This is a genomic window from Mangrovimonas xylaniphaga, from assembly GCF_001280435.1.
GTDB classification, from domain to species: Bacteria; Bacteroidota; Bacteroidia; order Flavobacteriales; family Flavobacteriaceae; genus Mangrovimonas_A; species Mangrovimonas_A xylaniphaga.
In genome coordinates this window covers 1-115,343 of the sequence record NZ_LBIP01000019.1, presented here as the reverse complement: position 1 = coordinate 115,343, position 115,343 = coordinate 1, and the positions used below count along the sequence as shown (strand labels likewise).

91 protein-coding genes, 2 tRNA genes, 1 rRNA gene and 1 pseudogene (1 of these 95 running past the window's edge) are annotated in these 115,343 nt (G+C 38.3%); 34 read left to right on the top strand and 61 right to left on the bottom strand.

Features of this window, described 5'->3' with window-relative positions:
* From ZA06_RS14365 to ZA06_RS14355, 3 genes are all read right to left on the bottom strand, one after another.
* On the bottom strand, positions 1-277 hold the 5' end (the start) of the coding sequence (locus tag ZA06_RS14365; protein WP_053978187.1) for a RagB/SusD family nutrient uptake outer membrane protein. It extends 1,262 nt beyond the left edge of the window; only the first 277 of its 1,539 coding nucleotides appear in the window; the start codon lies at positions 275-277; its stop codon lies off the left edge, out of view.
* Positions 278-287: 10 nt separating this feature from the next.
* Positions 288-3,311: a SusC/RagA family TonB-linked outer membrane protein gene (locus ZA06_RS14360; RefSeq protein ID WP_053978256.1), complete on the bottom strand. Its 3,024-nt coding sequence runs from the start codon at positions 3,309-3,311 to the stop codon at positions 288-290.
* A 227-nt stretch (positions 3,312-3,538) separates the two neighbouring features.
* On the bottom strand, positions 3,539-6,334 hold the full coding sequence (locus ZA06_RS14355) for a helix-turn-helix and ligand-binding sensor domain-containing protein (protein ID WP_053978186.1): 2,796 nt from the start codon (positions 6,332-6,334) through the stop codon (positions 3,539-3,541).
* Positions 6,335-6,733: 399 nt separating this feature from the next.
* On the opposite strand from ZA06_RS14355, the gene ZA06_RS14350 reads away from it, so the two are divergent.
* The 14 genes from ZA06_RS14350 (at position 6,734) to ZA06_RS14285 (ending at position 22,778) form a co-directional block, all read left to right on the top strand.
* Positions 6,734-7,309 carry a sterol desaturase family protein gene (locus ZA06_RS14350; RefSeq protein WP_053978185.1) on the top strand — a complete coding sequence of 192 codons (576 nt, stop codon included), beginning with the start codon at positions 6,734-6,736 and terminating at the stop codon, positions 7,307-7,309.
* 329 nt (positions 7,310-7,638) lie between these two features.
* A complete protein-coding gene (locus ZA06_RS14345) occupies positions 7,639-8,910 on the top strand; it encodes a tyrosine-type recombinase/integrase (RefSeq protein WP_053978184.1) in 1,272 nt (423 codons plus the stop codon).
* A gap of 52 nt (positions 8,911-8,962) precedes the next feature.
* Entirely contained in the window at positions 8,963-9,859 is an 897-nt protein-coding gene (locus ZA06_RS14340) for a hypothetical protein (RefSeq protein ID WP_053978183.1), read from the top strand.
* 104 nt (positions 9,860-9,963) lie between these two features.
* Positions 9,964-10,248, top strand: a complete 285-nt coding sequence (locus tag ZA06_RS14335; protein ID WP_053978182.1) for a helix-turn-helix domain-containing protein — start codon at positions 9,964-9,966, stop codon at positions 10,246-10,248.
* Between the two features lie 175 nt (positions 10,249-10,423).
* Positions 10,424-10,594: a hypothetical protein gene (locus ZA06_RS16950; RefSeq protein ID WP_157503286.1), complete on the top strand. Its 171-nt coding sequence runs from the start codon at positions 10,424-10,426 to the stop codon at positions 10,592-10,594.
* A 4-nt stretch (positions 10,595-10,598) separates the two neighbouring features.
* Positions 10,599-11,804: a primase-helicase family protein gene (locus ZA06_RS14330; RefSeq protein ID WP_053978181.1), complete on the top strand. Its 1,206-nt coding sequence runs from the start codon at positions 10,599-10,601 to the stop codon at positions 11,802-11,804.
* Positions 11,805-12,481: 677 nt separating this feature from the next.
* Positions 12,482-12,979 (top strand): hypothetical protein, encoded by a 498-nt coding sequence (locus tag ZA06_RS14325; protein WP_053978180.1) that lies wholly within the window; start codon positions 12,482-12,484, stop codon positions 12,977-12,979.
* 3 nt (positions 12,980-12,982) lie between these two features.
* The gene (locus ZA06_RS17100) at positions 12,983-13,183 is read left to right on the top strand and encodes a hypothetical protein (protein WP_053978179.1); all 201 of its coding nucleotides are present in this window, start codon (positions 12,983-12,985) and stop codon (positions 13,181-13,183) included.
* Positions 13,184-13,284: 101 nt separating this feature from the next.
* Positions 13,285-14,478 carry an AAA family ATPase gene (locus tag ZA06_RS14315; protein WP_053978178.1) on the top strand — a complete coding sequence of 398 codons (1,194 nt, stop codon included), beginning with the start codon at positions 13,285-13,287 and terminating at the stop codon, positions 14,476-14,478.
* Positions 14,479-14,999: 521 nt separating this feature from the next.
* The gene (locus tag ZA06_RS14305) at positions 15,000-16,562 is read left to right on the top strand and encodes a type I restriction-modification system subunit M (RefSeq protein ID WP_053978176.1); all 1,563 of its coding nucleotides are present in this window, start codon (positions 15,000-15,002) and stop codon (positions 16,560-16,562) included.
* Positions 16,559-17,788: a restriction endonuclease subunit S gene (locus ZA06_RS14300; RefSeq protein ID WP_053978175.1), complete on the top strand. Its 1,230-nt coding sequence runs from the start codon at positions 16,559-16,561 to the stop codon at positions 17,786-17,788. Before ZA06_RS14305 ends, ZA06_RS14300 begins: the two co-directional genes overlap by 4 nt.
* A 26-nt stretch (positions 17,789-17,814) precedes the next feature.
* Positions 17,815-18,900: a hypothetical protein gene (locus ZA06_RS14295; RefSeq protein ID WP_157503284.1), complete on the top strand. Its 1,086-nt coding sequence runs from the start codon at positions 17,815-17,817 to the stop codon at positions 18,898-18,900.
* A gap of 4 nt (positions 18,901-18,904) precedes the next feature.
* Positions 18,905-22,093 (top strand): type I restriction endonuclease subunit R, encoded by a 3,189-nt coding sequence (locus tag ZA06_RS14290; protein WP_053978173.1) that lies wholly within the window; start codon positions 18,905-18,907, stop codon positions 22,091-22,093.
* Positions 22,086-22,778 (top strand): M48 family metallopeptidase, encoded by a 693-nt coding sequence (locus ZA06_RS14285; RefSeq protein ID WP_053978172.1) that lies wholly within the window; start codon positions 22,086-22,088, stop codon positions 22,776-22,778. Before ZA06_RS14290 ends, ZA06_RS14285 begins: the two co-directional genes overlap by 8 nt.
* Before the next feature lie 7 nt (positions 22,779-22,785).
* On the opposite strand, the gene ZA06_RS14280 is transcribed toward ZA06_RS14285, so the two are convergent.
* From ZA06_RS14280 to mutS, 5 genes are all read right to left on the bottom strand, one after another.
* The gene (locus ZA06_RS14280; RefSeq protein WP_053978171.1) at positions 22,786-24,324 is read right to left on the bottom strand and encodes a hypothetical protein; all 1,539 of its coding nucleotides are present in this window, start codon (positions 24,322-24,324) and stop codon (positions 22,786-22,788) included.
* Between the two features lie 4 nt (positions 24,325-24,328).
* On the bottom strand, positions 24,329-24,529 hold the full coding sequence (locus tag ZA06_RS14275) for a hypothetical protein (protein WP_053978170.1): 201 nt from the start codon (positions 24,527-24,529) through the stop codon (positions 24,329-24,331).
* 282 nt (positions 24,530-24,811) lie between these two features.
* Positions 24,812-24,895 (bottom strand) — tRNA-Leu (locus ZA06_RS14270).
* A gap of 20 nt (positions 24,896-24,915) precedes the next feature.
* Positions 24,916-24,987 (bottom strand) — tRNA-Gly (locus ZA06_RS14265).
* A gap of 104 nt (positions 24,988-25,091) precedes the next feature.
* Positions 25,092-27,704 carry a DNA mismatch repair protein MutS gene (mutS, locus tag ZA06_RS14260; protein ID WP_053978169.1) on the bottom strand — a complete coding sequence of 871 codons (2,613 nt, stop codon included), beginning with the start codon at positions 27,702-27,704 and terminating at the stop codon, positions 25,092-25,094.
* 277 nt (positions 27,705-27,981) lie between these two features.
* On the opposite strand from mutS, the gene ZA06_RS14255 reads away from it, so the two are divergent.
* Positions 27,982-28,518, top strand: coding sequence for an RNA methyltransferase (locus tag ZA06_RS14255; RefSeq protein WP_053978168.1), 537 nt, complete (start codon positions 27,982-27,984; stop codon positions 28,516-28,518).
* An 11-nt stretch (positions 28,519-28,529) separates the two neighbouring features.
* On the opposite strand, the gene ZA06_RS14250 is transcribed toward ZA06_RS14255, so the two are convergent.
* Complete coding sequence (locus ZA06_RS14250; RefSeq protein WP_053978167.1) at positions 28,530-29,009, bottom strand: GyrI-like domain-containing protein; 480 nt, start codon at positions 29,007-29,009, stop codon at positions 28,530-28,532.
* Positions 28,999-30,132, bottom strand: coding sequence for a 2-amino-4-hydroxy-6-hydroxymethyldihydropteridine diphosphokinase (gene folK / locus ZA06_RS14245; RefSeq protein ID WP_053978166.1), 1,134 nt, complete (start codon positions 30,130-30,132; stop codon positions 28,999-29,001). Before folK ends, ZA06_RS14250 begins: the two co-directional genes overlap by 11 nt.
* A 73-nt stretch (positions 30,133-30,205) precedes the next feature.
* On the opposite strand from folK, the gene ZA06_RS14240 reads away from it, so the two are divergent.
* The 3 genes from ZA06_RS14240 to rpsU all read left to right on the top strand — a co-directional run bounded on the left by ZA06_RS14240 (position 30,206) and on the right by rpsU (position 33,951).
* Positions 30,206-30,910, top strand: coding sequence for a queuosine precursor transporter (locus ZA06_RS14240; protein WP_053978165.1), 705 nt, complete (start codon positions 30,206-30,208; stop codon positions 30,908-30,910).
* Between the two features lie 85 nt (positions 30,911-30,995).
* Positions 30,996-33,635, top strand: coding sequence for an AsmA family protein (locus ZA06_RS14235; protein ID WP_053978164.1), 2,640 nt, complete (start codon positions 30,996-30,998; stop codon positions 33,633-33,635).
* Positions 33,636-33,756: 121 nt separating this feature from the next.
* Positions 33,757-33,951, top strand: a complete 195-nt coding sequence (gene rpsU, locus ZA06_RS14230; RefSeq protein WP_053978163.1) for a 30S ribosomal protein S21 — start codon at positions 33,757-33,759, stop codon at positions 33,949-33,951.
* Positions 33,952-34,010: 59 nt separating this feature from the next.
* Here the strand turns inward: rpsU and ZA06_RS14225 are convergent, their stop codons facing one another.
* Positions 34,011-34,805: a DUF2797 domain-containing protein gene (locus tag ZA06_RS14225; RefSeq protein ID WP_053978162.1), complete on the bottom strand. Its 795-nt coding sequence runs from the start codon at positions 34,803-34,805 to the stop codon at positions 34,011-34,013.
* A 47-nt stretch (positions 34,806-34,852) separates the two neighbouring features.
* Here ZA06_RS14225 and ZA06_RS14220 point away from each other — a divergent pair, with 47 nt between their 5' ends.
* Complete coding sequence (locus tag ZA06_RS14220) at positions 34,853-36,367, top strand: GH3 auxin-responsive promoter family protein (protein WP_053978255.1); 1,515 nt, start codon at positions 34,853-34,855, stop codon at positions 36,365-36,367.
* A gap of 301 nt (positions 36,368-36,668) precedes the next feature.
* On the opposite strand, the gene clpX is transcribed toward ZA06_RS14220, so the two are convergent.
* The 6 genes from clpX to ZA06_RS14190 all read right to left on the bottom strand — a co-directional run bounded on the left by clpX (position 36,669) and on the right by ZA06_RS14190 (position 42,039).
* Entirely contained in the window at positions 36,669-37,901 is a 1,233-nt protein-coding gene (clpX, locus tag ZA06_RS14215) for an ATP-dependent Clp protease ATP-binding subunit ClpX (protein WP_053978161.1), read from the bottom strand.
* Between the two features lie 36 nt (positions 37,902-37,937).
* A complete protein-coding gene (gene clpP, locus ZA06_RS14210) occupies positions 37,938-38,615 on the bottom strand; it encodes an ATP-dependent Clp endopeptidase proteolytic subunit ClpP (RefSeq protein ID WP_053978160.1) in 678 nt (225 codons plus the stop codon).
* A gap of 135 nt (positions 38,616-38,750) precedes the next feature.
* Positions 38,751-40,073, bottom strand: coding sequence for a trigger factor (tig, locus tag ZA06_RS14205; RefSeq protein WP_053978159.1), 1,323 nt, complete (start codon positions 40,071-40,073; stop codon positions 38,751-38,753).
* Between the two features lie 80 nt (positions 40,074-40,153).
* Positions 40,154-40,501 carry a phage holin family protein gene (locus ZA06_RS14200; protein WP_053978158.1) on the bottom strand — a complete coding sequence of 116 codons (348 nt, stop codon included), beginning with the start codon at positions 40,499-40,501 and terminating at the stop codon, positions 40,154-40,156.
* Between the two features lie 30 nt (positions 40,502-40,531).
* A complete protein-coding gene (locus ZA06_RS14195) occupies positions 40,532-41,296 on the bottom strand; it encodes an alpha/beta fold hydrolase (protein ID WP_053978157.1) in 765 nt (254 codons plus the stop codon).
* A gap of 29 nt (positions 41,297-41,325) precedes the next feature.
* On the bottom strand, positions 41,326-42,039 hold the full coding sequence (locus ZA06_RS14190) for a pyridoxine 5'-phosphate synthase (protein WP_053978156.1): 714 nt from the start codon (positions 42,037-42,039) through the stop codon (positions 41,326-41,328).
* A gap of 89 nt (positions 42,040-42,128) precedes the next feature.
* On the opposite strand from ZA06_RS14190, the gene ZA06_RS14185 reads away from it, so the two are divergent.
* The 8 genes from ZA06_RS14185 (at position 42,129) to murI (ending at position 50,387) form a co-directional block, all read left to right on the top strand.
* Complete coding sequence (locus tag ZA06_RS14185) at positions 42,129-42,785, top strand: CBS domain-containing protein (protein WP_053978155.1); 657 nt, start codon at positions 42,129-42,131, stop codon at positions 42,783-42,785.
* Positions 42,786-42,788: 3 nt separating this feature from the next.
* Positions 42,789-43,667, top strand: coding sequence for an NAD kinase (locus ZA06_RS14180; RefSeq protein ID WP_053978154.1), 879 nt, complete (start codon positions 42,789-42,791; stop codon positions 43,665-43,667).
* A gap of 99 nt (positions 43,668-43,766) precedes the next feature.
* Positions 43,767-44,456 (top strand): type IX secretion system protein PorG, encoded by a 690-nt coding sequence (porG, locus tag ZA06_RS14175; RefSeq protein ID WP_053978153.1) that lies wholly within the window; start codon positions 43,767-43,769, stop codon positions 44,454-44,456.
* Position 44,457: 1 nt separating this feature from the next.
* Positions 44,458-45,198 carry an isoprenyl transferase gene (locus tag ZA06_RS14170; RefSeq protein WP_053978254.1) on the top strand — a complete coding sequence of 247 codons (741 nt, stop codon included), beginning with the start codon at positions 44,458-44,460 and terminating at the stop codon, positions 45,196-45,198.
* The gene (gene bamA, locus ZA06_RS14165; protein ID WP_053978152.1) at positions 45,170-47,773 is read left to right on the top strand and encodes an outer membrane protein assembly factor BamA; all 2,604 of its coding nucleotides are present in this window, start codon (positions 45,170-45,172) and stop codon (positions 47,771-47,773) included. Before ZA06_RS14170 ends, bamA begins: the two co-directional genes overlap by 29 nt.
* 172 nt (positions 47,774-47,945) lie before the next feature.
* On the top strand, positions 47,946-48,995 hold the full coding sequence (locus tag ZA06_RS14160; RefSeq protein ID WP_053978151.1) for an OmpH family outer membrane protein: 1,050 nt from the start codon (positions 47,946-47,948) through the stop codon (positions 48,993-48,995).
* A gap of 40 nt (positions 48,996-49,035) precedes the next feature.
* A complete protein-coding gene (locus ZA06_RS14155) occupies positions 49,036-49,545 on the top strand; it encodes an OmpH family outer membrane protein (protein ID WP_053978150.1) in 510 nt (169 codons plus the stop codon).
* Positions 49,546-49,607: 62 nt separating this feature from the next.
* On the top strand, positions 49,608-50,387 hold the full coding sequence (gene murI, locus ZA06_RS14150) for a glutamate racemase (RefSeq protein ID WP_053978149.1): 780 nt from the start codon (positions 49,608-49,610) through the stop codon (positions 50,385-50,387).
* Here the strand turns inward: murI and ZA06_RS14145 are convergent.
* From ZA06_RS14145 to ZA06_RS14135, 3 genes are read right to left on the bottom strand one after another with little or no spacing between them, the layout of a single operon-like run.
* The gene (locus ZA06_RS14145; RefSeq protein ID WP_053978148.1) at positions 50,384-50,902 is read right to left on the bottom strand and encodes a gamma carbonic anhydrase family protein; all 519 of its coding nucleotides are present in this window, start codon (positions 50,900-50,902) and stop codon (positions 50,384-50,386) included. The two genes, murI and ZA06_RS14145, sit on opposite strands and share 4 nt — an antisense overlap.
* Positions 50,903-50,937: 35 nt before the next feature.
* The gene (locus ZA06_RS14140; RefSeq protein WP_053978147.1) at positions 50,938-51,672 is read right to left on the bottom strand and encodes a LytR/AlgR family response regulator transcription factor; all 735 of its coding nucleotides are present in this window, start codon (positions 51,670-51,672) and stop codon (positions 50,938-50,940) included.
* A 51-nt stretch (positions 51,673-51,723) separates the two neighbouring features.
* Entirely contained in the window at positions 51,724-53,889 is a 2,166-nt protein-coding gene (locus ZA06_RS14135; RefSeq protein ID WP_053978146.1) for a tetratricopeptide repeat-containing sensor histidine kinase, read from the bottom strand.
* A 210-nt stretch (positions 53,890-54,099) separates the two neighbouring features.
* On the opposite strand from ZA06_RS14135, the gene ZA06_RS14130 reads away from it, so the two are divergent.
* Positions 54,100-55,260, top strand: a complete 1,161-nt coding sequence (locus ZA06_RS14130) for a vWA domain-containing protein (protein ID WP_053978145.1) — start codon at positions 54,100-54,102, stop codon at positions 55,258-55,260.
* A 70-nt stretch (positions 55,261-55,330) separates the two neighbouring features.
* Here the strand turns inward: ZA06_RS14130 and ZA06_RS14125 are convergent, their stop codons facing one another.
* Entirely contained in the window at positions 55,331-56,338 is a 1,008-nt protein-coding gene (locus tag ZA06_RS14125; RefSeq protein ID WP_053978144.1) for a PorP/SprF family type IX secretion system membrane protein, read from the bottom strand.
* Positions 56,339-56,343: 5 nt separating this feature from the next.
* A complete protein-coding gene (locus ZA06_RS14120) occupies positions 56,344-59,301 on the bottom strand; it encodes a T9SS type B sorting domain-containing protein (protein WP_168155235.1) in 2,958 nt (985 codons plus the stop codon).
* A gap of 263 nt (positions 59,302-59,564) precedes the next feature.
* Here ZA06_RS14120 and ZA06_RS14110 point away from each other — a divergent pair, with 263 nt between their 5' ends.
* From ZA06_RS14110 to ZA06_RS14095, 4 genes are all read left to right on the top strand, one after another.
* Complete coding sequence (locus ZA06_RS14110) at positions 59,565-60,467, top strand: NifU family protein (RefSeq protein WP_240472280.1); 903 nt, start codon at positions 59,565-59,567, stop codon at positions 60,465-60,467.
* 123 nt (positions 60,468-60,590) lie between these two features.
* Positions 60,591-60,791 carry a dodecin family protein gene (locus ZA06_RS14105; RefSeq protein ID WP_053978140.1) on the top strand — a complete coding sequence of 67 codons (201 nt, stop codon included), beginning with the start codon at positions 60,591-60,593 and terminating at the stop codon, positions 60,789-60,791.
* A 139-nt stretch (positions 60,792-60,930) separates the two neighbouring features.
* On the top strand, positions 60,931-62,967 hold the full coding sequence (locus tag ZA06_RS14100; RefSeq protein WP_053978253.1) for a thioredoxin domain-containing protein: 2,037 nt from the start codon (positions 60,931-60,933) through the stop codon (positions 62,965-62,967).
* 108 nt (positions 62,968-63,075) lie between these two features.
* Positions 63,076-63,888: a mechanosensitive ion channel family protein gene (locus ZA06_RS14095; protein WP_053978252.1), complete on the top strand. Its 813-nt coding sequence runs from the start codon at positions 63,076-63,078 to the stop codon at positions 63,886-63,888.
* 2 nt (positions 63,889-63,890) lie between these two features.
* Here ZA06_RS14095 and tsaB read toward each other — a convergent pair whose 3' ends face one another.
* From tsaB to ZA06_RS13920, 35 genes and pseudogenes are all read right to left on the bottom strand, one after another.
* Positions 63,891-64,562 (bottom strand): tRNA (adenosine(37)-N6)-threonylcarbamoyltransferase complex dimerization subunit type 1 TsaB, encoded by a 672-nt coding sequence (tsaB, locus tag ZA06_RS14090; RefSeq protein ID WP_053978139.1) that lies wholly within the window; start codon positions 64,560-64,562, stop codon positions 63,891-63,893.
* Positions 64,563-64,576: 14 nt separating this feature from the next.
* Positions 64,577-65,857, bottom strand: coding sequence for an efflux RND transporter periplasmic adaptor subunit (locus tag ZA06_RS14085; protein WP_053978138.1), 1,281 nt, complete (start codon positions 65,855-65,857; stop codon positions 64,577-64,579).
* Between the two features lie 5 nt (positions 65,858-65,862).
* Entirely contained in the window at positions 65,863-67,293 is a 1,431-nt protein-coding gene (locus tag ZA06_RS14080; RefSeq protein ID WP_053978137.1) for a TolC family protein, read from the bottom strand.
* A gap of 50 nt (positions 67,294-67,343) precedes the next feature.
* Positions 67,344-68,504, bottom strand: coding sequence for an efflux RND transporter periplasmic adaptor subunit (locus ZA06_RS14075; RefSeq protein ID WP_053978136.1), 1,161 nt, complete (start codon positions 68,502-68,504; stop codon positions 67,344-67,346).
* Positions 68,505-68,548: 44 nt separating this feature from the next.
* Positions 68,549-69,808, bottom strand: a complete 1,260-nt coding sequence (locus ZA06_RS14070; RefSeq protein WP_053978135.1) for an ABC transporter permease — start codon at positions 69,806-69,808, stop codon at positions 68,549-68,551.
* A gap of 1 nt (position 69,809) precedes the next feature.
* Complete coding sequence (locus ZA06_RS14065) at positions 69,810-71,054, bottom strand: ABC transporter permease (RefSeq protein WP_053978134.1); 1,245 nt, start codon at positions 71,052-71,054, stop codon at positions 69,810-69,812.
* Positions 71,047-71,748 carry an ABC transporter ATP-binding protein gene (locus tag ZA06_RS14060; protein WP_053978133.1) on the bottom strand — a complete coding sequence of 234 codons (702 nt, stop codon included), beginning with the start codon at positions 71,746-71,748 and terminating at the stop codon, positions 71,047-71,049. The genes ZA06_RS14065 and ZA06_RS14060 overlap by 8 nt, the downstream gene beginning before the upstream one ends.
* Positions 71,749-71,880: 132 nt before the next feature.
* Positions 71,881-72,105, bottom strand: coding sequence for a hypothetical protein (locus ZA06_RS14055; RefSeq protein WP_053978132.1), 225 nt, complete (start codon positions 72,103-72,105; stop codon positions 71,881-71,883).
* 2 nt (positions 72,106-72,107) lie between these two features.
* On the bottom strand, positions 72,108-72,653 hold the full coding sequence (locus tag ZA06_RS14050; protein WP_053978131.1) for a DUF420 domain-containing protein: 546 nt from the start codon (positions 72,651-72,653) through the stop codon (positions 72,108-72,110).
* Between the two features lie 30 nt (positions 72,654-72,683).
* Positions 72,684-73,433: an SCO family protein gene (locus ZA06_RS14045; protein WP_053978130.1), complete on the bottom strand. Its 750-nt coding sequence runs from the start codon at positions 73,431-73,433 to the stop codon at positions 72,684-72,686.
* Positions 73,423-74,139: a hypothetical protein gene (locus ZA06_RS14040; protein WP_053978129.1), complete on the bottom strand. Its 717-nt coding sequence runs from the start codon at positions 74,137-74,139 to the stop codon at positions 73,423-73,425. The genes ZA06_RS14045 and ZA06_RS14040 overlap by 11 nt, the downstream gene beginning before the upstream one ends.
* A 69-nt stretch (positions 74,140-74,208) precedes the next feature.
* Positions 74,209-74,589: a cytochrome C oxidase subunit IV family protein gene (locus ZA06_RS14035; protein WP_053978128.1), complete on the bottom strand. Its 381-nt coding sequence runs from the start codon at positions 74,587-74,589 to the stop codon at positions 74,209-74,211.
* Positions 74,590-74,608: 19 nt separating this feature from the next.
* Complete coding sequence (locus ZA06_RS14030) at positions 74,609-75,589, bottom strand: cytochrome c oxidase subunit 3 (protein ID WP_053978127.1); 981 nt, start codon at positions 75,587-75,589, stop codon at positions 74,609-74,611.
* A 137-nt stretch (positions 75,590-75,726) separates the two neighbouring features.
* Positions 75,727-76,308, bottom strand: coding sequence for a cytochrome c oxidase subunit 3 (locus ZA06_RS14025; protein WP_053978126.1), 582 nt, complete (start codon positions 76,306-76,308; stop codon positions 75,727-75,729).
* Entirely contained in the window at positions 76,309-77,196 is an 888-nt protein-coding gene (gene cyoE, locus ZA06_RS14020) for a heme o synthase (RefSeq protein ID WP_053978251.1), read from the bottom strand. It abuts the gene before it with no gap.
* Positions 77,197-77,338: 142 nt separating this feature from the next.
* On the bottom strand, positions 77,339-79,450 hold the full coding sequence (locus ZA06_RS14015; RefSeq protein WP_053978125.1) for an energy transducer TonB: 2,112 nt from the start codon (positions 79,448-79,450) through the stop codon (positions 77,339-77,341).
* A gap of 111 nt (positions 79,451-79,561) precedes the next feature.
* Entirely contained in the window at positions 79,562-80,203 is a 642-nt protein-coding gene (locus ZA06_RS14010) for an energy transducer TonB (protein WP_205625714.1), read from the bottom strand.
* A gap of 266 nt (positions 80,204-80,469) precedes the next feature.
* Positions 80,470-81,195 carry an energy transducer TonB gene (locus ZA06_RS14005; protein ID WP_053978123.1) on the bottom strand — a complete coding sequence of 242 codons (726 nt, stop codon included), beginning with the start codon at positions 81,193-81,195 and terminating at the stop codon, positions 80,470-80,472.
* 62 nt (positions 81,196-81,257) lie between these two features.
* Complete coding sequence (locus ZA06_RS14000; protein WP_053978122.1) at positions 81,258-81,539, bottom strand: VanZ family protein; 282 nt, start codon at positions 81,537-81,539, stop codon at positions 81,258-81,260.
* 73 nt (positions 81,540-81,612) lie between these two features.
* Complete coding sequence (gcvH, locus tag ZA06_RS13995; protein WP_053978121.1) at positions 81,613-81,993, bottom strand: glycine cleavage system protein GcvH; 381 nt, start codon at positions 81,991-81,993, stop codon at positions 81,613-81,615.
* Between the two features lie 97 nt (positions 81,994-82,090).
* Entirely contained in the window at positions 82,091-89,371 is a 7,281-nt protein-coding gene (sov, locus tag ZA06_RS13990; RefSeq protein ID WP_053978120.1) for a T9SS outer membrane translocon Sov/SprA, read from the bottom strand.
* A 7-nt stretch (positions 89,372-89,378) separates the two neighbouring features.
* Complete coding sequence (gene ruvA / locus ZA06_RS13985; protein WP_053978119.1) at positions 89,379-89,960, bottom strand: Holliday junction branch migration protein RuvA; 582 nt, start codon at positions 89,958-89,960, stop codon at positions 89,379-89,381.
* Positions 89,961-90,017: 57 nt separating this feature from the next.
* Complete coding sequence (locus tag ZA06_RS13980; RefSeq protein ID WP_053978118.1) at positions 90,018-92,321, bottom strand: NADP-dependent malic enzyme; 2,304 nt, start codon at positions 92,319-92,321, stop codon at positions 90,018-90,020.
* A 53-nt stretch (positions 92,322-92,374) separates the two neighbouring features.
* Complete coding sequence (gene queG, locus ZA06_RS13975) at positions 92,375-93,298, bottom strand: tRNA epoxyqueuosine(34) reductase QueG (RefSeq protein ID WP_053978117.1); 924 nt, start codon at positions 93,296-93,298, stop codon at positions 92,375-92,377.
* A gap of 93 nt (positions 93,299-93,391) precedes the next feature.
* On the bottom strand, positions 93,392-94,483 hold the full coding sequence (locus ZA06_RS13970; RefSeq protein WP_053978116.1) for a ScyD/ScyE family protein: 1,092 nt from the start codon (positions 94,481-94,483) through the stop codon (positions 93,392-93,394).
* 205 nt (positions 94,484-94,688) lie between these two features.
* Positions 94,689-96,023, bottom strand: a complete 1,335-nt coding sequence (locus ZA06_RS13965) for a cytochrome P450 (RefSeq protein WP_053978115.1) — start codon at positions 96,021-96,023, stop codon at positions 94,689-94,691.
* Positions 96,024-96,053: 30 nt separating this feature from the next.
* Complete coding sequence (ruvB, locus tag ZA06_RS13960; RefSeq protein ID WP_053978114.1) at positions 96,054-97,076, bottom strand: Holliday junction branch migration DNA helicase RuvB; 1,023 nt, start codon at positions 97,074-97,076, stop codon at positions 96,054-96,056.
* A gap of 76 nt (positions 97,077-97,152) precedes the next feature.
* The gene (locus tag ZA06_RS13955; RefSeq protein WP_053978113.1) at positions 97,153-98,943 is read right to left on the bottom strand and encodes a cytochrome c oxidase subunit I; all 1,791 of its coding nucleotides are present in this window, start codon (positions 98,941-98,943) and stop codon (positions 97,153-97,155) included.
* A gap of 24 nt (positions 98,944-98,967) precedes the next feature.
* Positions 98,968-100,038 (bottom strand): cytochrome c oxidase subunit II, encoded by a 1,071-nt coding sequence (locus tag ZA06_RS13950; RefSeq protein WP_053978112.1) that lies wholly within the window; start codon positions 100,036-100,038, stop codon positions 98,968-98,970.
* 28 nt (positions 100,039-100,066) lie between these two features.
* Positions 100,067-101,428 (bottom strand): hypothetical protein, encoded by a 1,362-nt coding sequence (locus ZA06_RS13945; protein ID WP_053978111.1) that lies wholly within the window; start codon positions 101,426-101,428, stop codon positions 100,067-100,069.
* A gap of 24 nt (positions 101,429-101,452) precedes the next feature.
* Complete coding sequence (locus tag ZA06_RS13940; protein ID WP_053978110.1) at positions 101,453-102,010, bottom strand: c-type cytochrome; 558 nt, start codon at positions 102,008-102,010, stop codon at positions 101,453-101,455.
* Between the two features lie 83 nt (positions 102,011-102,093).
* Positions 102,094-102,633, bottom strand: coding sequence for a DUF3341 domain-containing protein (locus ZA06_RS13935; RefSeq protein WP_053978109.1), 540 nt, complete (start codon positions 102,631-102,633; stop codon positions 102,094-102,096).
* 39 nt (positions 102,634-102,672) lie between these two features.
* Positions 102,673-104,094, bottom strand: a pseudogene (nrfD, locus tag ZA06_RS13930) (NrfD/PsrC family molybdoenzyme membrane anchor subunit); the annotation flags it as partial.
* A gap of 33 nt (positions 104,095-104,127) precedes the next feature.
* Positions 104,128-107,307: a TAT-variant-translocated molybdopterin oxidoreductase gene (locus ZA06_RS13925; RefSeq protein ID WP_053978107.1), complete on the bottom strand. Its 3,180-nt coding sequence runs from the start codon at positions 107,305-107,307 to the stop codon at positions 104,128-104,130.
* 29 nt (positions 107,308-107,336) lie between these two features.
* Positions 107,337-108,629 carry a cytochrome c3 family protein gene (locus ZA06_RS13920; protein ID WP_053978250.1) on the bottom strand — a complete coding sequence of 431 codons (1,293 nt, stop codon included), beginning with the start codon at positions 108,627-108,629 and terminating at the stop codon, positions 107,337-107,339.
* Positions 108,630-108,923: 294 nt separating this feature from the next.
* Here ZA06_RS13920 and ZA06_RS13915 point away from each other — a divergent pair, with 294 nt between their 5' ends.
* Entirely contained in the window at positions 108,924-109,310 is a 387-nt protein-coding gene (locus ZA06_RS13915) for an SPOR domain-containing protein (protein ID WP_053978106.1), read from the top strand.
* Between the two features lie 73 nt (positions 109,311-109,383).
* On the opposite strand, the gene infB is transcribed toward ZA06_RS13915, so the two are convergent.
* From infB to rimP, 3 genes are read right to left on the bottom strand one after another with little or no spacing between them, the layout of a single operon-like run.
* Positions 109,384-112,269: a translation initiation factor IF-2 gene (gene infB, locus ZA06_RS13910; protein ID WP_053978105.1), complete on the bottom strand. Its 2,886-nt coding sequence runs from the start codon at positions 112,267-112,269 to the stop codon at positions 109,384-109,386.
* 29 nt (positions 112,270-112,298) lie between these two features.
* Positions 112,299-113,531 (bottom strand): transcription termination factor NusA, encoded by a 1,233-nt coding sequence (gene nusA / locus ZA06_RS13905; RefSeq protein WP_053978104.1) that lies wholly within the window; start codon positions 113,529-113,531, stop codon positions 112,299-112,301.
* A 12-nt stretch (positions 113,532-113,543) separates the two neighbouring features.
* Positions 113,544-114,008, bottom strand: coding sequence for a ribosome assembly cofactor RimP (rimP, locus tag ZA06_RS13900; RefSeq protein ID WP_053978103.1), 465 nt, complete (start codon positions 114,006-114,008; stop codon positions 113,544-113,546).
* A 151-nt stretch (positions 114,009-114,159) separates the two neighbouring features.
* Between rimP and ZA06_RS13895 the strand changes: the two genes are divergently transcribed.
* Positions 114,160-114,984: a universal stress protein gene (locus ZA06_RS13895; RefSeq protein ID WP_053978102.1), complete on the top strand. Its 825-nt coding sequence runs from the start codon at positions 114,160-114,162 to the stop codon at positions 114,982-114,984.
* 248 nt (positions 114,985-115,232) lie between these two features.
* Here the strand turns inward: ZA06_RS13895 and rrf are convergent.
* Positions 115,233-115,340: ribosomal RNA gene (rrf, locus tag ZA06_RS13890) — 5S ribosomal RNA — on the bottom strand.
* Positions 115,341-115,343: the final 3 nt, after the last annotated feature.

The window sequence follows — 115,343 nt, the reverse complement described above, 5'->3', positions numbered from 1 at the left end:
AATCTGTTTCTGCAAAATCCTGTTGATCTCCCAAACCTCCTGCATTAACATCGTCTCCTCTAACAGATAACAATAGTGGTTCTTCCCATCCTCTGGTATAAAATGCCTGATAAGCACCAATTAAAGGAAGGATCATATCACTGGTGTTTGTATAATCCACATCCCCTGTATTAAGCTGCCCTTCCTGCTCGTCAAGCTTACTGTTACAGCCCTGAAAACCGACCAAGACCAACAATGCCAAGGCACCTTTTGTTATTAATCTTTCTATATTTTTCATAATGCGATTTTTAAATTTTTATGTTAAGTCCAATTGTATATACTGCTGGTATTGGATAGGTTTGTCTATCCACTCCATTAGCAACTTCTGGATCAAATCCGTTGTACTTGAAGAATGTAAACGGTCTTTCTGCAGTAAAGGTGAGTCTTGTTTCGGGCATGTTTTTGCCTGCCAGTTTTTCACCCAAAATTGTATATGACAATTGAATATTTTGTATTCTAAAGAAATCTCCGTCCTCTACCCAAAAATTGCTCATTTTTTGGTTCCAACCCTTACGCAACCCTTTTGAAGAGGGGTAAGAATTACTGGTACCTTCTCCATGCCATCTATTTATAGCAAGGTCTGCATCCATATTGGTATCTTGGGTAAAGATGATTTCTCCTCTTTTTCTGTTGAGTATTTTGTTACCTGTTTGCCCATAGACTGCTACTGACAAATCAAAGCCTTTGTAAGACACGCCTATGTTTCCACCATACATAAAGGACGGTAAAAAGGATCCTAATACCACTCGGTCATCATCATTGATAACTCCATCGTTATTTTGGTCGCGGTAAATTAAATCTCCCGGCTCTAAACCATTTTCAACGGCAATTGGATCTGCATCAACTTGCGCTTGGTTTTGGTATACTCCAGCAGTTTCATATCCAAAAAAGGCCTGAATTGGCTCACCCACCATAGTTCTTTGACGGAATTCGGCAGAACCAGAATCGATATAAGGATCTGTCAAGCTTCTCGCTTCATTCTTCAAGGTTGTGAAGTTGGCCCCAATATGATAACTGAAGTCATCATTCACGGCTTGATCCCAATTCAACCCAATTTCAAATCCTTGGTTTCTGATTACCCCTGAGTTTCTCAATACATTTGAGTTAATAATTGGAACAAATACCGGCATGATGGCATTTTTGGTATCCCTGATGTAATAATCGGCATCGATAGACAAGCGATTATTGAATGTTTTTAAGTTAAGTCCGAAGTTTTTTTCCTCAATAACCTCCCATGTATTGTTGGTAAAGGTTGAGGTTGAGGTAAACCCTGGTGTTTGTACATCACCTATTGGAATAGAGATGTTGGTAATGGTATTGGATCCTGAACTTGCCGCAACATTGTCATTACCCAATTCTCCCCAACTCGCTCTTAATTTCAGATAATCGAAAACACCATTCTCGTTCATGAAGTCTTCTGAAGAAATCACCCATCCAATACCTACTGAAGGGAAATACCCCCAAGGGTCTTTGGTGAATTTGGAAGAACCGTCCGCTCTAATGGTTCCGTATAGTAAATACTTTTCTTTATAGTTATAAGCGGCTCTTGCAAAATAGGACACGCCATACAAGCGTCTTCCAATATCTCCATCGTCACCGTCACCGGCCAAGACAATCGACCCATCTTCCGCAAAATTCAAGTACCAAGAAGATTCGTAACCAATACCTGTGATATTCTCCCCTCTCACATTCAGCTTATGACTGGCCTCATCTCTGTAGGACGTTCCTGCCATAAGGGTTAAATTGTGATCCCCATAACTATCATTATAGGTTAGGATATTATCCCAAATTTGATTGGAATATGTCAATTGGTTTTGTCTTATCGAAGAAATGGTCTGAACATTATTTCCAAGAGTATATGGTAAATCTACATAACGCTCATCCAGCGCAGAAAAGTCATGACTGTAACTGGTTTTAAAGGTCAATTTATCTGGCACGAACTCATATTCAAAATAAATATTGGTCAACAACTTTCGTATTTTCAACTGGTTGTTGTTATAGCTCATATCCGGAAATGGGTTTTGTGTACCACGGTAACCCAATAACTGCGCATTGGAATATCTGATAGGCGTTGCTTCGGTATTCTGTTCATCATATACTGGCATGATTGGCACTGCAAAATACGCTTTGAACCAAGCCCCATTTTCCGCATTGTATTTGGTTGCGTTACTGAAAATAGAATTCACTCCCGTTCTGAAGCGATCCGTAATATTGATGTCTATTTTGGATCTAATATTAAAACGCTCATATTCGTTTTTCATATCCAAAATTCCTTCCTGGGCAAAATAGTTGGTCCCCACAGAATAGGTTGTATTCTCGCTTCCCCCACTCACACCAATACTATGACTGGAGATGGTGGCTGGTCTTAAAATTTCCTTGTACCAATCGGTATTGACATTTGGCACATTAGGATTCACCCTACTTCTACCAAAGCGCTCCATAGCATTTAACACGTAATCCACATCTGCCTGAGATCCGGATTCATAGGCCATAGTCACAAATTGTTCGGCATTAGCCATCTTCACAACATTTTGGGCATATTGTACTCCCGTATAGCCATCATATTCAAATTGAGGTTTTCTCTCACGCACCCCAGATTTAGTGGTAATGATTACCACCCCATTGGCTGCCCTTACACCATAAATTGCAGAGGAAGACGCATCTTTTAGTACCGTTAGAGTCTCAATATCCTTTGAGTTCAGGAAATCGATATTGTTATAGAACATCCCGTCCACTACATATAAAGGATTGGCATTGCTGGTATCGTAACTCCCAAGTCCACGTAGACGAATAGTTGGAGAGTCACCAGGAGAACCGGCACTAACCACTTGCACACCTGCGACCTTTCCTTGCATAGACTGCATAACATTGGCGGCCGGTGTTTTTTCAATTTCCTCTGATTTTACGGTGGAAATGGAACCGGTCAAATCCGATTTTTTCTGGGTACCATACCCCACCACAACAATTTCACCCAAAGACTCAATATCTTCTTCCATAACCACGTTGATGATAGTATCATCGCCTACGGTTATGGTGACAGGTTTAAGCCCCAAGGAGGTAAATTCGAGTTGTTCTCCTTTAGATACATTAATAGTATACCTCCCGTCAAAATCTGTAGTAGCACCTCTAGTAGTCCCCTTTACAATGATGTTAACCCCTATGAGAGGCATGCCATCTTCAGCACTAGTAATTGCACCACTAACTGTGATTTCCTGACAGAAAACTTCAAAAGAAAACAACAAAAAAGTTAGTAGAATAATTTTTGCTTTCATATACATTTGAATTAGAATTATTAGTTGATTCCAAGGTAAAATGTATTGGGATGATTTATAAAAAACCATTTACATTTTAAATACGCCATTTGGTTTTAGATAGGGAAGATTTCTTGTTTGACGTATTCTAAATGTACAAATTAGTCTCCAAGGTTGTTTACGAAAACGTTAAATGAAGTAGTAATGACGTAGAAAAAAAGTGCGTTTTAGATAATTTAGAAGGGGCTTTATTTGAAATTATGCAAAAAATCCGTCAACGAAGTATCATTCTCTAAATCAAATTTCTTTTTCAAACGGTATCTATGGGTTTCCACACCCCTTACGGAAATATTCATAAGCGGAGCAATCTCCTTATTGGTCAAATTCATTTTGATGTATGCCGAAAGCTTCAAATCTTTATGAGTTAGCTTTGGAAACTTTGATTTCAATCCATTAAAAAATTCCTCATGCACCTGATTGAAATTGTATTCAAAAATTTTCCACTCATCTTTATGCTCAATTGAATTGTCCACCTTTTTAACAATCTTTTTATAGGCATAGTAATTATCAAAACTTTCCTGGCTTTTGGAAAGTTCCTTTTTAATTTCCTGAAGGGTTTCATTCTTTTTAACCAAAGCCATAGCCGTATTGGCCAATTGCTTGCTTTTCAATTTCAACTCATTTTGCAAGGACTCATTTTTTAGGTGTACTATTTCCTTTTCATTTTCAAGAGTCTTTTTTCTAAGCAGCTCTTCCTGCTCCTTTTCAAATTTCAATTGTAATAGTCGCTGCTCCTTTTCTATTTTATGCCTATGATATAAATAAATAATCACCAAGAGAGCTGCAATCAATAAAGCATACAATACAAATCCCATTGTATCCTTATACCATGGAGGCAGGATATACACTTCCAAAACACGCATGGGGGAATGCTCCTGAAATGCATTGCTAGCCCTTATACCCAATTGATAATTTCCGTTGGACAAATTGGACAATTCCAGTTTACGACTATCCATTCTGTACCATTTGCTGGAATCTAAATTGAGAAAACTGTATTCAAAAAAATGATTTTCAGACTTTGGAGAAGATACAGCTATAGCCAAACTTTTGTCAAATTCTATTTCAATCGGCCCCGACACATCCATACCAACGGGTTCCTTATCTATTTCAATACTCTCCACCTGCGGCAGGGTTAACTCTCGACTCATGTCCAATGCATCATCAATCAACATGAACCCATCATTCAAATTGAGTGCATATGTTGAATCGGTAATCTTTGATATATTTTCATTTCCAACTATCAACCTATTTTTAAAATAACTGCTACTCAAAAACATGTCTCCCTCGTCATCTTCAAAAGAGACAAACCTTATCACATCATTTTTTGTTTTCAGGACCACCTTATCTACATCATCTTCTGAAATGACGTAGGATTCCCTCCCAAAATTCTCATTTAACAATTTATAGGGTACAATACTATCTAATATGGGCTCGTACTTTTGCCATCCTTCATTTGTCTTAAAACAGATATCATTCTTTATTTTGTAAACCCTCACATTAAAATTGGACCAAATTCCCTTGCCATCGTAATTTTCTATACTTGTAATGGTGTCATATCCATTGTCAAATTTCACTTTATATAAACCTTTATAGGCATGCGCCGCCCAAGCTGTATGCTCATCTTCGAACACCAAAAATCGAATAGGCATCGTCGTTCTGCCCAAGTGCTTCACCTGCCATTCGCCAGATTTCTTATGATACCTTATCAATCCCGTATAGGATCCCTGAACATATGTATCTTCCGCTTCAGGCACCTTTTTTATCGTATAGCCCCCCGTAAAGGTTGAAACAGGAAATAGTTGTTTGTTTTCCACAATATAGGTGCCATCGTTGTGGCCACAAAAAAGCTCACCGTCAACTTCTTCCAAATTCCAAACCTGTCCTTGAGACCCTTCAATAAATTGTAACTTGTTTTGAGAATCTAAATAAAATAACCCTGTATTACTTCCTATATAAATGACATTTTGATAATTGATAACATCATACACGCTACCTAACCTTCCGGAAACATCATTGAAAAAATAGTTATGGCTACTCAAATCTACCGATGCCAATCCATTGTCTAGCCCCAACCATAACATTTGTTCCATATCCACGTGCTGCCTAAGAATGGTATTGTTCTCCAAGCCATTTTCCTTGTTGATATGAAAAAGCACATTCCCTTTGTCATTAGTCATATATACTCCATCCTGTATGGTTCCAAACACCATTCCTCCATCTTTGAACATGCTAAAGTCATTCAATTGATGCTTAATAAGGGTTTCGTTAATGGGAAATGAGGTTTTGAACAGATGGTTGTTACGATACAGAAAACAACCTTTCAATGAAGTTGCAATTAAAACGCCATTTTGGTAAGCCTCCATTTTAATCACTTTGGTGTCCAATAACCTGTCATCTCTCAAAAAGGGTTTCAACACGTCATCTTCCAAAACGAAAATACCATCGTTTAGCGTGGCTACAAACAGTTGATCACCCACTACGCTACAAGAAATAACGGTGGAGCTGGGATTAATTTTATCAATTGCACCATCAGGAAGCAAGACATATAAATTAAGAAAGGATTTAAAAATGACGCGGTCCTTAAAGGCAATGATCTGCCAAATTTCCTCATTGTTGGATATCTGGGATTTAATATTATCCGAAAGGGAAGTATAGTGCAACCTGCCATCTCCATTGGCCTTCCAATACCCAAATTCTTCGTAAGATCCCGTATATACCACATCCTTGTATGCCAAAACAGAACGTACCGTTGTTTTGTTGGGCAATTCATTTAGAGTCCAAGTTAAGCCGTCAAACTCTAAAAGACCGTTACTGTTGGCCACATACACCTTTCCTCCTTCGGCTCTCGAAACATCCCAGTTCTGGTTACCTGCCTTATATTCTGCTAATGAAAAATTTTGAAAATAGGGAGCATATTGCGCAAATGAAGAAGCCATAGCTACCACAAAAAATAGTAAAGAAAGCTTGAAACAACGTAATTTCATAAATTTAAACTGAATCCTAAAGTTTCTAGGTTTTTGAAATATTCTCAAAAATAAATTGTTTCTGTGAAAGGTAGAAAAAAATTACGGTTATAATTTACTACATCCTCAACAAGCAAGCTCCAATTAACCCAATTGCATTCCTATTCCTTTCCAAACATTCTATTGAAGAAACAATAAATGAGACCATTTCTCAAAATTGAAAATTTACGGCTCTTCAAAGGAACACTTACATTCAAAAGAAGTCTCAACAAGCTCCTTATCCAAGAATTTTGTAAATTGTATGCTAAACCATAGCACCTAGCCCCAAAATAATGCGCCTTGCATTTAGACATAAAGGGAATGAGCCAAAGGTTTGCCACTTCCCTTGTGTTTTATTTTTAAGAAATAAAATGTCGTAGCATGAATGAAAATAGGACTTACAAAGTTGTAAAAACCAACTCTATGTTAGCAGTGGGCGTTTACCTGCTATTATCCCTTGCCGTTTTAATCTATAGCTTTTTTAAGATTGACTTATTTTTTGCAAACAAACTTTTACTCTTGATTTTAGGGCTCCTGTTGTTTACCCTTATTGAATACCTGGCCCATCGGTTTTTATACCACTCCGGCGAAGATTATAAAAATGAAGCAAATTGGCAATACACGGTTCATGGCGTACATCATGCCTACCCTAAGGACGAAGGCTTACTGGCCATGCCCATTCCTCTTGCCATACTTCTTGGAGCACTCTTCTTTGCCCTATTTTATGTAATTATGGGAGAATACACCTATTTATTTTGGCCCGGATTCTTTTTTGGATACGCTGCATACTTATATATCCACTACATCATCCATGCTCGAAGGCCTCCAAAAAATTGGTTTCGGTATCTATGGAAACACCATCACTTACACCATCACAAATTCGATGATAAAGCCTATGGGGTAAGCTCGCCACTTTGGGACATTGTTTTTGGTACCATGCCGCCTAAAAAACGTTAGGAAAAATAGCTCTATTGAAATAAACATTTCCCAACAAAAAGGAAATAAACAGATTACTCAAGTAATTTGAAGAAAATCATATAAAAACAAAAAATCCGCAACTTCTTGACAAACAAGCATGTTACGGATTTTTGCAGTACTGAAGGCGGGAGTACTTTTCACATATCCACACCTATTTAAGCTTCAAAAAATTACAACAAAAAAAAGCCCAAAACCCTTAATTTTACTAGGGTTACAAATGTAACCATAGCTTTTTTTTAGTTTGAATTATTTGGATTTAAATTGGATATTACCGTACATTTACCGTACAACTTTTTAAACCACCACTAATGGCTTCAGTTAACTTTTTATACAGATCCCGAAAAAGGGATGCCAACTTATCCTTAAGATTGCTTTATCGTCACGACAAAAAAGACTTTACCGTAGGAGGTAAAACGAAGTATTTAATTTCAAAGGAATACTGGATTAAAAAACATCCACTAAAGCGGATAAAGGATATTGACATAGCCAATAAACAAACTGAGGTGAATCAGGAGTTAAACAAGATAGAAAACCACATCTTAGAAGCCTTTAATAGAACTCACCCTGACAATATTTCAAAAGAATGGCTACAAGACGTAATGGACGACTATTACAAACCCTCATTAGAACCAAATAGAAAACTCGATCAACTATTAGCATATTATAAGGACTTCATTGAATTTAAAAAAAATGAAATAACGAGTAGCACAATAAAGAAGTACAAAACCGTCCAGAACTTACTAGAGCGCTACGAGAACACATTAGGTCGAAAGTTACTAATAAAAGATATAGACCTATTGTTCCAAAAAGATTTTGAAAATTACTGTCTATCAAAGTCATATTCTAAAAACACGATAGCAAAAGCCGTCAGAACCATTAAGACAGTGTGCAACCACGCTAAGTATAATGGTATAGAAACAAGTTACCAACTAGAAAAGTTAAAACCAAAATTCAAAAAGGTTGAAAATATCTACCTCACCTTTGAAGAGATAGAACAAATAGAAAACCTTGAAAAAGCAGATGATATTGATCCAAAAGAGTTAACCGAAAGCATTTTAAACGCGAGAGATTGGCTGGTCATTAGTTGCTACACTGGGCAAAGAGTTTCTGACTTCATGAGGTTCAATAAAGACATGATTAGAGTTGAAAATGGAAAGCCTCTGATCGAATTCACGCAAAAAAAAACCAACAAGACAATGACCGTACCGTTACACAAAAAGGTTCTTGATATCCTTGAAAAAAGGAACGGAAAATTCCCAAGACCTATCTCAGATCAAAAATACAATGACTACATTAAAGATGTCTGTGAACTCGCAAAAATCGACAATATAGTTAGGGGTAGCAAAAAACAAGAAACCTTTCCCAAAAGTAAGATATACAGAAAAATTGAAAAGGACTACAAAAAATACGAGCTAGTATCCTCCCACATAGGTAGACGTTCCTTTGCCACAAATTTTTATGGTCAAATACCTACCTCTTACCTGATATACGTAACTGGACATAGCACCGAAAAAATGTTCTTACAATATATTGGAAAAAGCAATAAAGACCTTGCACTTGAATTAACTAAATACTTCTAATCAATTGAAAACTTTATACCAAATACATTACGAATTAAATCTCGTAAAAAAAATGTTGGAATTTCAGCATTCTCAAAAAATACAACTAATAAACATATTTATTGAGGAAGCAAGGGATTCTGAAATATACTTTTTAAACACTGAAAAGTTCGCAAAATTCCTACATAAGACGCCTATAAACAATTTAATTTTCATTAAAGAAATTTATATTACAGCAATTCAAGTTTCCGACTTATTACAGACGGTGGAAATGTACCCAATAAAACACATGGAAGAGGAGTATTGGTCCTATTTCGACCCATCCTGTGGATATGTTCTTGAGCCCGTATCCGATTTCTTTAGAATAAAAAAAACTAAACAAAAAACTATAGCAAATGAATTTACCGACTATAGTTTCAAAACATATTTACATACCGATTCATGCGGCATATGCAAGTTAACTTATGATGAAATGAGAAAACTTAAAGATCATTCTGCAAGCGACTGCAAATGTAAAAGAGATTTCATCGAATCCTTTGAATATGATTGGCTTGATTTTTACTCCATAAGAAGAAAAATCCCCCTGCTAATAAAGTACCTTGAGCTAGCCTATGACGAATTAAAAAATATCAAGCTACTAGATAATGATCCAAATGAAGCCCCCTCTATAATCAACAAGAAATCAAACAGTGGCTACCCCATGTCAATATTCAAAAGTGAGGCTGCCTACATTCTATTCAAAAAGCTTCATAAAACCTACAAAGAAGACACTAGGTACACTACAGCAAATTATAGCTTTATTTATTTTGCAATGGAGAAAGACAACTTAATAACAGAGCGAAGAAAAGATTACATGGATTTTTTAGCAGAACTTAAACCCTCAATAATTATAGACAAAGTATGCACTCGTCAATCTGGAAAAAACAAAAGAACAGCTCATTACGAATCATGTAAAGCACTGATTAAATAGAATTTGCGCAATATTGCGCAAAAAAAAGCGCAATATTGCTTCCTCTTCTGAGTTTTAATATATCGAGTTTTGCCATAGTTAATTTTTAATCAAAAGATTTTATTATGGCAAACACGATAATGGTACAGGACATCACCCCTGAACAATTTTCAAGCCTCATCCAAGAAGGCATCAAAAAACAAATAAAAGATCTTAAACGGGATCTTCTTATTCAAAAAGAAGAAGATCAGCTTTTAACTAGAGCTGAAGCCTGTAAACTCCTTAAAATTGACTCCAGCACCCTTTGGAACTGGACAAAGAAAGGTAAGGTCACTTCCTATGGCATTGTGAATAGGAGATACTACAAAAAGAACGAATTACTAGCCTGTCTAACTCCTGTAAGAATATAATATGAAAATCATCGAAATCAATTATCGAGTATTAACTCTATTTAATGAGGCATATTCTGAGTCCAAAGAACTTTTAAAAAGAGACCCTCATCTTACAGGTGTAATTATACTGTTCAAGTTTAAAAAAGACGACAACAAAAAATTCGGTTTACTAACACAAACATTACTTTAAGTTATGACCACATTAGAAAAACAAGTTCGCAAATCCAACCTAATCAAAGAAGCAACAACCGCCTTGAGTTCTTTACAGTTATTAGATCCTGAATCCGAAGGCCTAAGGATAACCTTAGAAGTCCGAAAAGGCAGCAAAAGAAATTACGGCTACATTACTAAAAACTTATATTAATCACATGAGCAAGTATTTAAGAATCGGCACAGACTATTACAAGAAGGCCCAAGTGCCTTTACATAGCGGAGATAAATACAACGCTTTATTGCGTTGGAAAAAAAGTGAAATCATCACAGATGAAGGAAAGGCAATAATTGACACCATAGAGCGCTTTGATGGGTTCTGTTTAATTCCATCTCACACAAATTTTCAAGAGAATATCGAAGGGTTCTACAACAAGTATGAAAAAGTTATTCATGAATTTAAATTAGGTGAATTCAAAAAAACCGAAGCTTTCTTAAAACACATTTTTGGAAGCCAATATGACTTAGGATTGGACTACCTCTCCATTCTTTGGAAAAAGCCCACGCAGATCCTACCTATATTATGTCTGGTAAGTGAAGAGCGCAAAACTGGAAAGACAACATTTTTGAATTGGCTTAAATTGATCTTCCAAGGAAATATGACTATAAACAAAAATGAAGACTTCAGAAGTCGCTTCAATTCCGATTGGTCATCAAAGTTAATAGTTTCTGTAGACGAAGTGCTATTAGACAAAAGGGAGGATAGTGAGCGTATAAAAAACCTTTCAACAGCCAACACCTACAAAACCGAGTCTAAAGGAGTGGATAAAGTCGAAGCTAACTTCTTTGGAAAATTCATCCTATGCTCCAACAATGAAGATAATTTTATAAACATAGATAAAAACGAAATTAGGTACTGGATCCGTAGAGTTCCTGCCTTGGCCGATGAAAACGAAAACCCAGACCTTTTAAAAGAACTCCATAAAGAACTGCCCTATTTTATGCATTTTTTAAATACTCGCAAAATACTGACAAAAAAAAGGACTCGTATGTGGTTTAGCAAAACTCAAATTCATACGGCGGCTCTCGATCGCTTAATCAATGGAAATAAAACATACCTCCATAAAGAAATTTCAGAGCTCATAATGGACGACTTCATTAAATATGATGTAGATGAGTTAAAATATTCTGTAGGGGAATTGAAAGACAAACTAGCCAACAATAACCTAAGGGTAAACACCCATAAGGTCTCGACCATATTAAAAGATCACTTTGAATTAACTAGCACAAATGGATCCTATGACTTCCATTTTTTATCCATAAACCCTTTGGACAATAAGCAAATGGTCAGCAGTGAGAAGCGCAAAGGAAGGTACTTCACATTTAACAAAAATGATTATTTACCAGCGCTAGCTAGTGCTTAGCTCCTTAATTCCGTTCTTTCCAGTTGAATTGTTGCAATGTAATTGTAACTATATATTTCTCAACGAATTGAACGAACAACATTAAGTCAACTTATATTCAACCAGAAAAACTCCTACAATTCAACAACTGTTACTGTTGACTAAATGTTACCATAAAGTAATCAGGAAACCACTCTATAACCAATGTTTTAACTACCAAGTCAACAAATCAACACTGGTTTCTTGATTACTTTTTAACACCTCACATTCTAGAAGTACTTTCTAAACATAGAAGTAAAAAAACACTCCCTCTCCTATTGTATACTTACCGTTGCAACGATCGTTGTTGAACCCTTGCTGAACCGTTGCAGTGGTTAAATTTGCACCCAAAAAACACAAGAAAAGGCACCAAATTACCCTTCTGAAAGAAAAAAACCTCACAGAAGACATCTAAAAAGAAACTTAATTTTTAGTACTTTTTTTTTATTTTAGTTGCCACCAACAGAATCAACCAATGTATTACATGCTTCAAAAAGCAGGATTTTCTCATAATTTACTAGACCAGACTTTCTGGACAAGTCCACTTTTCATTCTCAAAGAACACCCCAAGAAGAGTAGACAATAAAACGGAGCATAAAGTCTTATTATATGAAAATACTCAGAAGAAACGTTTTAAAAAATCTCAAGCATAATTAAAGATGAACAATAACAAATCACGGGGCACCGATAAGTTAAATGCATTGTACATACTTTTAGTTATTGTTGTAGCCGTATGGATCCTTTCAATATATGCAGTCCAACTATTTCTACCAAAATTAGAGGACAAGGCCTTATTAGGGGATAGTTTTGGCACAATAAACAGTTTATTTTCAGGCTTAGCTTTTGCAGGTATAATTTACACGATTTTGCTTCAGCGCAAGGAACTTGCTCTACAACGTCAAGAACTCAAAGAAACTAGACTAGAATTGGAGCGTTCAGCGAATGCTCAAGAGAAATCAGAAACACAGCAAAAAAGACAATCAGAAAACTTAAAACAAACTGCAAAGCTGAATGCCTTAAGTACCCTAGTTAGCTATTATTCACAGGTCGAGTTAAAAACAAAGACTATTGATGTTATGAAAAGTAGAAATGCTGCAAAGGAACAAGAAAAATACATTCAACGTATTAAAGGAATTCTTGAACAAAAAGAAAAATAGATTATGCAACAAAAAGTTATTTCAGTTAATATCAATATTAACAATATAGACTATGATCAAGGTTATGGTCATAAGGAAGTAGAGTTAAACCTAATCAATAAATATCTCGATGAAGGGTATCAAGTTGTGGATAAATTTTCTACGGTCTCCAACGCGAATAATTTATATTGTGTGAATTTGACTTTTATTCTTCAGAAAGACTAATTTACTAGAGCTAGACAAACATTGTTAACCCTATAAGCCCACAATTAAAGAGCCCTTTTAACAGAAATGGCACTATTTTCATCTAATTTAAAACAACTAAAATGAAAAAAAGATTTGTAGATCCATTTTTTCCAAACAGACCTGTAGATGACCCCAATCGGTTCGAAGGAAGAAAAACAAAAGTCGATGAAATAATTGACGCTTTTTTCCAAACTTCAAACTCAAATCCTAGTCACTCAATCATTACTGGGGAGAGAGGTATTGGTAAGAGTTCTTTACTATTTCAAAGCTCCCTACTCGCTGCAGGTAATCAGGCTCTAGCAAATAAATTTAATTTTCCTTCTGAAGAAACAAAATTTAACTTCCATACGGCTTGGGTTGATTGCGTTTCAGAACAAAGTCTTGAAAACCTAATTGAAGCTATACTAGATGAACTTCAAAGTTCTCTAAAAAAGCATGTAAAAGGGTGGAACCTAGAAATTGATATTGCAGGCTTTGTTAAGCTTTCAAAAAAAGAGGAAAAAGAAAAATCCATACTAAATTTAGTCAACCAATTTGTAAAGGAAATTGAAACCGTTTATAAGGAGCTTATAAAAAAAGGAAAGGACGGACTTATAATTTTCATAGACGAAATAGACCGTTTAGACCCCTCAATAGGCATTGCAACCTTCCTAAAGCTTTCTACTGAAAAAATGTCTCGTGAAGGCTTAAAAAAAGTTATATTTTTCTGCGCAGGCATAAAAGGAGCCGTACAAAAGATGGGGACGGAACATGCTTCCATCTTAAGAACTCTCAAGGACATTCCTATAAACAGATTTGATGACGAAGAGCTTAAAGATATCCTAAAGGATGGATTCATGAAAGTAGGCGCAACATATGATGCCAAAGTTCTAGATAAATGTGCAGCTTTTTCATCAGGGTTCCCTGAGCCAACCCATTTAATAGGAAGCGAAATTCTAACTGTTTCAGATGATGATCATTTAGATGAAGAAGATTTTGAAAAAGCTAAGAAAAAAGTGGTGACTGAAGTACGGAAGAATAGTCTAGAAACTAAATTAAAAGGAGCAGGATCAGGTAAATATCAACTTATTCTCGAAGCAATGGCACAATGTGAATCGGAGAATGTCCAAAATGACTTTATCTCCAAGAAAATAGGATACCCTCAAAATGAATACAGTACAAACTTATCTAATCTTGTAGAAAACGACATCATATACAAAGTAAATCGAGGTATATACGCATTTGTAGACCCATTATTGAAAGAATATATAAAAAACTTTGGTGTTATCAAATAACTTACTAAAACAGTACAACAAAGACTTAAAAGTTACGTCCTTTAATTAGAGTTGTTTCAGAGCAGGACATGAAATAAAGAAGAGGACAACTTAAAATAAAATGCCAGATATAAAACATAGATATCATTATTTGTAACTACTATCTTCAAACAAGTACACCCCAAAATCTAGGTTTGAATAATTTTGTACTACCCCAAGAAGCTTTAAACCCCTCCCCCAACCGTTGCAATGATCGTTGTTGAACCGTTGCTGAACCGTTGCAACACTTCATCGAACCGTTGCAAAAATGCCCTCCAACCGTTGTTGAACCGTTGCCGAACCGTTGCTGAACCGTTGCAGTGGTTACATTTGTACCCAAAAACACAACAAAAAGCATCAAAAAACCCTTCTGAAAGAAAAAAGGATTTCCGTAGGGCATTTTAGTTTAGAAACTTTATTTTTAAAACTTGAAACCACCAACACCAACCAAACCCAAATACACTTAAAAAACTCCGATTAGATATCGAGTACACATAGAATAAATGACACAAAACAAACTTAAACTAGACACCCTTGAATCTTGGTTATGGGAGTCTGCAAACATATTAAGGGGAAGCATCGACTCCTCCGACTTTAAAAATTACATCTTTGGATTACTCTTTCTTAAGCGCTCTAATGACGTCTTTGAGGAAGAAGTGGAAAACATCATGGAATGCGAAGGCTATTCCAGAGAAGAAGCTGAAGACGAAACCTATTTCTTCCTTCCAGAAGAATCCAGATGGGACAACCTAAAAAAGCACACCGAAAACATAGGTATAGCTTTAGACAAGGCCTTTGCTGCTATAGAACGTGAAAACACCTCTTTGGAGGGCGTTATGACCGCGACAAAGTTTGGAGACAAGGAAAAACTTTCCGACGAGCTTTTGCAACGCCTATTAAGACACTTCAACCAGCACTCCTTACGCAATGAACATCTGGAGTCTGGAGATATTTTGGGGGATGCATATGAATACCTCATAAAGCAATTTGCCGATGATGCAGGAAAAAAAGGAGGCGAGTTCTATACCCCTAGAGGTGTGGTACAGTTAATCGTGCAACTTATTAAGCCTGAGCCCAAACAAAAAGTATACGATCCAACATGTGGATCTGGTGGGATGCTAATTGAGTCTGCAAGATATATTGCCGAGCAACCAAACGGGAAAGTTGGCAACAACATAAACGTTTCACTTTACGGACAAGAGAAAAACCTGAGCACTTGGGCTATTGGTAAGCTAAACATGATCCTTCATAACTTTATGGATGCCGACATTAGAAAGGGAGACACCCTTGTAGATCCAAAGCACCGTAATGAAGCGAATGAACTGGACTTGTTCGACCGTGTGATAGCCAATCCCCCATTTTCCATTGGGGAATGGTGGACTCCTGCTGAAACCAACATAGAAACAAAACTGGACAAAAACGGTAAGGAGAAAAAAGTTACCCCACAATACAATTCAGTAGTTAGTGACCCCTATGCGCGCTTGCAGTACGGCATCCCTCCTAGAGGCTATGCCGATCTGGCATTTATACAACACATGATAGCTGTTTTAAAGCAAGACGGTAAAGCAGGCGTGGTCTTACCTCACGGCACATTGTTTAGAGGTAGTAGCGAAGGTAAAATTAGACAAGCCTTATTGGAAGCTGATTTGGTTGAAGGTATTGTAGGCCTGCCAAGTGCCCTGTTTTACAATACGGGCATCCCTGCCTCGGTTTGGATCATTAATAAAAATAAAACCGAAGCCCAAAAGGGTAAGGTTATCATTATTGACGCCAGTAACGACTACAAAGAGGGCAAAAACCAAAATGAAATAAAGCCCAAACATATTAGCAAAATTGTAAAGGCTTATGATGAGGCTACAGAGGTTGACAAATACATGCGAGTAGTTGACCTTAAAGAGATAGCCGAGAACGACTATAATCTGAACATCTCCCGTTATATCGACACCAGTGAGCCAGAGCCAGAAATCGACCTTAGTAAGGTAAGATCGAAGCTAAAGAACTTGGTGGAGCAAGAAGATACCATTAATACTAGACTTGAGAAATTCCTAAATGAATTAGGGCTATGATAAAGGCTGAAATTTTCCCGTCAGAATGGGATTTAACTAAAATAGAAGATATTGCCGATGTTAAAGGTGGAAAAAGATTACCTAAAGGGGAAAGTCTTCAAGAAAAAACCACAAAGCATCCTTACATAAGGGTTGCTGACATGTATATGGGGGGAGTAGATTTACAAAATATATTATTCGTCCCAGACCATGTTTTTCCTTCTATTAAAAGATACACTATAAGCAAAAAAGACTTGTTCATTTCAGTAGCTGGCACATTGGGGATTGTGGGAAAGATACCTAATGAATTAGATGGAGCAAACCTAACAGAAAATGCAGACAAATTAACCAATATTAAGATTAACAAAGACTATTTACTACAAGTTCTATTATCACCAATAGTCCAGAATGCTATTGAAAGAGAACAAACAAATAACGCCCAACCCAAATTGGCCTTGTCTCGAATTAGAGGTTTCGAGATCCCCAACCCTCCCCTTCCAGAACAACAAAAGATAGCAGACATCCTAAGCACGGTAGATGCCAAAATAGACATCATCCAGCAACAAATAGACGAAACCCAAGACCTCAAAAAAGGCTTAATGCAACGCCTCCTAACCAAAGGTATTGGACATACCGAGTTTAAAGATTCTCATCTAGGTGAGATTCCTAAGAGTTGGAAAGTTGTAAAACAATCTGAAGTTGCAACTTTTTATAATGGTAGAGCTTATAAATTAAGTGAATGGGAAGACAAAGGGACTCCTGTCATAAGACTTCAAAACCTTACAGGATCAGGAAAAGAATTTTACTATTCCAACTTAAAGCTACCCGAGCATCAATATTGTTCCACTGGAGACCTTCTTTATATGTGGTCTGCTACTTTTGGCCCAGTTTGGTGGCAAGGGGAAAAGGCAATTTACCACTATCATATTTGGAAAATTACTCACTCGAACAACCTGCTAAAGACCTTTCATTACTATTTACTTGATGATGTAACTAGAAGAATGAAAAATGAATCCCATGGCTCTACTATGCTACATGTCACAAAAGGAGGTATGGAAAAGTTACTAATCCAGTTGCCCCCCCTAGAAGAGCAACAAAAAATAGCCGAGATTTTAAGTACTGTAGACGATAAGCTAGAGGTTTTAGAAGAAAAGAAAACATCCTTCCAAGACCTTAAAAAAGGGCTCATGCAGCAGTTGTTAACGGGAAAGGTTAGGGTTAAAGTCGCAAATATCACAGTTAAATAGTATAAAAAAATCAACCAAAAAAAAACATGTTATTCATAAATAATCGAGAAGTAGTAACAGAAGAATATACAAATACATCTGTCACAACACCCCACAAGAATTTAAGCCCTGTTAAGCAGAAGCATTCCAATTTTCAGTTCACTAGCTGGAGATTGGCCCATGGAATTGCAATGACAATATGCTCTCAAAATCTTACGAAACGAAGTGCTTGGTATGACCACATTGCAACCCTATTGAGCCTTGAAAATTTAATGCATACATCAACCCCAAACGCAAGAATTGACTCCAATAGGATCAATAGTTTAAGAGACTTTTCTAGAACCAGTAGAATTGGAGAGATTTCCCAAGGGCTAGTATATTTATTTCTACAAGATAATGGCTACCCTTTTATAAATGATTTCGAGTTTTTTTGCGACAATAAAGGGATCTCAATCCCCTCTAAATCATCAACTCCTGATTTTGTTTGCCAAGCCAAAAATTTGTCTAACCAAATTTGCCTAGCAGAATCAAAAGGAAAAGAAACAACCTCTTCGAAGACAGTAAAAAGTAAGTTATCCAAGGCGTTAAAACAATGTTCAAGTGGTGCAAATATTATAAGTACAAATAGTAGCGGTTTTAATGTTATAAAATCCTTAGGATTTTGCCCTGAATGGTCAGATGAAAGGCATTCGGAAAATTCAACATTACATTTTGTAGACCCTATTAATGAAACAGATGAAGTGAAATTAGACACCTCCCCAATGAGGTTTCATTATGCTGCTTGGTTTTATATGATAGGTGACTTCTCAAATGCAGAAAGACTCGTAAAGGGAGAAAGAATTGTTTTTAAAGAACACTATTTCAACTTAGTAGAAATAGGAGAAAAACAATTCTGGAGGCTAGGCCGCCCTTTTTCCTCAATAATAAAAAACATTCCTTCTCCGTGGGATTTATTGTCCGAAGAATACTTTAGTAGATTCTTTTTTGGACAAACATCTGTAGGGATTAGTGATGATATTGTTAAAATATTAGCCAGCCAAGAATACTCCAAATATTCGGAACTTGAATTTTTTAATGAATCCTCCAAAGCAATTGAATTTTTTATTGATGGTACCGTGATATTCAAACAATAGCGCAATGAACAACTCTCCAGAATACATCCATAGCGAACTTCCCGCAATAAAGCTCTTTCAAAAAATGGGCTACCAATATTGGGATGCTACTGTTCAAGATGAACGTGTAGACATAACGGAAGTTATTTTAAAGGAGAGGCTTTTAGCAGCCATAAAGAAGATCAACCCTTGGATCAATGAGGCTAACCTAAATAAAGCCTATAATGAGCTTACAACGGTTAACGGCTCCTCCTTAATGGAGATCAACCAAAAAACTTGGGAGTTACTTAGAGGCGGTACTTATAGCGTTAAGCAAGTCATAAACGGAAAAGAAGAGTACAAGGCGGTTCATTTTATTGACTATACATCTAAAGGCAAAAGCAAGAACGACTACCTTGTTGTCAACCAGATAAAGTACCACGGGATCTACCAGAACTCCATACCTGATCTAGTGGTCTATATCAACGGGCTTCCCATTGGAGTCATTGAGTGCAAGTCTCCTTTCGCTCAAAATGCTTGGGATAAAGCCTATGGAGATCTGGATTACTACCAAAAAAACTCCGAAAAGCTATTCCATTTCAATCAGATATGCTGTGGCATTTGGGCTGTTGGCGGTAAATATGGAGCTATAAACGCACCCCAACAATTCTATTCTGTATTTAAACCCAGCAGGGAGGATAATCTTAGCTTTTTAGGTCAAACCCCTGCCGAGCAAGCTATCCTTTTATATTCCATTTTCAGAAAGGAACGTGTGCTAGATATCATTCGACATTTCACTTTGTTTGAACTGGATGAAGGCAGAACCATAAAAAAACTGCCGCGTTACCAACAATTAAGGGCTACCAATAAAACCATTGCTAAGTTGCAGTCTGGCGAAGGTGGTGTCGTATGGCACACACAAGGATCTGGAAAGTCATTGACGATGGCTTACGTTACCCGTAAATTACAGGCGCCTGAATTCGGTTTTGAAAACCCTACCGTACTTATCATGACAGACAGAAAGGATCTGGATAGGCAAATTACCACGACCTTTCGTAACGTAGGCTTTAAAAACGTACATCAAGCCTCTTCGGTTGCGCATTTAGACAAGTTGCTACGCAATGACTATGGAGGAATCATAACAACCACTATTCAAAAGTTTCAGGAGACTGATAAAGAAGCAACCTCCCAAACCGATCAAACAGAGCTGGAAGAACGAGGCAACCTGATGATCGAAAAACATTTAAAGGGCAAAAAGCTGGTAAAAATCACAAAGGAGCTTCAAAAAAACATATGGGTGGAAATAGAGAGAGAGGAAATAGACCTTGAAGAACTATCCACTAAAGAGAACCTTTATGTTTTGGTAGATGAAGCCCATAGAAGCCACTACGGTTTTCTGGCTGCCTTTATGAGAACCGTATTGCCAAACGCAAAGTTTATAGCCTTCACAGGAACCCCGATTTCTAAAGAAGACAAGTCTACCCTTGGGGAGTTTTACGGAGGTAAATATATTGATGTCTATACCATAAAAGAAGCGGTTGCCGATGGCGCTACCGTAGAGTTACTTTACGATGAAGGCATTGCCAAAATAGACATCAAAAAAGAAGAGCTAGACAAGGAATTCGAAGAAAAATTTGGAGAGTACTCAGAAGAAAAGAAAGACAGGCTTAAAAGTGAAGCGCTTAAAAAATACCAGCTCTCCAAAGAACGTATTCAAGATATCAGCAAACATATCCTAGACCATTTTAAAGACAAAATTTATCTAGACGGACACAAAGCTATGATCGTTTGTAGTGGTCGCCCACATGCCATCAGGTATAAACAGGCCTTAGAAGCGTTAAGGGAACAGGGCTATCATGATTTTGAGTCTAAAGTTGTCATGAGTATTGGATCCCCTAAGAGTGATCCTATTGCCAAGGAGTATTTTGAAACCTTGGAATGGAACAAAAACAACCCAGACAACAAGAAACCTATTTGGGTAATTCCTCCTGAAGATGTCAAAACCATAACGGAAAACTTTAAGCTTCCTTTTGGAGATGAATCCAAAACCGAAAAGTCAGGTAAAAGGAAATTCGACAATACCGCCTTTATCATAGTCTCCGACATGCTGTTAACGGGCTGGGATGCCCCGATAGCCTCATGTCTATATTTGGACAAACCGCTTAAAGAGCATAACCTTTTACAGGCCATTGCCAGAGTAAACCGTTCTAGAGAGGGAAAAAATGCGGGCTATATATTAGATTATAACGGGATCACAGCTTACCTGATCCAAGCCTTAGAGATATTCTCTGGCGACCTTAGACCAGACGATATCCTAAAGAATATTAACGAAGAGCTTCCCAAGCTTGAAATGAACCACACCAAGCTAGTTGAGTTCTTTAAGCCCCTTAAAATTGACCGTAAGTACAAGCGCTTTGAATACATAGATGCAGCCGTGCGGTATATTGAACCAGTCGACAAGCGAGATGAGTTCAAAGTTTTACTAAAGGCTTTCAACAAGTCGATCAATATCGTGCTTCCTAATGTAAAGGCCATGAAGTACCAAGCAGACTTTAAACTCTTTAATGAGATAAAGCTAAGCGCGAGAAATGCTTTCCCAGATGATGACGAGTTAAAGATCTCCAAAGATGAAAGCAAAATGCTTCAAGGGATGATCGACGAACATTTAAAGGCCGAGGGAGTTGAAAACCTATTGGAAGAACCGATCTCAATCATAGACAAAGAAAAGTTCAAGGAAGAGATCTTGAACGCCTCCCCTGCTACAAAGGAGTTGAAAATGCGCAACAACCTAAAGCACACCATAAAAGTTGGACTGGACAAAAATCCCGACTTTTATAAACCTTTGGCGCAACGACTGGATGAGCTTATCAAACAAAAAAACGAGGATCGCATCACTCAATTGGAATTACTTAAAGCTTATGCCGATATCCAAGACGAGATAATCAGCCAACAAAAGGAAGGCGAAGAGAAAGGCTTTAAAACCGAACGGGAAAGAGCTGTATACAACTCTATGAAAGTTTTGTTCAATGGAGATGCAGAAGACGCCACAAAGACTATTTTTGCGCTTATTGAAGGAGAATTGAACATTGTTGGCTGGCAAGCCAAAGGACGTGTTCAAAAGGATATTGAAAACAAGATTAGACGCTATCTAACTTCAGCCAAAATAGAACGCTCCGAAGCTAAAGAAAAGGCAAAGGATCTTGTGGAAGTAATTAAGAAGAATAAGGATGCCTAAAGTCCGATACGGAAATAAAACCATAGAATATACCTTCCAACCAAAGGAAGGACTGAAATCCCATTATATAAGCGTTGAAAAAGGGGACGGAGTGATTTTAAAAGGGAAGTCGATCCCAGAAGATCTTGCACACAAGCTGATCCTAAAAAAAGCAACATGGATTTTAGACAAGTTAGAGCTTGTTAGCGCCATTATGGACGATGACATCGTAACCGGATCCAGAATACAATACTTGGGAAGGAAATACTATGTGGAGCTGTTCATCAACAATGAGCTCGACAACATAGAGATAGACTTTACAGAGTCTAAGTTCAAGGTTACGCTCCCAAAACGTCTTAACGAACAATCGGAACTCAAAAAAGCCTTTGCCAAATTTTTTAAAGCGAAAGCCAAGGAGAAAATTGCGCCTAGGGTACGTAAATGGTCTAAAACCACGGGGCTAACCTTTAATGAGCTTAAATTTAGACAGCTCGAAAAGCGCTGGGGAAGCTGCACCTCCAACAACAACATCATTATAAATATTGAAGCCGTTAAGCTCCCCTTCTCACTTATCGATTACCTTATCGTACATGAATTGACCCATACCAAGGTTAAAAACCATTCGAAAGAATTCTGGGCTGAGCTCTCCAAGCATATTTTAAACTGGAAAGAACTCGACAACCAGATGTATGGGATGAAGCTATAAGTTAGCTTTAAAAAGATTCAATCATCTCTTTAACAGTCAAATCCGAAACTATATTTGAATCGAAACCGTGCAAAAGAACTTTATATTGTTTTTCAACAATTTTGTCATAAGAGATTCTTGAAAGAAATGAAGATCCTTGCTCAATATCAGTTGCATCTATAATAAACTCCAACTTACATTCATCTCCAATTTTACCCGAAGCTCTCCATAAATATTTAGGATATTTCGCCGTCAAAATAAACTCTTTTTCATCTGGACATAATTTATCATCACTCAGTATATCATTTTTGAAGTCTCTAATATCTGACAAATAAATGTCCCATTCAAACAAATTAAAATTTGGAACCTTTTCTGCTACTAAGATAAAAAGTGAGTTAAAAAGGTTTACAGAAGCTAAAACTGTTTCAAAAGGGATTCTAATTTTATGATAAAGCGGTATGATTAGGATATCAGGTGTAGCTTTAATATTATCCTCGTGATTATTTCCATCAAGCCAAGAAGTATCTAATCCTAGACACTCTCCTCTTCTAGTCATAATTTTCGAACCTCCAAAAACCATTCTTGCGAATGGTCCTATCTGATCGTCATGAACATATAGTTTATCTATCCGCGAAGATGTTAGCTGAAGTTCTTCCACTACATCATAACTATTTGTAACATCACCGCCAACACTATAACCCGTGATTGTTACCGCATGCTTACCTCTTTGCCTAGGTACATCATCACTCAAATCCCATAAATCAAACCCTAAGACAACTGGAATACCTCCTTTTAAATAAGCATAGGTTGAGGCTTTTAACCTATCATAATCCCTAACATTGTATAGGAAAGGCTCAAGTCCGACCTCCCTGATAGCAATTGCCATTTGTTCACCAGTCAACCCCTTATTAGGAAAATGTCTGTTTGCAAATGGAAAATATTTTGTTGCCCAATTTGTGATCTCTACGGGGGATGGCAATGAATGTTGAAAAAGGACTGCTGTCCTTTGAAATGCACTCCATATTGAACTTGAAGCACATGCTGCAACAATACTATCTTGCTCTTGATAAGCTAGAGATTTAACCTCTAAAGGTATTCCATATAAATTAGCCTTATAAGTGCGAATTGAAGGAAAATATCTTCTACCATCATGATCATAAGTAGATATACATGTTTTCCCTATTATGGTAGTAGGCAATGGCTTTAAAACCATAAAGCCTCTATAATTGAGCTGCAACTGCTCCGTAAGAATTTCAGAACCTTCTCCTCCCTTTAGAATATTGGAAAAATCATCAGAAGTTATCTCATTTTTAAAAAAGTGAAGTCTAATACAATCTCTCTTGTACTCTTTGAAACTTCTCACATAATAAGAAGAATAATCTTCCAAAAAGTCTCGATTAACATAGTCTTCTTCGACTATAATCGTAGCTATTTGAATGTGTGCAAAATAATCTTCAAAGCACGCTAAATGCCTCTTACTAAAAATTATTTCATCATGTGCCTCTGCCTGATCAGAAAAACAGCGTTTAAGATTTTCCGCAGAATACTCTAGAACTTTATATGCCATATAGCTACAAATTGAAAGTAAACGGAACTTTCAACTCATTTAAATCTACATGTGCAATTTCCAAAATTGTTTTAGCTTGTTTTTCTGCTAGAGCATGTTGCTCATGGATATCATCTTCTCCTTCTTCCTTTATCCAACTTTTTATCCCAGCAACTTCTTCCGCAGTCCACACTCCTTCAATTTCTAAAATTTCTTCTTTTGTCATCCTTATTAACTGATTGGTAGCAACGTAAATATACTTAATATGTTCATTAAATATTTATGCAAATGTAATAATTTATTTATAATATACATGAAGGTTTATTTTTTACTAAGTAAATCAAGTTAATAAGAAAGGGATAAAACATATGTTTTCCATAGTATATTGCCCTAAAAAGAAGAATTAAGCAACTACATAAAACATAATCCACAATACAGAAACCGTACAATTATAAAAACAAAAAATCCGCAACTTCTTGATAAACAAGCCTGTTACGGATTTTTGCAGTACTGAAGGCGGGACTTGAACCCGCACGAACTAATGTTCATTGGATTTTAAGTCCAACGTGTCTACCAATTCCACCACTTCAGCGTATTACCATTATAGTTCAGAGCGAAAGACGGGATTTGAACCCGCGACCCTCACCTTGGCAAGGTGATGCTCTACCCCTGAGCTACTTTCGCAATAAAGCAATTTATTTAAAAGAACGTCTATCTCAATTGCGAGGGCAAATTTAATACAATTCTTAGAAATGCAAAGCCTTTTTCAATAAAAATATTTATTTTTTTTACGCCTGTTTCTTTTTCAGCAACATACGTTTTATATCGTTCAGCTTCATTAGGGCTTCCACCGGTGTTAAGGTATCAATATCGGTAGTTACAATCTCCTCCCGGATCTGCTCCAACAACGGATCATCAAGATTAAAAAAGCTCAATTGCATCTCGTCATTAAGGTTTTTCACCTTATCCGTAAGCTCCTCACTGGAATGCGATTTCTCCAATTGCTTTAGAATTTTGTTGGCTCTGTGGATCACCTGCTGTGGCATTCCCGCCATTTTAGCTACATGGATTCCGAAACTGTGAGCACTACCTCCCTCTACAAGCTTTCTCAAGAAAAGCACATTGTCTTTTAATTCCTTTACAGAAACGTTGAAGTTTTTAATGCGTTCGAAGGTTTCTGCCATTTCGTTCAGCTCGTGGTAATGGGTAGCGAATAAGGTTTTGGCGCGACTTGGATGTTCGTGCAAATACTCACTGATGGCCCAAGCAATGGAAATACCGTCATAGGTACTGGTTCCACGACCAATCTCATCCAAAAGCACCAAACTACGATCGGACACATTGTTCAAAATAGAGGCGGTTTCGTTCATCTCTACCATAAAGGTCGATTCTCCCATAGAAATGTTATCACTGGCACCTACTCTCGTAAAAATCTTATCCGTAAGCCCAATACTCGCCGCTTCGGCCGGCACAAAACTTCCTATTTGCGCCAAAAGCACGATGAGGGCGGTTTGTCTCAAAATTGCCGACTTACCGGACATGTTAGGCCCCGTAATCATGATGATCTGTTGTTGGTCTCTATCTAAAAACACATCATTGGCAATATAAGCTTCGCCGTGAGGCAACTGTTGCTCAATAACTGGGTGCCTTCCATTTTTAATATCCAAAACATGGGTATCGTTCACCTCGGGACGTGTATAGTTGCGTTCCAAGGCCAATTGGGCGAATCCGCACAAGCAATCCAATTGGGCAATCAACGAGGCATTCTTTTGCACAGGCTGAATAAACAAACCAATCCAACTTACCAATTCCGCAAACAATTGCTGCTCTATAGCCAAAATACGCTCTTCAGCTCCCAAAATTTTGGCTTCGTATTCCTTGAGTTCCTCGGTAATATAACGCTCGGCATTTACCAGCGTTTGCTTTCTTATCCATTCCGCAGGAACTTTATCTTTATGTGTATTTCTTACCTCTATATAATAACCAAACACATTGTTGGAAGCAATCTTCAAAGATGTAATTCCTGTACGCTCGCTTTCACGCTCCAACATGTTATCCAAATAATCCTTCCCTGAAGTGGACAACTCTCGCAGTTCTTTCAATTCCGCTGAATAATCCGAGGAAATGGAATTTCCCTTCAAAATATTTACAGGCGCTTCTTCATTTAAAATCCCTTTAATACGTTGGCGCAACTCTTCACACATCTGCAAGGCATTGCCCAACTTTTCAAGCGCTGCATTACTACTTCCAGAAAGCATGGCTTTAATAGGCACAATAGCTTCCAAGGCATTCTTAAGTTGAATGACCTCACGGGGATTGATCTTACCTGTGGCCACTTTGGAGATCAAACGCTCCAAATCGCCAATATGCTTAATGTGCCCCTGAACTTTTCCTAGTAACACCGACTCGTCTTTAAGGTGTTCCACCACCTCATGTCGTTCCTGTATTTTCCCCAAATCCACCAACGGCAATGCCAACCAGCGTTTGAGCAAACGCCCTCCCATAGGGGAAATGGTTTTATCAATTACCTCAACCAAGGTCACTGCATTTTGGTTCGTGGAATGGTAGAGTTCCAGATTCTTAATGGTAAATCGATCCATCCATACATGTTCCTTTTGTGTCACACGCTGAATGGAGGTGATATGTTGTAATTTGTGGTGCTGGGTTTCTCCCAAATAATGCAAAATAGCTCCTGAAGCCACAATTCCTTCATAGAGATCTTCCACTCCAAACCCTTTTAAGGATTTTGTATTGAAATGTTTCAATAGGGTTTCATTGGCATAATCATCCTTAAACACCCAATCCTCCAAATAGAACGTATGGAAATCTTCTCCAAACACACTTTTGAATTCGTTGCGTTTTGGCTTGGACACCAATACCTCACTTGGACTAAAATTTTGAAGCAACTTATCTACATATTCGGCATTTCCCTGCGAGATCAAAAACTCTCCCGTAGACACATCCAAAAACGACACGCCCATTACATTTCTACCAAAACACACCGCCGCCAAAAAGTTATTAGTTTTGGAATGCAAAATATCATCGTTAAGCGCAACCCCTGGCGTTACCAGTTCGGTAACTCCACGTTTTACAATGGTCTTCGTTTGTTTGGGATCTTCCAATTGGTCGCAGATGGCCACACGTTCCCCCGCCTTTACCAACTTGGGCAAATAGGTATTCATGGAATGGTGCGGAAATCCAGCCAGCTCTGTTTCACTCTCACTTCCAGCACCGCGTTTGGTCAAAATAATGTCCAAAATTTTAGCTGCCTTAACGGCATCCTCCCCGAAGGTCTCATAAAAATCTCCAACTCTAAACAACAACAGGGCATCAGGGTATTTAGCCTTAATACTGTTGTACTGCTTCATTAACGGGGTTTCTTTTTTAGCTTTTTTTGCCAAGTGTAAATTGATTTATAAGTATTATTTTTGCTTCATAATCCTCGATACATTTTGAATTACAATGAAAACACCAGATATCTCCTGTCTTTTCATCCTTGAAAATGTACCGAAAACAAGTAGAATTAAGGATGGCTAATGTACTTATATTTTGATGGTTTTTAAAATGGAACCCTTAGAAGTTATTTACATCCTGTTGATAATTTCCATGCAACAAACCCTGCTTGGAACCTACAAAAAACAGTCTCATCCTACAGATTTTTGACCCTAAAGTAAGCACATGCGAAAGTTAAAAAACAGCGAATTGGACCGCCTGAGTGTTGAAGAATTTAAAACCTCAGAAAAAACACCGCTCATCATCGTCTTGGACAACATTAGAAGTTTGAACAACATTGGTTCGGTATTTAGAACCAGCGATGCCTTTTTGGTTGAAAAAATTTACCTCTGCGGCATTACGGCTACCCCACCTCATAAGGACATTCACAAAACAGCTTTGGGCAGTACCGATACAGTAACTTGGGAATATGCCAAAGACACTATGGAAGTCGTGGAAAAACTACAAGCTGAAAACGTCAAAGTGGTTTCCATTGAACAAGCTGAAAATGCTGTGATGCTGAATGATTTTACTCCTGAAGCCAACACTAGATATGCTTTGGTATTCGGTAACGAAGTAAAAGGCGTTGCTCAAAAAGTGGTTTCTGCCAGCGACATGGTATTGGAAATTCCGCAATACGGCACCAAGCACTCCTTGAATATTTCCGTGAGTTGCGGTGTGGTGGTTTGGGATGTGTTTAGTAAGCTGAAAGCACTGAAATAAGCGCAAGAAAACTATCCAATAGGAATCCAAATTTCCTCTTCATTTACCTCCTGCCTCGGATTATAAGATGCCGGCAATTTTTCAAAATGCGGCCGATCATCCACGGCATATCCCAATTGGGGCAGCCATTTTTCAAACACCGATGTCCAAACGGGTGGGTAATTGGCTATACTTCCTTTGTAGTCGAACACAAAGTATTTGCCGCCTTTAATTACTAAAGATTCCAAACCTTCTGGCATGTTATCAAAATTTTCCACCTCAACACCTATCCATTTGTCAAATTGGGTTTGAGGACTCAGGGTTTCAAAATTAAAAGACTCATAAACCTGAACCGACCAAGTATACTCGCCAATTCGGGATGAAATCTCAGCTAGCCTTGGCATCAACTCCCTACCTAACCTTGCGGTTTCCAGCCCCATGGTTTCAAAAGAAACCTTGGAACGCATCCCCACCAACTTTAGGTCCGGTTGTTGAACAATCCTAAATACCATCGTTTATTTCTTTTAACAACCAAAGATAATCGGCTCTATTAACTACAAAATCCCGATCAGTGATATCAATAATCTTTACGTTGAGTTCATTTTGATTCCGCAGAAACTCCAAATACCCCGCATTGATTTTCTCCAAGTATGCATCCTCTATCTGCTGCTCGTAATCTCGACCACGTTTGCGAATATTTTGCTGAAGTCTGTCAATTTTTTGATACAAATAAACATACAGCTCAGGCTTGGCAATGTCCTTATACATCAAGTAAAAAAGCTTTCGATACAGCTTAAATTCATCCTCCATTAAAGTCACTTTTGAAAATATCAAAGATTTAAATACATCATAATCGCTCACAATAAAATCCCTAAACAAATCCAACTGCGACAAATCATCACTGATCTGCTGATAGCGATCGGCCAAAAACGACATCTCCAAGGCAAAGGCATAGCGCTGTGGTTCTTGATAGAACTTCGGCAAAAACGGATTGTCTGCAAAGCGCTCCAAAATAAGCTTCGCATTAAAATCTTCAGAGATCATCGTCGCCAAACTGGTTTTACCAGCCCCTATATTTCCTTCAATAGCAATATAGTTTTTAGACGAAAATCCATAAGCCTCCATCGGATTCTGCAAAGTAGCGTCAATAGACCGCACGTCACTATCATCTTCACATAAACGAGTCAAACCCCCAACACTTTGTTGCAAAACTGGATGGATTACTTCCGAAGCAATATCATTCAAGGGTTGCAATACAAATTGGCGTAACTGCATGCGAGGATGCGGAATGATCAAACTTTCTGAATCCAGCACCAAATCATCAATTAAAATCACATCCAAATCAATAGGTCTGGATGCATACCCCGATTGCTCAGAACGCGTGCGTCCCAACTCTTTTTCAATACTCAATAATTCTTGCATGACTTCCTCTGGAGCCAACTTCGACACCACCGAAATACAGGTATTCAAAAAATCGTCTCCCTCAAATCCCAAAGCAGGTGTATTGTACACTTTGGCAATGCGGTCTACCCTTCCAATACGTTCAAAAATGACATTAATAGCCTTTTGAAGATGTTGAAAACGGTCTCTGGTATTGCTCCCCAATGCAATGTAAAATGTGTGCGCTTTATCCATAATCAGGGTCAAAGTAACTAAAAGAAATATTAATCCTTTATATTTACAAAACGTATTTATCCACAAATAAAATATGACTTTAAAAGACAAACTCGCGGCACAACGCATTTATCTGATATTGGCAGCTTTATTTATCACGTCATTGGTAGTTTCCAACCTCATTTTTCAGAAGTTTTTTTATTGGTATCCCCTCCATATTGAAGTGTTCAATACCAAACTTTTTGAAATATCGGTGGGCATTCTTCCCTACCCAATCACCTTTTTGATTACCGACCTAATTAGTGAGATTTACGGCAAAAAAAGAGCGAACCAAGTGGTACTTACAGGAATTTTTGCTTCCGTATTTTCGTTACTGATTATTTTGGTGGCCAATGCAGTGCCCGCCACGTCTTGGTCGCATGTAAAAGATGATACGTTTGCCCATGTGTTTGGGAATTCAGCCATCGCCGTTTGCGCTAGCATGCTCGCCTATTTATTTGCCCAATTTATTGACATTCAAGTATACCATTTTTGGAAACGGCTTACCAAAGGCAAGCATCTTTGGCTACGCAACAATTTTTCAACTTGGTTCTCGCAGTTCATAGACACCTTTACCATTGTATTCCTCTTGTGCTCCTTTCATATCATTGAATGGACCAATTTTACAGGCCTATTGGTGTCAGGCGTTTTATTCAAAGTCATTGTAGCACTGTGCGACACACCATTTTTGTATTTGGGCGTTTATATCATGAAAAGACGGTTCCAACTGGAGGTAAACGAAGAACTCCAACTTGTCTAAATTCCTAAAGTTTTATTAAACATTTCAATCCCCAACCAATCTATAAGCAGATACGTATATCTTTACACAAACCTACTCAACACCTATGAAAAAAGTATTTAAAATTATTGGAATTATCATTGTTGTAATCATTGCATTGCTAGTTGCCATCCCATTACTGTTTCAGTCCCAAATCAAGGACATGATCAAAACAACCTTAAATGACAATCTGAATGCCAAGGTTGAATTCGAGGATGTTAACCTGAGTCTCATCAGCAACTTTCCGAAGGCTCATGTCACAATTGACAATTTATCCATTACCAATTTGGCGCCTTTTGAAGGCGAAACCTTAGCTTCAGTAAAATCTATTGCCTTGAACATGTCCATCATGGAACTTTTTAAGGATTTCGAAACCGAGCCACTTGCCATTAGCAGTTTTAGTATTGATGACGCTTTGGTGAATATTCTAACCGATAAAGAAGGGAACAGCAATTACGACATTGCCAAAGAAAGCGACACACCTTCCTCCGAAGACCCTTCCACAGAAAACAGTGGAAATTTCACAATCGACATTCAAGATTACAGTATCAGCAATACCAACTTGAACTATGTGGACGCCTCTTCAAACATGGAAGTACGTGTTGCCAACCTTAACCACTCTGGAAAAGGACAGTTCTCTGCGGAACGCTCACAATTGGACACCAATACAGACTTATTCATCAACTTCGCAATGGACAGCACCCAATACCTTTCTAACATGCATTTGAAACTTGATGCAGTTATTGGATTGGATTTGAAACAGAACATGTACACCTTTAAGGACAACAAAGGCTACATCAACGCTTTGCCATTGCAATTTGACGGTTATGTAAAACTGTTGGAAAATGCACAGGAATTGGACATTACGTTTGAAAACCCAGGATCTTCATTCAAGGATTTGTTGGCTTTGGTACCAGAAGCCTATGCCAAAGACTTAAATGGCGTAGAAACCAATGGAGATTTCAAATTATCAGGAATTGTAAAAGGTCAGCTTTCCGAAACCACGATCCCAACCTTGGATATTACCATGATTTCCAACAATGCGTCCTTTAAATATCCTGACCTACCAAAAAGGGTTGAAAACATCCAAATAAATACCACGGTTAAAAACAGCACTGGTAATCCGGACGACACGTATGTTGCCATCGATGCTTTGAATTTTAAGATTGACCAAGACATCTTTAAATCGTCGGCAACTATTAAAAACTTGACCAAAAACATGGCTGTAATTGCCAAAGCAGAGGGCACCTTGAATTTAGGAAATATCTCCAAGGCCTATCCTCTGCAATTGGAAGAGGAATTAAGTGGTATCCTAAAAGCCAACATTCAAACGGCTTTCGATATGAATGCTTTGGAAACAAATGCCTACGAACGCATTAAGGCCAATGGAAACTTAAATATTACAGACGTTGTATTTTCTTCGGAAAGTATGCTGAACCCTGTAGAAATTGCAAAGGCAGACCTGTCATTTTCTCCTCAAAGTGTTTCCTTAAATACCTTTGATGCCAAGACCGGCAACTCCGATTTTAAGGCCTCGGGAACTCTTAATAATTTTATGGGCTTTGTATTTAGCGAAAAGACACTTCAAGGGAATTTCAATTTGAGCTCTAACAAATTTGTAGTGAATGATTTTATGACAGAAGACACTTCTGTTGAAACGGAAACCCAAACAGAGCCACAAACTACGGAAACCCTAAAAATCCCAGACTTTTTGGATTGTAAAATTTCAGCCCAGGCCAATACTGTAGTCTATGACAACCTGAACCTTAAAAACGTTAAAGGAACCTTGACCATTAAAGACCAACAGGCGATTTTGTCTGATATGAGCAGTGATATTTTCCAAGGGAAGTTGGCAATTGACGGAACGGTTTCTACCAAAACGGAGACACCGACCTTCGATTTCAAATTAGGCGCTTCTAATTTTGACATTGCCCAATCCTTTAATGACCTGCAATTGTTTCAGGCATTGGCTCCAATTGCAAAAGCATTACAAGGACAGATGAATTCCAGCATCAATCTTTCTGGAGCGCTTAACAGCGACTTGGCTCCTGACCTGAATTCCGTAACGGGAAATGCTGCTATGGAACTTTTGACCTCTAAAATAGAGCCAAAAGAAGGCCCTGTACTGAACAAGTTGAAAGACGAAATGTCCTTTATAGATTTTGACAAACTGGATTTAAAGGATCTTAAAACCAAATTGGAGTTTGCCGATGGAAAAGTAAACGTAAAACCTTTCCATATTAAATATGAAGACATTGATATTGAAGTTTCCGGATCTCATGGATTTGACATGTCTTTAGCCTACAATACAGTCTTTAATGTCCCTGCGAAATATTTGGGAAGCGATGTGAATAAACTACTTGCCAAAATGGATGACAAGGATGTTAAAAACATGACCGTTCCTATTTCGGCTAATATTGGAGGGACTTATGCAAGTCCTAAAATCTCAACAGATTTGACCAGTGCCGCTTCCAATTTGACAAAACAATTGGTGGAAATGCAAAAAAACAAACTCATCAATTCAGGATCTGACCAAGTGAAGGATTTATTGGGAGGATTGATGGGAAGCAATTCCAAAGAAGAAACTCCTGATACTTCCAATAATGCAACAGGTGATAGCAGCAAAACAGAAGAAGCCATTACCGAAGGCGTAAAAGACATTTTGGGAGGCTTGTTTGGTAAGAAAAAAGAGAAATCCGACAACTAATATAAACTACTAAAATTAAACACCTTAAACTAGTTTCAATATAAATTATGTAAAGTTTTCATGTTTTACTTGCACAGTTCAATTAAAAAATTACATTGAGGGTTAACAAATTTAAATATCTATGATAAAAATTGTAATTAAAGAAGGCGAAAGTATTGAACGTGCATTGAAGCGATACAAGCGTAAGCACAGAAATGTCAAGGTGATGCAAAACTTAAGAGAGGGGCAATTTTTCACGAAGCCGTCCGTAAGAAGACGACGTGAAATTCAAAAAGCTTCTTATATCCAAAACTTAAGAGACCAAGAAGATATTTAATATACACGAGAAAGGCTACCCTAGGGTAGCCTTCTTTTCTATGTCTTACTTGTCTTGCTCTAGCCTATTGAGATATCAACTACCAAGCCTTCATTGGCACGCACGTTAAAAACGGTTTGATCTTCGAAGATGAGATACTGTCCCTTGATGCCAGAAAGCTTTCCGGTATAAGAAGGTGTTTTTGATAAATTTAAGCTCTTAGGCTTTTGTGGATATTGCACTACGGGAAACTCCATATCTGTTTCTGTATTGGACTCTATAATGTATTCCCTAGCTTCCTCTGGCACAAAAGGCAACAGACGTTCGCGCCATTCCACCAAATTTTCATCTACCACTTCATTTTTCAACATGGTACGCCAATTGGTTTTATCAGACACATGTTCTTTCAGGGCCACCTCAGTGATTCCCGCCAAATACCGGTTAGGCACTTCTACAATTTCAATGGCTTCATGCGCCCCTTGATCAATCCATCTGGTAGGCACTTGCGTTTTACGGGTCACTCCTACTTTCACGCTACTGGAATTGGCCAAATACACAATATGCGGTTGTAACTGAACTTTCTTTTCGTATTCCAAATCGCGATCTTCTTTTCCTAGATGCGCCATACTCAATTCTGGTCTCATTATCCAATCTGCAGCCTGCGGTACTTCAAAAAAGCAACTTTTACAAAACCCCTGTCTATAAATTGGCTTATCCAAGCCACAATTCAAACATTCATATTTCACAAACTGAATGCTTATCGTTCTATTTAGCAGTTGGTTTAGGTTTAAAAAGTCATTTTTAAACACCAAATAATATTGTATGGGATGGCCATACTCGGTCTCCATTTTTGTGAGAACTCCTTGGTAGGTCATAAAAAAAAATGTTATTTTTAGTTACTTTTTTTAAAGATACTGCAAATATGCCAATTCCTTTAGTAAATTCCATTGCCTCGTGGTTTTTAAAAAAACGATTTCATCAAATTGAGCTGTTTTTAAAATACCCCAACGAAGTACAAAATGAATTGTTATTGGATCTTATTACCATTGCCAAAGACACCGAATTTGGCAAAAAATATGATTTCGACTCCATCAAAAGCTATCAAACGTTTGCTGACCGAATTCCGATTTCTTGTTATGAGGATTATCAAAACGTGATAGAGCGTTCCCGTTTGGGTGAACACAATATATTTTGGCCAAGCCCAATAAAGTGGTTCGCTAAGTCCAGTGGCACCACAAATGCCAAAAGCAAGTTCATTCCTGTAAGTTATGAATCCTTGGAAGATTGCCATTATGCAGCTAGCAAGGACTTGCTGTGCATGTACCTCAACAACAATGAAGACTCGCAACTATTCACAGGAAAAAGTCTTCGATTAGGTGGCAGCAAGGAACTTTACAAGGAAAACGGCACCGTGTTTGGAGACCTATCGGCAATTTTGATTGACAACATGCCTTTTTGGGCCGAGTTTAGTAGCACTCCTAGCAGCAAGGTGTCGCTAATGAGTGACTGGGAGCATAAAATGCAGGCCATTGTAGATGAAACCATCAATGAAAATGTAACGAGTTTGGCCGGCGTCCCCTCTTGGATGCTGGTACTTTTAAATAATGTATTGGACACCACTGGAAAGAAAAGCATCACCGATGTATGGCCGAATTTGGAAGTGTATTTTCACGGAGGCGTGAGCTTTGTGCCGTATGTAGACCAGTACCAAGCCATCCTCCCTAAAAAGGACTTTAGGTATTACGAAATCTACAATGCCTCTGAAGGCTTTTTTGCCATTCAAGACCAAAACAATTCCAACGAATTATTGCTTATGTTGGATTACGGTATTTTCTATGAATTCATTCCTATGGACACTTACGGGACTCCTGAAGAAAAAGTCATTCCTTTAAGTGATGTTGAAAAGGACAAAAATTACGCCGTTGTTATTACTACCAACGCCGGTTTGTGGCGCTATAAAATTGGAGATACCATTAGGTTTACCTCTCTTAATCCATACCGCGTGAAAGTTTCTGGGCGCACCAAACACCATATTAATGTTTTTGGAGAAGAATTGATTATTGAAAATGCCGAAGACGCCCTTAAGGATGTTTGCCGACAAACCTCTTCTGAAATTGTGGAATATACCGCTGCTCCAATTTTCATGAACGGCCACGAAAAAGGCTCTCATGAATGGTTGATAGAATTTAAAACACCCCCGAAAGATCTAAATCGATTTGGTGAACTTTTTGACAGTGCCCTTAAATCATTAAACTCCGACTATGAAGCCAAACGCTTCAATAATATAACCCTAAACATGCCCAAAATCAATATCGCGAGAGAGCATTTATTTTACGATTGGTTAAAACAGCACAACAAATTGGGAGGCCAGCATAAGGTGCCAAGGTTATCCAACAATAGGGAGTATATGGATGAATTATTGAAATTGAATTTTTAAAAATTAAAACTTGCTTAAAAATCCGATTAACGCCAATTCAAAAATCCGCATAACGATTATTTAATTGCATTTGTCCAATAATCTGTCTCGTCATTTTTATCTTATACAAATGCTACTATATTTACATAGTTAATGTTGACAATTCTCCCTTAAAATTGTCATAATTCCAATGCAATTTTAGAACTCACAAAAGGGCGAACCTTTTTCAAAAAATAGTATTGCAGAATATTAATTATTGATCCAAATAGCAAAAAAGCCGCTCATTATGAGCGGCTTTTTTATTTCAATTTTATACTGATGATTAAGATACAGCCTTAAGCTTTTTAAGAGCCGTCTTGTTCAACTTATCCTCTGCATAACTTCTGGTCACGTTTAGCTTGTTATCATCGCTGCTAGGCATTTCAAACATGGCATCCGTTAGGATTTCTTCACATAAAGAACGTAATCCTCTAGCTCCAAGTTTGTACTCAATAGCCTTTTCAACAATATAATCAAGAGCCTCATCAGTGATTGTGAAGTCTATATCATCCATCTCAAACAATTTCTTATACTGCTTGATAATGGCATTTTTAGGTTCTGTTAAAATAGCGCGCAGAGTTGCAGCATCCAACGGATCCATATAGGTAAGCACCGGTAAACGCCCAATGATTTCAGGTATCAATCCAAAATCCTTTAAGTCTTTTGGGATGATGTATTGAAGCAAATTGTTGGCATCAACCTGATCATCGTCATGAGCTGCCTTATAACCAATAGCCGCCATATTGAGACGTTTTGAAATAATGCGCTCAATACCATCAAAAGCACCACCTGCAATAAACAGAATGTGCTCTGTATTCACTTCAATAAACTTCTGGTCTGGATGTTTACGTCCTCCTTTTGGCGGAACATTTACCACAGTACCTTCCAACAGTTTCAACAAGGCCTGTTGCACCCCTTCACCAGAAACATCTCTGGTAATTGAAGGGTTATCACTCTTTCTGGCAATCTTGTCTATTTCATCAATAAACACGATGCCCTTTTCAGCTTTCTCCAAATTGTAATCGGCAGCTTGCAACAAACGCGTCAATATGCTTTCTACATCTTCTCCAACATATCCTGCCTCCGTCAACACCGTAGCGTCCACAATAGCCAAGGGCACGTTGAGCATTTTGGCGATGGTTTTGGCCATCAAGGTTTTTCCGGTACCAGTTTGCCCAACCATGATGATATTACTCTTTTGGATTTCAATATCATCTTCGCTAGCAGGTTGTAATAAACGTTTATAGTGATTGTATACCGCAACAGACATCACCTTTTTGGTGTATTCCTGCCCAATGATATACTCGTCTAAAAAGCCTTTGATCTGCTGAGGCTTTCTTAGCATTAACTCTGTAGATAATTCGGAATTGTCACTTTGCTTGGACTCTTCCAAAACAATACCATGAGCCTGTTCGATACAACGATCGCAAATATGAGCATCCAATCCTGCAATCAGCAGATTGGTTTCTGGCTTTTTCCTACCACAAAACGAACATTCTAATTCTTCCTTTGCCATAAATTCAAAAATTCAATTTAAATATCAATGCGATATTTATACGTTACGGGCCAAAACCTCATCAATCATTCCATACTCCAAAGCTTTATCTGCTTTCATCCAGTAATCTCTATCACTGTCGTTATACACTTTGTCGTAGTCCTGTCCCGAATGTTTACTAATTATTTTATAAAGTTCTTCTTTCAAGGTCAAAATTTCGCGAGCGGTGATTTCAATATCACTAGCTTGCCCTTGCGCACCTCCCAATGGCTGGTGGATCATGACTCTTGAGTGGGTCAATCCGCTACGCTTTCCTTTTGCACCAGCACACAACAATACTGCTGCCATTGACGCTGCCATCCCTGTACAGATGGTAGCAACATCTGGCTTAATCAATTGCATGGTATCGTAAATTCCCAATCCGGCGTACACGCTACCTCCTGGAGAATTGATATATATTTGAATGTCCTTGGAAGCATCGGTACTTTCCAAAAACAACAACTGCGCCTGAATGATATTTGCCACTTGATCATTAATACCAGTTCCCATAAAAATGATGCGATCCATCATTAAACGTGAGAACACATCCATAGCCACGGCATTCATTTGGCGTTCTTCTATAATGTTTGGAGTTAAGTTGGTTGGGTACATACTGCTGATAATTTTATTGTAGTAAGTACTGCTAACTCCCTGATCTTTTATTGCAAACTTTTCAAATTCTGTTCCGAAATTCATATGTCTAATTGTTGTTAATAATTGATAAAACCTGAGGCTGTACAGGTGGAAATTGACCTGGATTTTTGAAGGTCAAAAAAAAGCGTAAAACCGATCAGTTTTACGCTCTAAATATAATCATTTATTCTGTAACAATTAAGAGTAAAACTCTTTTACGAAATCGTCATAAGTAATCTCTTTTACTTTAAGATTTCCTTCAGTTTTGTAAAGATCCAATAGTTTTTGGCTCATCAATTGCTCTGACAAACGCTTCACTTCATCTTGGTTAGACAAAATTCTAGCTGCAATGTTTTCCAATTCTTCATCAGCAGGATCCATTTGCCCAAACTGTGCCATTTGTACTTTGATCATTTCCTTGGCATGAGCTTTCAAATCTTCAAAAGTTACCTGAAGATTGTGATCTTGGATCAATTTACCTTCGATCAATTGGTAACGCATGCTCTTTTCAGACTTCTCATACTCTTCTTTAGCTTGGTCTGCATCCAATTGCTCTTCACCAGCAGTTTGGATCCACTTTTGCAAGAAGGCAGCTGGCAAATCAAACTTCGTATTCTCTACAAGATACTCAGTTACATCGTTCAACAATTTTTGATCACCTTGCTGAGCAAATTGCTTTTCAGAATCTACTTTGATTTTTTCTTTCAACTCAGTTACCGAAGTTACTACTCCTTTTCCAAATAATTTATCGAACAATTCTTGATCCAAATCAGCCAATTCTCTTGTGTTGATTTCAGTAACAGTGAAAGTTACGTCAACATCCAATCCATGAGCATCATCGTGAGATACTTTCAAGAAGTGCATTAAATCGTGATCGTCATTAAACAATCCTTTAGTGTTTAATGTAATGACATCTCCAACTTTAGCACCAACAAATTTCTTCTCGTTGGTTTTACCTTTCACTTTATCTAAAGTGATGGTAGCAGTGTTGTTGATTTCTTTTTCTTCGTTAGCGAATACCCCAGTAATTTCGTCATCTTTAGAAGCTTCCTCCTTAGACACCAATTTACCGTATTGCTTACGGATGTATTCCACTTGGTTGTCCAACATTTTCTCGTCGGCAACAATATTGTATTGAGTAATTGCTTTTTTAGATTTCAATTCTACGTCAAACTGAGGTGCTAGACCTAATTCGAATTCAAAAGAAAAATTGTCAGCATCCCAATCCAAATCATCCTGCGGCTTAGGTAATGGATTTCCTAAAACATCTAGCTTCTCTTCCGTAAGGTATTTGTTCAATGCGTCTTGCAACAATTTGTTAACCTCATCCACCAAGACAGCTTTACCATATTGTCTCTTTACCATGGTCATTGGCACATGTCCTTTTCTGAAACCAGGAATGTTAGCCGACTTACGGTAATCTGAAAGGATTTTCTCCACTTTATCGCTGTAGTCATCTTTAGAGATGTCTACTTTTACAACAGCATTTAATGCGTCAATGTTTTCTCTTGTAATATTCATTCTTGAATCGTATAAAAATTGGGTTGCAAAAGTACATATTTTTTGCAACTCAACAAAGTTTTAAGAGCTTGAAATTCAGTCTATTTTTTATCCTCATTTAAAACAGAGTACAATATAGATTCCAAGATAGACAAAAGGATACTGAACAAAATGGCCGTCCAAATACTGCTCACTCCAAAACCATCGATAAAGCTACTAGCCATGAGCACAATCAACGCATTGATTATCAACAAAAACAAACCGAGCGTAAAAATGGTAATAGGAAGGGTTAAAATTACCAAGATGGGCTTTACAATAGCATTGAGCAATGCCAATACAATGGCAACAATAATTGCAGAAGTGAAGCCAACAACCTCAACTCCCGGCAATAATTTTGCCAAAATCACAACGGCAACCGCCGACAATAAAATTCTGAGAACTAGTTTCATAAGATCGTATTTTTATTAAAAATACGAATATTATCCTACGAAATTAACAACGTATTCAAAAAACTCTTTTGGATTTTCGGCATGCAGCCAATGGCCGGCATTGGACACGGTTTCTATTTGGGCCTTAGGAAAATGCGCCTTGATCAAAGCTTCATCCTGAAGTGAAATATATTCAGATCTGTCACCTCTCAAAAACAAGGTGTCCTTTTCAAATTTAGCATGTACCGGCAGGGCTTCACCTACTTCACCTACATTAGCTTTCAACGCCTCCAAATTCAACCTTAAGGCCAACTGCCCTTTTTCCTTCCAATACAGATTCTTCAACAAAAACTGGCGTATACCAAAATCCGTTATATAACGAGACAAAGCCTCATCGGCTTCTCCCCTATTCGAAATCACCGAAAAATCCAATTGGCTCAAACCTTCCAAAATAGTGTCGTGGTGTACTGGATAAAACCTTGGAGAAATATCGGCAACAATCAATTTAGATACCAATTCGGGATATTTGGAGGCAAACATCATGGCTGTTTTCCCTCCCATGGAATGTCCCAACAAAACAACCTCCGAGAGATGGTGGGAAGTGATATATTCTTTTAAATCTTCAGTGAGTATCTCATAGTCAAACGCATCGGCATGGGGACTACGGCCGTGGTTGCGTTGGTCTACCAAATGGACCTCATAGCCTTCGTCACTAAATTTCTTTCCTAGGGTTTTCCAGTTGTCCCCCATTCCTAAAAAACCGTGTAAAATGATGAATGGACTTCCGCTTCCTATAATATTTGAGTGTAACTGCATCTTAAATGTTTCTTGATTATTACTCGGAATTATTTTAAGCGCTGTAAATACATTTGAATTACATTTTCAATACCCAAATACAAACTCTCCGAAATCAATGCGTGACCAATAGACACCTCCAACAACCCTGGAATGTTCTCTTTAAAAAACTTAATGTTATCCAACGACAAATCATGACCGGCATTGATGCCCAAACCAAGTTCATGGGCCAAAACCGCACATTCATTATAAGGTTTGATTGCGTCTTTATTTCCCAATCCATATTGGTGCGCATAAGCTTCAGTGTAAAGCTCTATTCTATCAGTCCCCGTAGCTTTGGCGCCTTCAATTTGCGCCATCACTGGATCTACGAAGATGGAAGTTCTAATGCCGTTTCGTTGGAATTCAGCAATAATATCCACTAAAAAATCCTTATGCTTTATCGTATCCCACCCGGCATTTGAGGTAATAGCATCTTCGGCATCTGGCACCAAAGTCACCTGGGTTGGTTTTACTTCCAAAACCATATCCATAAACTCTTTGATGGGATTTCCTTCAATATTGTATTCAGTATAAACAACAGGCTTTAAATCATACACATCCTGATAACGAATATGCCTTTCATCTGGCCGCGGATGAATAGTGACCCCTTGGGCTCCAAACTCTTGAACATCTTTTGCAAATTGCACTACATTGGGCACATCACCCCCTCTGGAATTCCTTAAGGTGGCAATCTTGTTTATGTTTACACTTAACTTAGTCATCTACTTTTTATTTGACCAACAAAAATACAAAGTCCTTAACGCTTTTTGTAGTTATTTTTAATTAATTTGCAGTAGTATACTTTGGAGCCATGTCTTTAGAACAGTACATAATCAATGATATTAAACCTTTAAGTCTTAAGAACAAGATCAGCGATCTTAAATTATTATTTAAAGAGCTTACCTATTCGCATATTCCTATTGAAGATAACACCGTGTATTTAGGATGTGTTTCTGAAACGGATGCACATTGTTTTGAAGGTTCCAAATTGGTTTCGGAAGTGAGATATGCCATTGAAGGCTTTTTTGTTCGTACCAGTACCAATTGGCTGGACGTCCTTGAGGCTTTTGCCAAACATGACAGCAACATCATGCCTGTATTAAATGAGAACAATACCTATTTAGGCTATTACGAACTCAATGACATTATCAACCTTTTCAACGAAACCCCATTTTTTTCTGAAGCTGGTAACATTTTGATTATAGAAAAAGGGATTCACGATTATTCCTTTAGTGAAATCAGTCAGATTGTAGAGTCCAACGATGGTAAACTTCTGGGGGCTTTCATATCCAAAATGGACAACGACTTGGTTCAGGTAACGCTAAAAGTTGGGCACGGTGGTCTTAACGACATCATGCACACTTTTAGAAGATACAGTTACAACATTATTTCAGGACACGAACAAGACTCCTACCTCGAAAACCTTAAGTATCGTTCTGAATACCTAAACAAATACCTTAACATTTAAGGCATGAAAATAGCCATTTACGGTCAGTTTTATAATAGCAATACCACATTTTGCATTGCTACCCTCCTCGATTTTTTAAAAAGTAAAAAAGCCGAGGTCTATGTAGAGCACTCTTTTTTTGAGATGTTGCAAAATGAACACAATATCAACCTTTACAATTTCGACACTTTTACCACACTTGACAATAGCTACGATTTATTGATCAGCATAGGTGGGGATGGTACTATACTAAGGGCAATTACCCATGTTCGTGATTGCAATATACCCATTGTAGGTATCAATACCGGTCGACTAGGATTTTTGGCAACCATCCAAACCGATGAAATAGAAAATGCACTAAACAACATTTTAATAGGTAACTACAAGATTTCCGAACGCATTTTGTTAAGCGTCACTACCGAGCCAGAAAACAAGGACTTAATTGAAACCAGTTTTGCCCTCAACGAAGTTGCGGTAAGCAGAAAAAACACCACTTCCATGATCACCGTGGAAACACATTTGGATGATGAATACCTTACTTCCTATTGGTCTGACGGGCTGATCATTTCCACACCTACAGGATCCACAGGATATTCCTTAAGTTGTGGCGGACCGGTAATTATGCCCGAAGCCCACAATTTAGTAATCACTCCTATCGCACCGCACAACCTTAACGCAAGGCCCTTGGTAATTTCAGACGACACCAAGATCCAATTAAAGGTAGACGGACGAGAAGATCATTATTTAATTTCCTTGGATTCCCGCATTACCACCTTGCACAATTCCACCGTGGTAACCATCAAAAAAGCGCCCTTCACTATTAAAATGGTAGAGCTTGTACACGAAAGCTTTATAACCACCCTAAGGAAAAAATTACTTTGGGGTGAAGACAAAAGAAATTAGGCAATAAATCCCTGTAAATACTGTTTAACTGTAAGACAATTTGTTTCAAATTGTTATAGGCTAATCATATTTATTATATTTGCAAACTTTGAAAAACCTATGAGGTATTTAATTCTCCTTTTTTTAAGCATGTTTCTTTCACAGTCCCTAAGTGCTCAAATTTATGAGGTTGGGGTATTTGCGGGAGGCAGCAACTTTATTGGCGATGTTGGCGCAACCAATTACATCTCTCCAAATTCACCTGCTTTTGGGGGCATTGTAAAGTGGAACCGCAGCCCTAGGCATTCCTTTAGACTATCGTTAATCTATACTGATTTGGAAGCCGACGACAATAAATCGGATGACCCAAGACGTAAGGAAAGAGGTTTTGCTTTCTCCAACGGACTTTTAGAAATAGCTGGTGGGATGGAATTCACCTTTTTCGACTTCAACCTTCACGAAAGTGGCACACAAGTAACACCTTACCTTTTTACAGGGATGAGTGTGGCAAAACACGATAATTTTTATTTCTTGTCCAATGGTGACCTTGTTGAAGAGGGCACCAGCAGTTGGGCATTTGGAATCCCTATCACCCTTGGTATAAAAACCAACATTACTAGCAGCTTTGTATTAGCCCTGGAAGTTGGCGCTCGTTATACCTTTTCGGATGAATTGGATGGTAGTGTTCCAGACTTTGACAATGACAGCAATCTAGGATTTGGAAATACAAACAGTAACGATTGGTATGTGTTTTCAGGAATCACCCTTACCTATACGTTTGGGCAAAAACCTTGTTATTGTAATTTTTAAAATGAGTAGAAAAGACCAAATAAACACCAACAAACTTCCCAAACATGTCGCCATTATCATGGATGGTAATGGCCGATGGGCAAAACAACAAGGATTTTTAAGAGCCGTAGGGCACGAAAACGGCACCAAAGCGGTACGACAGGTTGTAGAGGCCAGTGCCGAACTTGGCATTGAAAACCTAACCCTGTATGCATTTTCTACCGAAAATTGGAACCGACCAAAACTGGAAGTACAAACCCTGATGAAGCTTTTGGTTAAGTCCCTCAAGAAGGAAATAAACACCCTACAAAACAACAACATACGCCTTAATGCCATTGGAAATTTGAATGACCTTCCAACCAATGCCAAGGCGGAACTTTTGGAAGTTATTGACAAAACCAAAGAAAATTCAAGAATGACCCTTACTTTGGCTTTAAGCTATGGCTCTAGGGAAGAATTGGTGAGTGTGGTTAAAAAAATAGCGGATAACGTTAAAAATAATATAATTTCTCCCGAAACTATTGACGAATCAATTATAAATAAGCATCTTTACACGCAAAATTTGCCTGATGTAGACCTGCTTATTAGGACTAGTGGGGAGCAGAGAATAAGCAATTTCCTATTGTGGCAAATTGCTTATGCCGAATTATATTTTACCGATATATTGTGGCCTGATTTCAGCAAGGAAGATTTATATGAGGCTTTGATCAATTATCAAAACAGAGAACGACGATTTGGAAAAACCAGTGAACAACTTAGCTAAGAAACTACTTTTGAAAACATACCTACATTCAATTTTTATTGCACTATTTCTTTTCTGTTCAAGTGTAAACACAGCTCAAAACAATTTCAACACTGGTACATCCTACATCATTGAAGACATTTCCGTAACTGGAGACACTAACTTTAGTGCCAATACCGTAATCTCTTATTCTGGCTTAAGAAAAGGTGAAGAAGTTACCATTCCTGGTGAAAATATCTCTAAAGCCATTAAAAAGCTTTGGGACTCCAACCTTTTCAGCAGCATTGATATTTATTTAGTAAAAACCGAAGGTAATTTGGCCTATTTGGAGATCCACTTAGTGGATTTACCAGAACTTAATGAAGTTACTATCAACGGTATCAAGAAATCAAAAAAAGAAGAAGTCATCAACGAAAACAAGTTGACCAAAGGGGTTAAGGTTACCGAAAACCTTATCACCACCACAAGAAACTACCTGACTTCCAAATATAAAAAGGACGGATTTTTGAACACCAAAGTGAACGTAATCACTAAGGAAGTTCAGGATTCCATCCAAAAAAGCCGTGTCGATATGTTGGTTAACATCGACAAGGGGCAAAAAGTAAAAGTTAAGAGCATCGAGTTTACTGGCAATGACAAAATTGCGGACGAAAAGCTTAGAAAAGCAATGAAAAACACCAAACAAAAGAACTTTATTAGGGTGTTAAAACGTTCCAAATTTATTGATGCCGACTATAAAGAAGACCTTGTAAGCGTAATCGATAAATACAAAGAAAATGGATATAGAGATGCCAGAATCATCTCGGATTCCATCATCTACAATAACGACAAAACCATTTCCTTATTAATCGATTTGGAAGAGGGTGAACAGTACAAATTCGGAAAAATCACCTTTGTTGGAAACAGTGTGTACACCGACGAGCAACTGCACAGCATCCTTAGAATTAAAGAAGGAGACACTTACAATGGTGTGGAATTGAGAAAGCGTATTGCCGACGATACCAAACCAGACGGTTTGGACATTACAAACCAATATCAAAACACAGGGTATTTGTTCTCTACAATCAACCCTGTTGAAGTAAGTGCCGACGGGAACATCATCGATATGGAAATAAGAATTTCCGAAGGAAAACCAGCTTATTTCAACGAAGTTTCCGTATCCGGAAATGACAAAACCAATGACCGCGTTATCTACCGTGAATTGCGTACCAAACCGGGGCAATTGTACAGTAAGGAAAATGTGATCAGAACCATTCGTGAACTTGGGCAGTTGGGCTTCTTCGATGCACAGCAGATTACCCCAAACATGAAAAACTTCAATACCGTAGATGGTACGGTGGATATAGAATATCAAGTTGTAGAAAAAGGATCCAGCCAAATTGAACTTCAAGGAGGTTATGGTGGTGGAGGTTTCATTGGAACCTTAGGATTATCGTTCAACAACTTCTCCATGAGAAACATCTTCAACAAAGATGCCTATAAGCCGGTTCCAATGGGAGATGGACAAAGTTTGGCCTTACGCTTACAAGCCAGTAGATTTTACCAAACCTATAGTTTCTCATTTTCCGAGCCATGGTTAGGAGGAAAACGTCCATTACAGTTCTCTACCTCTATCTCACACACAAAGCAATTCTTGTACAACTATGAAACAAGAGATGCCGACAAGAACAAACGTTTTAACATTACAGGGGTTTCTGTTGGGCTTTCTAAACGTTTATCTGTTCCGGATGATTACTTCCACTTGTCTCAAGCTTTAAGTTTCCAACATTACGACTTAAAGAATTACAACACGGGGTTATTTACCTTTGGAGACGGATATTCAAACGGTTTTGCCTACACTATTGGTTTGAGCCGAAACAACACTTATACCGACCCAATCTACCCAATGGGAGGTTCTAGTTTTGCCATTACTGCAAAATTATCTCCTCCGTATTCATTGTTCAGCAAAGTAGACTATGCAGAACTTAAAGATGAGCGCGATTCTTTGGATCCAACAGATTCAGATGACGCAGCCCGTATAGCGGAAATTGACCAACAACGTTTCAATTGGTTGGAGTACTACAAAATAAAGTTTAAAGGAGATTGGTATACGCGTATCGTTGACAAATTGGTATTACGTTCAGGGTTGGAATTTGGTTTCCTAGGAGCCTACAACCAAGACAGAGGAATTATTCCTTTTGAGCGTTTCTTCCTTGGTGGAGATGGTTTAGGAAACTACTCTTTGGACGGTAGAGAGATCATTCAATTAAGAGGATATCCAAACCAATCTATCAGACCAGTTGAAGAAGATGGTTCCATTACAGATGATGGTGCTTCTATCTATAACAAGTTTTCTTTGGAATTACGTTACCCTATCACTTTGGGTGCACAGGCAAAAATATATGCCCTTATGTTTGCCGAAGGTGGAGCAGCGTTTAGCGAATTCCAAAGCTACAACCCGTTTGAACTTAAACGTTCTGCTGGTGCAGGATTGCGTATTTTTATGCCTGCTTTCGGATTGTTAGGAATTGATTTCGGTTACGGATTTGATCCTGTACCTGGTTCCACTGGAAGCAATGGTTGGGAAACGCACTTTATTATTGGTCAACAATTTTAACTTTGGCATGATATTTTCTAATATCTGTCAGAAGGATTTAGCATGACTGTTAAAATTTTTCAGAATATATTTCGTTAATTTGGAAAAGCTAAATTCAAATGGCGGAATCAACACAAAATCTGTCATTTTAAAGGTTTAGAGAAAAGATCAATAAATCACAAAACAACAACAGATGAAGTATAGAGTTCTTTTTTTAATGATAATGATAGGTCTAAGTAGCTTGGTCTCCAACGCCCAGAGAGGTGTGCGAGTTGCCTACATAGATACCGAATACATCTTGGAAAACGTTCCCGAATATCAAGAAGCTTCAAATCAATTGGAAAAAAAGGCTCAGGAGTGGAAAGCAGAAATCGAGCAACGTTTGAATGTGGTGGATCAAAAAAAGAAACAACTCGACAATGAGCGTGTCCTTCTTACCAAAGAACTTTACGAAGAACGTTTGGAAGACATTTCATTTGAAGAACAGGAAATCTTAGATTATCAACAAAAACGTTTTGGACCGGAAGGCGATTTGATTACGCAAAAGCGCCAATTGATTCAGCCTATCCAAGACCAGATATTTGCCGCGGTTCAGGAAATTGCAGCCAATAAAAAGTACGATTTCGTATTTGATAAGTCAGCCGATTTGGTAATGCTGTACTCTGCCGAAAGATATGACATCAGTGAATTGGTCATCCGAAGCATCACGAGAGCATCCAAACGTACCCAAGCTCAAAACAGAGCAGAGCGTAGAGCTGCAGAAGATGAAGAGGTGGTACCGGAAATCAATGAAGAGTTGGAAGAGCGTGAAGCAGCCTTGGAAGCCAAACAGGCCGCAAAGGCAAAAGAAATTGAAGACCGAAAAGCTGCGCAACAAAAAAGACGCGACTCTCTAGAAGCTGCTGCCGAAGCTAGAAGACAAAAAATCTTGGAAGAAAGAGCCAAAGCCAAAGCTGAAAGAGATAGTATAAGAGCTGCAAAAACTGGAAAACCTACCGAAAAGGACAGTGATGCCCAAAAAGAAGGCAGCGACAATGTAGATGAAAATGGAAGTGAGCAAAGTGAAACGGGAGAAAAAACCGCTGAACAAATTGCTGAAGAAAAAAGACAACAAAAATTAACCGAAAGAGAAGCTCGCCAAAAAGAGCTTGAAGAACGCCGTCAACGCATTCTGGCTGAACGTGAAAAGGCCAAGAAAGAACGGGAAGAACAAACAAAAGCAAAAGATAGTACAGGAAATTAACCACAATAACATTAATATTTAAACACGTAATACTTTAAAAATGAAACAATTTAAGACCCTTTTATTTGCAGCCGTACTTTTTGTTGGAGCTACGAGTTTCTCAGTTGCACAAAGTAAAGTTGCTCATATTAACACAACTGACTTAGTTGAAGCAATGCCGGAAATGAAAACTGCTCAAGCAGAAATTGAAAAACTAACTAAGACTTACGAGGCTGAAATTAAAACCATGGCTACAGAGCTTCAAAACAAAATGAAGCAATACCAAGCTGAAGTAGACACCAAAACAGACGAAGAAAACGCTAAAAGAGCTCAAGAAGTACAAACTATGGAGCAAAGCATTCGTCAATATCAAGCGCAAGCACAACAAGACCTTCAAAAGAAAGAAGCTGAATTATTGAAGCCAATTTTCGATAAAGCAAAAGCTGCCATCCAAAAAGTAGCAAAAGCTCAAGGTTTCAACTACGTGTTAGATTCTACTCAAGGTGGAGGCGTATTGGTTGCTGATGGCAAAGACCTTTTACCAGACGTTAAGAAAGAATTAGGTTTCTAAGCCATTCACAAAAAAATTAAAAAAAGCCGCTTTACCTAAGCGGCTTTTTTATTTTTGTATCGATGAGTAAACAACCTATTGGTATATTCGATTCCGGTGTTGGCGGAACTTCTATTTGGAAAGAGATCCAGTTGCTCTTGCCCGATGAAAACACCATCTATTTGGCTGATAGCAGCAACGCTCCCTATGGCACCAAAACCAAACAACAGATCATAGACCTTAGTTTTAAAAACACAGAATTCCTATTAAACAAAGGAAGTAAACTCATTGTGGTGGCCTGCAACACGGCTACGACAAATGCCATCAAATTGCTTCGCAGTACCTTTGATGTGCCATTTATAGGAATTGAACCTGCCATCAAACCTGCTTCGCTAAATACCCATACCAAAGCAGTTGGTATTTTGGCAACCAAGGGAACACTTTCAAGCGAACTTTTTCATACCACTACCAATCTATACAGCAATGGCATAAATGTTATTGAACAAGTTGGAGATGGCATTGTTGAATTGATTGAAAGTGGAAAGATGGATTCTGAAGAAATGGAAGCCTTATTGAAAGGATATTTGCAACCTATGATAGATGCCAATGTAGACTATTTGGTGCTAGGTTGCACCCATTACCCCTATTTGATGCCGTTACTGCTTCAAATCCTTCCTAAATCGGTTAAAATCATCGATTCGGGTGCAGCTGTCGCAAGACAAACCAAGGCCATCCTGCAACAGCACCATTTATTAAATACTGAACCTACAAAAACGTCCTACGATTTCTACACAACAGGAACACCTCAAGTCATGGAATCGCTGTTAGGAGAGAACTACAAAGTCCAGCACATTTCACTTTAGGCCTCTTGGAACCAGCTAGAGTATTTCACGTAATTGTTGGCAATTCTATCAATTTCTCCGGAAATTAAATCTTCGCTGATATCCTTAACTTTTTTAGCGGGAACACCGGCATAAATACTCCCCGATTCCACTACCGTATTTTTGGTCACCACAGCACCAGCAGCAATGATACTGTTACTTTCAATCACACAATCATCCATCACAATGCTTCCCATACCAATCAACACATTATCGTGAACAGTACAACCATGAACAATGGCGTTATGTCCAATGGACACATTGTTCCCGATAGTTGTAGGTGACTTTTGATAAGTGGCATGAATTACAGCACCATCCTGGATGTTTACCTTATCCCCCATTTTTATAAAATGAACATCTCCGCGAATCACCGCATTGAACCAAACACTACATTGCGAGCCCATGCTCACCTCTCCAACAATTGTGGCATTTTCGGCCACAAAACAATCCTCAGGAACCTGAGGAAACCTTCCGTTTACGGGTTTTATAACTGGCATATTTTTTTATTTGATGACGTTTAAAAAACGTAGAATTATTTAAAATAAGATAGCAGATCTGATTTTTTGGAGGCCGAAACCATGATTTCCTTACCATTGCTCAACACAACACTTCCTCCCTTCCCTTTTACATATTTAGTGACTTCATTTATATTCACTAAATAGCTTTTATGGACTCTTACAAAACTACTACCTATTAGGGCATCCTCAAAGTATTTTAGCGTTTTACTTACCAGTTTTTTTCGGTTGTTATCAAGGTAAATTTCAGTGTAATTGTCATCGGCTTTGCAGTACAAAATATTGGCTGTATTTAAAACTTCAAACCCATCCTGTTGGGGTATTGTAATCTTCCCATTAACCCCATTGGTTTTAGGAACCAACACCTGATCTTGTAGTGCATTTTCCTTCGTTTTTACTTCGGTAACATAGTCTACCGCTTTGATAAGTTCGTCTATAGAAACCGGTTTCATCAAATAATAAGACGCATGGGCATTTAAGGCATCGATGGCATAATGATTGTAAGCCGTAACAAATACTGTTTCAAAGCTAATATCTCCTACCCTATCCAATAAATCGAAAGCATTACCATACGGCATTTCAACATCCAAAAACACCAAATCCAAAGCTTGATTTCTTATCAACACCAGCGCTTCCTCAACATTGGCTGCTTCACCTAAAACTTCCACATTGGGACAATACTTTTTTAGATAATTCTTTAAAATCTCCCTGCTGGTCTCTTCGTCCTCAACAATAATGGCTCTTAGTTTCATAATGCTAGAATTTGGTTGTTTTTATATCTTATGAGATGTACTTTAATCGTCCTAATCCTTTTTCAGGGTAACTACCACTTTAGTCCCTGAATCTTCTTCCTGCTGAAAGTCCTCAATCCTTACATCAATTTTATCCTTGTACATGTCGTTTAGAATGGAAATTCGCTTTTTGATATTGTCCATCCCTTTACTCTTTTGCTGCTGTTGTCTTTCCGTTTTCAGTGCTTTGGAACGCTCCCTTCCTATACCATCATCTGCAATGGTAATACCTATTTCGTCCTCGCTTACCTTGTCTATGGCAATAGATAAATGACCTTTTTCATTTTTATAGCGCAAACCGTGCCACACTGCATTTTCTATATAAGGCTGTAACAACATAGGCGGAATTTTATAATCCCCAACATTAATTTGGTCATCCACGGTAATGCTATAATCAAACTTGTCCTTGAACCTAAAATGCTCCAATTTGGTATAGAGTTCTAGTAATTCAATTTCCTTCTGCAGTGGAATAAAGTCTTCCTCACTGTTTTCCAGGACAGCCCGCATCAAATAAGAAAAATCACTTAAATATTTGTTGGCGGTACGCTCATCATTCAAGGCTATAAAACTGTTTACCGAGTTCAAAGCATTAAAAATAAAATGTGGATTCATTTGACTCCTCAAAGATTTTAATGCCAGTAAATTATTTGCCAAACGTTGTTGCTTGATGTATTTGAACATGAAATAGGCCGTCACCAAAAGCAATACAACTCCAAACACCAAGGAATAAATGATCAATTGTTGGCGCTTGTTGCGCTCGTTGGAAAGCTGGTATTTACTTTCAGATAATTGTCGGTCACTTTCCAAACTATTAATCCTATTTTGCTTTTCAATAATACTCCTGTTGAAACGTGCCAACTGCGAAATTTCCTGTTCCTTTTTAATGTAAAGTTCATCTACCGCTGCGGTGTACTCCTCAAAAGTTTTCCTGGCTTTGTCAAAATCTCCTGCATCGGCATATACATCAGACAATTTACGAGTGGCATCCTTTTTCACCACCAAATCTTCCTTGTCATCCGCTTCTTTGATACTTCTTTCCAAATAGGAAATGGCACTGTCAAAATCCTTCTGAAGAAAATAGGCATTTCCTATCTTATAATTCTGCTTTTGCGGTGTAAGCGCACTTTCATTGTCTATTATAGAATCTTGAAGTTGAATATCTGATATATCGTCCAGAGCCTCTTTCCTTAACTTGATTTCATCGGAATAGTTTTGGTTTTCACTATTAAATTCCGCCACGGTTATTTTCTCTTCCACCGCTCTTTTCTTATTCTCCTTCGAAGCCAGATTTAATGAATTATCAAATAATTTTTTAGCCTTTTGTACTTCCCCTTGCGAATTATAAGCCTGTGCAATTTTGGAACTCAAGTCCGTAACCTTTGGAGTAATTAAATGCTCTTGAGCAACCTGAAGTCCCTTTTTATAATTCAATATCGCTTTGGAATATGATTTTGTGTTGTAATAAGTATCTCCCAAGCCTTCAAAGTACACCACCTTCCGAAAGGCCTGTAAACTAGCAAAATCAATAGTTCCATAAACATCCAAACTTTCCTGATAGTTCTTATTTAATCTATAGGCATCTCCCAATTTTAACTGAACCTCATTCGATTTGTAATTTTGAAGACTAATTCTATAATTGCTCACAGCTAAATCATATTGCTTCCAAGCTTTGTAAATATCTGCCAAGGTTTCATAGGCTTCGGCACTTTGGTTTACCGAATAACTTTCCTTGAGCGCCTCTGTCACAAACTGAATGGCCTTTTCGGCATCTTGTTTGGCGTACACGTTGGCAGAATCAATTAACTGCTTAAAAGCCTTGGAATCCTTTTTTTGATATCGACTGCTGACAAGTGATGGGCTTACAGGCTCCACCTGTACCAAGATGCGATCTTGACTCACGATGGTGTAATAAACCGTTTCAAAATCTTTGTGCCGAATTGCCAATTCATCACCAATTTTAACTTGGATTCTAAATTCCCCGTTACTGTCGGTTTTGGTATAGCCTCCTCCATTTACCTCTATATTCACTTTTGGAATGGGCTTGTAAGTATCCTTTTCTTCCACTTTTCCTTTAACAGTAAAAGTTTGTGTATCCTGTAGTAATTGATTTTGACCAATTGTGAACAAAGAAGTCAAACAAAATAGCAGTATAAAAATGTATTTAAAAATTGCGGCCATTTAAAAATATTCAATGTATAAACATACTCACTTTAATTGGCATTTTAAAACTGAAAACTTCACATTGCAGATTCAAAACACATCATTTAGATTGGCTTGCTCACCTAAGGTTCCTTCTCACTCAACCAACAATACTATTCCCTAATTCTAGATTGAATAAGAAAAAAGTTGGGCATAGATTTAAAGTTCAAATCAAAAAACAACAAGATTATGAAACCATTTCTCAAGCCTTTCCTATTGGCTACAAGTGTTGCTGTGATGTGCTCCTGTAATGCCAACAATTCAAAACCAATTTCAAATAATTTAAGCGTCTCTTTTCACAACCCCGCCCCCCTCAACCAAGAACAATATATCAAAGTGGCCTTGTTACTGGATACAAGTAACAGTATGGATGGACTCATTGACCAGGCCAAAGCACAATTGTGGAAAATTGTCAACGAACTCTCCTATGCAAAATGCAATGGCAACAGCCCAAAACTTCAAATTGCCCTATATGAATATGGTAATGACAACCTGGATGCTGATAATGGATATATAAGACAAATTCTTCCCTTCAGTGACGATTTAGATGACATCTCAAAACAATTGTTTTCTCTCACCACAAATGGAGGTCAAGAATATTGTGGTCAAGTTATCCAAACGTCCCTTAGCGAACTGCAATGGGGCAATAATCAAGATGATTTAAAGCTCATTTTTATTGCAGGAAACGAACCTTTTACCCAAGGCCCTATCAGTTACAAGAAAGCGTCTGAATTAGCCATAGAAAAACACATTACGGTGAACACCATTTTTTGTGGTGATTATAACCTAGGAATAAATACCTATTGGAAATCGGGTGCCGATGTTGGCCATGGCAATTATATGGCTATTGACCATAACCGACAAACTGTTTATGTAGCCACTCCATTTGATAGTGAAATCCTTCAACTCAATCAAAAACTAAATGGAACTTATGTGGCTTATGGTAATATTGGGAAGGAGAAAATAAAGGAACAGAAGATTCAAGACACAAATGCAGCTGCTTTAGGGGAAGCAAGTCGCGTAAGTCGAACGGTGAGTAAAAGCACTCACCTATACACAAATTCCAACTGGGATTTGGTGGACGCTGTCTCAAATGAAGAATTAAAACTTGAAGATTTAGAATCCTCCGAATTACCAGAAGAATTAAAAGGTAAATCTACATCTGAAATCAAGGCTTATGTCGCTGCAAAGGAAAAGGAGCGTAAAGCTATACAAGAACAAATACAGCAACTCAACAAAAAGCGACTGCAATTCATTGAAGCAAACAAAACTGAAGAAGGTCAAAATTTGGAGGAAGCCATGGTCACTGCCATTAAAACACAAGCCAAAAAGAAAAACTACCAATGGTAGAGTATAAGCTGCCCTAAAATAAAAAACGTCCCAAATTCGGGACGTTTTCTTATGGTGATTATGGAAATTATTAATTGATCGCAGGACAGTTACACTCATATCTTTCTCTTCTACAATTGAAATTGTAACCAAGTGTAATTTGATGGTACCCTCCATTATCAAACACTACTGAATTTGCTTGATAAGAATAAGTATAGGCGAATACAAAATTATTATAGTCTACACCCACAAATGGTGTAAAATATTGCAATTTTTGATTGCTAACTCCAGATCCGTCTAAGTATTCAGCACCATCCAAGCTTCTTCTATATGACAATCCTCCCCAAATTTTACCAAAATCCATTTCTCTGTAAGCCTTAGCATTTAAATCGAATGAAGATTCTTCTGTAGCATCGCGATACATAAACAAAATTGAAGGCTCGAAACTCCATTCACTTCCATATCGATGGAATACATTTCCAACAGATAACAAATAGGTTCTTAAATTCTCATAGCTCAACCCTTGTTCATTAAAATTAATTCCATCATTATTCAAAAGGTTTTTAACAGTTGCATGGGCATACAAATCCAAAAAGTGATATGAAAACCCAAAATCTACATTAAAATTAGTAGCACTCTGTTTCCTGTTCCCTATTATAGGATCAAAAGGTTCATTGATAAATGCGGTTTCATCTAATCTATATTGAATAGCCCCGACACTTAAACCAAAAGATAACATGTTTAAGTCGATTTCATTCCTTGAGAACATTAAATGATGCGCATAAGTCACGTAAGCACCTGTTTGGGAATGGTAACCGTTCTTATCATTATATACAATCGCTCCTATTGCAGATTGTGACTCACCTATTCTACTATTAACACTCATAGTTTGTAATGCTGGCGCATCGTCCTGCCCAAACCACTGCATACGGGCAGTCAATCTTACTTTTGCACAATTTGCAACTCCCGCCATAGAGGGATGAATCAAATAATAATTATCGGTTAAGTAGTCTGAATAGATTGGAAGACCTTCCTGAGCTGTTCCTAATTTTGTAAATAATGCTAAAAATGCTATTAAACAATACTTTTTTAAATTCATAAATTCTATCTTTTCAAGGTAAAATGGGCTTTAAACTTCTTGTTTTGTCCTGTTGATGACTCTAGGTACTCTACTAAGAACCAATAATCGTTTGTCGGCATAGGAGATCCATTGTAGGTACCATCCCATCCGTCTCCCGAAGGACTAATTTGCTTGATCAATTTTCCAAACCCGTCAAATATATAAATTTTAGTGGTAGTTTGACCACTAAATCCAACAATGTTCCAAGTGTCATTATATCCGTCTCCGTTAGGTGTAAAAAACAACGGATAATCCAGTATATTTATTGTTACACTAGCTTCTCCACAGCCAAGTACATCTCTAGCTATTACAGTGTGCTCACCCCAAGAAACATTATAAAATACCCCTGTTGTCTGCCAGGAACCATCATCCAAGCTATACTCGTAATTACCTATTCCATAGGCTATCGCTTGAACAACAGAATTCTCTTCGAAAGCTTCAGTGATTACCTTCGCATTCAATACAGGAGGAGCACTTTCAACAACTTCCGCAGTATAAGTATACTCACACATTGTCTCATCTGAGTCGGCAATATTAATCACTGTTACACTAAATTTCCCTTCTTCATTAGGCACATAGTAAGGACTAGTAGCTCCTAAAATCTCCTGGTCATTAAAATACCAAACAAAAAGATACTCTGATTCCGAAAGCCCTGTATCTAGAATTGGCTGTTCTATATATTCAGAATCATCAGTTTGAGAACACAATACATAACGATCTTTAAGGCCTGAATTTGGTAATGAATTTACTTGGATAGTAATCTCTCCAATTTCATAACAAATTGAATTTGCTTCAGCTATTCTACTCTTTACCCTTGCATAAATCACTTGTGGATTTGCCCTATTTTCATATAAATTTGGTAAGGATTCTAAACCATTCTCTGCTTTTTCCTCTGTTTCATAATAAGTGACCTCGAAATCTACAGGACTCTGCCCATTCAATATCTGAGAATCTAAAAAGGATAAATCAAACTGAATCTTATCATTTGAAGGATCACCATCCTCTTCCAAATTATCATCACATAGTTCATAAAATATTGGCTCTATATCATTTGGAATAGATGTGACTATCAACTGAAAACTAGTCACATCAAAACATCCTTGATAGCTTTCATCTTCAATCTTAGCATAAATTATTTGGGGATTACTCACATTTAGATATGGACTGGTTAATTGTCGAACACCTTCATCTGCGTCAGAATTGCTTGCATAATAGGTAACCGATAATTCATTCGATTGTTCTCCTAATATACCACCTGTTTGCTCTTCCAAATTAAATAGTTCAAAACCATCATTAGCATTATCATCGCAAATCTCTATATCCAAAACTTGATTTGCCACCGGTTTCCCTATTGAAATTGAAAACTCACTTACAATAAAACAAGTTTCAGAATACACATCTTCAATCCTAACAAAAATAGTTTGTCCATCTACTGCTGTATATTTTTCAGGATTTTCAATGAGCCCCTCACCGTTATATGCATCTTCAACTTTAGTATAGTATTCTATATTAAAATCGTCAGTATTTTGGGTTCCCAAAATCAAGGGAGTATTTATCGTTAAATCAAAATCAGCGATTGAAGTAGCGGCACAATCTCTTAGATTTTGGACCCCCTGAACCTCTGGGAAAGGGTAAAATTCTACAATAATAGAATCTGTGACTACACAACTAGTCGAGAATTTAATATCTACCGAATATTCAGCATTTTCCGTAACATTTAAATTTGATGATGTTTCTCCTTCAATAACCTCTCCATTCCTATACCAAGTGTGAATTACAGACGAAACATTTGTATCCAAAGTAATAATCTCACCCTCACAAACTGTATTTCTAGCTTCAATTGTAATGTCTTCTCCTAAATCCCCTCCTAAGTTAAAACTTCCAGCCTGTAAGAATACCCCAGAATCCAATGAGGTATCCGCTCCATCTGCAATTACTAATTTAATATGATATACTTCTCCTGAATTTACCATAGACTGTGCAGTAAATACCTTTGTTCTTCCATCAAAAGCAATTGGAGGCTCGTTTACACCAGTAAGACCGCCAAAATACTCTTCATAAACGGCAGGGCAATTTTCACTAGCTGGACGAACATTAGTCACTGAAACTGGTGTAGAAGTTCCTGGTATTACAGCTAAATTTTCAGTTGTTCCACTAGAATCCGTTAATAAAAAAGCAAATGCGTCTGAATAATCACATTCATATCCATGGTTACTCCCATATTCTTCTGAAGCCATTAAAAAGTTAAAACTAATGGTATCTGCAATTGGAATAAAATCAAATTCAATAATGCTTGCATTATGAGAACTGATTCCTGCAACGTCATCTAAATCACCATCCCCAAGCCAATCATACCCCCCACTAGCTATTTGCTTATTATTTGGACCTTCCGCCAAACTCACATCACCTGACATTAGAAGAATTCCTTCCGAAAAAGGGAAGCCTTGTCCGCCTGAAAAATAGCCAATACCATTAGGATTATTAAAATTAGTCCCCGTAGAATAAGAGACATTGAATACTTCTACACAAGGATTATCAATCAGAACATCTGTAACCAATTCTTCAACAGTGTAAGTTGTCTTGTCTACAATTAAATTAGTACTAGTAACATTTAGAGGAACTTCCTGAATTTTATAACATTGTTCAGCAGAAACATCCTTTACACTTATAACAGAAGCAAAGGTTGCCAAACCAGGATTTGCACAAGTAAAATCTTCACCTTCCAGAGTGTTCCCTTTTTCAAAAATCCAGTTATAAGTAGTTTCTGTGTCTTTTTCGGAAAAAAATACAGACTCATCAAGGTCAAAATGCTGATTTACCTCACAAACATTTTCGGAAAAAACACTAGGTGACACCAATAATGTTAGAGCTAAGTAAATTTTCTTCATAATGTTGCAAATATCCACTAACGAAATCTTTAAAATACTTTCCTTAATTAACAATTGGAAACTTATTAAAAAACAATCTAACATACACAATGAACGAAAACCACTAATTTTCAGAAAAATACAAAAAAGAATTAATGAGGCTTTGGTTCATGAAAAGGGCTTTTTAATAAATGCGAAAAATAAGAAAAATTGATTAAAAGGCGGGACTAATTTGAAATAAAGTCAAACTATGGGCGGTTTAAAAATAACCACTTATATACTAGACATTTTCATTATCGTACCAAATGCTTTTAGTATTTTTGCAAAAAATAATTCCCGTGAAAAATATAACAATCAAAATACAAGCTACTAGCAACCCATCCATTATCAAATTTGAAGCCGATACGTTTTTAACCCAACATCAAAGCTTTGAATTTAATAATATTGATGAAGCCAAACCTTCTCCATTGGCGCAACAATTATTCTATTTACCTTTTGTAAAAAAGGTTTACATCTCTGGTAATTTTATTGCAGTGGAACGCTACAACATTGTAGAATGGGCCGATGTTCAAGAAGAGGTTGCCACACAAATTCAAGACTATCTCAACGCTGACGGCATAGTCATTGAAGAAGCGACCCCTTCAAAAAAAGTTCCAGTAACTGTGTATGCTGAAAGCACCCCAAACCCATCGGTGATGAAATTTGTAGCCAACAAAAAATTAGTAACCGCAACTTTTGAGTTCTCGTCAATTGATGAGGCCAAACTTTCTCCTTTGGCTTCAGAACTGTTCCATTTCCCATTTGTAAAAAATGTGTTCATTGACGAAAATTATGTATCCATCAGCAAATACGACATTGCCGAATGGAATGATATTACCATGGAACTAAGAGAATTCATTAGATCCTATATTGAAAATGGAAAAGAAATTGTTGCTTCAAATGCCAATGTAGTGTTAGAAAAAACACAGGAACAATTAGATGCTAATTTTGAAGCACTTGATGATACGTCCAAGGAAATCATCAATATTTTAGAAGAATATGTAAAACCCGCTGTGGCTAGTGACGGGGGTAATATCCAATTTGAATCTTATAATTCAGATACGAAAACGGTTAAAGTTATCCTTCAAGGGGCTTGCAGCGGCTGCCCGTCTTCAACATTCACCTTAAAAAATGGTATAGAAAACATGTTAAGGGAAATGCTTAAAGATAAAGTTCAAACAGTTGAAGCAATTAACGGATAGCATATGCAACACATTGAAAATCATTTATTTAAATTGATTTTCAATGTCCAAAACGCAAAAATTCGCCTATATAATTTGTAACTTTATACATCGTTTATTTTTAACCATTTAAAGTTACTCATTATGGCCGTTTTAAAAGTTATAGAAGTTTTAGCCAACTCTGATAAAGGTTGGGAAGCCGCAGCAAAATCAGCAGTAAAACATGCTGCCAAAACCATTAAAAATATCAAATCTGTATTTGTGCATTCGCACAGTGCTGTTGTAGAAGGCGATGAAATCACCGAATACAGAGTGAATGTAAAAATTACCTTTGAAGTTGATTAACGCTTACATCCCGAACAAAAGGCGCTCATTTTAGGAGCGCTTTTTTTTGTGGCAATTTCATTACTTTTGAAATATGAGGTACCTGATCATCATTCTTTTTATTTCATTAATCAGCTGCAACGGTCAATCTCCCAAAACCATGACACACCAATTCACCAACGATCTTATCCACGAAACAAGTCCTTACCTTCTACAACATGCCCACAATCCTGTTGATTGGAAACCTTGGAATGACAAAACCCTTCAACTAGCCAAAGATGACAACAAACTAATGATCATAAGCGTAGGCTATTCAGCCTGCCATTGGTGCCATGTCATGGAACACGAAAGTTTTGAAGACGAAAAAGTTGCCGAAGTGATGAATGCCAACTATATCAGCATAAAGGTAGACCGTGAAGAGCGTCCCGATGTGGATCAAGTGTATATGGATGCAGTACAGCTAATGACGGGTAGCGGCGGATGGCCCATGAATGTGGTTACGCTTCCCGATGGCAGACCTGTTTGGGGAGGTACCTATTTTAAAAAGGAACAATGGATGAGTGCGCTTTCGCAAATTTCCAAACTATTTCAGGAACAGCCAGAGCAACTCTACAATTATGCAGACCAGTTGGAGAAAGGACTCAAATCTATGAATTTAGTGGCAATCAATAAAGAGACTCCTAATTTCAAGTTAACACACATTGACAGTATTATTTCCGAATGGTCCCAATCTTTCGACCATGAAAATGGAGGCCTAAAAAGAGCTCCAAAATTCATGATGCCCAATAACTATCATTTTTTGTTGCGATACGCCCATCAAACCAATAACAAATCACTTCAAGATTTTGTCAACCTTACTTTAACGCAAATGGCCTATGGTGGCATCTTTGACCAAATTGGCGGCGGCTTTTCCAGATATTCGGTGGACGACAAATGGCATGTCCCCCACTTTGAAAAAATGCTTTATGACAATGGCCAATTGGTAAGTCTCTATGCCGATGCGTACCTACTCACCAAAAATGACCTCTACAAAGACATTATAATTGAAACTCTAAACTTTATTGAAACTGAACTCACCACGCCTGAGGGAGCCTTTATGTCTGCTTTGGATGCCGATAGCAATAATACCCAAGGGCATTTGGAGGAAGGTGCTTACTATGTTTGGACCAAAGAAGAATTGAAAAACCTTTTGAATGAGGACTTTCCTTTATTTTCTGAGTATTATAATGTAAACAATTACGGTCATTGGGAAGGTGACAATTATGTATTGATAAGAAAACTTGATGAGGTACAGTTCTGCACAAAACATGAATTAAGCCAAGCAGACCTTCACTCAAAAAAACTTCATTGGAAGCAAGCCTTACTGAAAGCAAGGACTTTGAGAGAACGTCCCCGATTGGACGACAAAACACTCACGTCTTGGAATGCCATCATGCTCAAGGGTTATGTAGATGCCTATAGAGTTTTAAAAGACCAAAAGTGCCTTGAAATAGCAAAGGCTAATGCCAATTTCATTCTTCAGCAACAATTAAAAGAAGATGGAGGCTTGTTTCACAACTACAAAAATGGCCATAGTTCCATAAATGGCTTTTTGGAAGATTACGCCCTTACCATAGATGCCTTTATCAGTTTATACGAAAACACATTAGAAGATCAATGGCTCAACTCGGCTAGGGATTTCACCAATTATGCCCTTGATCATTTTTATGATACCCAAGGCAGCATGTTCTTTTTCACCTCAAACGAAGATTCCAGTTTAGTGACCCGAAATATAGAATATCGTGACAATGTGATTCCATCATCCAATTCGGTGATGGCCAAAAATCTATTCAAATTATCACATTATTTCGATAACGACTATTACCATAAAACAGCGACCGCCATGTTGAATAATGTTCAAGAAGAAATGAAAGCTTATGGCTCTGGATTTTCAAATTGGCTTAACTTAATGCTCAATTATACAAATCCCTATTATGAAGTTGTGGTTGTGGGTGAAAAGGCGCATGAAAAACTATCCGAAATCAACGAAATTTACATTCCAAACAAACTCATAGCTGGCAGTATTACGTCAAAAGAATCACCTCTATTAAAAAACCGCTATCTGGAAGACAAAACAATGATTTATGTTTGCGAAAACAAAACTTGTCAACTTCCCGTAACAGAAACGGACAAAGCCCTGAAAATGATTTCGAAGTAAACAAACTGGTCATTCCTGTAAATTTTAAATTTCCGTTACGCGTAGATTAAAACTTTCTGTTTTAAAGGATTATCCATACATTTGATTACTAATTTAAAACACATGAACATGGAACTACAAAAATGGGTAGACAAGGGGTATGACTTAATTGTAAATTTTGGTCCAAAAGTACTTGGAGCCATCGCGATTTGGATTATTGGATCGTGGGTCATTAAAGTATTATTCAACACCACAAAGAAAATTTTGGACAAAGGAGATTATGACATCAGCCTTAAGAAATTTCTTTTAAACCTCTTGAATTGGGCCTTAAAAATAGTTCTGATAATTGTTGTTTTAGGCACCGTTGGAGTTGAAACTACTTCTTTTGCCGCCATTATAGCTGCTGCTGGTTTGGCTGTTGGTTTGGCACTACAAGGATCGCTTGCAAATTTTGCAGGAGGGGTTTTGATCATGATTTTCAAACCAATCAAAATTGGCGATTTAATTGAAGCCCAAGGTGAAATGGGAGTTGTGAAGGAAATTGAAATCTTCACCACCAAACTAACAGGGCTTTCCAACAAGGAAATCATTATTCCAAATGGTTCCTTGTCCAATGGAAACATTATCAATTACACTTCTTTAGGCACAAGACGTGTGGATTTAGTTTTTGGTGTGAGCTATGATGCCGATATCAAATCCACCAAAGAAGTCTTGATGAAGCAATTGACTTCGCACCCCAAGGTTTTAAAAGACCCGGCGCCATCTGTTACCGTTTTGGAATTAGCGGATAGCTCGGTGAATTTTGCCGTAAGACCTTGGTGTAAAACCGACGATTACTGGACTGTATACTTCGACATTATGGAAAGTACCAAAGAAGCGCTTGATGCTGCTGGTATTGAAATTCCTTACCCACACAGTGTGGAAATTCACAAAGAAGGCTAAACTTAAGATTTAGGCTTTAAAGCAATAAAGTCCTTCAAATAAAAAGGCTCAAAATAAGCGACATCTTCGATGTCGTTTTTTTTGAGCTTATCATAAGCCAATGCTCCCATTTCTTTTGCAGAAGGCAACTTCCCTTCCGCAAAAAATGCATTTGGATGAGCAATCAATTCTTTTGTTTTGGCAACCCCATTTCCTACAAAGTAAACTGGTCCTTGTTCCAAATATTGCGCATAGGAATCGGCATTCAAAATTTCGGCTTGTACTTCTCGAATAACTTGGTAATCTTTATCTAAAATAGCTGAATACACTTCTAATCTCCGGGCATCCAACATTGGAATTATGATACCTTCATCAGCGTTTACCTGCCTCGCCAACGCTTCCAAAGTAGACACTGAAATCAATGGTTTATCCAGGGAAAAACATAAGCCTTTAGCGGCAGAAACCCCAATTCTCAAACCAGTATAAGACCCAGGCCCTTTACTGATTGCAATAGCATCCAATTCTGCAGGTTTTATATTGGCAGATTTCACTACCTCATCAATAAACACATGCAGGGATTCGGCATGAGAATATCCTTCTCCATTATCTTCCTTTAAAACCAACGTTTCCCCATTCTTGGAAATTGCCACCGAACAATTGGTGGTTGTAGTCTCTATACTTAAAATCAACGCCATAATTCTATGGTAAACTATTCTTCTACAGGCTTACCTTCTCCTGTTTGTATTTCAATTTTATCTCTAGGCTTTAATGTTTTGGAAACAATATTATATGGCCCGGTAATGATTTCTTCTCCCTCTGTAAGCCCAGAAACTATTTCGATATTGGAGTCATCCTGAATACCGGTTTTTACAACTTTCAACTTGGCCTCATCGTTGTTTCTAACAAATACACATTCAAACTTTTCATCTAGAATACTGCTTCCCATTTTTGGAGCATCTGGACCTTTGGCAGAACTTGTATCAGTTTTGATTACAATAGCACTAATTGGCACCCCAACAACCTTATTTTTTGTAGTAGTAATAATGTCTACCGTGGCGGTCATCCCTGGTCTAAAAGGGGAATAATGTTCAGGCTTTCCTTCTGTTAGATCTTTATAGGATTCCTCCAAAATTCTCACCTTCACCTTAAAATTGGTCACTTGGTCTGCGGTTAAATCACCTTCAGCCGAATTGGCTATTTCAGTAACAAGACCTCTAAACTCCTTCTTCAGATAAGCATCTACTTCCACTATGGCAGAATCCCCAATTTGCACTTTAACAATATCATTTTCATTCACATCAACCTCAACTTCCATATTGCTTAAATTGGCCACTCTCATAATTTCGGTACCGGCCATTTGTTGGGTTCCCACAACACGCTCTCCCAATTCTACATCCAATCTTGAAATGGTACCGCTCATAGGTGCATAAATCGTAGTTCTATTTAAATTGTCTCTCGACTCATTCACTGTAGCGGCTGCACTTTGCACATTAAAAAAGGCTGACTCCTTACTGGCTTGGGCGACTTCATATGTTGAAATAGCCTTATCCCAATCAGACTTGGAAATGATGCCTTTTTCGAAAAGCACTTTGTTTCTATCGTAATTAGCCTTTGCCTCTTTTAAAGACGCTTCTGCCTGACTTAAACCAGCTCTGGAATTTTGCAAAGTTGCCTGCGATCGGTTTAAATTAGACTGATAAATATCTGGATTGACACGCACCAAAAGGTCGCCTTTTTTTACTTGCTGACCTTCTACAATTGGCAACTCAATAATTTCTCCGGAAACCTCACTGGATAATTTCACTTCTATTTCCGGCTGGATTTTTCCTGTTGCCGAAACGGTTTCCACAATATCCATTAAGGCAATTTTTTGAGTTTCTACTACTTTAAAATTCCCTTGCTTACCAAACCAGCCAAGTTTTTTTCCTAAAATTAAAACTACGGCCAAAGCTATGATTGCGAGAAGAGCAATGAGTCCTTTTTTACTCATAAAATCTAATTAATTTGGGTGATTGGAATTCCAAAATAGAACTCCAGAACTTTGAGTTTAAATATGTAATCGTATTTTGTTCTAATAACTTCAGATTGCGAATTTTCATATTGGGTACGCGATTGGTTAAAATCAAAAGCGTTAGACAATCCCACATTGTAACGTTCCTTAGAATACTCAAAAGCCAACTGTCTTGCCTCCTCTGTTTGAAGCGCTGCCTCATAAGCTTTCTTTGCATTTTTGGCATCATTGTAAGCTTGGTATACGTTAGCTTCCAAATCCAATTCCGCCTGTTCCTGTTGGTATTTAGCCCTTTCAAGATTTACCATTTGGCGCTGCACATTATTTCTTACGGCAAAGCCATTAAAAATTGGAATGTTCAACCTCAACCCTAAATTATGACCATCATTAATACTGAATTGGTCAAACAGATCTCTTGGACCTCCAATAACCGACACATAGTTTGGTGTCAATACATTTTGGCCAGTCCCTTCCACAACGCCTATTATTCTTGAAGGATTATTGGGATCCAATTCTGAACCAACAATGATATCACTATACGACGCTCTGGTATCATACCCATAGTATCCTGACAAAGATGGCTGATAAGCCCCCCTAGAAATTTTCAAATCATACTCGGCCACTTCGGTATTGGTTTCGGCAATTTTCACATCATTTACTACTTCTTTTGCCTTGTCCACAATGTCAGAAGCACTTTCCGATAGGATATCTTCTGCAAAGATATCATAACTTTCATCAACAATATCAAAATTCTGGTAGTCCTTTATCTGTAGCAGTTGCGCCAAACTCAGTTTGGAAATGAATAGTGTATTTTCTGCTGCTATGATTTCTTGCTTTTGAGTGGCATCAGTAGCCTTGATCTCCAAAAGGTCGCCTTCCGGTAAAGTCCCGGCGTTTACCATTTCTTGGGTACGCTGTAAATTTTCTTGGGTAATTACGTTTTGGGCCTGAAGTACTTTAAGTTGCTCCTTATTGAATAAAATTTGTAAAAAAGCATTGGCCACAAACAAAGAAATATCATCCTTCATTTTATCCAATTGGTACTCACCAGCCAAAATTGCCAACTTAGAACGATGCATTTGTCGCTGATTCTGCAAACCTGCGTAAATATCAAACGAAGAGGATACTCCAAAGGAGGTAAACTGCGTAGTCAGGTTTTCTAAAATACCTGTTGTGATGTTTTGGTTAAGACCAATATTCCATGAATGTGATGCCGAAGCATTTAAACTTGGAAGAAAATTACCAAAGGCATCTTTTTTGTTTATTTCTGCGACTTCCAAATCTAGTTCGGATTGCTGGATGGAAATATTATGCTCCAAGGCATAATCGACACATTCAATCAATGTCCACTTTTTTTCTTGGGCTTGGGATGCAAAGGAGACAAGTGCTATTAATAGGAAAAATTGTTTTTTCATAATCGATATATAAGTCTGAGGAAATGTTAAAGTGTTACAAAATTCATGAATTAATTTTGAGCATATTGAGGCGCTCCCTGTAGCTGGTTCCACACCTTAATTTTATCATCTTTTGTCACACCATTTTTTACTTCAACATATATACCATCACTAATGCCCAACTCCACATCTTTACGCTCGAACTTTTGGTCTCCTGTTTCAATTTCTACGTAAGGTAATTTTGTTTCTTTATCATATTGCACCAAGGCTTCCTTAATGGCCAACACCTTTTCTGCCTTATCCAAAATAATGGCTGCGTTGGCACTCAAACCAGCTCTAATGAAAGTGGTGTCCATTTTGGTAAGTGTTCCTTTTATTTCAAATTGAATGGCGCCATTTTCCTCCACACCTTTAGGAGCTATATAATCCAAGACCGCATCAAACTCTTTATTTTCGATAGCCCCAACGGTAATTTCCAATGGCAAACCTTCTTTAATTTTTCCAACTTCGCTCTCATCAACCTTTCCTTCAAATATCATTTTCTTGACATCTGCCAAAGAAGCTATGGAGGTCCCTTCATTAAAGTTGTTGGCTTCAATAACTTGATTCCCTACTTTCACAGGCACATCCAATACCATCCCAGAAACCGTCGCTCTTACCTGAGTTTGCGCGATATTGCCCAAACCACTGGTAGTTCCTGTTTTGATAATATCGTAATTCTGTTTAGCGGAGTTTAAATTGATCTTTGCCTGTTCTACACTTTGTTTCGTCTGCAAATAAGTATTTTTGATACTCTCAAAATCATTGGCAGAAATCACCCCTTTATCAAACAAAGCTTTCTGTCTATCGTAATTTGCCTGTTGGGTTTCTAAATTAATTTGTGCCGTTTGCAATGCGGTTTGGTTAGTTGCAATGCTGTTTTTGGCACTTGTTAAAGAGGATACATTTGGAATGACGCGAATTTGGGCTATCAAATCACCCGACTTTACATATTCTCCTGCTTCAATAAAAATCTCTTCTATTACTCCAGAAATATTCGGCTTTATTAGAACTTCTTCCTTTGGCACAATGCTCCCCGTAGCCACCGTTTTCACAACAATGGTTTGTTCGGTTGGCACCTCAGTAGTATACTTTATAGGATCTTCCTGATTTTTTTGCCATAAGTAATATAATGCTGCAGAAAACGCAACAACTATAAAGGCAAGAATAATTACGGTTTTTGTCCTTCTCATCTGTAATGCTATTTAAATTTGGTTTGTTAGGATGTATTTCATTTTTATTCTATTCGCAAGGCATCAACGGGTTTCATTTTTGTAGCACTATTTGCAGGTATCAAACCTGCCAATAAGCCAGATACCACCAATATGATCAATGCTGTAAACACCACGGTCATGTTTACACTTGGATTCGCAAAATTCTCTACAGGACCGCTACTGTCCAATAGGTAATTCAGTAGCCAAATCATGAAAGCGGAAAAGGAAATCCCCACCATTCCAGACAGAATGGTCAACAATAAACTTTCCTGTAGGATTTGTCCTTTAATCGTCCAAGGACTTGCCCCCAAAGCTCTGCGCACACCTATCTCCTTGGTTCGTTCCTTAACCACAATGAGCATGATGTTACTGATTCCAATAATTCCAGACATGAGTACCAAAGCCCCCACAAAATATCCAACAATGGTTAAAATTGTAAATAGGCCATTGACACGTTCAAACTGCTCGGACAAATCCCAGTGACCAATGGCTCGATCATCTTCCGGAGCTACTTTATGCCTCGATTTCATTAAATCGAAAATTTGTTGTTTTACAGAAGTAATGGTCACATCATCAACTGCTGTAATAGCCATCCAACCCACATTATCCCCTCTATTGAAAGCATTTCCAAATGTTGTAAATGGAATGTATACGGTATTGGCATCCTGTTCGCGATCTCCTTGGCTGTTGCTCATCTTAAAAGTGCCCACTACCATAAAGTTTACTCCATTAATCTTGATATAAGAGCCCATAACCTCCTCCCCTTTGTCATAAAGTCCTTTCACAACATCCGTCCCAATGACACACACCTTACGTTTGGTATTGATATCGGAATAGCTGATGAACCTTCCTTGTAGAATGTCCATGGGCTGTTGATTAATGTATTCTGGGTAATCACCATAAATTTCAAAGGCTCCTGTTTTGGTTCCTCTTGTAACATTGTTGGAACCCATGAATCCTCCCAATTGATTTCTGGGAGACACATATTTTAGATTGGGCACCTGAGCCTTGATAGCTTCTACATCGTCCAATTTATAACTGAAGTTGCGTCCTTTGGGCATTCCTTTATAGGGCATGGAAGTTCTTTGGGTCCACATAAACATGGAATTAGTGGCAAAGTCGCCAAAATCGGCGGTGACCCCATTTTTTAGTCCATTGGTTAGAGCCAGCAACAATACCAATATAAAGATACCCCAAAAAACCCCGAAAGCCGTTAAAAAGGTTCTGAATTTATTGGTAGCAAGTGCCTGTAATATTTCGTCCCAACGATCTTTATTAAACATATTATTCGTCCCTTAATGCCTCGATAGGCTTAATTTTTGCAGCTCTATATGCCGGAATAAATCCAGCCAATGCTCCTGCAAACACTAAAATAAATACTGTGGTTATGGCAATGTTGAAATCAACTTGCGGGTATTTTATAAAATCACTTTCTACTTGAGGGCCGACGGCTTCCAATAATGCCAATCCGGATATCAACCCAAACAATCCTGAAAACATAGTTACAAAAACAGCTTCCTGAATGATCATGCCGATTATGGACCATGGCAAGGCACCTAAGGCTTTTCTAATACCAATCTCTTTGGTACGCTCTTTTACAATAATGAGCATTATGTTTCCAACCCCCACAATTCCTGCGATAATCGTTCCAATCCCCACAAACCAAAACACCGCCTTAATGGTATCAATAAGCTTATATATTTTTTTAGCTTCCTCAAGGGTGTTATAAACTCTAACCGCCCCCGTATCATCCGGAGCTACTGTATGCATTTGCTTGATTTGGGATTCAATTTCTGTGGAAATATTTTGCGATAAGGTAACCGCATCGGAGAAATTATCGGACATCTCTACTGTGAACAACATGTTTCGAATATTGTCTCCAATATTAAATACCTTTTGTGATGTAGATATGGGTATATAGGCTTGATCTTCTTCCCTGTCACCTCCAGGATCTGAAAACACACCAATCACCTTAAAATTCATGCCATACATTAGGATGTTCTTGTCTATGGCATCTTCATCCTTAAACAAGTCCCGTTTCATTTTGTTCCCTATAACGGCCACCTTTTTGGCCTCATCAAGGTCTGCCTGATTTAAAAACCGTCCTTTTAAAATATCTGCATTTTCAATAAACTGGTGATCGGGCATCACGCCTCTTATGCGGTAACTTCCTGTTTGGTTTCCATAAGTCATGGTCACCCCCCACATTCCATGAAGCGAAGATTCATACTCCAAGTAATCTTTATACTTGGTAGAAACCATATCAAAATCACCGTTCTTAAGTTGGACATATCGACCAGGGTTAAGGCCTTTGTATTCTTTTGTAGTTCTATTGGTCCAAACGGTTATCATGTTGGTGGCATCCCGCTGAAATTGTGAAGTCACTCCATTTTCGATGCCTTTACTGAAGCCTAACAAAATGACAAGAATAAAAATCCCAGAGGCTACCGAAAGCCCGGTTAAAAACGTTCGAAGTTTATTTTTTCGTAGCGTTTCAAAGATTTCCTGCCATCGTTCAATATCAAACATATTGAGAAGCCCTTACTTGTTCTACTAAACTATCATCAATTATTACTCCATCCTTGAGGTTTACAATGCGCTTGGTCATATTGGCAATATCGTGCTCGTGGGTCACCACCAAAATAGTTTTGCCTTCGTCGTTAATTCCCTGGATCAATTCCATGACTTCATAAGAAGTGGCGGTGTCCAATGCCCCAGTAGGCTCATCGGCCAACAGCACCTTTGGGTCACTTGCCAAGGCCCTAGCAATGGCTACCCTTTGCTTTTGCCCTCCCGAAAGTTCGCTTGGCAAATGGTTGGACCAAGGCCCTAAACCTACCTTTTCCAAATAATGCCTTGCCTTATCAATGCGCTCCTTGCGCTTGATACCTTGATAGTACAAAGGCAAAGCCACATTATCTAAAGCGCTTTTGTAATTTATTAAGTTGAAAGATTGAAAAATAAAGCCCAAGAATTCATTTCTGTATTTCGCGGCTATTTTTTCGTTGAGATTTTGAATAGGAAAACCATCTAAAACATATTCACCGGAATCGGCTTCGTCCAGCATGCCCAAAATATTTAATAAGGTAGACTTGCCAGAACCAGAAGAGCCCATAATAGAAACAAGCTCACCTTCTTTTACATTAAAGTTAATTCCCTTCAACACATGGAGACTATTGCTCCCCATATGGTAAGACTTGTGAATATTCTTTATTTCAATCATAAATAGATAGTTATAGCCTATACAATGTTACATAAAAGTTAAAACCTTTTATACTAACAAACTGTTAAGAATTACTTAACTAGGTATACTATTAAGACTGAAATGATTAAAAAATGTTACAGTAAAATGGAACTATTTTGATTTTTCTGGCCGAAAGAACTTGTAATAGATAATAACTCCAATTCCTCCAATCAAAATATATGGAATGGCCATAAGGTACACAATCCCATTATTCACACCTTCTGCAGCCGATTGCCCCTCTTCACTCTCCAAAACAGCGCGACACATGGCACATTGCGCAAAAGAGTTCAATGACAACAAAAAAGCGACACAGAGGATGGTCCATCTAGACTTCATAACTACGCGTAATAAGGTGAAATCATTATATATACCACGACTCCTGTAATAGCCACATATAACCACATAGGAAACGTGATTTTTGCTATTTTCTTATGTCTTTCAATATTATTGGTAATAGCTCGAACATAGGTAATCAACACAAAAGGGATGATCACTATTGAAAGAATAATATGGGTTATCAAAATGAAATAGTAGATATAAGCTATAGCTCCTTCCCCTCCAAATTTTGTAGAATCACTTGTCATATGGTAGGCTACATACATAACCAAAAACAGTACGGAAAGAATAATGGCAAACTTCATTAAACCTTCATGCAAGCTTACCTTTTTATTTTTAATGGCCAAAAATGCCAATACCAAAACCAAAGCGGTTACGGCATTGATAGCTGCATAAATAGGAGGCAAAAAGGTTAGAGGCTCAACATCAAAGCCCATTTTTCGTAGGTTCACACCAAAAAGGGCCGCCACAGCCAACGGAATTGCTACGGATAAAATAACAATCCACTTATTATATTTTTTCTCTTCCAAGACTTGTTGATTACTCATATTTATTTCGAAATTGATAGCTATATTTATTTAGTCCTGCAATAATTGTGCAATGTCTTCCTTAAGCATTGTAATTTGTTGCTCTTGGCCTTCATCATCTTTTTGTTCTGCTTCAGAAATTATCCCGTTGTAAAAAATCAAAGGATTTCCAGCAACCACTCTTGAACGGATAAATCCATTTTTGTCGATTAAGGCAAAATTTCCAGAGTGCTCAAAACCACCGGCCACTTCTTCATTTTCCCCGGTATACAGGTTGAAGCCTATATTCGCCAAATCGTAAATAGCATCCTTATCGCCTGTCATTAAATGCCAGTTAGGATTTGTGATGCCATAATTATCGGCATACGCCTTCAAAACTTCAGTAGTATCGTGCTCTGGATTGATGGTAAAAGATGCTACGCCAAAATCCGCAAATTCCTTGAATTCATTTTGAATCTGAACCAAGTTTTTGTTCATTTTTGGACATATGGATGGGCATGTTGTAAAGAAAAATTCCACTACATACACCTTTCCTTCGTAATCTTTATTGGTTATTTGATTTCCATTTTGATCGACAAAACTGAAATCTGGCACTTTTTTAGGCTCGCCATTAATGTTCAAAAAAGCCAATTCAGAAGCTGCAACTTCTTTGTCTTTGGTATTGGCCTGATCACTTCTACTTTCGTTTCTAATGATATCTTCATTTGTAATTCTATCGACAATTTTTGGAACAAAAATGATTCCAAAAACCAAAATGATAAAGGCAATCCCTACGTATGAATAGTTTGTTTTATTGCTCATCGCTATATTCTTTTAAATCGTTGGCACGTCTTTGGGTAGAATCGTAATTCCCCTTTCGGCGCTCGCGGTATTCTGTAAACAAAATTCGTAAATCTTCGGCACTTAACTTGTTTTTCAACTCAGCAACTTCAATGGCACTGTATGAGTATAATGGGTAAGGTGCTAAATTCTTTTTCTTTTCCCAATCTTCGCGATCGTCAGTCCTACCACGTTGTTTCAAATCGGTATCTACAATGAATACTTGCTCCGTAGAAAGGTTTTCATTCAATTGCATATCCGATTTCAAACTTTGGAAAACAGTTTGGATACTTGCTTCATCAAGCGTTACAAAATGCCAAAAGCGCATATCTTCATAACTGGCAATTTCCTTGAACAATTCCTCTGCTTCAGTTTTGGCCTCTGGCGTTACCAATATGACAATTTGAAACTTCTTAAAGCCTTTGAATTTGTCATAGATCAATTCCTTCAGGTTTAAGGCTGGCGTAGATTGTTCCTTTGGATGCTTTCCAAAGAATCCCAAAACCGTTAAATGATCCTTCAATTGGATGTCGGAACCGCTTCTTTGAGGTAAATCCTGAACATTCTCATGAACGATTTCCAAAGTATTGTAATTATCGTTTGAAAGCGATAAAACCAGAACAAACATTACTGGCAGCAAGAAGAGAATTCCCAGCACCAGATTACGCTTTACTTGATTGTTTTTCATGGGTGCAAAAATAAAAAAGACGGTTGAATAACCGCCTTTTTTGTATCTATTTAACGTTAAGCAACGTTTTTAAAAATCACTTTTGATATAACCTGATGAATATACACCTTGAATATAATCACCTTCGGTTAAAAGAATGAACGCTAAGTAGCAAATCAAGAATACTCCTGTCCATACCACAGCTCTTCTCAAACCTGAAGTTTCATCTCTCATATGCATGAAGTCCCAAGTAATGTAATAAGCCTTAACAAGTGTCAAGATGATGAAAATCCAGTTTAGTAATTTCATCCCGATTACTTTCCCCATAAACATTTCTGGCTTATAGATACCCAAAACAACTTCAACAGCTGTAATAATGGAAAGTAAAACCAATACTCCCCAAATTTTTTGAGTGTTGGATTTAAACTTAACTAATCCTCTTAAAATCTCTAATTTATGTGCGTGTGCCATTGTAACTATTTTATCTAAATTAAACTAGGTAGAAGAATGTAAATACAAATACCCAAACTAAATCTACAAAGTGCCAGTAAAGTCCAACTTTCTCAACCATTTCGTAGCTTCCTCTTCTCTCATAAGTTCCCAATATAACATTGAAGAAAATAATGATGTTAAGTACAACTCCAGAGAATACGTGAAAACCGTGGAATCCTGTAATAAAGAAGAAGAAATCAGCAAATAACGGTGATCCGTACTCATTTACGTGCAAGTTAGCACCTTCAACCACCATTTTACCATTAGTTTTAAGCGCTTTTAAAGACTCCTCTCTGGTCAACACTGTCTTGTGCCCGTGTTCATCAAGTGTTTGGGTTCTTACCAAAATATCACTGTGAGACTCCAATCCTTTTACTACTTCTTCTACAGTATAGGTAGGCAAAGAAGATTCTCCAACAAACCAAAGTCCGTTTTTATTTTCATGAGTTGTACGCTCAGAGTGTTCAGCCACCACAAAGTCACGCAATGCTACACGCTCTCCTTCAGCATTTACAAATTGAAGAATGTTTCCTCCTTTAGTTTGCACAGCTCCATAGTCTCCTTGAATAAAGGTAGCCCATTCCCAAGCTTGAGATCCAACGAAGATCAAACCACCAATAATGGTCAAGAACATATAGAAAGTCACTTTAGACTTCTTCATGTGGTGACCTGCATCTACAGCCAATACCATAGTCACGGAAGACATAATCAAAACAAAGGTCATGAAAGCAACGTAAATCATAGGCAATTCTTGCCCGTGTAAAAACGGAACGTGGGTAAAAACCTCATCCGCTATAGGCCAAGTTCCGATGAATTTGAATCTTGAAAATCCATAAGCTGCCAAAAATCCAGAAAAAGTTAAAGCATCCGAAACGATGAAAAACCACATCATCATTTTACCATAACTTGCCTTAAGAGGCTCATTTCCACCTCCCCAAGTTTTGCCTTCTGTACCAGTATTCACTACTGTAGTATTCATATTAAGCGTTTATTTTGTTAAAATTTGCACAAAAATAATCATTTTATCCATCTAACGAAACTTCGCTTTCATATTTTCAAAACAAATGCTTGATAAAGAAAGGGAATTCCTAAAACGGGATAAAAGTCAAATATATACTATCCTATATAATTTAAAAATAAAAATAGGAATATCCATAAGATATCTACAAAATGCCAGAAAGTTGCAGACAGTTCTACCCCTAGCATTTCCTTTGAAGAATACTTCTGTTTAAAATGGTTATAAATTACCACCAAAATTGAAAGTAAGCCAGCCACTACGTGCGCAATATGAGCTGCGGCAATGATGTACACAAAGCTCATGGTAACATTGCTGGTAGGACCTGTAAAATTATACCCCAAGCCAATAATTTGGGAAAAACCTAAAAATTGACTGTAAATGAACACCACACCCAATACAAATGTCAAACATAAAAACAGAGTCGCGAGACTTCTATTGTCCTGTTTTAAGGCACGCTTTGCTAAAATAAAAGATATACTACTTAACACGATAACCACCGTGCTCACAATAAAAGCACTCGGCAACTGAAAATCATTCAGCCAATCGGGGCGACTTTTACTCACAATTACGGCACTGGTTAATCCTGCAAAAGACATAAACAATGAAATGATGCCAAACCATAGCATCATTTTTTTAGCTCTTGCGTTTTTCTCTTGAAAGGTTCCTTCGGTTAAATCCATTTATCTCAAAAATTTGTCTATAACGTATACTATCTGTAATAAAGTAATGTATGATACACTGGCCAACATCAACTGTCTAGCTGCTTGGGCGGTTCTTTTCTTAAATAGATCCAAGGCATAATACAACATTAGACCGCCTAACAGAAATACAATAATTGCCGCTACTACGGAAAGTTTTAAATCGCCTGTAAATCCAAACACCGGAATGATAGACACCAAAATAGTCCAGATGGAATACATGATGATCTGCACTGCAGTTCCTTTATCGCGCTTTCCCGTTGGCAACATAAAAAAGCCTCCCTTTTTGTAATCATCAAACAAGAACCAACCAATAGCCCAAAAATGTGGGAACTGCCAAAAGAATTGCAAGGCAAATAAAGTACCTGGCTCAATTCCAAAGTGATTTCTAGCGGCTACCCACCCCAACATAAAAGGAATGGCCCCAGGAATTGCCCCAACAAAAACCGACAATGGTGTTTTGGTTTTTAATGGCGTGTAAACACTGGTGTATAAAAAAATGGAAATGGCCCCATACATGGCCGTTCTTGGATTGATAATGTATAAGGTGATAATCCCCAAAATGGTAAACAACACCGCAATTGCAAACCCTGTGTTTACCGACATACGTCCCGCAGGAATCGGTCTGTTTTTGGTACGGTCCATCTTGGCGTCCAAATCACGCTCAATAATCTGGTTGAATGCATTGGAAGCTCCCACCATAAAATACCCGCCAAAGGCCAGAAGTATCAAAGTGGTCAATTCTATACTTTCGGCACCCAACAAGTACCCCGCTATGGAAGAAAAAACAACACTAACCGAAAGTCTTATTTTAGTGATTTCCTTAAAATCAGAAAATACTGAACTTATTGAAACTGAAGAATTTTTAATACTCAAACCCGTAAAATTTGTCGCTGTAATTTTTGCGTGGGCAAAGATACTTTATTAATTCTTATTGGACAATGCCGTTCTTTGGTTTATTTTGAAGCCTTTAGAATGGGGAATCGGAAGGTTTTAGGACAGCAATTTTATTTTAGAAATCATAATACCAATTGAACAAATCTGTTCTCACACCTAAGCTAAACCAAAAGGTATCCCTATTGGCCAAGGCTGCCGAATTGGTTTCTGGATTGAAGTTTCTAAAACTAATATTGGTGAACAACTTCAAATTACTCACTGGATTGATAATGTATCCTGTTTGCAATTCAGCATTGAAACTATTGGTTGTAATCCCCTGCCCTACTTCCACACCTGTATCAAATGAACGCTCATTGTAATTACGATATATATCGCCTCCGTAGCTAAAACTGTCTTCCTCGGTATTGTAATCAAACCCGCGTTTTCCAATAATGAATTTCGCATCGGCAAACCAACGTCTGTAGTTATAACGACCTATGATGACAAGCTCACTAAAATTGGCTCCCCAAAGGTGGGCCATCGATTGGTTGTTATGTCCGTAGTTCAACACAATGGTGTTGTGCGAATAGGTATAAGGCCTTACTCTATTATACTCCAACTGCAGTAACAAATTATCTACTTTGAAAGCGTTGAAATATTTCATCCCTATTTGATATCCGAACTTGTTTTTCCAACTTTTGTTTCCACCCTTAACGTCTCCCAAGGAGAATTCGTCCAAAATAAACTGGCTGTAAAGATTCACCTTATTGTTCCATTTATATTTTGCCGAAGCCCCTACAATAGCATTCCCCGCTCCTTGACCAGATTCGAATTCAAGCGCCCTAAAAAAGATAATTGGGTTTAGATAATTGATATCAAATCCACGTCCGTTGGTATCGGTCCACAACACCGATTCAAAAAAACCAAGGTTCAATCGTTTGGACACATTCCAACTCAAATAATGGTTGGCCATGTATTTCGTCAAAAAAGACTTATCCTCAATAATCTCAGGACGCACATCTTTTAACCACATCCAAGTATTGGTATACTTTATTTTCCAAAATTTGGTGTTCAGTTTAAAAAAGGTATGCGGACTCGCCACATCACTTTGGAAAAGGGAGCGATACCCATCTCCTATAAAATTCTTTCCGTGCCCAAACTGTACATTAATAAACTTTGCAGGCGCATAGGACAAGTATGCTTCGGCCACAGGGTAATCATAGCCTCTATCCTTAAAAGCTTTTCCAATACCCCTAGCCGGAACAATAGCGGGATCAGGCCCAAAAGCCTTTAAGCTTTCGGCATAATCATTAAAATATTGTGCAAACCTCCCTTGACTTTCATAAACTGAAGTTGAAAAGTTTAAAGTCTTCCCTAAACCTCCTTGCACAATCAATCCACGTGTATTGTTATAGGTTGAACTGAAATCGGCCTCAGTATCCTTTCCAACTTGCAAATCAAAAATTGGATCGATGACAAACCAATAATCCTTTCCCTGCACCTGAACCAAATGCTCATCCCAAAGTTTTCTACCCCACCAACCATCACTTCCTTTGACCAAGGATTCCTTTTCAGCCTTAAAATCATAATAAGGCGCCACCTCAGCATACACAAAAGGCTTAGCTGCGGTATGGCTGTTAGTTCCCAACACATTCATTTGACCATCAAAACGCGCATAATAGGTATGGGTAAAAGGGATGTTTAACTGACTGCTGTATTCCAACTTTTCGTACGGTACAATGTCATTATTGATACTATCATATTCTTTGGAAACGGTTTCATTTAAATCAGTGATGCTATGTACCGTTTCTGCCGAGGCATAAGCCTCATTAGAAATTTCCTGAGGATTGACCAAAGGAATTTTTACCGATATGGAATATTGAAAATAGGTTGGATTGCCATTGTAAGTCCCAGGAGCAATTTTTGGAAGTTCTCCAAATACACGTTTCACTTCTGCCTCTAAACTTTCGTACACAGCATCTACATACAATACTTTGAAAACCCCTTTAGCATCCACTTCAAATAAAATTTTAATGTCCCCTTGATAGTTCTCTTCCTGTACTATTTCCGGAACTTGAAAATTATCGAAGATATATTGGTTGATTTTATTATTAAAACAAACTTTAAGATTGTCTATGGATTCGGTTTCACATCCAGGAAAAACAGGGGATTTTTGATAGCTTTCTGTATTTTGGGAAAATCCATATACACAGAAAAACATAAAAAAACATAGAGTGATGTGTTTCATAAAATTCGGTCGGCCTTTGATGGCCGAAATATACTACTTTTTCAAAAAAAGCCCATTAAAAAACCGTTACCCAACAAAGAGTAACGGCTGAACAAACAAAACAACAACAATTTAATTTCTAACCTCAAATATAATGGGTAAAGAATATAGAACATCTACAGGCTTGTTTCGCTGCATTCCAGGAGTCATTACAGGTATTTTATTAATCACTCTTTTGGCCTCATGCTCCAACTCTGTATGAGGGGATCTAGCCCTGACATCTTTAACCTCTCCAGTTTTACCAATCTTAAATTCCACATAAATCTTTTGTATACCGTGAACCCCTAATTCCCATGCGATATCTGGTGAAAACTTTCTTTTTACCAAATTGACAATTTTATTTGACATACATTTTTTTCGAGCATCATTTCCTTTAGCTTTTTCACATCCAGGGTATACTGGAACATCTTCAATAAAATCAAAAAGAACAGGAATATCCTTATCAATCTTAACTACATCAATAGCTCCTGGATCAACAATCTTATCACTTACATTCTGATCTGAAGTTATAACATTTTGAACCGGAAGATTAACAGTTGAATCATCAACTATTATTGGAGGTTCTGTAATCAATTTAGATTTTACTTTTAGTTTCCCGTCTTTTTGTGGCACAGGTTCTTGATAAATTTTAAATTCATGCATCACGAATTCAATCGGAGTCTCCTCATCAACCATAGCCTTTTCATACTCTGGAATCTTGGTTTCAAATTCCATTTCAAAAAGACCATACACTCCGAAAAGGCATAGAATTAACCCAATCTGAAAATATAAGGTAGAGTTTTTTTGTAAATTTACCTCATGCTTTTGTGATTTTGTCACGGTTGTAATGCTCTACCCAGCATTACAACGTTCTTTGTTAAGATTTTTCATAATATTGAATTTAAGATGTTAATATTATGCCAAAACACAAGAAACATACCAAAAACAAAAATCCCGCCTAAAACTTAGACGGGATTTTTAAAATTATGAAATTTCTCTTCTTAATCCTGAACTTGGAACAAGATTGGTAACGAATACGGTACTGTTACCGCTTTACCTCTTTGCATACCTGGTTTCATTTTAGGAAGCATGCCAATAACACGTTTTGCTTCTTTTTCCAAACCTGGGTGTGGTGCTCTCGCCATAATATTGGTTATCTCTCCATTTTTGTCTATCTTGAAAATTACGTTGATACGCTGTCTTCCTGAAAGACCAAGTTCACTAGCCAAATCTGTGTTGAATTTCTTATTTACAAATTGGCTGATTTTTTCAGACATACATGCTTTTTTAGCATTGTTCCCCTTTTCTTTTTCACATCCAGGGAAAACTGGTACGTTTTCAATAACAGCAAAAGGAACCTCGATATCCTCTTCTACTTCTTCCACAACTACCTCTTCAACTTCTACAATTTCTTCTTCCTGACTAGTCTCAGAAGATTCGATTACGGTTTCCTCAACTTCCACTTCATCCTCTACAACCTCAATAATTTCAGGAGCTGCTGGTGGTGGCGGCGGTGGTGGCGGTGGTGTTTTAAGCTGATCGGTAATTGGGATTTCTTCCTCCAATTCCTCGTCCATGGTCAACTGACCTATGTCAATTGCAGCCTTGTCGTACGTTTTGTAGTTAATTGCCAAATTGGTTAGCAACAACATTAAAGCCAAGCCCACTGCGAAATAAATCGAGCTATTTCTGCCTACGTCGGCCTTGGTAGTTTTTTTCGGTTCCATATCTTAAAACATTTAAGAATGCTAAAATAACCAATTAATAGTTAAAAAAGCAAGCGATTATTTTAATTTAACTTAAGGTTCACCATAAGCTTTATGATGATTGTGCCCACTACAACCCCTATAAAATTGGCCAACATATCGTAGGCATCTAAGGTTCTTGTAGTTGACAATGTTTGTTGTAATACCTCAATAATAATGCCATAAAGCACAATTATTGTCCCTGAAATCAAAATTTTATGTTTCACTTGGGTTTGCCTAAAAAAATTAAACCCCAACAACATAAAAACGGTATACGCTCCAAGGTGATACAACTTATCATCAAAGGATGAGCCCAGACTTGGCATTTTGTGAATGTTTACCAGGCTCAAAGAAGTTAATGCTACCACATAAGCAAGCAGTAGTATTAACGCAATGGGCTTAGGCACCGATGAGCGCTTTATAATCGTCAGCAGTCATCAATCCTTCCAATTGCGAAAGGTCTGAACATTTTACCTTGATCATCCATCCTTCTCCATAAGGATCGCTGTTTACCAACTCAGGAGCGTCTTCCAAGGCTTCGTTAAATTCGATGATTTCACCAGATACTGGCAAAAACAAATCAGATACAGTTTTAACGGCTTCTACAGTTCCAAAAACTTCTTCTGCCTCCAAAGTTTCGTCCAATGTCTCAACTTCTACGTAAACAATATCTCCCAATTCGCCTTGCGCGAAATCTGTAATTCCTACAGTTACAACATCGCCTTCTACTTTGACCCATTCGTGGTCTTTAGTGTACTTTAAATCTGCCGGTATATTCATTTTGTGTGTAATAATTAATTGGCACAAAAATAATTTTTTAAAACCTGAATCACCTAATTTTCTCTGATTTTTTTCAATAGAAAGCGGCTTCGTTGGATTAATTTCCGAAATTATACCTCAGCGTGATCCCAGACCTAATGGTTGTTTGTGGGAAGGCTGTTGAAATCGCGTAGTCTGAGAACGAATAATCAAAATAGAAAATTCCTGTTAAGTATTTACTGAAGGCATAATCGGCCTTATACTTTACCCCCCACAAAGTTTGTCCAGAGGTCACTTGATTATTGTCCAAATCCAAATACCTTATAATAGTCTTGTTGTCCCTTACCGACACATCCAAGGACATGTTCAAATCACTCTTAATGATTTGCTGCGGACCTGCAAGTTTGGAGCGGATACGCACATCCTTAAAGCGGTAACCTAGTCCCACAATATATTCCTTCCCTTGGATTTCGGTCATCAAGTTATTGTCGAAACTTAATGATAGGATTCTGTCTTTCTTAATTTCTCCAAGAATCTTCACCGAATTCTTCATTTCAAAATCAATACGCACAAGCGGACTGAACTGCTCTTCCAAATTGATGTTACTATATAAGGTTCTGCTCTTAAAGTTGCCAGACTGATTGAACACATCTGGATCCTGACTATCATAATCCAAAGTTGGATCGGCAGCCACATAATCTAGATTGGTGCGGAACTGGTTAATTGTATAACTGGAACGGTAGCCATGGGTAATTGAGAAACGTTTGAAGTTCTTCTTGAACCACTTCATCTTCATAAACCCGGTATACTTCAACTGCCAGTTTGGAATTGGAAAATCCCTAAATGCCGATAGTTTTACATTATCTGGATTGGATCCTGTGTAGGCAGACACAAAGGCTGGCAATAATACTGCCTGACTGTTCTTACCAAAACCTAATGGATAGCCTTCTGCATCCAATTCGTACGTATTGTTACCATAAAACTCCTGCGCCAATCTGTGGGCAATCACCATACGGTTTGCTCTAAAGTCGTTAAAGGCATCCGACTGAGTTTCATCACTGGTACTAAAGGCAGTTTTAATAAGTGAGGTTGTAATGTTGAAGTTTCCATAGGAATTTTGGATTAAGGAGTTATAATCCAATTCTCCATCGGCATCCATATCTTCAACCCTAAAGTTCTCGGTCATGTTTTCAGAATACAATCTCCCCCCAGTGATATCAATCTTTAAATCTGGAATCAATTCTACATTGGCAGAATAATCCAAAGTTTGATTAGTCAATTCGGTATACTGTTGGTTGAAATTAGGGAATACGGTTAACCAACCATTTCTAGCCGCCATATCCCTAATGTCTCTTTGGCTTCCAAAAGTATATCCAAAAGTAGGCTTGGTGGTCCCTATAAAGCCAGGTGTTCTTGTATATCCCGGCAAATAGGTTCCATTATTTTCAGAATAATTTATCTGAACTCTTTTCACCATGGTCAATACATCCACGGCAGCACCTACTACTTTACTTTGCTTCTTGTTGGACTGGTTACGGGCATCGGCACCATTTACCACACGCTTACCATCCTTATCTCTAGTTTGCGGCTGTCTAGTTGTACGCCTAGATTTTTTCTTCACCAAACCTAAGTAGCTATAAAGCTTCTCCATATTAAGCGAAGAATTGATAGCATGGGTATTGGCATTTTGGATAGAGTTCCCCAAATCGTAATAGCTGGTCACGCCATCTTCATCGGTATACTCAAAATTGGTATTCAAATCCGATCCTTTTTGCCATTGGAAATCTCCAGTATAGGAATATGTCGCATTTAAGAAACTTAAAGTTGGAATTTTGTTCAACGGAATTTCATAGTTCAACTGGAACTGTTGGTTCTGAATGTTTGGATCTCCCAATTCAAAGAAGCCATCCCAAACATTTAAAGTTGGATCTTGCCTTCCGTTGATTTGATCATCGATAAAGTAATTCCTAACAATATTGTTATTGGAAGCATTAAAATTGAAACTCAAATTATCGGTCACAGCATAATTTAAGGCATACTGAAAATCGAAGGTATAGTTTCTTCGGTAAAGCTCATCAATGCCAATATTGTTTCCAGTAAGTTCAACTTCCCTAAATTTTTGTTTGTTGAACTGGCGAATGATATCTGTATTTACAGAGAAACTTGTAGGCATCACATTTAAGTTGAAATCCTTAAGAATCTTCCAATATCTTCCAGTAAACAAGGAATCATTCTTCTTGAAAGGCTCCACCTTCTTAGGTGTAAAATTATAATTGTAGTTCACCCCTGCCCTTACTCTTTGATCTAAGGAATTCTCAATCTCAAAGTCGCGGTGTTCAACTTTATTATAAGAATAGTTGAAAGTCAAGTTCTCTGGATCGTACACATGCGGTTTTGCCTCGGCTGCCCTTTGCTTTTTCACACCAATAAAATTAATGCTCTTACGTCTTGTGTAATCTTCAGATTGTTCTCTTATCTGTTTTTTCTCTTCTTCTGAAGTGGCCGCATCCAATCGTGATTCCAAAGTAAGGTCATTATAATACTGATCGTATTTTGGTGTAATCAATTCCTCTTCCTGCCCATAGTTGAACGGCACTTGAATACCCCATTTCTTAGGTAACAATTGTCCAAGATTTACATTGGTCACTACATTGTACTGCTGAACATCTTCCCTACTTCTTTCATTTGGTCTTTGCTCTACCGAACCAAAACCAGAGGTACTTTGTCTACCTGTAGCACTCACATTGGCAAAATCTGCCACGTTACCATCCACGCCTACCACGGCAGCCCAACCACCTTCATTATGTAAATCGGATAGACGTAATTCATTAAACCAAACCTCTCCACACACATCATAACCTGAACCTCCTGTTTGGGCAGATGTAATATTTTTTAAACCTACCATCAACACTCTAATGTCTCCGAAATTAGGGTTACCTTTAATGGCGATACGCTGTTGTCCAGATGTATATTCTGAAAATTCAGATACTGGGTTTTCACTCACCGAACCATCAATAACATCATAGAATGTTGGATCGTCATTACTTAAAGTTCCGTCAAAAATTCCTTTAGACTTGATTTGTTGCAATAGCTCCAATGGCAAGTTGATTTCGTTTTCCTCTGGCCACACTGCAGTTGCAGAAATTCCTCCAGAAGACACCTGCAATGGTACTTCAATTTGATAGAAGTTATCCGTGAAATCGTTACCCATTCTAATAAATCCGACCAAATCGTTATCATTCAAGGTACCAGACTCCCCATTTTCAGCATGCATAAACATTCTCAGTTTTTTATACTGACGCATGTCTATATTAATGTTTTTGAATACCCCTTTGGAATCTGTAGCTTCCAATTGACAAGTCTTTACAACTAGAGATTGCTCATTTTGACGAACGATATTATTGTTGTTGTTCAACTCTTCCAATTCCACACCAGGAGGCAACACATAATTCCCTTCATTCTCTTGAAGTCCAACAACACCTGTACTGAATTCTAAGTTCGGGCTTTCATTGGTAGGGTCATTATCCAAATCTCCAGTAAAACGACGCCAATCGCTACGTACCAAATCCAAAGTTGCGAAACGTAATACCGTTGGTTGGGTAAATTCCTTTAAATACATACGGGCAAAACGCACCGATCTAATATCGGTAATTCCCCCTACGGCAACTCTATCAGACGCGTTGATAGGAATTCTAAATTGATACCAAACCACTTCTCTGGTTTCACCGTTAGGCAAGGTTACTTCTCGGGTTTTGATATCGTTGATTTTTTCGTTGTTCTCGTTTAAAGTGGAAGGCTTAATATCAATGTTATACTCAAAATAACTATTGATCGTGTTCATGGTATTATCTCTGTTGATGTCCTCTACATCTGGCTGAGTAGTTGAACCTCTATTTGTATCAGTAAACGTTTCAGGTGAATTTCCTTCGGTACCATTATACTTTTTATAGCGCTCAAAAATATCTCCTTCCGTATTTAGGAAGTAAGTATAGTTATCCTTCGCAGGGTCTTCCCCAAAGTTTCCAGCTACACCCAACTCACTCAACATTTGGGCTTCTTCAATATCGTCGTAACCGTCATACCCAACATCTTGGTTGGTACGCTCCTGACCTGTTGTGGCAAATGTGTAAATCAAAGATTGGTTCTGCGGCACTACGTAAGGCTTGTCAACAGACAAGTTGTTCTGAAGAAAGTCAATATTCCCATCTTCTGGCAATCCATTCTCAAATTGCTTTTTACCATCCTTAAGAATGTCCTCAGAAATATTCCCAAGGTTGATACTTAAAGTTCCTCCTGGGTTTGATGGGTTGTCCAAGAATGGATCCTGAACCCAGAATTCAATGTATTCTACGTTCGCCTGCTCAAAATCGGTTGAAGTAATCTGTCTAGTAATCCCCGCCCAAGAATTAATTGGATTGTCCAATTCACCATCGGCAGCAGAAGCTTCAAAGTTGTATGGTCCACGCTCCGAAGGATAGTAAGCCAAATCCAAGGTGTAGATTACCGTACTTTGCCCTTGCACCAAATCTACTTGAGGGAATACTTCATCTATAAATACCCTTCTCGTATAAAGGTTAGAAATATCGTCATCGTTAATTCCGGTAGGTCTCTGCGTACTATAGAAAATAGGGTCAATGGTATACCAGTTCAAAAAGGCACGGTCAAAACCATTTTGTAGCCCATTGTCGTCTTCTCCACCAAATCCGGGATAATTGCGTCCTAGTCCAACAGGTCTACTCGACAGGTACCATGTCAACGGCGACAATAAATCGATGGCACCTTGTGTTCCTTCAAAATCGTCAACATAGGAAGTCGCTTCGTTATTGAAATCGGTTCCCTTTGGGGCTCCAGGCAATAAATAAGCAAACTCTCCCCTTACCGACATATTGGATGGCACATCCGTATCAATGTTTGGCAACTTGTTAACCATCCTAGTCAAAAATGGCACTTCGGTAGAATAGTTCCCATTCAATCCTAAAATAGTATTGTTGATTGGCTCCGAATTATAGTTGGCCTTTTGGGTAATTGGACGCTCACTTAAATTCAAGAAAGTTCCTCCCAACACAAAATTCTCATTGAATTGATGCTCCACATTCACCCCTGCAAAGCGTCTTGTCTGTTGCCCAAAAACGGCATTGTTTTCAACAGATACATTGATAGGCGTATTAGATGCCTTTAAAGCCTCATCCAAAATTTGAACACGCCCCAATTGGTAGTTCACCGTATAGTCAATTCCTTCAACCAACACACGTCCCCCGGCAGTTACCACTACCGAACCTCTTGGTACATTAAAAGCCCCTAATGGAATACCATCCCCTCCAGAAGATTTAAATCGTCCTTTAAGTTGGAACTTGTTCTTTTCAGACTCGTCCAAGGCCGCCGTTTTGGTTTGCTTATAGAGAATGTCGTATACATATTTCTCCTGGTTGGGGTTAGTATACGTATCCTGTTCGTAATCTGCATCGTTGTTGTTAGGGTTGTTGTCATCATCCAAGACATCAAACAGGTAACGTCCAAAAGGCTCCACTTTGGTGAAGATGATTTTTCCATTTTGTGTCAATACGGTTAGCCCTGGCACAAAATCGAAGAACCCATCCCCATCAAGTTGTGGATCATTATTGTAATTCAATCGGTCTAAGTGGAATAACCTAATTAAAGGGGTTTCACTTATTGCTGTATCGTCTGTTGGATCTGTCGTGTTGTTATGGAATGGCGGAAAAGTAGTTCCGTCCACCGGTAAAATGTAGTTGACAGGAGAAGCTTCCGTGTAAAAAATGTTCAGTTTAAAATCTTCCTGACTCAATTGATATGCTCCAGTATCGTAGATGTTTTTCATCATCAAGTCCCAAACAGGCTGCTCCACATTGGTAACGGCACTCTTAAGCATTTTTAAAACAAGCCCCTTATTACTAACAATTTGATTTTCAGATCCTGAATCTTGACTAACTTCTGTAGCTTCCACGCCATCATTGGCAAATTCACCAACTTGGTAGACCTGGTTTCCAACCGTATATTGGAAAGCGACTGCTAACACTTCATCGTTCAGCAATCTTTGGTTTAAGGAAATGTACCCCAATTGTGTATTCAAAATATAGTCAGACCCCTGCTGAAGCTTCTTGGCATTTTCCAATTTACCAAAATCGAAACCTTCATTCGCAGGTGTTAAAATACCTTGTTCAACCGTGGTGATATCCCTTACCGCATCGGTTAACTGTGACCCCGCACCTCCAATATTTAAAGGGTCGAAATCGTTGTTTCCGTTATCTGGATATGCTCCTCCAGGCACATTCACAAATCCAGCTGGTGGGGTAGCAAGCCCAATAATATCGGATTCTCCCAAATCTTGGAAGGCCACAATATTTCTAACATTATCCGTTTGATTGCTTCTGTTGGTTACCCAAACTTCAATCCTGGTAATTTGAATATTGTTGTTGATGTATGGATATCTATTTAAGGCCTCATCGTAGTGTTCCCTAAAATATTGAGACAAGAAGAAGTGGCGATTTTCATCATAGTCCCTTGCAAAGAATTCAAATTCTTCCAAAGTACCTCCACCTTGTGCCACTACGGACTGCGATTGTGATTTTTGCTCAGAGAATACAGCGGTTACGGTAGTTTTTCCAAATTGTAATTCGGTTTTTACCCCAAATAAACTCTGCGCTCCCGTAATCAAGGAACTATTTAAAGGCATGCTCACATTACCCACCTCAATTTTTCTGATGATATCATCTTCGGTAGGCGTGTATTCCAATTTTATCAAGTTCTGGAAATCAAAGGTAGATTCGGTATCATAATTGGCGGTTACCTGAAGTCTTGTCCCTACTTTTCCCAATAAACTCAAACTAATCCTTTGGTCAAAATCAAAAGTAAAGTTGCTTCTGTTCCTTGGAGAAAACGTTGGGTTGTCCTGCTTTGTGTAGAGTACCCCCAAATCCATTTCTACCGATCCTTGAGGCACTACTTCAATAGTATTTCCTCCAAACACCGATTCAAAAAAGCCGGAATTCACATAAAATTCTGGCAAGAGATTTTTTTGTTCTTCTTCACTCCCCTCTTTTTTACCTTCTGCCGCATCAATTTTCTGTTTGTAATATCCCTTTTGCTGTTCCTGCAAGACCAATTTATAATATTCTGCAGGCGTTAATATAATGGGGTAATTAATGTTGAATTTCCCCACTTTTTCAGTGTAAATGTAACGGTCTGTTACAGGGTCATAAGTATATTTTGAAACAATGCTATTGGGATTGGGAAGTGTCATCCTTCCCATGGAAAAACCTGTTTTGGTTGTATCTTGTTCTTCTGGTTCCTGCGCGAAACCGAAAAGGCTAAAGAGCATTACGATACTAAAAAGCAGGTATGATCGGGTTGAAATAGTATAAATCGGGTTATTTGTACTCAAATCTCTATTATAATTTTTTTAAAGCTTCCTTGATAAGGCTTTCCACACTCGCATCTGGTTGGTCTGAAATGATCTTGTCTACCACCTTTTCAGCCTGCTTCTTATTAAATCCTAGAACTTCTAATGCTGATAACGCTTCATCCTTGTTGGTATTGCTTTGAGGCGCCGAAAGTTCATCAATATCATAGACTTTCAAAATTTTATCTTTCAAGTCCAAAATAACTCGTTGTGCTGTTTTGGCTCCAATTCCCTTTATAGACTGTATCAAGGCCACATCTCCAGTAGCGATTCCCTCCCTAACTTGTTTTGGGGTTAAGGAAGATAACATCGTCCTTGCCGTATTGGCCCCAATCCCGCTTACAGAGATCAACAAACGAAAAATCTCTCTTTCAGAAATAGAAGAAAACCCATAAAGGGTATGGGCATCTTCCCTTACCTGTAAATGGGTATATAACTTCAAATTTTCTTGATCTGGAATTTTCGAATAGGTATGTAAAGAAATATGGAGTAGGTAGCCCACTCCATTACAATCTATGGTGACATCGGTTGGATTCTTTTCAACAAGTTTCCCCTGAATATGTGTAATCATTAAATAGCCTCATTTAAACCTCTCAAATGTAATAAAATTATTTACAATGAGAGGAGGTTACTTTTCTTCTGACGCCTTGAGTTCCTGCTCCCTTTTTTCTTTTTGCTGGGCATCGATAACTGCTATGGCCGTCATGTTTACAATCTCATCCACACTGGCCTCCAATTGCAAAATGTGCACTGGTTTGCGCATCCCCATCATGATAGGCCCAATGGAATCTGCTTGGTTAAGCTCCTTCAAAAGTTTATAGGTGATATTGGCCGCTTCAAGATTCGGAAAAATAAGTGTATTTACCTTTTTACCAGCCAATTTTGAAAACGGAAATATATCCTGCAACATTTCACTGTTCAGAGCAAAGTCTGTTTGCAATTCTCCGTCAACAATTAAATCTGGGTAATATTTATGAAGATACTCTACGGCATCTCTTACTTTAGTGGTACGTTCATTTTTGGAGGAACCAAAGTTGGCATAGGAAATCATGGCCATGACTGGCTCCATTCCAAACATTTTCACAATTTTAGCCGTCATTTGGGCAATCTTCGCCAAATCTTTTGAAGACGGATCCATATTGATTGCGGTATCACTCAAAAACATTGGGCCACGGCGTGTCATCATTAAGTTGGTTGTAGCAACGCGGGTAGCGCCTTTGGCCATACCAATAAGTTCCAGCATAGGCTTAACAACCGAAGGATAACTACGTGAATACCCAGAAATAAGGGCATCGGCATCGCCTTCGTTTACCATCATTGCCGCAAAATAATTGCGTTCGCGCATTACTTTTTGTGCAGAATACAAAGTCACCCCTCTGCGTTTGCGCTGTTGCCAATAGACCTCGGCATATTTATTTAGGCGACCTAACTCCTCATCCGACTTTGGATCGATGATTGGCACGTCAGCATCAAAATCGATCTCTAGCTTTAGCTTTTCAATCTCTTCCCTACGCCCTAAAAGTATTGGAAAGGCAATCCCTTCTTCGTGGGCAATTTGTGCTGCTTTCAACACATCCAATTGATCTGCCTCTGCAAATACCACACGCTTCGGATTCATTTTGGCGCGATTCAACAATAATCGAACCACTTTATTATCCGAACCTAAACGCTCCATTAGTGATTCTTTATATTTATCCCAATCGATAATAGGTTCTTTGGCAACACCACTATCCATAGCAGCTTTTGCTACAGCTGGCGGTACTTCTGCAATTAATCTTGGATCGAATGGCTTTGGAATAATATATTCCCTACCAAAAGCCAAACGAGTTTCACCATAGGCTATATTTACTTGTTCTGGTACCGGTTCTTTGGCCAATTTTGCCAAAGCCACTACGGCAGCCATTTTCATTTCTTCGTTTATTTTTGTAGCACGCACATCCAAAGCTCCCCTAAAAATAAATGGAAACCCAAGCACATTGTTTACTTGGTTAGGATGGTCACTACGTCCTGTGGCCATGATAATATCGTCTCTTGTATCAATGGCCAAATCATAAGCAATTTCAGGATCTGGATTGGCCATCGCAAACACAATAGGATCGCTTGACATTGATTTCAACATCTCTGGCGAAACAATATCGGCAGTAGAAAGCCCAATAAATACATCGGCATCTACCATAGCTTCGTCAAGGGTATCAATGGCTCTATGTGTCGCGAATTCGGCCTTTTCAGGAGTTAAATTTGTACGATCCTTTCTAATTACACCTTTACTGTCCAACATCACCATGTTTTCAAGTTTGGCTCCACAAGCCTGATACAATCTAGAACAGGAAATAGCAGCTGCTCCAGCCCCACTGATTACAATTTTAACTTCTTCTATTTTTTTCTCTGCCAGTTCCAAAGCATTGATTAATGCTGCTGCAGAAATAATAGCCGTTCCATGCTGGTCATCGTGCATCACCGGAATATCCAACTCTTCCTTTAGGCGACGCTCTATTTCAAAAGCTTCTGGCGCTTTGATATCTTCAAGGTTGATACCTCCAAAAGTAGGCGCTATGTTTTTTACCGTTTGGATAAATTCGTCAATATTTTCAGTGTTTACCTCAATATCGAACACATCGATATCTGCAAATATTTTAAACAACAATCCTTTACCTTCCATCACGGGTTTGGAAGCTTCTGGGCCAATATTACCTAGTCCCAAAACGGCTGTTCCGTTGGAAATTACAGCTACCAAATTTCCTTTGGCGGTATATTTATAAACGTTATCTGTTTTTTTAGCGATCTCTAAACATGGTTCCGCTACTCCAGGGGAATAGGCCAAGGACAAATCTCTTTGACTGGCGTATTTTTTTGTAGGAACTACTTGAATTTTTCCAGGAGTTGGCTTGGCATGATACACCAAAGCCTCACGGCGTTTGCTTTGTTTACTCATATAAAATTTGGATTAATATGAATTACAAATGTAATAATCCTGTAGATGAAACTCTAATCTTTTAGAAACTGAATATTTCTTTTTAATCCAGTCAACTTAGTACGCTTAACTGCAGACTTTTTAAAGACTTTGTTGAAGGTTTCTTCGGTGATTTCCTCCCAATCTTTTTTGGTCATGGAGAGCAAATCTGGATGAGGATTGAAAAGCGGCTCACTGTGAGGTTTTGAAAATCGGTTCCAGGGACAGACGTCTTGGCACACGTCGCAGCCAAACATCCAATGGTCAAATTTCCCTTTGAATTCTGTAGGAATATTGTCTTTCAGTTCAATAGTGAAGTAGGAAATGCATTTACTGCCATCTACCACGTAGGGATTGACAATGGCTTCCGTAGGACAGGCATCGATACAAGCGGTACAACTTCCACAATGATCGGTTGTTGGCGCGTCATATTCCAACTCAAGGTCTACAATCAGTTCTGCAACAAAATAGAAGGATCCTACTTGTTTGGTGAGGAGATTGCTATTTTTTCCAATCCATCCCAAACCAGATTTGGCGGCCCAAGCCTTATCGAGAACAGGAGCAGAATCTACAAAAGCACGTCCATTGACTTCGCCAATCTCTTCATTTATAAACTCAAGTAATTGTTTTAATTTATCCTTGATGACAAAATGATAATCGGTTCCGTAAGCATATTTGGATAACTTAAAGGAGGTATCTTCCTGTGTTTTTTCGGGGAAATAATTCAACAGTAAGGAAATGACACTTTTACTTCCTTCAACCAGCTTTGTAGGATCCAAGCGCTTATCGAAATGGTTTTCCATATAACGCATTTCACCATGCATGTTACTGTTAAGCCATTGTTCCAATCGAGGAGCTTCGTCTTCCAAAAACCCAGCCCTACTGATGCCACAGGACAAAAAACCAAGTCGTTTTGCTTCGTCTTTAACACTTTTTGTATAGGATTGTAGGGGTTTCATTTGGCCAATGTACAGCGAAAAAACTAAACAATAAAGCCGACCTAAGTCGGCAATATCATTTATTATTTAAAAGTCTATCTGTATTAACTCATTCTAGTTACCATAAGGTCCACTTGCAATATCCTCAACAGACCAAATTTCTCCATCCCGAGTTACAACGTAAGCTGTATTTTTTACAATTTCGAGAGATGTTGGTCTATCTAAACCTGTGGCTATTTCGCTAAACGTTCCATCTTGATTGGCCTTAACCAAAGCTCCCGTATTTTCAAAAGCTTCGGATCCTTCTCCAAGACCATTCCATGTCCCTTGGGAAAGCGCAAACAGACTTTGGCCAAGACCAAACTCTACATCCACCAACATAGAAGCTCCTGAAGCTACCGGCGGTGCATAAGTGGAATTTTCCGTAAAATAAACCACCTTGCCATCTTCTGGATAATGAGGCACTGGGCCAGTCTCTGCCATATAAATTTTGTTGCCAGAAACTGCCAAGCCTGTAGGAACAATATTAGGAAAGGCTCGCATTTCTGTAATCTCTCCTGAAGTGGTGACATGCAATACCCGATTGTGATGCCCATCGGTTACCAAAAAACCTCCTTTGTAAGTTTCTATGGCATATTGCACGCCCATCGGTAAAAAGTAGCTTGTGTTTGGTGGATTTGCTTCGGAAAATGCTCCGAGATCCGCAATCACTGTAAAGCTATTTGGGCCATCGATTCTATAAATTCCAACCACATCGGGAGTCCCGAAAAAAGGTCCAACTAAAGACACTATCACGTAGCCTGTTCCTCCAATAAAGGCAATGTCCATGGCACCTCCTATACCAACGGCAGGTATCATCGTTGGGAAGCCACTGGCAAATGTTGTTTTCTCCCAAGTTTTTAAATTAAATCGAGAGATTTCTCCCGTAAGGGTTTCAGTTACGAATAAATCTCCACCAGGTCCAATGGCACTTCCTGCACCACCAACAATTCCCTCATACATCATTTGGGGAGTCCCTGGACTGGAGGCCGCTTTTGAAGATGAAGCAGACAAAACCGATTCAGTTTCCTCATCTGTTAGTTCATTGGAACTGCACGAAAACAGCAATCCAAGTAGCACCAAAAAAGAAATAAGCTTGGTTACAGAGAGGATAGGGTTCTTAAAAAAATAAACTGGAGCTTTTAGTGAAAGGCATTTGGTTAACATAATGATACGTTTTAAAGTTATACTTATTGCTATCAATCAGTACCAAGTGGCTTTAGAGAGTATTTAAAAAATTAAAAATGAATTACTAAAATTACGTATAAAGTTCAGAACCGACTATCATAAATCCTCCAACAACTTGTAATTTTCAATCATTTACTTGAAAATCAACAATCCTTAATATAGTATGGCTTCGTGCTTAAGCTTCTTAAAGATTAGGATAAAACGCCATTTCAACATCCACCGGTTTTAAAGTGATGAGCGGATTGATTTTCACCTTGGATTTGTTTGTGGAAATGTCAAATTTTTGAAGAATGGCATTAATGGCCAGTATCATTTCAAACATGGCAAAATTGTTCCCAATACACAAACGAGGGCCAGTGCCAAAAGGCATATATGCAAAAGCTGTTGATTTTCTATTTTCCTCTGAAAACCTATCTGGATTGAACACTTCTGGAGTATCCCAATACATTGGGTTTCGGTGCATTTCATAGATAGAAACGCCTAGCAAGGTTCCTTTTTTGATATGAAATTCTCCTAAAGTATCATCTTCCAAAGCTACCCTATCGGTAATCCAAGCTGATGGGTATAAACGCATGCTCTCTTCAATACATTGTTTGATGTATATAAGTTTTGGCAGAACATCAAAAGCTTGGGTAGCATCCGTGATAGGCAATGAATTGGCTTTTGCCCTTGCTAGCTCCTTAGGATTTGTAGCCAATAAAAACAACGTAAAGGTCAAGGCATTGGCTGTAGTTTCATGGCCTGCCACAAACAAAATCAAAATTTCATCAATGAGTTGGTTGTTACTCATGTGTGAACCATCTTCATATTCTGCCTTCAACAGCATGTCTAACAAGTCATCATGCTGTTCCTTTGACGCTCTTCGTTGGACAATTATATTTTCAATAATCTCCCTACTCTCTTTAACCAACTTCTGGTGATATTTCATATCCCCTTTTAAGTGATACCACAAACGTTTGTGGGGTTGGCGTATTTCCTTAACAATGAAGTTTTGAAGTTCGGCAATGATAAACTGAAGTCGGTTTAGGGTATTTTGATCGGCAGAAAAATTAAAAAGTGATTTGGCAACCACTTCAAAAGCCAAGGTATTCATTAACGGATATAGAGCTTCCATTCTATCTATTGGAAAACTGTTTACCTGCTCATCGATGGTTCTATCAATAATGGCCACCAACTGTTTCAATTTATCCTTATGAAATGCCGGTTGGATCAACCGTCGTTGCTTTAGCCAATAACTTCCCGTAGAAGTCAGTAGTCCATACCCCACATATTTCGAAAGAAACTGGGTTTGCAGTTTTGATTTCTCATACAGCTTGTGTTGCTTCTGCAGAATATGCTTCGCAATCTTTGCATCTTTGGTCAAGATAATTGGTGAATTGAAAGGCGTTTTGATGCTAAACGATTCTCCACTAGCCTTAAACATTTCCTTATGGAATGGAATTGGGTTCTTGGCAATTTCAGATGACTTCAGCACAAAATTTAAAAAAGAAACCTTATTGGGATATGTGTACTTAGTCATGAAAATCAATTTGAGGAAATGTAAAATCTTTTAAAATAATCCCCCTTGAATACCCCCTTTAACTCTCCCAAGATGTTTATAGGCCAATTCAGTCACTTCCCTCCCTCTTGGGGTTCGAATGATAAAGCCTTGCTGAATCAAAAACGGTTCATAGACCTCTTCAATGGTTTCTCCACTTTCACTTACTGCCGTTGCCAAAGTGGTAATTCCAACAGGACCACCTTTAAACTTATCGATAATGGTGGTCAAGATCTTATTATCCATTTCATCGAGTCCGTGGGCATCCACATTAAGCGCTTTTAAGCTAAATTTGGCAATTTCTATATCAATCCTACCATTTCCCTTTATTTGCGCAAAATCACGTACCCTACGCAGCAATGCGTTGGCAATACGAGGTGTTCCTCTACTCCTACCTGCAATCTCTATAGCCGCTTCCATAGAAATTGGCACATTTAAGATATTGGCACTACGTTCAACAATGGTAGATAACAATTCCGTAGAATAATATTGAAGTCTACTGCTAATACCAAAACGGGCACGCATAGGCGATGTCAACAATCCAGATCTTGTAGTGGCACCTATAAGTGTAAATGGATTTAAGTTAATTTGAACGGTTCTGGCATTAGGGCCAGATTCTATCATGATATCAATTTTATAATCCTCCATGGCCGAGTACAGATACTCTTCCACAATAGGACTTAAACGGTGGATTTCATCAATAAACAATACATCCCTCTCATCTAAGTTGGTCAACAAACCGGCAAGATCGCCAGGCTTGTCCAAAACGGGACCAGAAGTCACCTTGATACTTACCCCAAGTTCATTGGCTAAAATATGGGCCAAGGTCGTTTTACCAAGACCCGGAGGGCCATGAAACAAGGTATGGTCTAAAGCATCACCTCTAAGGTTGGCTGCCTTTACAAAAATCTTGAGGTTTTCCAACACTTGATCCTGCCCTGTAAAGTCATCAAAGGACAGGGGGCGCAAGGCCTTTTCAACATCCATTTCCTCTGGGGAAAAGTGTTCATTGGAGGGGTTTAAATTGTCATTCATATAAAAGCAAAGATAAACAAAAAGCCTTTCTGAAAACTCAGAAAGGCTTGATATGATTTATAAGAAATGAATTCTCTTAGTGTTGTAATTCTTCTTCTCCGTCCATTAATGGAACGTTTTGAGGTACGAAATCCGCCTCGTGACCTGGCTTACTGTAATCGTATGCCCAACGGTGTACGTGAGGAATTTCACCTGGCCAGTTTCCGTGAACGTGCTCTACTGGAGTAGTCCATTCAAGGGTGTTGGATTTCCATGGGTTTTGTTCAGCTTTCTTACCAAAGAACATGCTACTAAAGAAGTTGTACAAGAATACCAACTGGAACGCTCCACCAATTAAAGCAAACACAGTAATTACTACGTTTACGTTTGCTAAATCGTCAAACAATGGGAAGTTAGAGTTCGTATAGTAACGTCTTGGTAAACCTGCCATTCCGATAAAGTGCATTGGGAAGAATACTCCATAAGCACAGATAGCAGTAATCCAGAAATGGATATAACCCAAGTTTTTGTTCATCATGCGTCCAAACATTTTTGGATACCAGTGGTAGATACCAGCAAACATACCATACAATGCAGAGATTCCCATTACCAAGTGGAAGTGAGCCACTACGAAATATGTATCGTGAACGTTAATATCCAAAGCACTATCCCCTAAGATGATTCCGGTAAGACCTCCAGTAATGAACGTAGATACCAAACCAATAGAAAACAACATAGCAGGGTTCATTTGTAAGTTACCCTTCCAAAGTGTCGTGATATAGTTGAATGCCTTTACAGCCGATGGAATTGCAATCAATAATGTTGTAAAGGTAAATACCGACCCTAAGAATGGGTTCATACCTGATACGAACATGTGGTGACCCCATACGATGGTTGATAAGAATGCAATTGCCAAAATTGACACTACCATGGCACGGTAACCAAAGATAGGCTTACGTGAGTTGGTAGAGATAATTTCTGAAGTAATCCCCAATGCAGGTAACAATACGATGTATACCTCAGGGTGACCTAAGAACCAGAACAAGTGCTCGAACAATACTGGAGAACCTCCTTGGTAATGCAATACTTCACCTTGGATAAAGATATCAGATAAGAAGAATGATGTTCCAAAACTTCTATCCATGATCAATAACAAAGCTGCAGATAATAATACCGGGAATGAAATAATACCGATGATAGCAGTTACAAAGAAAGCCCAAATAGTCAACGGTAGACGTGTCATAGACATTCCTTTTGTACGCAAGTTGATAACAGTTACAACATAGTTCAAAGACCCTAACAAAGAAGAAGCGATGAAAATAGCCATAGCTACCAACCAAAGTGTCATACCTGCTCCAGAACCTCCTTGTGCCATTGGCAATGCAGAAAGTGGCGGGTAGATAGTCCATCCTGCTGCAGCTGGACCAGCTTCAACAAACAAAGACAATACCATGATAACACTTGACAAGAAGAACAACCAGTAAGATACCATGTTAAGGAATCCTGAGGCCATATCTCTTGCTCCAATTTGCAATGGAATTAACAAGTTACTGAACGTACCACTCAAACCAGCAGTTAATACAAAGAATACCATGATGGTTCCGTGAATAGTAACCAAAGCCAAATAAATATCGGCATCCATAACACCGTTAGGTGCCCATTTTCCTAATAATGCTTCAAAAAGAACATTAGGTTCTTCCGGCCATGCAATTTGCATACGGAACATAAGCGACATAACAATTCCGATAATTCCCATGATAGTACCTGTAATCAAGTACTGCTTGGCAATCATCTTATGGTCCATACTAAAGATGTACTTAGTTACGAAAGTCTCTTTATGATGATGCCCGTGATCGTCGTGAGCGTGAGTATCTGCGTGTGCTGACATAATCTTATATCGTTTTAATCTTTTTTAGTTAGCTGTTATAGTATTCTTAAAAGTTGCTTGTTCCTTAATCCAAGCATCATATTCCTCTTGTGTTTCCACAATGATCTTCATTTGCATATTGTAGTGAGATTTTCCACAAATCTTGTTACACAATAGCAAATAATCAAATTCATAAGGATCTAAAGCTTCATCGCCACCAGCAACTAACTCTTTACTTTTCTCTGTTCTAATGTCGTTGATGTTTTTCACTTTATCAACGATATCTGGGTTTTGACGCATTTCAGCAGTCGTGATCGTTGGAGTGAATGCAAACTGAGTAATCATACCAGGAACACAGTTCATTTGTGCTCTAAAGTGTGGCATGTAGGCAGAGTGCAATACATCCTGAGAACGCATTTTAAACAATACAGGTTTTCCAACCGGTAAGTGCAATTCTGTAGTGATCACATCGTCTTGAGCATTTGGATCTGCTTCGTCCAAACCAAGGATGTTGGCACGGTCGTTATCAATCAATCTTACGTTAGCCATACCCAATACATTGTCTTGACCAGCGTAACGTGCTTTCCAGTTAAACTGTTGTGCATACAATTCAACTACTAAAGGATCGGCATCTTCATCTACATTCATAATGCTTGTCCAAGTGAACAAACCGTAGATAATCAAACCTGCTAAAGTAATTACTGGAATAATAGTCCAGATAGCTTCCAATTTGTTGTTATCTGCATAGAATAAAGCCTTTCTTCCTTTTTCACCTTTGTATTTAAAGGCAAAGTAGTGTAATAAGAACTGAGTAATGGTTTGTACGATAAAGATAATTACCAATGAAATGGTCATTAAGTTATCGATTTGTGGTCCGTGTTCTGAGGCAGAATTGGACAATAATGGTAAGTCTCCCCATTTAACGATACTCACGATCGTTATAACATAAATGAAGACTAAGAAACCTATCATTAAATAGCCATTAAGTTTGTTGTCCTTATCATCGGCAATTTGAGAATTTGAAGCACCCACTTGGGCCAAATCAAATATCTTCACCATTTGCCAAATTGCAATAGCTATAAATAGTACTATTATAATTGTTAAAAAAGCAGTCATTGTCGTTTCTCTTCTTTATTTAGTTATATTAATAATGGAAATGTTCACTCTCTTTGATGTATGGATTTCCTTTGGCCAATAAAGGTGCTTTTGTCAAGGCGGTAAATACCACAAAGATGAACAATCCACCAAATAACAATATTGAACCAATTTCTGGAATTCCAATAAACCATCTGTCTCCTACAGTTGCCGGCATGATCATGTTGAAGATATCTAGGTAGTGACCTGCAAGGATAACTACACCAGCCATAACAACAAACCAAGGAATACGTTTGTAATCACTGTTCATTAACAATAATAATGGGAACAAGAAGTTCATGGCAACCATACCTAAGAACGGTAATTTGTAATCCTCTAAACGAGTTACGAAGTAAGTTACCTCTTCTGGAATGTTAGAATACCAAATCAACATGAACTGAGAGAACCATAAGTATGTCCAGAAAATAGAAATACCGAACATGAATTTAGCTAAGTCATGCAAGTGGCTATCATTTACAAATGGCAATAAACCTTTGTTTTTAAGATAAAGTGTAATCATAGCAATTACGGTAATGGCACTTACAAACATACTAGCAAACACATACCATCCAAATAATGTAGAGAACCAGTGAGGGTCAACACTCATGATCCAATCCCAAGACATCATAGATTCTGTGTAGATGTAGAATACTAAGAACGCTGCAGAAATACGGAAAGACTTTTTGAAGTTTTTGTTATCATCGGCATTATCCTGGGCAATAGAAAATTTACGAGCAAAGTGACGGTATAGAGACCATCCTGCAATAAAGATAAATCCTCTAATAGCAAAGCCCCAAGTGTTCAACCATCCCGCTTTACCTTGGATCAATTTATCGTTAGCTACAACTTCAGGATCCATCCATACAAATAGATTGTAGTGCCCAATAGTTCCAGAGGCTACACCAATCAATACTACGATTATTGCTCCAGGTAATAAATAGGCCGTTATACCTTCCATCACTCTGAACAATACTGGAGACCAACCTGCTTGAGCTGCAAACTGGATAGCATAAAACGCCAAAGCTCCAAGTGCAATCATCATAAAGAAGAAGGCTGCTACGTAAAGCGCAGACCAAGGTCTGTTGGCAATTTGGTGTTGCACATGCTCTATATGCTTTTTATGTGCATCTTCATGGTGAACTTCTTCACCTGCATGTCCTTCAGCTGCATGTGTGTCATGTGAAGCTGCAGGTGCTACATGAGCTGCTTCGGCATCATGTCCTCCACCGTGGTGGGCACTTTCAGCAGCAACTATGGCTTCTACCTCTTCAAAAGATTTATGAGATGTCATAAAACCAATAACAACTCCTATCGCTCCGATAATCATTAATGCGATAGAGAATGTCTTTAATCTATTTGAGAATGTGTACATGTCTTTATATAATCTTTATCAATCTTATTTTTCTAATTTCGCTTTTAGGTCTAAAACGTAAGCAACTACATGCCAACGCTCTTCCTCACTTAACTGATTGGCATATGAACCCATCGCATTTTTACCGTAGTATATAGTATGGTAGATACTACCTTCTGTGATCGCGCGTCCAGCATCGTCATATCTAGGGATACCCAATATCTTTTCACGCTTTACCAAGTTGCCTTGGCCATCACCTTTATTACCATGACAGATTCCACAGTAGATGTCGTATAGTTCTTTTCCTTTAGCCAAATCTACTTGAGTAGAATCCAAAGGACTCATTAAATTAGTTTTTGCTAGGGCATAGCCTTCCGCAGTGTTGTCAAAATCGAATGGTAAGTAACCTCTTGCCACGGATCCTTCTACAGGAACTTGAGCTTCCACTCCGTTTGCAAAGGCATCAGACTCTGAATAGGTCTCATATCCAACTGACTCGTACATGTTTGGCATAAACTGGTAGTTTGGTCTTGAATCTTTCTTACAAGACACAAACGCCACTGCTATAATTGATAAAACTGTTATTTTTATTAAGCCTTTCATCTGTAAATTTCTGTTTTTTATTGTCCTCAGATGCAACTCACAAAGCGTTTAAGAAACTTCCAAAACGCTTTGTTCATTTCATATTAATGTGCTTCGTCTTTGTTAACTATATTAATTTCTACTGCACCGGTTTCCTTAAGTAGTTGCTCCAATTCAGCTTCATTACCGTGAACTGAGATTTCCATTAAGAAATGGTCATCTGTAGTTCTTGGATCCGGGTTCTCAGCATTCTTGAATGGCCACATTCTACTACGTAGGTAAAACGTGATTACCATTAAGTGAGCTGCAAAAAATACAGTCAACTCAAACATGATAGGCACAAATGCAGGCATGTTTTCTATATAACTAAAACTAGGTTTACCACCAATGTTTTGTGGCCAGTCCTCGATCATGATGAAGTTCATCATAGTGATGGCTACCGTTAAACCAATACATCCGTAAATAAAAGCTGCAATAGCTATACGTGTTGGTGCCAATCCCATCGCCTTGTCTAGTCCGTGAACCGGAAATGGCGTATAAACTTCTTCTATATGATGTTTCTCAGCTCTTACCTTCTTCACTGCCGACATCAACACATCGTCGTCGGTATATATTGCGTGAATTACTTTTGATGAAGATTCCATATGCTGCAATTAGTTTTTAGAGTTGTTAACTTGACTTCCAGAAGTACGTGCGTCTGCTCCTGTTCCTACTAGGCTTTCACCTGCTTCTCTTATCTTCTTGTAACGCTCACCAGATGACTTCATGATCGTCTTAACCTCTGCCTGCGCAATTACTGGGAATGTTCTAGAGTATAACAAGAACAATACAAAGAAGAATCCAATAGTTCCGATAAAGATCCCTATGTCCACAAATGTAGGTGAGAACATTGTCCAAGAAGACGGAAGGTAATCTCTGTGCAATGAGGTCACGATAATTACGAAACGCTCAAACCACATTCCTATGTTCACCACAATAGAGATAAAGAAAGAGAACATGATGCTTGTTCTAAGTTTCTTGAACCACATGAACTGTGGAGAGAATACGTTACAAGACATCATCATCCAGTACGCCCAAGCGTAAGGACCTGTTGCTCTGTTCAAGAAGGCATATTGCTCATACTCCACTCCAGAGTACCATGCAATAAATAACTCAGTAATATAAGCCACACCTACGATAGATCCCGTAATCATGATTACGATGTTCATCAATTCGATGTGCTGTACAGTAATATAATCTTCAAGGTTACATACCTTTCTCATAATAATAAGAAGGGTATTTACCATCGCGAATCCAGAGAAAATCGCACCCGCAACGAAATACGGAGGGAAGATGGTCGTGTGCCATCCAGGAATCACCGATGTTGCGAAGTCAAACGATACGATGGTGTGTACAGAAAGTACAAGTGGCGTTGCCAAACCGGCCAATACCAAAGATACTTCCTCAAAACGTTGCCAGTCTTTAGCTCTACCAGTCCATCCAAAACTTAATAATGAATAAATTTTCTTTTGGAAAGGCTTCACCGCACGGTCACGGATCATTGCAAAGTCAGGTAATAAACCTGTCCACCAGAATACCAATGATACCGATAAATACGTTGAAATCGCGAATACGTCCCAAAGAAGCGGAGAGTTAAAGTTAACCCATAACGATCCAAATTGGTTTGGGATTGGCAATACCCAGTATCCTAACCATGGACGTCCCATGTGAATAATTGGGAACAATCCCGCCTGAACTACCGAGAAGATAGTCATCGCCTCTGCAGAACGGTTAATTGCCATTCTCCATTTTTGACGGAATAACAATAATACTGCAGAGATCAGAGTTCCTGCGTGACCAATACCTACCCACCAAACGAAGTTGGTAATATCCCAGGCCCAGCCCACAGTTTTGTTTAATCCCCAAGTACCAATACCTGTGGATACTGTATATAAAATACACCCGATTCCCCAAAGGAAAGCCACAAGTGAAATACTAAAAACTATCCACCATTGTTTGTTTGCTTTACCTTCAATTGGCTTGGCGATATCCACGGTTACATCGTGGTATGATTTCTCGCCTGTAACTAAAGGTCTTCTAATAGGTGCTTCGTAATGAGACGCCATAATCCTTTTATAATTATTTCTTAGTTTGTTTTATTATGCTTCTGTTGTGTTTCTCACCTTAGTTTGGTAGATCACGTTTGGTTTTGTTCCAATGTGCTCTAACAAGTGATACATACGGTTATCCGCTTTAAGGTGGGCTACTTTACTATCCTTATCATTGATATCTCCAAATACCATAGCGCCACTGCTACAAGCTGCAGAACATGCTGTTTGGAATTCACCATCCTTAATCACACGTCCATCACGTTTAGCGTCAAGAACAGTTTTTTGTGTCATTTGGATACACATAGAACATTTTTCCATAACACCACGAGAACGTACCACTACGTCTGGGTTCAATACCATACGACCTAAATCGTCATTCATATGATAATCGAATTCATCGTTTCCGTTGTAAAGGAACCAGTTGAATCGACGTACTTTATAAGGACAGTTGTTTGCACAGTAACGAGTACCTACACAACGGTTATAAGCCATGTGGTTTTGTCCTTGACGACCGTGTGATGTTGCCGCAACAGGACATACAGTTTCACAAGGGGCATGGTTACAGTGCTGACACATTACTGGTTGGAAAGCAACTTGTGGATTGTCGGCCGGATGCTCCATTTCTCCAAATCCTGTCAATGAACTTCCAAGTCCAGCTATATTATCTTTCTTCTCATTATCCCCTTCGAAAGAGTCTTCAGAAGAATAGTATCTATCGATACGTAACCAGTGCATATCACGGCTACGACGTACTTCTTCTTTACCTACCACAGGAACGTTGTTTTCAGCGTGACATGCAATTACACAAGCCCCACAACCTGTACAAGCGTTCAAGTCGATAGAAAGGTTAAAGTGATGCCCGATAGAACGATCGAACTCATCCCATAAATCAACATCTGGAGATGTTACAGGGGTTTCTTCGTGGTTCAAAGACACCATAGGAATAGCATTCCAGTGAGATTTATCTTTCGTATTGAAAATCTCTAAGGTAGTCTCCTTAACAATATCTCCACGTCCCATCAAGGTATTGTGCAACTGGATACATGCAAACTCATGCATTCCTGCAGCTGCAGCAACCGTTACATTTTGAACTGTATTGAAATCTTGGTATAAAGTAAAGGCGTTAACACCAGTCTTCATTTCTTCTTTCAATCCTTCAGTTCTACCGTAACCAAATGCTAAACCAACAGTTCCTTTAGCCTGTCCTGGTTGGATCAACACAGGAACATTCTTCAAGGTCGTTCCGTTTACGGTAACATCGGCATAACTACCATCCAAAGCTCCGGTAGCTACGTGTACGTTTTTCAAGTTTAAGCTTTCAGCATCTGCCTTGGATACCGTTAGGTAGTTATCCCAAGACACACGAGAAATAGGATCTGGAAACTCTTGCAACCATGGGTTGTTGGCCTGTTGACCGTCTCCCATTCCTGTTTTAGAATAGAATACCAATTCCATTCCTTGAGAAGTGGCACCTGCCAAAGCTCTTGCTGCGGCAGCTCCAGAAGTAGCTGTAGTAGTTTCTACAGTACCTTCTTCTTCTTTCTTAAGACCTAATCCTTCAGCAACATCTTCAATGATACCACCAACGAAAGTTTTGTCTTCGTGGTGAGCACCTTCTGGAGTTTCCACTACAACACTGTGGTTAGTGGTAAACACACCATCATGCAATGCTTGACTGAAAGAAGCTCCTCCTAATACACTCGTATTCCAAGTTTGCTTGATATAGTCGTGGTAAGTAGTTGCACTTCCATTCCACTTCAATAAAGCTTCTTGGAATTGTCTTGTGTCGAACAAAGGACGAATAGTAGGTTGTGTTAACCCGTAGTATCCCTTCTTCATTTCTACATCCCCCCAAGATTCTAAATAGTGAGGTGCTGCAGCGATATATTGTGCCAATGCAGAAGTTTCATCTTTCTTCAAAGAGAATGCAATTGACAAATCTGTTTGTTTTAATCCTTCAGCAAAATCAGCAGCATTAGGTAAGGTATACATTGGGTTTACACCACTCATGATGATAGCTCCAACTTTACCAGCTTTCATATCTGCTACCAAAGCAGCTACAGCCTTATCGTTACCTTGTCTAGTTTTGATAGTTGTTTTAGGATCATATGCTTTACTCTTCAAGTGGCTATTGATTTCCAATACCACAGTTTGAGCATTTACATCTTGAAGTCCTGTTACAACTACAGCATTAGCACCAGCGCTCTTAATTTGAGCAGCAGCATTTGCAACTGCTTGAGCAACGGCTTCTGGTAAGTCTACAGATACAGAGCCACCAACCAATAATGTATAAAGTTTTGCTAAAGCTTGTTTTTGTTGTGTAGGTGTTAATGGTACACGCTTGTCAGCGTTGGCACCAGTTAACGACATGTTTGATTCAAATTGAATATGTCTAGACATTTTACCGTGGTTAGGTACACGTCCTTTTGCATATCCGGAATCAAATCCTCCACCTTGCCAATCTCCTAAGAAATCCGCACCTATTGAAACAATAGTTGATGCTTTGGAAAAATCGTAGTTAGCAAGACCTCTTTCACCGTATTTAGCTTGGTAAGCATCTAATGCAGCAGATTCAGAAACCGCATCGTATTGCACGTGCTTAACGTTTCCAAACTTGGCAGCAAACTCAGCAATCAACGCAGAAGTAGAAGGACTGGCAAAGGTTTGAGTCAATAACACAATTTGTTTTCCAGAAGCTTTAACTTCATTAAGTTTTTGATTTGTTTGCGCATCAAATTCATTCCAAGTGATAGCCGCATCACCTTTCAATGGTCCTTGCACCCTTAAACTATCGTACAATCCTAAAACAGATGCGTTCACTCTTGCGTTGGCACTACCATTTACAGCAGCTAAAGCATTGTTTTCGATTTTAATTGGACGACCTTCACGGGTTTTAACTAAAACGCTTGCAAAGTCATATCCATCTGCAATGGTAGTTGCATAGTAGTTGGCAACACCAGGAATGATTTCCTCTGGTTGCACTACATAAGGGATAGACTTAATTACCGGCCCTTCACAGGCTGCCAATGAAGCAGCAGCTGTACTAAAGCCAACGTATTTTAAGAAATCACGACGTGTTGTAGAAGAACTCTCCAAGGAGGCCTTATCTCCTAAAAACTCATCAGTCGGGATCTCTTCAACAAATTCGTTTTGTTTTAGCGTCTCAACAATAGAGCTATTCTCGTTAAGCTCTTCAACACTTTTCCAGTATTTCTTGTTTGATGACATATTATATAATTGAATTACTTCTTAATAAATTAATAATGACACTTACCACATTCTAGACCACCCATTTGAGCAGCAGTAAGTTTTTCCACTCCGTACTTTTTAGACAATTGCTCATGGATTTTAGCATAGTACTCATTATCCTGAACTTTCACCTCTGTCTCTCTGTGACAGTTGATACACCAACCCATTGTTAAAGGAGCATGTTGGTACATTACTTCCATTTCTTCAACTGGTCCGTGACAAGTTTGACATTGGATTCCTCCAACAGAAACGTGTTGCGAGTGGTTGAAATATGCAAAATCTGGAAGATTGTGAATTCTCACCCATTTTACAGGTTGTGACTCACCAGTGTATTTTTGGTCAGCATCACTCCATCCTGCAGCTGCATATAGTTTTTGGATTTCACCATCGTAAAACTCTTTGCTGTGTTCTACGGTAGTTTCCCCGTTATATTCGTAAATAGACTTGTGACAGTTCATACAAACGTTTAGAGATGGAATCCCTGAAGTTTTACTTACACGAGCAGAAGAGTGACAGTATTTACAATCGATACCGTTGTCACCTGCGTGAATTTTGTGCGAGAAGTGAATTGGCTGCACTGGTTGGTATCCTTGATCTACACCTACTTGCATTAAGTAACCGTACACAAAGTAAGCACTAGCCAACAATAAAAAGATAGCAGTTACCAAAACCAAGAATTGGTTTTTAACAAAGGCTTTCCATAATGGCAATCTAGTTTCTCCACCAGTTACATCTACACCTTTAGCTTCAGCAAACTTGTTTAAGGTTTGTCTCACCAAAATCAAAGCCATTGCCAACAAGGCAAACAATAATGCTAAAGCTCCTAAAATAATTTCATTTGAAATACCTGAACCAGAAGCTTGAGTAGCACCTCCACCTGTGGTAGCAACGTCTACTTTAGGCTCAACTTTTTCTTGAGCAGTATACGCTAAGATATCAGCTATATCCTGATCGCTTAACGTTGCAAACGCCGTCATTGGCGTATTATTAAATTCTGCAAAAATTTGATTTGCATAAGAATCGCCAGACTTAATCAATCCAGCACTGTTACGAATCCACGACTTAAGCCACTCACGATCCAATCCATGGTCATCTGCCAATCTAGCTTCCACATTCCTCAAGGCAGGACCTGTCATTTGCTTGTCTAAGTTATGACAAGCAGCACAATTGGTATTGAACAAGGATTTCCCCTTCGCAGGATCTCCTTCTTGCGCCTTAAGAGACGTTGAAAACGTGAGTAAAACAATAAACCCTAATCGAATAATCTTTGAGGTCAATTTACGGTATATCACCTGTTTCATATTAATAGTTGAATTATCTTCCAAACTTTGGTATGATTTTTTCATTCAAAAAAGAAAAAAATACAGTTATAAAAATCTCGCACAAAAGTAACATTTAAAGTGGATTCTAAAAATGTTACAGAAGTGTTAACTGATAATTTATACGCATTCTAAATAAGCTAAATTACCCATATATAATAATGTATAAGACGACCTGTTTCTAGAAAATATTTTCATATTTTAGCCGCAAGTAAATCCATAATACTAAATCATTTACACCCAAATAAACCATTCATTTTAAACTATTTTAGAATCATGACTCACAAAAATACGAAAAAAGCACTACTAGGTTTCTGCTTATTTTTAGGAGCTGTTTCCTACATACATGCACAACAAGGAATTGTAACGGTGGATAAGAGCAATGAAATTACCAAACTTTTGGAATTCAAAAAGGATGTTAACACCGTTAAGCTATATAAAATTCAAATATTTTCGGGTAACCGTGCAGGTGCGGAGAAAGCAAGATCAGAGTTTCGCGATACCTATGAGGATATACCAGTAAGTATGGAATATGACACTCCACATTACAAAATTCAAGTAGGTGCATTTAGAAGCCGTTTGGAAGCTGATAAAGCCCTTATAAAAGTAAAGGCAAACTACCCTAATGCTTTTATCTTCCAACCAAAAAGCGAGATTAAATAATCCCAAAACACATGATAATAAAAAAGCGACCAAATGGTCGCTTTTTTATTTCTGTATAATTTCAAATTGAATTTTACTTCAATTTTTTCTTCACTTCTACTTCTTGGAATGCTTCTATAATGTCACCTTCTCTAATGTCGTTATAGTTTTTAACCTGCATACCACAATCGTATCCTTTGCTTACTTCTTTAACGTCATCTTTGAAACGTTTCAAGGAAGCCAATTCTCCAGTGTAAACCACCACGCCATCTCTAATTAAACGCACACCTGCATTTCTCAAGATTTTTCCGTTGGTTACCATACATCCAGCAATAGTTCCCACTTTAGAAACTTTGAACAGTTCTCTGATCTCGGCCGTACCAGTAATCTCTTCTTTAAGCTCTGGAGATAACATACCTTCCATTGCATCCTTAAGATCATTGATGGCATCATAAATGATCGAGTACATTCTGATGTCGATTTCTTCCTTATCAGCAATCTGTCTAGCGTTACCCATTGGGCGAACGTTAAATCCTATAATGATCGCATCTGAAGCACTTGCCAATAACACGTCACTTTCTGTAATGGCTCCAACACCTTTATGGATGATATTCACTTGAATTTCTTCAGTAGACAATTTTTGGAACGAATCCGTTAAGGCTTCTACAGAACCATCCACGTCTCCTTTTAAGATGATGTTCAATTCCTGGAAGTCTCCAAGAGCGATACGACGTCCAATTTCATCAAGAGTAATATGACGTTGAGTTCTTACAGACTGCTCACGCTGTAATTGAGTACGTTTGGCTGCAATTTGTTTAGCTTCTCTTTCGTCCTCAAATACGTTGAATTTATCTCCCGCTTGTGGCGCTCCATCCAAACCAAGAATAGATACTGGCGTTGATGGTCCCGCTTCTACTACATCCTTACCTCTTTCATCGTGCATTGCTTTTACCTTACCACTATGACGACCTGCTAATACATAATCTCCAATTTTCAAGGTACCAGTTTGTACTAAAATAGTTGATACATATCCTCTACCTTTATCCAAGAATGCCTCCACTACAGTACCGGTAGCATTTTTGTTAGGGTTAGCCTGAAGCTCTAGCAATTCTGCTTCTAGCAATACTTTTTCCAATAATTCCTTAACTCCAAGACCTGTTTTAGCAGAAATATCATGCGATTGGATTTTTCCTCCCCAATCTTCCACCAATAAATTCATATTGGCAAGACCTTCTTTAATCTTGTCTGGGTTAGCTGTTGGCTTATCAACTTTATTGATTGCAAACACAATTGGCACGTTAGCCGCTTGTGCGTGGGCAATGGCCTCTTTGGTTTGAGGCATGATATCATCATCCGCAGCAATCACGATAATCGCGATATCTGTAATCTGCGCTCCACGAGCACGCATTGCCGTAAAGGCCTCGTGACCTGGAGTATCCAAAAATGCAATTTTTTGTCCGCTATCTAAGGTTACACCATAAGCTCCGATGTGCTGTGTAATCCCTCCAGACTCTCCTGCAATCACGTTTTCCTCACGGATGTAATCCAATAAGGAAGTTTTACCGTGGTCAACGTGTCCCATTACTGTTACAATTGGAGCACGTGGCTTCAAGTCTTCTGGTCTATCTTCTTCTTCTTCGATAGATTCCTCGATATCTGCAGTAACAAATTCTACTTGGTATCCAAATTCGTCCGCTACAACCGATAAAGTTTCAGCGTCCAAACGTTGGTTCATGGTTACCATCATACCAAGAGACATACATGCAGAGATAATTTGAGTAACAGAAACATCCATCATTGTAGCAACTTCACTTGCAGTAACAAACTCAGTTACTTTAAGGATTTTGCTTTCTGCTTGTTGTTGCTCTAAGCTCTTCTCAGTCTGCTCTCTATGTTGCTCTCTTTTCTCTCTACGGTACTTGGCACCTTTACCTTTCGTTGATTTCCCTTGAAGTTTTTCAAGAGTTTCACGAATTTGCTTTTGTACTTCTGCTTCGCTAGGCTCTTCCTTTACAATAGTAGGACGTTTTCCTTTTCCTTTAAACCCGCCACCTTGTTTTTGGTTACCTCCGCGATTATTATTTTGGAAGTTATTAGGTCTTGAATCGGTTCCAGTCTTACTAATGCGACGTCTTTTCTTCTTATTGGCGTCTTGTTGTGAAGTACCTGCAGCAGGTTTTTTATCTTCTTTTTTCTTTTTAGGCTTCTCAAATTGAGATAAGTCTATCTTTTCACCGGCAATTTTAGGACCTGTAAGTTTTTGATATTTGGTTTCAACACGTCCTTCTGGGAATTCTTTTGGCTTATCAGCTTGCACTTGCTTCTTCTCTTTTACAGGCTCTTTTTTAGGTTGAATATCCTTTTTTGGCTCAGGTTTGGATATTTTTTCCTCTTTTTTAGGAGCTACTGCTTCAATAGGAGTTGGAGTTGGAGTTGGAGTTGGTGCCGGAGGTGGCGTTGCAGCCTTTACTTCCTCCTTAGGAGCTTCTTCCACTTTTGGAGTTTCAACTTTAGGGGTTTCGGCCTTCGGAGTTTCCTCTTTTGGTTGTTCTACCTTTGGAGCTTCCTCCTCCTTTTTAGGAGTTTCTTCCTGTTTAGGTTCTTCAGGTTGTGTTTCCTGCTTAGGACCATCCAAGTCTATTTTTCCAACTTGCTTAGGACCGCTAAGTTCCACACGAGCCTTAACCACTTGCTGTCTACTCTCCTCTGCCTTTCTAGCCTTCTCTTCCAATTCGCGTTCACGAATTTCACGGAGTTCTTCCTTCTCCTTCTGCTTCGCTTCACTTACTTCTTTGGAGGCCACTTTTTTACTGGCATCCGTTTGAAATTCACTGGAAAGGATTGCGTAGACTTCTTCTGAAATTTTCGTATTCGGACTTTTCTCTATTTCCACGTTTTTTGATTCTAAAAAATCAACTGCACGGTCAATAGAAATATTGAGTTCTCGTAATACTTTATTTAATCTAATTGTTTGAGCCATAAATTGCCTGTAATATAAACTTATATCTGTTATTCTTCAAATTCTTCCTTAAGAATTCTGATTACTTCAAGAATTGTTTCTTCTTCTAAATCTGTTCTCTTCACCAAGTCTTGAACATCCTCTTCCAAGACACTCTTAGCAGTGTCCAATCCAGCTTTGCTGAATTCTTCAATGATCCATCCTTCGATTTCATCTGAGAATTCTGACAACTCTACATCTTCCTCTGCTCCTTCTCTGTACACATCAATCTCATAACCTGTTAATTGACCTGCCAAACGAATGTTGTGGCCACCACGTCCAATTGCCTTGCTTACTTCTTCTGGTTTCAACAAAACTTCAGCATGCTTAGTCTCTTCGTTTACTTTAATTGAAGTTACTTTTGCAGGGCTCAACGCTCTGGTGATAAACAATTGAATGTTGTTCGTATAGTTGATTACATCGATGTTTTCGTTCCCTAATTCTCTAACGATACCGTGGATTCTTGATCCCTTCATCCCTACACAAGCTCCAACTGGGTCAATTCTATCATCATAAGAATCAACTGCCACTTTAGCCTTTTCACCCGGAATTCTCACTACGTTTTTAACAGTAATCAAACCGTCAAATACCTCAGGAATTTCTTGTTCAAACAGTTTTTCCAAGAATACAGGCGCCGTTCTAGACATGATAATGGCAGGTTTGTTCCCCTTCAATTCCACGCTTTCAATAATTCCACGAACGTTTTCTCCTTTACGGAAGAAATCAGATGGAATTTGCTTTTCTTTTGGCAAAATTATCTCATTTCCTTCATCATCCAAAAGAATAATTGCTCTATGACGGATATGATGAACTTCAGCCGTATAGATTTCACCTTCCAATTCCTTGAACTGCTTATAGATATTAGTGTTATCGTGCTCGTGAATTTTAGAGATAAGATTTTGTCTTAAGGCCAAAATTGAACGTCTTCCTAAGTCAATCAACTTAACTTCTTCGGCAACATCTTCCCCTACTTCAAAGTCTGGTTCAATTTTACGAGCTTCAGAAAGAGCAATTTCCTGGTTTGGATCCTCAACATCTTCATCGGCCACTACCACACGGTTTCTCCAAATCTCTAAATCTCCTTTATCTGGGTTTATAATTATATCAAAGTTGTCATCGTCACCATACTTCTTCTTTAACGCATTTCTCAACACATCCTCCAAAATCGCCATCAACGTTACACGATCAATTAATTTGTCGTCTTTAAATTCTGAAAAAGAATCAATTAACGCAACATTTTCCATAACTTCTATGAATTAAAATTTTATAATAACTTTTGCCTCTAAAATATCGTCAAATTTTAGCTGAGCTTCCTTTTTAACTGTCACTTTTCCTTTTCCAACAGCCTTAGCTTCTCTTTCATTCCATTCCAAGGTGATCCCTTCAGAATCTACATCAGCAAGCATGCCTTCCAACTTTTGACCTTCCTTGGTTTTAACTTCCAAAATTCTACCTACATTCTTATTGTACTGCCTGTTGTGCACAAAAGGAGAAGTAGCCCCTGCCGAGGTCACTTCCAGTGAGAAATCCTGCTCCTCACGGTCCAAATTATGCTCTACAGCTCTGCTTACAAAAATGCAATCTTCAACAAGAACCCCCTCATCTCCATCAATCACAACCTTGATGTTGTTGTCTCCAACAATATCAAAATCAATCAAAAACAAGTCCTCGCGTTCTTCAAATGCCTTGTCCAATAATTCCTTTACAGTGTCTTTAAACATTTTCAGTATAAAAAGAGGGGACCCCTTGTCCCCTCGTTAATTCTTTCTCATACAACGCGGCAAATATACAACATTTATATTGATTTTCACAACCTATAGCATGTCGAATTTTATTCTTAATTTTATAGGAAGAACAACTAACATGCTAACAATGAAAAAAATACTTGTCCCTACCGACTTTTCTGCCGAAGCCGAAAACGCCTTGAAAGTCGCAGCCCAATTGGCCCGACGACGTGATGGCGAAATTTATTTGCTCCATATGCTTGAGCTTCCATTGCAACAAGTAGACGTTATGAACACCCCTAGTGAGCTCCCGGAAGCCATGTTTTTTATGAAATTGGCGCACCAAAAATTTGAGGAACTTCTTTCAAAAGATTACCTAGAAGGCATAACAGTTTATGAAAACGTCCAAACCGATGGCACTTTTAGCAATTTAGTAGACAAAGGGCATGAATTCAATGCCGATTTAATCATTATGGGATCCCATGGTACTTCAGGTATTAAAGAGATGTTTATAGGCTCTAATGCAGAAAAAGTGGTACGTACTTCAGACATTCCTGTTTTGGTCATTAAAAACAATCATGACAACTTCATGGTAAAAAATTTTGTTTTCGCTTCGGATTTTAAAAATGACAACAAAGAAACCTACAAGCAAGCGGTAACCTTGGCAAAAGAATTTAATGCAAAAATGCACTTGTTAATGGTTAACACCGCAAACAATTTCATACCAACATCAGAAGCCAGACAGCGTATCCTGGATTTCATCAAAGATTACGAATTTGATAATTACACCTTGAACATCTACAATGACTCCTCAGTGGAAAATGGCATTCTTAATTTCTCCAAGGAAATCAATGCCGACTTAATTGGAATCAGCACACACGGTAGACAAGGAATTGCCCATTTCTTTAATGGATCGATCAGTGAAGACCTGGTCAACCACGCAAAGCGTCCCGTAATTACTTTTAAAATATAAACAGGCAGCCCAAATTTAAGGGTGATCTAAGCTCAATATTGGCTGAAGTTTTTTATTTGTCTGTAGAGGAAAATACTTCTTTTTATTAAAGCCTTCAAAAGCGCATTAAAATCGCTTTTAAAGCAATAAAGACCTTCAATGCAAAACCCCCACTTTAAGAGTAGATTTTTTGTGTTATTTGAAGGGTATTGTTTTGGCAAGGTACCCAAAAACAAAAAGCCCCAGCAAAATAATGCTGGGGGCTTCAAAAAAGGCGACGACCTACTCTCCCACGGGTGCAGTACCATCGGCGCTAACGGGCTTAACTTCTCTGTTCGGAAAGGTAAGAGGTGAGCCCCGTCGCTATAACCGCCTTAAAT

Bases quoted from the DNA above. Each gene is read 5' to 3' on its own strand.
- ZA06_RS14170 (WP_053978254.1), top strand. From the start codon at position 44,458: ATGAGTAGAAAAGACCAAATAAACACCAACAAACTTCCCAAACATGTC.
- ZA06_RS14035 (WP_053978128.1), bottom strand. From the start codon at position 74,589: ATGGCACACGCACATAAATTAGAGATTTTAAGAGGATTAGTTAAGTTT.
- tig (WP_053978159.1), bottom strand. From the start codon at position 40,073: ATGAATATTACAAGAGAAAACATTGACGCATTAAATGCTGTTGTAAAA.
- ZA06_RS14240 (WP_053978165.1), top strand. From the start codon at position 30,206: ATGACTTTAAAAGACAAACTCGCGGCACAACGCATTTATCTGATATTG.
- ZA06_RS14100 (WP_053978253.1), top strand. From the start codon at position 60,931: ATGACACACCAATTCACCAACGATCTTATCCACGAAACAAGTCCTTAC.
- ZA06_RS14295 (WP_157503284.1), top strand. From the start codon at position 17,815: ATGTTATTCATAAATAATCGAGAAGTAGTAACAGAAGAATATACAAAT.
- rimP (WP_053978103.1), bottom strand. From the start codon at position 114,008: ATGTTTAAAGACACTGTAAAGGAATTATTGGACAAGGCATTTGAAGAA.
- ruvA (WP_053978119.1), bottom strand. From the start codon at position 89,960: ATGATTACACATATTCAGGGGAAACTTGTTGAAAAGAATCCAACCGAT.
- ZA06_RS17100 (WP_053978179.1), top strand. From the start codon at position 12,983: ATGCAACAAAAAGTTATTTCAGTTAATATCAATATTAACAATATAGAC.
- ZA06_RS13895 (WP_053978102.1), top strand. From the start codon at position 114,160: ATGAAAAAAATACTTGTCCCTACCGACTTTTCTGCCGAAGCCGAAAAC.
- ZA06_RS13955 (WP_053978113.1), bottom strand. From the start codon at position 98,943: ATGTCAGCACACGCAGATACTCACGCTCACGACGATCACGGGCATCAT.
- ZA06_RS14015 (WP_053978125.1), bottom strand. From the start codon at position 79,450: ATGAAACACATCACTCTATGTTTTTTTATGTTTTTCTGTGTATATGGA.
- ZA06_RS14305 (WP_053978176.1), top strand. From the start codon at position 15,000: ATGACACAAAACAAACTTAAACTAGACACCCTTGAATCTTGGTTATGG.
- ZA06_RS14055 (WP_053978132.1), bottom strand. From the start codon at position 72,105: ATGAAGTCTAGATGGACCATCCTCTGTGTCGCTTTTTTGTTGTCATTG.
- ZA06_RS14140 (WP_053978147.1), bottom strand. From the start codon at position 51,672: ATGAAACTAAGAGCCATTATTGTTGAGGACGAAGAGACCAGCAGGGAG.
- queG (WP_053978117.1), bottom strand. From the start codon at position 93,298: ATGAAACCCCTACAATCCTATACAAAAAGTGTTAAAGACGAAGCAAAA.
- clpP (WP_053978160.1), bottom strand. From the start codon at position 38,615: ATGAATTTCGGAACAGAATTTGAAAAGTTTGCAATAAAAGATCAGGGA.
- folK (WP_053978166.1), bottom strand. From the start codon at position 30,132: ATGGATAAAGCGCACACATTTTACATTGCATTGGGGAGCAATACCAGA.
- ZA06_RS13925 (WP_053978107.1), bottom strand. From the start codon at position 107,307: ATGTCATCAAACAAGAAATACTGGAAAAGTGTTGAAGAGCTTAACGAG.
- ruvB (WP_053978114.1), bottom strand. From the start codon at position 97,076: ATGAATGACAATTTAAACCCCTCCAATGAACACTTTTCCCCAGAGGAA.
- ZA06_RS14145 (WP_053978148.1), bottom strand. From the start codon at position 50,902: ATGCCAGTTATAAAACCCGTAAACGGAAGGTTTCCTCAGGTTCCTGAG.
- ZA06_RS13935 (WP_053978109.1), bottom strand. From the start codon at position 102,633: ATGGAATCTTCATCAAAAGTAATTCACGCAATATATACCGACGACGAT.
- ZA06_RS13950 (WP_053978112.1), bottom strand. From the start codon at position 100,038: ATGACTGCTTTTTTAACAATTATAATAGTACTATTTATAGCTATTGCA.
- ZA06_RS14350 (WP_053978185.1), top strand. From the start codon at position 6,734: ATGAATGAAAATAGGACTTACAAAGTTGTAAAAACCAACTCTATGTTA.
- ZA06_RS13970 (WP_053978116.1), bottom strand. From the start codon at position 94,483: ATGTTAACCAAATGCCTTTCACTAAAAGCTCCAGTTTATTTTTTTAAG.
- ZA06_RS14070 (WP_053978135.1), bottom strand. From the start codon at position 69,808: ATGTTTAATAAAGATCGTTGGGACGAAATATTACAGGCACTTGCTACC.
- ZA06_RS14280 (WP_053978171.1), bottom strand. From the start codon at position 24,324: ATGGCATATAAAGTTCTAGAGTATTCTGCGGAAAATCTTAAACGCTGT.
- porG (WP_053978153.1), top strand. From the start codon at position 43,767: ATGAGGTATTTAATTCTCCTTTTTTTAAGCATGTTTCTTTCACAGTCC.
- ZA06_RS14050 (WP_053978131.1), bottom strand. From the start codon at position 72,653: ATGAGTAATCAACAAGTCTTGGAAGAGAAAAAATATAATAAGTGGATT.
- ZA06_RS14220 (WP_053978255.1), top strand. From the start codon at position 34,853: ATGCCAATTCCTTTAGTAAATTCCATTGCCTCGTGGTTTTTAAAAAAA.
- ZA06_RS14195 (WP_053978157.1), bottom strand. From the start codon at position 41,296: ATGCAGTTACACTCAAATATTATAGGAAGCGGAAGTCCATTCATCATT.
- ZA06_RS13915 (WP_053978106.1), top strand. From the start codon at position 108,924: ATGACTCACAAAAATACGAAAAAAGCACTACTAGGTTTCTGCTTATTT.
- ZA06_RS14005 (WP_053978123.1), bottom strand. From the start codon at position 81,195: ATGGAACCGAAAAAAACTACCAAGGCCGACGTAGGCAGAAATAGCTCG.
- ZA06_RS14185 (WP_053978155.1), top strand. From the start codon at position 42,129: ATGTCTTTAGAACAGTACATAATCAATGATATTAAACCTTTAAGTCTT.
- ZA06_RS14290 (WP_053978173.1), top strand. From the start codon at position 18,905: ATGAACAACTCTCCAGAATACATCCATAGCGAACTTCCCGCAATAAAG.
- ZA06_RS14325 (WP_053978180.1), top strand. From the start codon at position 12,482: ATGAACAATAACAAATCACGGGGCACCGATAAGTTAAATGCATTGTAC.
- clpX (WP_053978161.1), bottom strand. From the start codon at position 37,901: ATGGCAAAGGAAGAATTAGAATGTTCGTTTTGTGGTAGGAAAAAGCCA.
- gcvH (WP_053978121.1), bottom strand. From the start codon at position 81,993: ATGAATATACCGGCAGATTTAAAGTACACTAAAGACCACGAATGGGTC.
- ZA06_RS14085 (WP_053978138.1), bottom strand. From the start codon at position 65,857: ATGAGTAAAAAAGGACTCATTGCTCTTCTCGCAATCATAGCTTTGGCC.
- ZA06_RS14040 (WP_053978129.1), bottom strand. From the start codon at position 74,139: ATGAAAAACAATCAAGTAAAGCGTAATCTGGTGCTGGGAATTCTCTTC.
- ZA06_RS13980 (WP_053978118.1), bottom strand. From the start codon at position 92,321: ATGAGTAAACAAAGCAAACGCCGTGAGGCTTTGGTGTATCATGCCAAG.
- ZA06_RS14275 (WP_053978170.1), bottom strand. From the start codon at position 24,529: ATGACAAAAGAAGAAATTTTAGAAATTGAAGGAGTGTGGACTGCGGAA.
- ZA06_RS14080 (WP_053978137.1), bottom strand. From the start codon at position 67,293: ATGAAAAAACAATTTTTCCTATTAATAGCACTTGTCTCCTTTGCATCC.
- ZA06_RS14225 (WP_053978162.1), bottom strand. From the start codon at position 34,805: ATGACCTACCAAGGAGTTCTCACAAAAATGGAGACCGAGTATGGCCAT.
- ZA06_RS14125 (WP_053978144.1), bottom strand. From the start codon at position 56,338: ATGAATTTAAAAAAGTATTGTTTAATAGCATTTTTAGCATTATTTACA.
- ZA06_RS14355 (WP_053978186.1), bottom strand. From the start codon at position 6,334: ATGAAATTACGTTGTTTCAAGCTTTCTTTACTATTTTTTGTGGTAGCT.
- ZA06_RS14160 (WP_053978151.1), top strand. From the start codon at position 47,946: ATGAAGTATAGAGTTCTTTTTTTAATGATAATGATAGGTCTAAGTAGC.
- ZA06_RS14255 (WP_053978168.1), top strand. From the start codon at position 27,982: ATGCGAAAGTTAAAAAACAGCGAATTGGACCGCCTGAGTGTTGAAGAA.
- ZA06_RS14235 (WP_053978164.1), top strand. From the start codon at position 30,996: ATGAAAAAAGTATTTAAAATTATTGGAATTATCATTGTTGTAATCATT.
- ZA06_RS14360 (WP_053978256.1), bottom strand. From the start codon at position 3,311: ATGAAAGCAAAAATTATTCTACTAACTTTTTTGTTGTTTTCTTTTGAA.
- ZA06_RS14025 (WP_053978126.1), bottom strand. From the start codon at position 76,308: ATGGATTTAACCGAAGGAACCTTTCAAGAGAAAAACGCAAGAGCTAAA.
- ZA06_RS14000 (WP_053978122.1), bottom strand. From the start codon at position 81,539: ATGCCAAGTCTGGGCTCATCCTTTGATGATAAGTTGTATCACCTTGGA.
- ZA06_RS14285 (WP_053978172.1), top strand. From the start codon at position 22,086: ATGCCTAAAGTCCGATACGGAAATAAAACCATAGAATATACCTTCCAA.
- ZA06_RS13920 (WP_053978250.1), bottom strand. From the start codon at position 108,629: ATGAAACAGGTGATATACCGTAAATTGACCTCAAAGATTATTCGATTA.
- murI (WP_053978149.1), top strand. From the start codon at position 49,608: ATGAGTAAACAACCTATTGGTATATTCGATTCCGGTGTTGGCGGAACT.
- ZA06_RS13940 (WP_053978110.1), bottom strand. From the start codon at position 102,010: ATGAAAGGCTTAATAAAAATAACAGTTTTATCAATTATAGCAGTGGCG.
- rpsU (WP_053978163.1), top strand. From the start codon at position 33,757: ATGATAAAAATTGTAATTAAAGAAGGCGAAAGTATTGAACGTGCATTG.
- nusA (WP_053978104.1), bottom strand. From the start codon at position 113,531: ATGGAAAATGTTGCGTTAATTGATTCTTTTTCAGAATTTAAAGACGAC.
- ZA06_RS14135 (WP_053978146.1), bottom strand. From the start codon at position 53,889: ATGGCCGCAATTTTTAAATACATTTTTATACTGCTATTTTGTTTGACT.
- ZA06_RS13945 (WP_053978111.1), bottom strand. From the start codon at position 101,428: ATGTACACATTCTCAAATAGATTAAAGACATTCTCTATCGCATTAATG.
- infB (WP_053978105.1), bottom strand. From the start codon at position 112,269: ATGGCTCAAACAATTAGATTAAATAAAGTATTACGAGAACTCAATATT.
- ZA06_RS14340 (WP_053978183.1), top strand. From the start codon at position 8,963: ATGTTGGAATTTCAGCATTCTCAAAAAATACAACTAATAAACATATTT.
- ZA06_RS14315 (WP_053978178.1), top strand. From the start codon at position 13,285: ATGAAAAAAAGATTTGTAGATCCATTTTTTCCAAACAGACCTGTAGAT.
- ZA06_RS14030 (WP_053978127.1), bottom strand. From the start codon at position 75,589: ATGAATACTACAGTAGTGAATACTGGTACAGAAGGCAAAACTTGGGGA.
- ZA06_RS14300 (WP_053978175.1), top strand. From the start codon at position 16,559: ATGATAAAGGCTGAAATTTTCCCGTCAGAATGGGATTTAACTAAAATA.
- ZA06_RS14335 (WP_053978182.1), top strand. From the start codon at position 9,964: ATGGCAAACACGATAATGGTACAGGACATCACCCCTGAACAATTTTCA.
- ZA06_RS13965 (WP_053978115.1), bottom strand. From the start codon at position 96,023: ATGACTAAGTACACATATCCCAATAAGGTTTCTTTTTTAAATTTTGTG.
- ZA06_RS14200 (WP_053978158.1), bottom strand. From the start codon at position 40,501: ATGAAACTAGTTCTCAGAATTTTATTGTCGGCGGTTGCCGTTGTGATT.
- ZA06_RS14105 (WP_053978140.1), top strand. From the start codon at position 60,591: ATGGCCGTTTTAAAAGTTATAGAAGTTTTAGCCAACTCTGATAAAGGT.
- ZA06_RS14010 (WP_205625714.1), bottom strand. From the start codon at position 80,203: ATGGAATTTGAAACCAAGATTCCAGAGTATGAAAAGGCTATGGTTGAT.
- tsaB (WP_053978139.1), bottom strand. From the start codon at position 64,562: ATGGCGTTGATTTTAAGTATAGAGACTACAACCACCAATTGTTCGGTG.
- ZA06_RS14345 (WP_053978184.1), top strand. From the start codon at position 7,639: ATGGCTTCAGTTAACTTTTTATACAGATCCCGAAAAAGGGATGCCAAC.
- ZA06_RS14095 (WP_053978252.1), top strand. From the start codon at position 63,076: ATGGAACTACAAAAATGGGTAGACAAGGGGTATGACTTAATTGTAAAT.
- ZA06_RS14045 (WP_053978130.1), bottom strand. From the start codon at position 73,433: ATGAGCAATAAAACAAACTATTCATACGTAGGGATTGCCTTTATCATT.
- ZA06_RS14155 (WP_053978150.1), top strand. From the start codon at position 49,036: ATGAAACAATTTAAGACCCTTTTATTTGCAGCCGTACTTTTTGTTGGA.
- ZA06_RS14060 (WP_053978133.1), bottom strand. From the start codon at position 71,748: ATGATTGAAATAAAGAATATTCACAAGTCTTACCATATGGGGAGCAAT.
- ZA06_RS14190 (WP_053978156.1), bottom strand. From the start codon at position 42,039: ATGACTAAGTTAAGTGTAAACATAAACAAGATTGCCACCTTAAGGAAT.
- ZA06_RS14065 (WP_053978134.1), bottom strand. From the start codon at position 71,054: ATGTTTGATATTGAACGATGGCAGGAAATCTTTGAAACGCTACGAAAA.
- ZA06_RS14180 (WP_053978154.1), top strand. From the start codon at position 42,789: ATGAAAATAGCCATTTACGGTCAGTTTTATAATAGCAATACCACATTT.
- ZA06_RS16950 (WP_157503286.1), top strand. From the start codon at position 10,424: ATGACCACATTAGAAAAACAAGTTCGCAAATCCAACCTAATCAAAGAA.
- ZA06_RS14130 (WP_053978145.1), top strand. From the start codon at position 54,100: ATGAAACCATTTCTCAAGCCTTTCCTATTGGCTACAAGTGTTGCTGTG.
- ZA06_RS14250 (WP_053978167.1), bottom strand. From the start codon at position 29,009: ATGGTATTTAGGATTGTTCAACAACCGGACCTAAAGTTGGTGGGGATG.
- ZA06_RS14330 (WP_053978181.1), top strand. From the start codon at position 10,599: ATGAGCAAGTATTTAAGAATCGGCACAGACTATTACAAGAAGGCCCAA.
- ZA06_RS14075 (WP_053978136.1), bottom strand. From the start codon at position 68,504: ATGAGAAGGACAAAAACCGTAATTATTCTTGCCTTTATAGTTGTTGCG.